This window comes from Aquirufa sp. OSTEICH-129A (assembly GCF_054558355.1).
Genome location: NZ_JBPXKC010000005.1, coordinates 57,672 through 173,014, shown reverse-complemented (window position 1 = coordinate 173,014; position 115,343 = coordinate 57,672). Strand labels below are relative to the sequence as shown.

Annotated in this window: 100 protein-coding genes, 3 tRNA genes and 1 pseudogene (2 of these 104 cut by a window edge); 61 read left to right on the top strand and 43 right to left on the bottom strand. The window is 38.2% G+C overall.

The features are described 5' to 3' along the window. From SKC36_RS10705 to SKC36_RS10660, 10 genes are all read left to right on the top strand, one after another. A protein-coding gene (locus tag SKC36_RS10705; protein ID WP_459454568.1) for a DUF4260 family protein crosses the window boundary here: on the top strand, positions 1-116 show its 3' end. It extends 256 nt beyond the left edge of the window; 116 of the gene's 372 nt are visible here — the last part of the coding sequence; its start codon lies off the left edge, out of view; the stop codon is at positions 114-116. Next, positions 106-363 carry a TfoX/Sxy family DNA transformation protein gene (locus SKC36_RS10700; RefSeq protein WP_459465867.1) on the top strand — a complete coding sequence of 86 codons (258 nt, stop codon included), beginning with the start codon at positions 106-108 and terminating at the stop codon, positions 361-363. The genes SKC36_RS10705 and SKC36_RS10700 overlap by 11 nt, the downstream gene beginning before the upstream one ends. A gap of 93 nt (positions 364-456) precedes the next feature. Continuing rightward, on the top strand, positions 457-774 hold the full coding sequence (locus tag SKC36_RS10695; RefSeq protein WP_459465866.1) for a Dabb family protein: 318 nt from the start codon (positions 457-459) through the stop codon (positions 772-774). Positions 775-824: 50 nt separating this feature from the next. Further along, positions 825-1,535 (top strand): SGNH/GDSL hydrolase family protein, encoded by a 711-nt coding sequence (locus SKC36_RS10690; RefSeq protein WP_459465865.1) that lies wholly within the window; start codon positions 825-827, stop codon positions 1,533-1,535. A 207-nt stretch (positions 1,536-1,742) separates the two neighbouring features. After that, a complete protein-coding gene (locus tag SKC36_RS10685; RefSeq protein ID WP_459454564.1) occupies positions 1,743-2,801 on the top strand; it encodes an NAD-dependent epimerase/dehydratase family protein in 1,059 nt (352 codons plus the stop codon). Then, the gene (locus SKC36_RS10680) at positions 2,798-3,862 is read left to right on the top strand and encodes an NAD-dependent epimerase/dehydratase family protein (RefSeq protein ID WP_459465864.1); all 1,065 of its coding nucleotides are present in this window, start codon (positions 2,798-2,800) and stop codon (positions 3,860-3,862) included. The genes SKC36_RS10685 and SKC36_RS10680 overlap by 4 nt, the downstream gene beginning before the upstream one ends. Before the next feature lie 5 nt (positions 3,863-3,867). Beyond that, positions 3,868-4,605 carry a glycosyltransferase family 2 protein gene (locus SKC36_RS10675; protein ID WP_459465863.1) on the top strand — a complete coding sequence of 246 codons (738 nt, stop codon included), beginning with the start codon at positions 3,868-3,870 and terminating at the stop codon, positions 4,603-4,605. Continuing rightward, positions 4,605-6,191, top strand: a complete 1,587-nt coding sequence (locus tag SKC36_RS10670; RefSeq protein WP_459465861.1) for a hypothetical protein — start codon at positions 4,605-4,607, stop codon at positions 6,189-6,191. Before SKC36_RS10675 ends, SKC36_RS10670 begins: the two co-directional genes overlap by 1 nt. Positions 6,192-6,208: 17 nt before the next feature. Next, the gene (locus tag SKC36_RS10665) at positions 6,209-7,546 is read left to right on the top strand and encodes a hypothetical protein (protein ID WP_459454560.1); all 1,338 of its coding nucleotides are present in this window, start codon (positions 6,209-6,211) and stop codon (positions 7,544-7,546) included. A 142-nt stretch (positions 7,547-7,688) separates the two neighbouring features. Further along, positions 7,689-8,051, top strand: a complete 363-nt coding sequence (locus SKC36_RS10660; RefSeq protein ID WP_459454559.1) for a hypothetical protein — start codon at positions 7,689-7,691, stop codon at positions 8,049-8,051. 112 nt (positions 8,052-8,163) lie between these two features. On the opposite strand, the gene thrC is transcribed toward SKC36_RS10660, so the two are convergent. Genes thrC through SKC36_RS10640 form a run of 4 tightly spaced genes read right to left on the bottom strand, consistent with a single transcriptional unit; the run spans position 8,164 to position 12,332 of the window. After that, positions 8,164-9,471, bottom strand: a complete 1,308-nt coding sequence (gene thrC, locus SKC36_RS10655) for a threonine synthase (protein ID WP_459465860.1) — start codon at positions 9,469-9,471, stop codon at positions 8,164-8,166. A 44-nt stretch (positions 9,472-9,515) separates the two neighbouring features. Continuing rightward, a complete protein-coding gene (locus SKC36_RS10650; RefSeq protein WP_459465859.1) occupies positions 9,516-10,223 on the bottom strand; it encodes a 2-phosphosulfolactate phosphatase in 708 nt (235 codons plus the stop codon). 7 nt (positions 10,224-10,230) lie between these two features. Next, positions 10,231-11,319, bottom strand: coding sequence for a glycine cleavage system aminomethyltransferase GcvT (gcvT, locus tag SKC36_RS10645; RefSeq protein ID WP_459465858.1), 1,089 nt, complete (start codon positions 11,317-11,319; stop codon positions 10,231-10,233). Between the two features lie 2 nt (positions 11,320-11,321). Beyond that, the gene (locus tag SKC36_RS10640; protein WP_459465856.1) at positions 11,322-12,332 is read right to left on the bottom strand and encodes a M28 family peptidase; all 1,011 of its coding nucleotides are present in this window, start codon (positions 12,330-12,332) and stop codon (positions 11,322-11,324) included. A 225-nt stretch (positions 12,333-12,557) separates the two neighbouring features. On the opposite strand from SKC36_RS10640, the gene rnr reads away from it, so the two are divergent. Next, positions 12,558-14,819: a ribonuclease R gene (gene rnr / locus SKC36_RS10635; protein WP_459454554.1), complete on the top strand. Its 2,262-nt coding sequence runs from the start codon at positions 12,558-12,560 to the stop codon at positions 14,817-14,819. Between the two features lie 87 nt (positions 14,820-14,906). On the opposite strand, the gene SKC36_RS10630 is transcribed toward rnr, so the two are convergent. The 3 genes from SKC36_RS10630 to SKC36_RS10620 are packed head-to-tail and all read right to left on the bottom strand — an operon-like array spanning position 14,907 to position 16,768. Continuing rightward, a complete protein-coding gene (locus SKC36_RS10630; RefSeq protein WP_459454553.1) occupies positions 14,907-15,812 on the bottom strand; it encodes an aldo/keto reductase in 906 nt (301 codons plus the stop codon). Positions 15,813-15,816: 4 nt separating this feature from the next. Next, positions 15,817-16,329 (bottom strand): D-glycero-alpha-D-manno-heptose-1,7-bisphosphate 7-phosphatase, encoded by a 513-nt coding sequence (locus tag SKC36_RS10625; protein WP_459465855.1) that lies wholly within the window; start codon positions 16,327-16,329, stop codon positions 15,817-15,819. A 1-nt stretch (position 16,330) separates the two neighbouring features. After that, complete coding sequence (locus SKC36_RS10620; RefSeq protein WP_459454551.1) at positions 16,331-16,768, bottom strand: hypothetical protein; 438 nt, start codon at positions 16,766-16,768, stop codon at positions 16,331-16,333. A 111-nt stretch (positions 16,769-16,879) separates the two neighbouring features. On the opposite strand from SKC36_RS10620, the gene SKC36_RS10615 reads away from it, so the two are divergent. The 6 genes from SKC36_RS10615 to tgt all read left to right on the top strand — a co-directional run bounded on the left by SKC36_RS10615 (position 16,880) and on the right by tgt (position 25,312). Beyond that, positions 16,880-17,278 carry a DUF983 domain-containing protein gene (locus SKC36_RS10615; RefSeq protein ID WP_459454550.1) on the top strand — a complete coding sequence of 133 codons (399 nt, stop codon included), beginning with the start codon at positions 16,880-16,882 and terminating at the stop codon, positions 17,276-17,278. After that, positions 17,278-18,354 (top strand): LptF/LptG family permease, encoded by a 1,077-nt coding sequence (locus SKC36_RS10610; RefSeq protein ID WP_459454549.1) that lies wholly within the window; start codon positions 17,278-17,280, stop codon positions 18,352-18,354. The genes SKC36_RS10615 and SKC36_RS10610 overlap by 1 nt, the downstream gene beginning before the upstream one ends. Beyond that, positions 18,354-19,238, top strand: coding sequence for a DMT family transporter (locus SKC36_RS10605; RefSeq protein WP_459465854.1), 885 nt, complete (start codon positions 18,354-18,356; stop codon positions 19,236-19,238). The genes SKC36_RS10610 and SKC36_RS10605 overlap by 1 nt, the downstream gene beginning before the upstream one ends. 77 nt (positions 19,239-19,315) lie before the next feature. Then, on the top strand, positions 19,316-20,428 hold the full coding sequence (locus SKC36_RS10600) for a Gfo/Idh/MocA family protein (RefSeq protein WP_459454547.1): 1,113 nt from the start codon (positions 19,316-19,318) through the stop codon (positions 20,426-20,428). 27 nt (positions 20,429-20,455) lie between these two features. Beyond that, on the top strand, positions 20,456-24,106 hold the full coding sequence (locus SKC36_RS10595; RefSeq protein ID WP_459465853.1) for a PVC-type heme-binding CxxCH protein: 3,651 nt from the start codon (positions 20,456-20,458) through the stop codon (positions 24,104-24,106). Between the two features lie 72 nt (positions 24,107-24,178). After that, positions 24,179-25,312: a tRNA guanosine(34) transglycosylase Tgt gene (tgt, locus tag SKC36_RS10590; RefSeq protein ID WP_459465852.1), complete on the top strand. Its 1,134-nt coding sequence runs from the start codon at positions 24,179-24,181 to the stop codon at positions 25,310-25,312. Here the strand turns inward: tgt and SKC36_RS10585 are convergent, their stop codons facing one another. Next, positions 25,313-25,783 carry an Lrp/AsnC family transcriptional regulator gene (locus SKC36_RS10585; protein WP_109321773.1) on the bottom strand — a complete coding sequence of 157 codons (471 nt, stop codon included), beginning with the start codon at positions 25,781-25,783 and terminating at the stop codon, positions 25,313-25,315. 98 nt (positions 25,784-25,881) lie between these two features. Between SKC36_RS10585 and SKC36_RS10580 the strand changes: the two genes are divergently transcribed. The 4 genes from SKC36_RS10580 (at position 25,882) to SKC36_RS10565 (ending at position 28,580) form a co-directional block, all read left to right on the top strand. Continuing rightward, positions 25,882-25,957 (top strand) — tRNA-Gly (locus SKC36_RS10580). 40 nt (positions 25,958-25,997) lie between these two features. Beyond that, positions 25,998-26,083 (top strand) — tRNA-Leu (locus SKC36_RS10575). A 143-nt stretch (positions 26,084-26,226) separates the two neighbouring features. Further along, the gene (locus SKC36_RS10570) at positions 26,227-27,492 is read left to right on the top strand and encodes a serine hydrolase domain-containing protein (RefSeq protein ID WP_459465851.1); all 1,266 of its coding nucleotides are present in this window, start codon (positions 26,227-26,229) and stop codon (positions 27,490-27,492) included. Positions 27,493-27,578: 86 nt separating this feature from the next. Then, positions 27,579-28,580 (top strand): glycosyl transferase, encoded by a 1,002-nt coding sequence (locus SKC36_RS10565; protein WP_459465850.1) that lies wholly within the window; start codon positions 27,579-27,581, stop codon positions 28,578-28,580. A gap of 125 nt (positions 28,581-28,705) precedes the next feature. On the opposite strand, the gene SKC36_RS10560 is transcribed toward SKC36_RS10565, so the two are convergent. Genes SKC36_RS10560 through SKC36_RS10545 form a run of 4 tightly spaced genes read right to left on the bottom strand, consistent with a single transcriptional unit; the run spans position 28,706 to position 34,975 of the window. Then, positions 28,706-30,403 (bottom strand): OmpA family protein, encoded by a 1,698-nt coding sequence (locus SKC36_RS10560; protein WP_459465849.1) that lies wholly within the window; start codon positions 30,401-30,403, stop codon positions 28,706-28,708. Further along, the gene (locus tag SKC36_RS10555) at positions 30,360-30,941 is read right to left on the bottom strand and encodes an LOG family protein (RefSeq protein ID WP_459454541.1); all 582 of its coding nucleotides are present in this window, start codon (positions 30,939-30,941) and stop codon (positions 30,360-30,362) included. The genes SKC36_RS10560 and SKC36_RS10555 overlap by 44 nt, the downstream gene beginning before the upstream one ends. A 1-nt stretch (position 30,942) precedes the next feature. Next, positions 30,943-31,830, bottom strand: coding sequence for a TIGR01777 family oxidoreductase (locus SKC36_RS10550; protein ID WP_459454540.1), 888 nt, complete (start codon positions 31,828-31,830; stop codon positions 30,943-30,945). A gap of 4 nt (positions 31,831-31,834) precedes the next feature. Further along, a complete protein-coding gene (locus tag SKC36_RS10545) occupies positions 31,835-34,975 on the bottom strand; it encodes a glycoside hydrolase family 3 N-terminal domain-containing protein (RefSeq protein WP_459465848.1) in 3,141 nt (1,046 codons plus the stop codon). A gap of 140 nt (positions 34,976-35,115) precedes the next feature. Between SKC36_RS10545 and tpiA the strand changes: the two genes are divergently transcribed. Together tpiA and SKC36_RS10535 are read left to right on the top strand one after the other, a co-directional pair. After that, the gene (gene tpiA / locus SKC36_RS10540) at positions 35,116-35,877 is read left to right on the top strand and encodes a triose-phosphate isomerase (protein WP_459465846.1); all 762 of its coding nucleotides are present in this window, start codon (positions 35,116-35,118) and stop codon (positions 35,875-35,877) included. Between the two features lie 93 nt (positions 35,878-35,970). After that, the gene (locus tag SKC36_RS10535; RefSeq protein ID WP_459465845.1) at positions 35,971-36,648 is read left to right on the top strand and encodes an HAD family hydrolase; all 678 of its coding nucleotides are present in this window, start codon (positions 35,971-35,973) and stop codon (positions 36,646-36,648) included. Positions 36,649-36,717: 69 nt separating this feature from the next. Here the strand turns inward: SKC36_RS10535 and SKC36_RS10530 are convergent, their stop codons facing one another. The 10 genes and pseudogenes from SKC36_RS10530 to SKC36_RS10485 form a co-directional block, all read right to left on the bottom strand. After that, on the bottom strand, positions 36,718-37,308 hold the full coding sequence (locus SKC36_RS10530; RefSeq protein WP_459465844.1) for a NifU family protein: 591 nt from the start codon (positions 37,306-37,308) through the stop codon (positions 36,718-36,720). Between the two features lie 260 nt (positions 37,309-37,568). Beyond that, positions 37,569-37,826: pseudogene (gene rpmA, locus SKC36_RS10525) on the bottom strand (50S ribosomal protein L27); the annotation flags it as partial. A gap of 39 nt (positions 37,827-37,865) precedes the next feature. Beyond that, positions 37,866-38,180 (bottom strand): 50S ribosomal protein L21, encoded by a 315-nt coding sequence (gene rplU / locus SKC36_RS10520; protein ID WP_129027216.1) that lies wholly within the window; start codon positions 38,178-38,180, stop codon positions 37,866-37,868. Between the two features lie 126 nt (positions 38,181-38,306). After that, complete coding sequence (locus tag SKC36_RS10515) at positions 38,307-39,473, bottom strand: AIR synthase related protein (protein ID WP_459465843.1); 1,167 nt, start codon at positions 39,471-39,473, stop codon at positions 38,307-38,309. A 3-nt stretch (positions 39,474-39,476) separates the two neighbouring features. Next, entirely contained in the window at positions 39,477-40,448 is a 972-nt protein-coding gene (gene hemB / locus SKC36_RS10510) for a porphobilinogen synthase (RefSeq protein ID WP_459465842.1), read from the bottom strand. Positions 40,449-40,486: 38 nt separating this feature from the next. After that, positions 40,487-40,837 (bottom strand): helix-turn-helix domain-containing protein, encoded by a 351-nt coding sequence (locus SKC36_RS10505; protein WP_459465841.1) that lies wholly within the window; start codon positions 40,835-40,837, stop codon positions 40,487-40,489. A 109-nt stretch (positions 40,838-40,946) separates the two neighbouring features. Next, positions 40,947-42,398 carry a M61 family metallopeptidase gene (locus SKC36_RS10500; RefSeq protein WP_459465840.1) on the bottom strand — a complete coding sequence of 484 codons (1,452 nt, stop codon included), beginning with the start codon at positions 42,396-42,398 and terminating at the stop codon, positions 40,947-40,949. Next, on the bottom strand, positions 42,395-43,084 hold the full coding sequence (gene recO, locus SKC36_RS10495; RefSeq protein ID WP_459465839.1) for a DNA repair protein RecO: 690 nt from the start codon (positions 43,082-43,084) through the stop codon (positions 42,395-42,397). The genes SKC36_RS10500 and recO overlap by 4 nt, the downstream gene beginning before the upstream one ends. Before the next feature lie 3 nt (positions 43,085-43,087). Then, positions 43,088-43,879, bottom strand: a complete 792-nt coding sequence (locus SKC36_RS10490; RefSeq protein WP_459465838.1) for a lysophospholipid acyltransferase family protein — start codon at positions 43,877-43,879, stop codon at positions 43,088-43,090. 1 nt (position 43,880) lies between these two features. Beyond that, positions 43,881-48,542 carry a hypothetical protein gene (locus tag SKC36_RS10485; protein ID WP_459465837.1) on the bottom strand — a complete coding sequence of 1,554 codons (4,662 nt, stop codon included), beginning with the start codon at positions 48,540-48,542 and terminating at the stop codon, positions 43,881-43,883. A 73-nt stretch (positions 48,543-48,615) separates the two neighbouring features. On the opposite strand from SKC36_RS10485, the gene SKC36_RS10480 reads away from it, so the two are divergent. Together SKC36_RS10480 and SKC36_RS10475 are read left to right on the top strand one after the other, a co-directional pair. Then, entirely contained in the window at positions 48,616-49,128 is a 513-nt protein-coding gene (locus SKC36_RS10480; RefSeq protein WP_459465836.1) for a KdsC family phosphatase, read from the top strand. Between the two features lie 7 nt (positions 49,129-49,135). Then, entirely contained in the window at positions 49,136-49,645 is a 510-nt protein-coding gene (locus SKC36_RS10475) for a gamma carbonic anhydrase family protein (protein ID WP_459465835.1), read from the top strand. Positions 49,646-49,661: 16 nt separating this feature from the next. Here SKC36_RS10475 and SKC36_RS10470 read toward each other — a convergent pair whose 3' ends face one another. From SKC36_RS10470 to SKC36_RS10460, 3 genes are read right to left on the bottom strand one after another with little or no spacing between them, the layout of a single operon-like run. After that, positions 49,662-51,167 carry a GH3 auxin-responsive promoter family protein gene (locus tag SKC36_RS10470; RefSeq protein ID WP_459465834.1) on the bottom strand — a complete coding sequence of 502 codons (1,506 nt, stop codon included), beginning with the start codon at positions 51,165-51,167 and terminating at the stop codon, positions 49,662-49,664. 16 nt (positions 51,168-51,183) lie between these two features. Continuing rightward, a complete protein-coding gene (locus SKC36_RS10465) occupies positions 51,184-51,885 on the bottom strand; it encodes a tetratricopeptide repeat protein (protein ID WP_459454525.1) in 702 nt (233 codons plus the stop codon). Between the two features lie 9 nt (positions 51,886-51,894). After that, positions 51,895-53,307, bottom strand: coding sequence for a DEAD/DEAH box helicase (locus SKC36_RS10460; protein ID WP_459465833.1), 1,413 nt, complete (start codon positions 53,305-53,307; stop codon positions 51,895-51,897). Positions 53,308-53,405: 98 nt separating this feature from the next. On the opposite strand from SKC36_RS10460, the gene SKC36_RS10455 reads away from it, so the two are divergent. From SKC36_RS10455 to SKC36_RS10445, 3 genes are read left to right on the top strand one after another with little or no spacing between them, the layout of a single operon-like run. Further along, positions 53,406-54,623 carry a chloride channel protein gene (locus SKC36_RS10455; RefSeq protein ID WP_459465832.1) on the top strand — a complete coding sequence of 406 codons (1,218 nt, stop codon included), beginning with the start codon at positions 53,406-53,408 and terminating at the stop codon, positions 54,621-54,623. After that, positions 54,620-55,819, top strand: coding sequence for a M14 family zinc carboxypeptidase (locus SKC36_RS10450; RefSeq protein ID WP_459465831.1), 1,200 nt, complete (start codon positions 54,620-54,622; stop codon positions 55,817-55,819). Before SKC36_RS10455 ends, SKC36_RS10450 begins: the two co-directional genes overlap by 4 nt. A gap of 1 nt (position 55,820) precedes the next feature. Then, positions 55,821-56,456: a NeuD/PglB/VioB family sugar acetyltransferase gene (locus SKC36_RS10445; protein ID WP_459454521.1), complete on the top strand. Its 636-nt coding sequence runs from the start codon at positions 55,821-55,823 to the stop codon at positions 56,454-56,456. Here the strand turns inward: SKC36_RS10445 and SKC36_RS10440 are convergent. Together SKC36_RS10440 and lipB are read right to left on the bottom strand one after the other, a co-directional pair. Further along, a complete protein-coding gene (locus SKC36_RS10440) occupies positions 56,443-57,177 on the bottom strand; it encodes a 3'-5' exonuclease (protein WP_459465829.1) in 735 nt (244 codons plus the stop codon). The genes SKC36_RS10445 and SKC36_RS10440 overlap by 14 nt on opposite strands. A gap of 6 nt (positions 57,178-57,183) precedes the next feature. Next, positions 57,184-57,918 (bottom strand): lipoyl(octanoyl) transferase LipB, encoded by a 735-nt coding sequence (gene lipB / locus SKC36_RS10435; RefSeq protein WP_459465828.1) that lies wholly within the window; start codon positions 57,916-57,918, stop codon positions 57,184-57,186. A 70-nt stretch (positions 57,919-57,988) separates the two neighbouring features. On the opposite strand from lipB, the gene SKC36_RS10430 reads away from it, so the two are divergent. The 11 genes from SKC36_RS10430 to SKC36_RS10380 all read left to right on the top strand — a co-directional run bounded on the left by SKC36_RS10430 (position 57,989) and on the right by SKC36_RS10380 (position 71,330). Next, positions 57,989-58,342 (top strand): YraN family protein, encoded by a 354-nt coding sequence (locus SKC36_RS10430; RefSeq protein ID WP_459465826.1) that lies wholly within the window; start codon positions 57,989-57,991, stop codon positions 58,340-58,342. Positions 58,343-58,365: 23 nt separating this feature from the next. Continuing rightward, positions 58,366-58,788, top strand: coding sequence for an rRNA maturation RNase YbeY (ybeY, locus tag SKC36_RS10425; RefSeq protein ID WP_459465825.1), 423 nt, complete (start codon positions 58,366-58,368; stop codon positions 58,786-58,788). 26 nt (positions 58,789-58,814) lie between these two features. Then, entirely contained in the window at positions 58,815-60,677 is a 1,863-nt protein-coding gene (gene mnmG / locus SKC36_RS10420) for a tRNA uridine-5-carboxymethylaminomethyl(34) synthesis enzyme MnmG (protein ID WP_459465824.1), read from the top strand. Positions 60,678-60,679: 2 nt separating this feature from the next. After that, on the top strand, positions 60,680-61,567 hold the full coding sequence (locus SKC36_RS10415; protein WP_459465823.1) for a class I SAM-dependent methyltransferase: 888 nt from the start codon (positions 60,680-60,682) through the stop codon (positions 61,565-61,567). Further along, positions 61,557-63,200, top strand: a complete 1,644-nt coding sequence (locus SKC36_RS10410; RefSeq protein WP_459465822.1) for an Ig-like domain-containing domain — start codon at positions 61,557-61,559, stop codon at positions 63,198-63,200. Before SKC36_RS10415 ends, SKC36_RS10410 begins: the two co-directional genes overlap by 11 nt. Positions 63,201-63,473: 273 nt before the next feature. Further along, positions 63,474-64,988, top strand: a complete 1,515-nt coding sequence (locus SKC36_RS10405) for a tetratricopeptide repeat protein (protein ID WP_459465821.1) — start codon at positions 63,474-63,476, stop codon at positions 64,986-64,988. Positions 64,989-65,086: 98 nt separating this feature from the next. Next, positions 65,087-66,859: an AMP-dependent synthetase/ligase gene (locus tag SKC36_RS10400; protein ID WP_459465820.1), complete on the top strand. Its 1,773-nt coding sequence runs from the start codon at positions 65,087-65,089 to the stop codon at positions 66,857-66,859. Between the two features lie 131 nt (positions 66,860-66,990). Then, on the top strand, positions 66,991-68,067 hold the full coding sequence (gene gmd, locus SKC36_RS10395; RefSeq protein WP_459465819.1) for a GDP-mannose 4,6-dehydratase: 1,077 nt from the start codon (positions 66,991-66,993) through the stop codon (positions 68,065-68,067). Between the two features lie 3 nt (positions 68,068-68,070). After that, entirely contained in the window at positions 68,071-69,324 is a 1,254-nt protein-coding gene (locus tag SKC36_RS10390; protein ID WP_459465818.1) for a nucleotide sugar dehydrogenase, read from the top strand. Positions 69,325-69,341: 17 nt separating this feature from the next. Beyond that, positions 69,342-69,821, top strand: a complete 480-nt coding sequence (locus SKC36_RS10385) for a UpxY family transcription antiterminator (RefSeq protein WP_459465817.1) — start codon at positions 69,342-69,344, stop codon at positions 69,819-69,821. A 42-nt stretch (positions 69,822-69,863) separates the two neighbouring features. Further along, positions 69,864-71,330 (top strand): capsule assembly Wzi family protein, encoded by a 1,467-nt coding sequence (locus tag SKC36_RS10380; protein WP_459465816.1) that lies wholly within the window; start codon positions 69,864-69,866, stop codon positions 71,328-71,330. 3 nt (positions 71,331-71,333) lie between these two features. Here the strand turns inward: SKC36_RS10380 and SKC36_RS10375 are convergent, their stop codons facing one another. After that, positions 71,334-72,569, bottom strand: coding sequence for a nucleoside recognition domain-containing protein (locus tag SKC36_RS10375; RefSeq protein ID WP_459465815.1), 1,236 nt, complete (start codon positions 72,567-72,569; stop codon positions 71,334-71,336). 72 nt (positions 72,570-72,641) lie between these two features. Here SKC36_RS10375 and SKC36_RS10370 point away from each other — a divergent pair, with 72 nt between their 5' ends. The 4 genes from SKC36_RS10370 (at position 72,642) to SKC36_RS10355 (ending at position 76,463) form a co-directional block, all read left to right on the top strand. Continuing rightward, positions 72,642-73,331, top strand: a complete 690-nt coding sequence (locus SKC36_RS10370) for a M15 family metallopeptidase (RefSeq protein WP_459465814.1) — start codon at positions 72,642-72,644, stop codon at positions 73,329-73,331. 94 nt (positions 73,332-73,425) lie between these two features. After that, the gene (locus SKC36_RS10365; protein ID WP_459454506.1) at positions 73,426-74,892 is read left to right on the top strand and encodes a TolC family protein; all 1,467 of its coding nucleotides are present in this window, start codon (positions 73,426-73,428) and stop codon (positions 74,890-74,892) included. A gap of 20 nt (positions 74,893-74,912) precedes the next feature. After that, the gene (locus SKC36_RS10360; RefSeq protein WP_459465813.1) at positions 74,913-76,304 is read left to right on the top strand and encodes an efflux RND transporter periplasmic adaptor subunit; all 1,392 of its coding nucleotides are present in this window, start codon (positions 74,913-74,915) and stop codon (positions 76,302-76,304) included. An 85-nt stretch (positions 76,305-76,389) separates the two neighbouring features. After that, positions 76,390-76,463 (top strand) — tRNA-Asn (locus SKC36_RS10355). A 407-nt stretch (positions 76,464-76,870) separates the two neighbouring features. Here the strand turns inward: SKC36_RS10355 and SKC36_RS10350 are convergent. The 3 genes from SKC36_RS10350 to SKC36_RS10340 are packed head-to-tail and all read right to left on the bottom strand — an operon-like array spanning position 76,871 to position 80,641. After that, complete coding sequence (locus SKC36_RS10350; RefSeq protein ID WP_130895635.1) at positions 76,871-77,431, bottom strand: DUF2911 domain-containing protein; 561 nt, start codon at positions 77,429-77,431, stop codon at positions 76,871-76,873. Between the two features lie 52 nt (positions 77,432-77,483). Then, positions 77,484-79,781: a multicopper oxidase family protein gene (locus SKC36_RS10345; RefSeq protein ID WP_459465812.1), complete on the bottom strand. Its 2,298-nt coding sequence runs from the start codon at positions 79,779-79,781 to the stop codon at positions 77,484-77,486. Continuing rightward, entirely contained in the window at positions 79,781-80,641 is an 861-nt protein-coding gene (locus tag SKC36_RS10340) for a DUF3347 domain-containing protein (protein WP_269006890.1), read from the bottom strand. Before SKC36_RS10340 ends, SKC36_RS10345 begins: the two co-directional genes overlap by 1 nt. 708 nt (positions 80,642-81,349) lie before the next feature. Here SKC36_RS10340 and SKC36_RS10335 point away from each other — a divergent pair. Further along, positions 81,350-81,799 carry a 5-fold beta-flower protein gene (locus SKC36_RS10335; protein WP_406751231.1) on the top strand — a complete coding sequence of 150 codons (450 nt, stop codon included), beginning with the start codon at positions 81,350-81,352 and terminating at the stop codon, positions 81,797-81,799. Between the two features lie 199 nt (positions 81,800-81,998). Here SKC36_RS10335 and SKC36_RS10330 read toward each other — a convergent pair whose 3' ends face one another. Then, positions 81,999-82,142 carry a hypothetical protein gene (locus SKC36_RS10330; RefSeq protein ID WP_459465811.1) on the bottom strand — a complete coding sequence of 48 codons (144 nt, stop codon included), beginning with the start codon at positions 82,140-82,142 and terminating at the stop codon, positions 81,999-82,001. A gap of 163 nt (positions 82,143-82,305) precedes the next feature. Here SKC36_RS10330 and SKC36_RS10325 point away from each other — a divergent pair, with 163 nt between their 5' ends. The 5 genes from SKC36_RS10325 (at position 82,306) to SKC36_RS10305 (ending at position 87,967) form a co-directional block, all read left to right on the top strand. Next, the gene (locus tag SKC36_RS10325) at positions 82,306-83,340 is read left to right on the top strand and encodes an RES domain-containing protein (protein WP_459465810.1); all 1,035 of its coding nucleotides are present in this window, start codon (positions 82,306-82,308) and stop codon (positions 83,338-83,340) included. A gap of 152 nt (positions 83,341-83,492) precedes the next feature. Beyond that, on the top strand, positions 83,493-85,409 hold the full coding sequence (locus SKC36_RS10320) for a DUF4365 domain-containing protein (protein ID WP_459465809.1): 1,917 nt from the start codon (positions 83,493-83,495) through the stop codon (positions 85,407-85,409). 677 nt (positions 85,410-86,086) lie between these two features. Continuing rightward, on the top strand, positions 86,087-86,419 hold the full coding sequence (locus SKC36_RS10315; RefSeq protein ID WP_459465808.1) for a carboxymuconolactone decarboxylase family protein: 333 nt from the start codon (positions 86,087-86,089) through the stop codon (positions 86,417-86,419). Positions 86,420-86,525: 106 nt separating this feature from the next. After that, the gene (locus tag SKC36_RS10310) at positions 86,526-87,098 is read left to right on the top strand and encodes a hypothetical protein (protein ID WP_459465807.1); all 573 of its coding nucleotides are present in this window, start codon (positions 86,526-86,528) and stop codon (positions 87,096-87,098) included. A gap of 425 nt (positions 87,099-87,523) precedes the next feature. After that, a complete protein-coding gene (locus SKC36_RS10305) occupies positions 87,524-87,967 on the top strand; it encodes a hypothetical protein (protein ID WP_459453670.1) in 444 nt (147 codons plus the stop codon). 267 nt (positions 87,968-88,234) lie between these two features. Here the strand turns inward: SKC36_RS10305 and SKC36_RS10300 are convergent, their stop codons facing one another. Next, positions 88,235-91,342: a glycosyl hydrolase gene (locus tag SKC36_RS10300; protein WP_459465806.1), complete on the bottom strand. Its 3,108-nt coding sequence runs from the start codon at positions 91,340-91,342 to the stop codon at positions 88,235-88,237. Positions 91,343-91,570: 228 nt separating this feature from the next. Further along, entirely contained in the window at positions 91,571-91,933 is a 363-nt protein-coding gene (locus tag SKC36_RS10295) for a MerR family transcriptional regulator (RefSeq protein ID WP_459453672.1), read from the bottom strand. Between the two features lie 108 nt (positions 91,934-92,041). On the opposite strand from SKC36_RS10295, the gene SKC36_RS10290 reads away from it, so the two are divergent. From SKC36_RS10290 to SKC36_RS10280, 3 genes are all read left to right on the top strand, one after another. Continuing rightward, entirely contained in the window at positions 92,042-92,857 is an 816-nt protein-coding gene (locus SKC36_RS10290) for an SDR family oxidoreductase (RefSeq protein ID WP_459465805.1), read from the top strand. A gap of 156 nt (positions 92,858-93,013) precedes the next feature. Further along, the gene (locus tag SKC36_RS10285; RefSeq protein ID WP_459453674.1) at positions 93,014-93,454 is read left to right on the top strand and encodes a DinB family protein; all 441 of its coding nucleotides are present in this window, start codon (positions 93,014-93,016) and stop codon (positions 93,452-93,454) included. A gap of 413 nt (positions 93,455-93,867) precedes the next feature. Continuing rightward, positions 93,868-97,269 (top strand): glycosyl hydrolase, encoded by a 3,402-nt coding sequence (locus SKC36_RS10280; protein WP_459465804.1) that lies wholly within the window; start codon positions 93,868-93,870, stop codon positions 97,267-97,269. 112 nt (positions 97,270-97,381) lie between these two features. On the opposite strand, the gene SKC36_RS10275 is transcribed toward SKC36_RS10280, so the two are convergent. Further along, positions 97,382-99,805, bottom strand: coding sequence for a TonB-dependent receptor domain-containing protein (locus SKC36_RS10275; RefSeq protein WP_459465803.1), 2,424 nt, complete (start codon positions 99,803-99,805; stop codon positions 97,382-97,384). A 239-nt stretch (positions 99,806-100,044) separates the two neighbouring features. Between SKC36_RS10275 and SKC36_RS10270 the strand changes: the two genes are divergently transcribed. Together SKC36_RS10270 and bla are read left to right on the top strand one after the other, a co-directional pair. Beyond that, complete coding sequence (locus tag SKC36_RS10270) at positions 100,045-100,737, top strand: CPBP family intramembrane glutamic endopeptidase (RefSeq protein WP_459465802.1); 693 nt, start codon at positions 100,045-100,047, stop codon at positions 100,735-100,737. 62 nt (positions 100,738-100,799) lie between these two features. Continuing rightward, positions 100,800-101,570: a subclass B1 metallo-beta-lactamase gene (gene bla / locus SKC36_RS10265; RefSeq protein WP_459465801.1), complete on the top strand. Its 771-nt coding sequence runs from the start codon at positions 100,800-100,802 to the stop codon at positions 101,568-101,570. 66 nt (positions 101,571-101,636) lie between these two features. Here bla and SKC36_RS10260 read toward each other — a convergent pair whose 3' ends face one another. From SKC36_RS10260 to SKC36_RS10245, 4 genes are all read right to left on the bottom strand, one after another. Then, positions 101,637-102,503 (bottom strand): alpha/beta hydrolase, encoded by an 867-nt coding sequence (locus SKC36_RS10260; protein ID WP_459465918.1) that lies wholly within the window; start codon positions 102,501-102,503, stop codon positions 101,637-101,639. Positions 102,504-103,080: 577 nt separating this feature from the next. Beyond that, entirely contained in the window at positions 103,081-104,031 is a 951-nt protein-coding gene (locus tag SKC36_RS10255; RefSeq protein ID WP_459465800.1) for a nitrilase family protein, read from the bottom strand. A 54-nt stretch (positions 104,032-104,085) separates the two neighbouring features. Continuing rightward, entirely contained in the window at positions 104,086-105,783 is a 1,698-nt protein-coding gene (locus SKC36_RS10250; protein ID WP_459465799.1) for a GMC oxidoreductase, read from the bottom strand. 3 nt (positions 105,784-105,786) lie between these two features. Then, positions 105,787-106,683: a sugar phosphate isomerase/epimerase family protein gene (locus tag SKC36_RS10245; RefSeq protein WP_459465798.1), complete on the bottom strand. Its 897-nt coding sequence runs from the start codon at positions 106,681-106,683 to the stop codon at positions 105,787-105,789. Between the two features lie 247 nt (positions 106,684-106,930). Here SKC36_RS10245 and SKC36_RS10240 point away from each other — a divergent pair, with 247 nt between their 5' ends. Then, on the top strand, positions 106,931-107,356 hold the full coding sequence (locus tag SKC36_RS10240) for an antibiotic biosynthesis monooxygenase (RefSeq protein ID WP_459453683.1): 426 nt from the start codon (positions 106,931-106,933) through the stop codon (positions 107,354-107,356). Between the two features lie 120 nt (positions 107,357-107,476). Beyond that, on the top strand, positions 107,477-107,770 hold the full coding sequence (locus SKC36_RS10235) for a hypothetical protein (RefSeq protein WP_459453684.1): 294 nt from the start codon (positions 107,477-107,479) through the stop codon (positions 107,768-107,770). 276 nt (positions 107,771-108,046) lie between these two features. Here the strand turns inward: SKC36_RS10235 and SKC36_RS10230 are convergent, their stop codons facing one another. Next, positions 108,047-108,958, bottom strand: a complete 912-nt coding sequence (locus SKC36_RS10230; RefSeq protein ID WP_459453685.1) for a LysR family transcriptional regulator — start codon at positions 108,956-108,958, stop codon at positions 108,047-108,049. A gap of 86 nt (positions 108,959-109,044) precedes the next feature. Between SKC36_RS10230 and SKC36_RS10225 the strand changes: the two genes are divergently transcribed. The 5 genes from SKC36_RS10225 to SKC36_RS10205 all read left to right on the top strand — a co-directional run bounded on the left by SKC36_RS10225 (position 109,045) and on the right by SKC36_RS10205 (position 113,457). Beyond that, a complete protein-coding gene (locus SKC36_RS10225) occupies positions 109,045-109,209 on the top strand; it encodes a hypothetical protein (RefSeq protein WP_459453686.1) in 165 nt (54 codons plus the stop codon). A 10-nt stretch (positions 109,210-109,219) separates the two neighbouring features. Then, positions 109,220-110,194, top strand: a complete 975-nt coding sequence (locus tag SKC36_RS10220; RefSeq protein WP_459453687.1) for a sodium-dependent bicarbonate transport family permease — start codon at positions 109,220-109,222, stop codon at positions 110,192-110,194. After that, positions 110,194-111,045 carry a DUF6671 family protein gene (locus tag SKC36_RS10215; RefSeq protein WP_459453688.1) on the top strand — a complete coding sequence of 284 codons (852 nt, stop codon included), beginning with the start codon at positions 110,194-110,196 and terminating at the stop codon, positions 111,043-111,045. The genes SKC36_RS10220 and SKC36_RS10215 overlap by 1 nt, the downstream gene beginning before the upstream one ends. 53 nt (positions 111,046-111,098) lie before the next feature. Beyond that, positions 111,099-111,851 (top strand): DUF3050 domain-containing protein, encoded by a 753-nt coding sequence (locus tag SKC36_RS10210; RefSeq protein ID WP_459453689.1) that lies wholly within the window; start codon positions 111,099-111,101, stop codon positions 111,849-111,851. Between the two features lie 127 nt (positions 111,852-111,978). Continuing rightward, complete coding sequence (locus SKC36_RS10205) at positions 111,979-113,457, top strand: acyl-CoA synthetase (RefSeq protein WP_459465797.1); 1,479 nt, start codon at positions 111,979-111,981, stop codon at positions 113,455-113,457. On the opposite strand, the gene madM is transcribed toward SKC36_RS10205, so the two are convergent. From madM to SKC36_RS10190, 3 genes are all read right to left on the bottom strand, one after another. Next, positions 113,450-114,205: a malonate transporter subunit MadM gene (gene madM / locus SKC36_RS10200; RefSeq protein ID WP_459465796.1), complete on the bottom strand. Its 756-nt coding sequence runs from the start codon at positions 114,203-114,205 to the stop codon at positions 113,450-113,452. The two genes, SKC36_RS10205 and madM, sit on opposite strands and share 8 nt — an antisense overlap. Beyond that, positions 114,202-114,564 (bottom strand): malonate transporter subunit MadL, encoded by a 363-nt coding sequence (madL, locus tag SKC36_RS10195; RefSeq protein ID WP_459453692.1) that lies wholly within the window; start codon positions 114,562-114,564, stop codon positions 114,202-114,204. Before madL ends, madM begins: the two co-directional genes overlap by 4 nt. Before the next feature lie 176 nt (positions 114,565-114,740). Further along, positions 114,741-115,343, bottom strand: partial view of a helix-turn-helix domain-containing protein gene (locus SKC36_RS10190; protein ID WP_459465795.1) — the 3' portion only. The gene runs 600 nt beyond the window's last position; 603 of the gene's 1,203 nt are visible here — the last part of the coding sequence; its start codon lies beyond the right edge, outside the window; its stop codon occupies positions 114,741-114,743.

The window sequence follows — 115,343 nt, the reverse complement described above, 5'->3', positions numbered from 1 at the left end:
TCATGGCTCATAGCACCGTGGATCGGGTTTTGGGATATGGATTGAAATTGGAAAATTTGGAACACACCCATTTGGGATGGATAGGAAAAAGTAAATACAAAAATCATGAGCAGTAGGCGCATTGAAGAAATCCGGAACTTTGGTCCCTATACGATCGGGATTTTACATCAAATTGGAATTTATACCGAACAAGACTTGCTATCTACAGACTATCCTAGCATCTCTCAAAAGCTCAAGGAAAGAGGTATTCAACCCAATTTGAACATATTTTATGGGATAGAGATGGCGATTCAAGGTAAGGTTTGGACAGAAATTAGCGCTCAAGAAAAACAAGAAATCAAACGAATTTTAGGAAGAAAATAATAGGCTTTTGCCTAAATATTTAAGGTAACTTACCTTCATTTTGCCCTTTTTAATGTAGTTTAGAACTATCGAATCGACGAATCAATTAAACATATGGAAACAAAATATTTATTACATCACGTATTCTTTTGGTTAAATAATCCAGACTCCTTGGAAGATAGAAATAAGCTCATCGAAGGCCTGAATACCTTGAAAGGCATCGAAGCCATCAAGAAAATACATATTGGGGTTTTAGCCTCCACCGAAAAAAGAGAAGTAGTTGATACTTCCTGGGATGTATCAGAATTGATGTTCTTTGAAAATGAAGTAGATCAAAAAATTTACCAAGACCATGCCATTCATCAAGATTTTGTGAAAAATTACGCTCATTTATGGAGAAAAGTAGTAGTCTTTGATGCAAAAGACGTGTAATGCTTTTCATGCAAGAGACTTGATTGACGCTTATTTCTAAACCATTTTTCATGAAAAAAACCTACTGGGCAAGCTTGCTCCTCTGTTTGCTTGGAATGACTTTTCAAGCGTATAGTCAAGCCTCACCTGCTGACTATTTATCTGACATCAAACTAGAGTTGAAAAAGGAATGGCCTAAAAACCGTTTGATAAATTTAGTGTTTCATGGTCATTCTGTACCTGCTGGCTATTTCAAAACACCTCAAGTTAATACCCTAGGTGCATACCCCTACCAAGTCTTAACTTTAATTAAAGAGCAATATCCCTATGCAACAGTAAATATCATCAATACCTCCATTGGCGGAGAAAATGCCGAAAAAGGTGCCAGCAGGTTTGAACAAGAAGTACTTGCTCACCGCCCTGATGTCATTTTTATTGATTATGCTTTAAACGATCGGGGAATTGGTTTAGAAAGAGCCAAAATAGCCTGGGAAAAAATGATTCAAAGTGCTAAATCCAAAGGTATTAAGCTAATCCTATTGAGTGCATCTCCCGATCAGCGTGTTGAGATCAAGGATACTGCATCGACTTTAGACGAGCATGGAACACAAATACGAGAATTAGCAAAAACACATCAAATCGGTTTTGTAGACAGCTATGCCTTATTTCGTTCCCAGGTGCAGGCTGGTGTAGCCATCACCGATTTAATGTCACAAGTCAACCACCCCAATGAAAAAGGTCATGCCCTAATTGCCAAGGAGTTAATCAAGTTTTTTAAATAATGGATTTAAGACGTTAACGGAAAATTGCTCTCTTGTTAAAATGCTCTATTTCCCAATTTGAGTTTTTATATGAGGTAATACAAAGTCTAATTTTTAAAACTATACCCAATAAAAAAGGAATTAAAGGGCTAAATACCAAGGTGAATTCTATATTTAAAAATAAAACGATAATTTTGTCTTTGATTCTTTAAAAATAAGCCAAGCTACATGTCAAAAAAATTAATGGTTACTGGTTCTTTGGGACTAATTGGTTCAGAAGTGAGCGAATATTTCTTAGAAAAGGGCTGGGAAGTGCACGGAATAGACAATAACCAAAGAGCCGTATTTTTTGGTTCTCAGGGTGATAATTCGACCAATCAAGATCGATTAGCAAAATTTGGCGAATCCTATCAACATCATACCATCGATATACGCGACCGTCAAGCTGTCTTGGATTTAATTCCAAAAATCAGTCCAGACGCGATTGTACATACTGCCGCACAACCAAGTCATGACCGGGCTGCATCCATTCCTTTTGAAGATTTTGATACCAATGCGGTAGGTACATTTAACTTGTTAGAATCCCTACGTAGATACAGTACTTCTGTTCCCTTTGTTCACTTATCAACAAACAAAGTGTATGGCGATGCTCCTAATTTCATCCCCATGAAAGAATTGGAAACCCGCTTTGACTATGATGATGCTGCTTATGAACATGGTATTTCGGAAAGCTTTAGCATTGATCAATCAAAGCACTCCCTTTTTGGAGCTTCCAAGGTTTCTGCAGACATTTCAGTTCAAGAATATGGCCGCTATTTTAACATGCCAACCGCTTGTTTAAGAGGAGGTTGTTTAACTGGACCCAACCACGCTGGTGTTGAATTACATGGATTTTTAAGTTACTTGATTAAATGTAATTTGGAACAAAAAGAATACACGGTATTCGGTTATAAAGGAAAACAAGTAAGAGATAACATTCACTCCTATGATGTAGCTCGTTTCATCGAAGAATTCATCAATGCCCCTCGAGTAGCAGAAGTATACAATATAGGTGGAGGCAAAGCGAATTCAGTTTCTATTTTAGAAGCTTTCCAAATCATTTCTAAGATTAGTGGTATTCCGATGAAGTATAAATATGATGAGACTAATCGAATTGGAGATCATATTTGTTATTATTCAGACCTTCGTAAAATGAAGGCTCACTATCCAAATTGGGATATTACTAAATCCTTGGAAGATGTATTCCAAGATATTTACAACCGTTACATGGAAGCCAAGGCAAAATGAAAATACTCATCACAGGAGGTTGTGGTTTTGTCGGCTCAAATTTAGCGGCTCTTTTCAAACAGCATCTTGTTGATTGTGAAGTATATTGCTTAGATAATTTATCCCGAAGAGGATCAGAATTAAACCTCAATAAAATCCTCCCTTTGGGTGTAAAATTCGTTCACGGCGATGTCCGAATTAAAACGGATTTCGATCGAATCCCAGCAGTAGATGTTGTCATAGATGCAGCAGCTGAACCATCAGTGTTAGCAGGTAGTCAAGCTGGTGAATTAGAATACTTAATTGATACCAATTTAAACGGGACCATCAATACCCTATATTTTGCTAAAAAGCATCAAGCAGCCTTCATATTTCTTTCCACAAGTCGGGTATATCCTTACAATAGTCTATCCAACATCCACTACCAAACCGAGGCAAAACGTTTTGTTTTAAGCAAGGAACAGGCCTATGAAGGTATAAGTGAAAAAGGAATTGCTGAAAATTTCCCTTTGGCAGGCTTACGTTCATTGTATGGAGCTACCAAACTTTCTTCTGAGTATATCATTCAAGAATTCGCCCATAATTTTGGAATACCTACGGTCATAAATCGATGTGGCGTATTAAGTGGTCCCTATCAAATGGGTAAAATTGACCAAGGGGTAATTGTTCTTTGGATGGCTAAACACTTTTGGAATAAATCGCTCTCTTATATTGGTTTTGGAGGAAATGGTCAACAAATACGTGATGTACTTCATGTTAAAGATTTATTCCGACTGGTACTTTGGCAAATACAGCACCTAAATTTACATCACGGTCAAATATTCAATGTAGGAGGAGGCCTTGAAAATAGTGTTTCTTTAGCTGAATTAACGGACCTATGTGTTCAGATCACAGGAAATACCATTCCAATCAATTCTTCGAAAGAAAATCGCCCCGGTGATCTTCCTATTTACATCACAGATAATAGTCAAATTACAGCATTCAGCGGCTGGAAACCTGAAATTAGTGTCTCTACATTGTTGGAAGAGGTACAAGTTTGGTTTAATCAAGATCAAGCATTTCTTCAACCCATTTTATCCTAAGAGGCATGTCACAGCTGAGTATTGTCATACCCGCTTATAATGAGGAAGGCTCCATTGTTGAAACATTGGAGTCTTTATATGAGGCACTTCAGCAAGCTGAAATTGATCATGAAATTGTGGTAGTAAATGATAATTCCAAAGATCAAACCCTGTCCATTTTGGAAGACTTAAAAAAAAGTATTCCAAGTTTAACCATTTATACCAATCCTGGGCCGAATGGATTTGGGTATGCCATACGTTATGGTTTAGAGCGCTTCAAAGGAGATATTGTAGCAGTGATGATGGCTGACTTGTCTGATGACCCCCAAGATCTCATTGCTTTTTACCGACTAATGGTCGAAAAGAATTTAGACTGTGTATTTGGTTCCAGATTTATCAAAGGAGGATCAACATATGATTACCCCAAGCATAAATACATCATCAACCGACTGGCAAATACCTTGATTCGAATATTGGTAGGCATTCCTTACAATGATTCAACCAATGCCTTCAAAATGTATCGAAAAAACACCATTGAAGGACTAAAGCCATTTTTATCCGCTCATTTTAATCTTACTATTGAGTTGCCACTAAAAGCCATTATTCGAGGATATTCTTACGATGTTTTACCCAATTCTTGGCGTAATAGAAAAGCTGGTCAATCCAATCTAAAAATTAAAGAAATGGGTAGCCGCTACCTGTTCATTCTATTGTACATTCTCATTGAAAAATACCTTTCAAGAAACGATTATTTGAAAAAATAATGCTGACTATCCTTCCCACATCCATGCGATTATCGGAAAAATTGGCCTGGTTTGTGGCGATAGGCGGGATTTTGTTTTTTCACTTTTATCGACTTCAAATATATACCCTGAATTTCCCCAATTGGGGCGATGATTATGCTTTTTTAGAGCTCATTCACTACGTGAAAAACCATAGTATTCAGGAAAATATCGCCTACATATTTCACTTTCATAATGACATACATCGCATTGCCTACTCCAGAATTTGGGTATTAATGCAATATGCTGTTTGGGGACAAGTCAATTTCAAAACAGGCATTCTGATAGCCAATGTTCAGATGATCTTGGTTTTAATTCCTTTTCACCTTTTTATTCGTAAAATCAAACGCTCTCCTTGGCATTTGTTTGGAATTGCCTGCCTACTATTTTCCCCTTTTGGCAATTTAGATAACTTCAATTTAATAGGCGTTTTGCAGCATACCGCTTCTCTTCTGTTTTTAGTATGGATAGCTTATGGCTTATTTTATGCGGAAAATGCTTGGTGGACAATCGTTTTAGCGCTTTGTTACCCATTCGTTTCCACAGAAGGCATCGCTTTTTTACCGATAGTTGCATATGTATTATGGACAAAAAAGTCTCGATTTAGCCTTTCTTTTAGCCTCTTAGCCCTTGGGGTTATTTACCTTTATTTTCATGATTATGTTGGAAACTCTTCAGCAGGTGCTCACTTTTCATGGATACTCTTTAAAGGGCTATTTATCTTTTTAGGTAATTGGGTATTGCCTGTTTCAGATTCATTTCGAATTTGGATCAATATATTGGCTGGTCTTTTGGTATTGCTCTTTTTTACTTGGAAAATATTGGGTTCATTCCGAATCCAATTATCGTTCCCATCCATACTATTTTTGCAGATTTTGGCCACCGGATTTCTAATTTGCTATGGACGAGCAGGAATGGGTGATTTAGAGCTGATCACCTTATCTGACCGCTTCTTATTATATGGGAATATCATGTTAATGGCCATTTATGCTAGTTTGATACTTCAGAGACAGGATGCACTTCGACTTCCATGGGCCTTATTATTATCAGGAGCATGGATGGTCGCTTCTTATTTTATTGCCAGAAGACCTTTACATGAAATGAATCTCAGATGGAAAGCGGATGTAATGGGGGCTTATTTTTTTCAAAGCTCTTCAGCTTACCCTTGTCCACCCCAAACACTTCAATTATTAAACGAATCTTTTTTCGAATTTGATAAAGCGGAAATTCCCCCATCATTCCCAAAATTTGTTTCACAAAAATCGGGAGGAATCACCCCCAATACCTATCGTTTTCAACAAGGCCGATTATCTTTGTCATGGAATCAATTACCAGAAAAAAATAAGCCTTGGGATCAAAGGTTCATTGTTTTAAAATCAGAAGAAGGGCAAAAAAATAGCTTTTATATTGGCCCTTTAACCAATGACCTGAATGAGCGAACAAAATACAGTAATATATTGATTTACAATACTTTGCCATTAAAGCACTTTCAAGTATATTTACTTAATTTACCACAAAATCAACGAGCAACATATCAGTATTTAACTCCACTAACAATTACTAATTAAGGACCACTCCTCCATAAATGCCTTACTTACCACGTTTAAAACTTATTTCTTTTTTTATTGGATTAATTCCCATTGTATTTTTCTCTTGGTCCCTATTCAGCTTTTCCATCAATATACCTTGGTTAGATGATTTTGAAGCACCCATGACCATTCGTGCCTGGTTTGCACATCCCGATTGGTATGATCGCTTAAAAATGATTTGGTTTCCTAATAATGAGCACCGAATCGTTACCCTAAGATTATGGGTGATGGTTCACTATTTGGTATTTAACCAACTAGACCTAAAGGCCTTATTATTAACCTCCCACCTATACCTCATCATCATATTCATTTTGCTTTGGTTTAATTTACCGGCTAAGGATCGCTGGTGGTATTTTCTACCCATACCATTCTTGTATTTAAACTTTCAATACCACTTAAATACGTTTTGGTTCATCGTTTCCATTCAACGAAACCTTGTTATTGGTTTTGGCTTTTTGGCCATGTTTTGTTTAAGCAAGAGGAGTAATAAATTGTTTTTAACGGGCATCATATGTACCATGCTAGCCTGCATGTCTAATTCAGACGGTTTATTATTTATCGCCTCCGGTGGAATGATTTTGTTAACCGCATTTGAATTAAAAAAATTAGCCATATGGGTAGGAGTATTTGTCATTTTTCTGACACTATTTTTCTGGAATTATCCTAGTATGGGGGCAAATCAAAATGGTTTATTATATTTATTAGAACACCCCTGGCAGAGTATTCAAGGCTTTTTTGTGTTTTTAGGTGGATCGACTGATTATTTTAATGAACAAGATTCTTCAATTAGATTAGTCTTTAGTTTTACGATGGGATTACTCTTATTCATCCTTATCATTTTAGGCTTTCGTCAATGGGTTTTTGTCAAAGAACAAAAAACATTTCCTAGCTTATTAAAACGATGGACCTCCCATGAAATGGCTAGTTCAAGTCAACTTTTTCTTGCCGGATGTCTAACTTTTTGTCTATTAAACGGTGTATTATTGGCGATATTAAGGTCAAAATATGGTCCATTTGTTTTCTTAATTGGGAATTATAAAATAATTGCCACCTTGGCCATGTTATTGGTCTATGTAGTTTCAACCCACCTGGTAACCTCTATATTTACGACCAAATGGATACTTCCTATTGCTGTAATTTTTTGGCTTAGTTCTATTATTACCTATTACCCAGCAATAAAAAATCGGAAAGAATTTCTACTTCAAGATTATCAATTATTTATTCATCAAAAACAGGGACTTGGATTCAGTAAGGAGAATGTCAAAAAATATGAGCTCCACCTTATGATGGTTGATATGCTACATAAAGGTGAATTTATTCCTTCTATTAAGTAGTTGATTTTCTGATAGTTTTATCAATAAATTGATTGGGTAATCATAAAAAAATACCTAATTTCCCCTTAACGTTGTCAAGGTTTAAAACCTTGCCAACGTTGCCGAACACACCCTTTTAACTTAATCAAAATCCTAAAATATTATGAAATCCGTAAAACTGATTCCAACATTCGCATTGGCCTTTTTATTTTTATTTGGAGGCTTAAATTTTTTCTTTGAATTTGTTCCCACTCCTACTATGTCAGGAAATCAAGCTGTGTTTTTTAACCTGATGGTTCCAACGGGATTCATGAAAGTGGTAAAGATTTTAGAGATTGTTGGTGCCGTATTATTACTGATTCCTTCCAAAAGAGCTCTTTCCTTACTAATTCTGAGTCCAATAGCAGTCAATATCTTGTTATTAGAATTATTAGTTCTAGGAGGTTTGGGCGCAGGTCCCCTGTTAATCATCCTTATTGGAGTTATTGCTTATCAAGAATTTGATAAGTTTAAGGCGCTATTGTAGCCTATATTTAATCCGATTTATTGTCCAACAAATTGGACAATAAGCCAATATTTAAATTCGTTCGAACAACGTTGTCAAGGTTTTGAACCTTGCCAACGTTGTTTTAAAATTCTTATTTTCCCAACAAATATTGCTTAAAACTAGCGTAATCTGTGCCAAGTGATTGAGCCACTTTTTCTTTACTTAACAGCGAAGATAAACGTTCAGGAATAGCTACTTGTCGATTTAAAGTAGTTTCAACCGTTGGTAGGAATTTAGCATAATGGGCCGTAGACAATATAATTCCTGTGAACTCGCCTGGATTTTCTTTTTTGAATTGTTGTAAACCATCATAAGCCACCGCCGTATGTGGACACATAACATATCCCGTACGGTCGTACACCTCTTTCATCCTGGCTTTGGTTTCTAGGTCGTTAGTAAAATACCCTTTCACCAATTTTCTTACTGATTCCCACTTTTCTCCTGCCAACAATTTCATCCTGATAAAATTTGAGGGATTGCCTACATCCATCGCATTAGAAAGAGTCTCAACACTTGGTTTGGCATGGTATTCTCCTGATTGTAAATATTCAGGAACAACCTTATTCTCATTGCAAGCTGCCACAAATGCTTTAACAGGTAAACCTAGTTGGTAAGCAATTAAACCCGCACTCAAATTTCCAAAATTTCCACTGGGTACACTGAAAACAATCGGTAGTTTCAAACCCTTTCGTTTTGCTTCGGCGTAGGCAGCAAAATAATAAAAGGATTGAGGAATCAATCGTGAAATATTAATGGAATTGGCTGATGCTAGATTAAACTTTTCTCTCAATTCCTCATCTAAAAAAGCTTGTTTTACCAAACTTTGGCAGTCATCAAAAGTTCCATCAACTTCTAATGCTTGCACGTTTCCTCCTAATGTCGTCAATTGCTTTTCTTGAATATCGGACACCTTTCCTTTGGGATATAAAATGGTTACTGATATACCTGGAGTATTAAAAAATCCTTGGGCTACCGCTCCTCCCGTATCCCCTGAAGTAGCCACTAAAATTCGAATCTCTCTTTTAGATTTCAGTAAATAATGGGACATTATGGCCGCCATAAAACGTGCGCCAAAATCCTTGAATGCCATAGATGGTCCATGGAATAATTCCAAAACTTCTACATCTTTTTCTAGGCCAAATATAGGGGCATCAAAAGTCATAGACTGTTGAATAATTCCATGTATTTCCTCTTGGCTTAAATCATCTCCCAATAAATGTTGGCATACTGCCTCTGCTATTTCTTGAAAATTTCGTTCTTGAATCGTTTCAAAAAATGAAGCATCCATTTTCTCAATCGTCAATGGCATATATAATCCATTATCAGGCGGCAAACCCCTAAATATGGCTTCTTCTAAAGAAACATCTGGACTTTGATGTTGTGTACTGTATAACTTCATCACCTTTTTATTATGTAGGTCAAATAAATTAGACCAAATTGTCGCTAATACTTCAATACCAGCTTATTCCCTTTTAATCGTGGTAAAACTGGGTATACATCCCGCTCCAAACAAAAATTAATATCCTTTTCAATACCCAAACCTAGTAATCGATTCACATGAGAGGATCCTTTTACAGCTTGGAATAAGTTAGATGAAGCCTCCCGGTAGGTCCCTAAAGCCATCATGGCGGCATCATCTGCCACTCGATAGGTCCCTTGTAATAAATCAATCAAAGCACCTGCAAATAAAGTATCCTCTAAATTAGGTTTACCTTTCCAGCCTGCACACACAATTAATGCATCACCTTCCCAACTTTGCAATGCCTCCGCCACTTTTGAAATATTTAAAAAAGCCCCCACTAAAAGTAATGGCGATTTTCTAGACTTTCGAATTGCCACGGTACCATTCGTAGTGGTTACACAAATCTTAGCCCCGTTCACTTTGTCTACTTGATAGCTAAAGGGTGAATTGTCAAAATCAAATCCCTCTGGAGTTATACCATTTCTTTCAGCCGAAGTCAAATAGCCCTTGGAGCCATAGGCGCTACATAAGTCCATTTTTTCCACTGGAATTATCTCCTTCGCCCCATGGGCAAAGGCCGTAACCATGCAGGATGTGGCCCTAAAAATATCCACCACCACCACCGCAAGAGTAGGAACATCATACAAATGAATGAGTTCTGGCGACAAACAAACGTCGATTTTTCTCATATTATCGCTAAATAAATGGCATTTTAACAATAACCGCCTTCAATGATTTATCACGAATCTGTACAAATATTTCTGTGCCCACCTTGGCATATTCCGCTTTCACATATCCCATACCTATGCCCTTAGATAAATTAGGTGATTGGGTGCCAGATGTTACCTCACCAATAGCATCGCCTGACTCATTAACAATAGGATAATGCTGACGAGGGATTCCCCGATCAATCATCTCAAATCCCACTAATTTCTTTTTAGCTCCTTCTACCTTTATTTTAGCATGAATATTCGAAGCGATAAACTCTTTATTGAATGAAGTAATCCAGCCCAATCCTGCCTCAATAGGCGAAGTAGTGTCATCGATATCATGGCCATATAAGCAATAACCCATTTCTGTACGTAAGGTATCTCTTGCCCCTAAACCAATCGGCTTTATACCCAAATCAGCACCCGCCTCAAATATGGCATTCCACATCGCTAATGCCTGCTCATTTTTCACATAAATCTCAAATCCTCCTGCACCAGTATACCCCGTATTGGAAATAATTACGTCATCAATGCCTGCCATTTGACCTATTTTAAATGAATAATAGGGCATTGAAGACAAATCTACATCTGTCAATTTTTGTAAGGCTAGAATGGCCTTTGGCCCCTGAACAGCAAATAAACTATATTCATCACTCTGGTTGGTCATTTCCACTCCAAAAGTGTTGTGAGAAGAAATCCAATTCCAATCCTTTTCAATATTGGAGGCATTGACCACCAACATATATTCATTTCCCTTTATACGATAAACCAACAAATCGTCCACAATCCCCCCTTGGTCATTGGGTAAACAACTATACTGCACTTTACCATCTACTAGTTTAGATGCATCATTGGAACATACATATTGAATTAAATCCAAGGCCTTTTCTCCCTTCAAATAAAACTCTCCCATGTGACTCACATCAAATACCCCCACCTGCTGACGCACACAAATATGCTCCTCAATTAAATTGCTGTATAATACAGGCATGTTAAATCCTGCAAATGGAACCATTTTTGCCCCTAAGGCCACATGAGTATCGTTCAAATGAACGCGTTTTAGTTGTTCTGACATATTTATTCACGATATAAAACTTGTAATACGGTTTGCCCTACAGCTTGTAAGGTTTTAGGGTCTATAATGGACATATTATCTCCATGGGTATGATGATACGGTCCAAAAATATCTCCCATACTTCCGGGAGCTTGGGGACGCAAATCAATAATATCAATCATCTGAATTTTGGCCACCTCATTGACGGCCGTATGGTCATCCGTAATTCCGGGTCCCTCCTCTTGTATAAATAAATGACCAAAGCCTAAATCTGCTGCCGCTGACCAGATGGAGCGAACAACGGTAGGCGCATATTGCATGGAACCATATTCCTGAGGAAATACCGCTCCTTTAGCTCCCACCATGTCCAATAATATTCCATAAAACGGTCGGTAATTATTAGGAAAAATATGCGCAGCCCAATATTGAGAACCTAAAGCCCAAGTATTTTGAACGCTAGTCGAAACACCATGTGGTTCACCCGTATCCTCTAAATCAAAAAACAGAAAATCCACTCCAACAGATGGCTTTTTGGAGGCAGAACTAAGTTGTCTGGCTAATTCAATCATCACACCCACGCCACTTCCACCATCATTTGCTGCATCTATAGGTTCATTCTTTCGAACAGAATCCTTATCAGCCACCGCTCTCGAATCCCAATGTGCTGCCAATAAAATACGCTTACCAATCCCTGGCTGAAACTGCGCTATAATATTGGTTCCTTTTAACACTTTTCCTTGGTAGTTGGTAGCTGTAAAAGCTTGTGTACTCACTTGTAAACCGTATGATTTCAACTTAGCTATGATCCATTCTTGGCATTTTTGGTGCGCATCGGTACCGGGAACTCTTGGACCAAAATTGACTTGTTGTTGGATGTAAGCGTAAGCAGAATCCGAACTAAAATTCGGGGTATCAACTAATTGTACAGCTGCGGTTTGTTCTTCACTCGCTTTATTGGTACCCTGAAACCAATAAACTAGGCCTGAGAGGATAAAGACAAGCAACAAAAGTAGAGCAACCCTAGATCGATTCATGAATAATTGGGAAAAACAAGCCCAAAAGTACTAAATAGAATTAGGATTAAGGAATGAAGCCTACGGAATTAATCCTCAGAAGAAACATTTTCTTGAAATAGCCACTTTATGCTTACATCCTTTTGTTCAATCAGGGAATTTCTCCGAAGGAAAGGAAATAAACAGCTGATAATCATTCTAAAACTAAAAACCCGTACCTTCGGGTAAGTTTTAAATTTCAATTTTATGCCAACTTCCCCAAAGGAACAACGTTTTTTGGCTAGTTTACAAAAAGACATCCTAGAGTTTTTTGAATTAAACGACTACCGTTCGTATTCGATTAACCAAATTCATAAGGCTTTTGCCATTCGTGACCGTAAAACCAAAGAGCTCTATGCTGATTTGGTCCAAAAACTAGTCATTGAAAACCGGTTAATCCGTCAATCGGATGGTAATTACCGTTTCGATAATGAATCTTTTCAAATTGAAGGCCGAGTAGACCATGTCAATGCCAGATTCGCCTTTGTTATTCCAGATGATGGAAGCAAAGATGTATGGGTAGCTACGGCTGATTTGATGAATGCCAAAGATGGTGATCGAGTTCGAGTGCAAGCTAGAAGACCTTCTGAAAAAAAGAAAAATGATCGCCCAGAAGGTGAGGTTGTTGAAATTTTAGAGCGAAAATCATCTGAAATTGTGGGTGTCATTCAGGTTACCCCTCACTATTCTTTCCTCATTCCTGATTCTAAAAAAATCTATGAGGATATCTACATTCCTAAAACAGAAACCTTGCAAGCCAACCACCTAGATAAAGTGATTGTGGAGGTAACTCGTTGGGGAACCCCGGGTAAAAAAGCGGAAGGGAGAGTAATTAAAATTTTAGGAAAAGCAGGGGAAAATGAGACAGAAATGCACTCCATTTTAGCCGAGTTTGGCCTGCCCTACGAATTCCCAGAAATGGTTGAATTAGCCGCAGAAGCTATTTCCACCGAAATTTCTAAAGAAGAAATCAAAAAAAGGAAGGATTTACGTAAGATTCTTAGTTTTACCATCGACCCCAAAGATGCCAAAGACTTTGATGATGCCATTAGTTACCAAAAATTAGCCAATGGAAATACGGAAATAGGAGTGCATATCGCGGATGTTTCTCATTATGTAAAACCGGGAAGTGTTTTAGATCAAGAAGCTTTCAGAAGAGCCACTTCCGTCTATTTAGTTGACAGGGTAGTACCTATGTTACCCGAAAAACTATCCAATGGATTATGTTCTTTAAGACCTCATGAAGATAAATTAACCTTCTCCACGCTTTTAGAGTTTGACCCCAATGGCATCATTGTCAAGGAATGGTTCGGTAGAACGGTCATTCACTCGGATCGCCGCTTTGCCTATGAGGAAGCGCAAGTTTTAATAGAAAACGAGGGAGAAGAAATCGATGCTTACGAGCCTGTCATTAAGGATTTAAATCGAATTGCTAAAAAGCTACGTGAATACCGATTTAAGCATGGTTCAGTCAATTTTGAAACCGTTGAGGTGAAATTTGAATTGGATGAAAATGGTACACCTTTGGCCGTTTTCCCAAGAGAAAGAAAAGATGCCCATAAGTTAATCGAAGAATTCATGTTGATGGCCAATAAAAAAGTGGCTGAGTATGTTCATGAATTGAAAAAAACGGAACCCAGAAATACCATGGTTTACCGAGTTCACGAGGCTCCTGATCCAGAAAAATTACGGGTATTTTCTGCCTTTGCTAAGAAATTTGGTTATCAAGTTTCTACGGAACCCAAACAAGTTTCCCAATCCTTTAATGCCTTGATGGAAAATGTGGAAGGGAAAGCAGAAGAACATGTTTTACAAAGCTTGGCTGTGAGAACCATGTCCAAAGCCCGCTACAGTACCGATGCCATCGGTCACTTTGGCTTAGCATTCCCATTCTACTCCCACTTTACAAGCCCCATACGCCGCTATCCCGATGTCATGACGCATCGTTTACTTCAATTGTATTTGGATAAAGGCGCCTCCCCAGAAAGGGCTCCTCTAGAAATTCAATGTAAACATTGTTCAGATAGAGAAAAGCTAGCTGCCGATGCAGAAAGAGCCTCTGTAAAGTATAAGCAAGTTGAGTATATGTCCTTGCATGAACCCCAAATTTTTGATGGTATCATCACTGGAGTAACCGAGTTTGGAATCTTTGTAGAAATAGGGGAAACCTCCTGTGAAGGCTTAGTTAGAATGGTTGACCTAAATGATGATTATTACGATTTAGACAAGGAAAACTACCGAATTGTAGGTAAATCCAACGGCCGCGTTTTCTCATTTGGAGATGCCGTTAAAGTAAAAGTACGAGATACCAATTTGGCCAAAAGAACGATTGACCTTGAATTAGTCGGAATGAAATCAGGGGGAGATCGATTTGGTAATAACCGAATTAGGAGAAGAGAAGGTAGGCCCGCTAATGTAATTCCACGAGGCAAAGACCGTAGAAATAATATTGGTCGAAAAAGAAGATAGGTTGCTTCTTCTTAGGACTGGGAGAGATTTGTCAACTTTAAGATTTGTCAACTTTCTAAAGTTGACAAATCTCTGCAAAAGTATCCTTTAATCTTGAACCATCGGAGATGGACGTGTTGTGTGGTATAATTCATACCAATCTTGATGATCCAATTTAACTTTAAACGAATTCACAATATTTCGAATGCGCTTTTCCTCTAAGGTTCCAATCAGAGGTAAGGCCCCTAATTTCACAATCCAAGCAACCGCAATGGATTCAATATTACTCTCATATTTTTCCGCCATTTCCACCAATTTCTTGCGGACTTTTAAAGCCAACTCATCTGTGCCGTGCTCGATGCGGCCTCCCGCCAAAGGGGAAACGGCTAATGGACGCATGTATTTTTGCTTAACATAATCCAAAGCTCCATTATCTAAGGCAGAAGTATTCAATAAATTTAAATCTATGTGGTTTGAAACAACGGGTATCGACAAAAACGATTCCAATAATTGATGCTGATAAACAGAAAAATTGGAGACACCAATATTTTTTACTTTACCCGCACTTTTTAATTTCTCTAGGGCCAAAACCGTACTTTCTAAATCAGACAATGGGTCTAATTGATCCAATAAAAATACATCCAGGTAATCTGTTTGTAGATTTCTCAAAGAATTTTCAACACTGGAGGTAATGTGCTTGGCCGAGCTATCCACATGGCTCACACGAATCTCAGGACGAGAAGGATCTGGAATATTGACGCCACATTTAGAGAATAAAACAATATCACTACGTTTAAAAGATTTATTGGCAAGGACCTTTCCAAAAAGGCTTTCACAGCTGTACTTTCCATATCGGTCAGCATGATCAAAGGTGTTAATGCCTAATTCCAAACACAAATGAACAATTTGGTCCATGTCTTTTAAACTATTGGCACTTTCCTTTTCCCATCTCCAAAAACCATAAATAGCTGGAGAAACTTTCGGACCGGCGTCACTCAAATAAATCTTTTCCATAATTCTACGATAATATAATATTAGATGCTGCTAATAAATTTTTCACCAAAAATGTTGCCTGCGTAGGGGTCCCCTCCTCGGCAATGCGAATGGTCTGAAGGCCGGCCCGCATGCCCGATAAAATATCCCTTTCATGATCTCCCACCATATATGATTGAGACATATCAACTTCATATTTAGCCGCCGCTTTCTCTATCAACAAAGAACCCGGTTTTCTAGTTAATGAAGCACTATCATGTAATTCATGATAAGGGCAATAATACAAATCATCCAAGGCTCCTCCACTAGCTTCTTGAAGAGCATCATGAATTAACTGAACGTCTTTTCGTTCGTATATCCCCTTGGCAATACCACTTTGGTTGGTAATCACAATTAATTTATAGCCTGCTGCTTTCAATGCTTTCAATGCCTCCACAACCCCCTCAGGAATTATAAAATGACCAAGATGGTAAACATAATCAACTCGATCTACATTCAACACACCATCCCGATCCAAAAAAACACATTTATTACTCATACTAAGCTAAACGAGCCCAAGGAATACGACTTAAAATCAACAACAAAGCTATACCAAATAACAACCAAGCATTTTTATGTTTTTGAGCATCAGCAATCGCTTTTTTGTTTTTTGAATAAGCTACTGTTACTAAAATAGCTGCCAAAATATTAACGGTGATATGTTCAACCGCAATTAATCGGATAGCAGGATCCTTCATCGCCGCTCCAAAATCAGCAAATGCCGCTTGGGTAATTGGACTAAATACAAAATACAATAACAAGCCAATCAACAATTGAGTATGAACCGAAATCAAGAAGAATAAACCTGATTTTCTATCAGACTCTGAAAATGGTGCCCCTGATTGAGCTCCTTTAAACCCTCGGTAAATTGCTAGAATTCCTAAGATGAGAACTAGCCAACGTAAATACGAGTGTACATTCAATAAAATAGCATACATAATATGGTAGAGTTTAGTTATTTACAAAGATACAAATTCCCCTAAGATGCCCCACCGCTTTCAAATTAATCCTTGAATTTTCTTTACCTTTGTCTTTTTAAACTAGAAAATATGTCGAATCCATCCAAATTAGGAGCCGCTGTCAAGGCGCGTTGCCCTCAATGTCATGAAGGCCGAATTTTTACTCATAAATGGTGGAATATTTTCAAGTTCAGTGAAATGCACGAGCATTGTCCTTCTTGTGGTTTACGCTATGAAGTAGAGCCTGGTTTCTTTTTTGGAGCCATGTATATTTCTTATGCTTTCACAGTGGGAATTATGATTGTTGGGGGTGTCATTATTTACAATTTCTTTGGCGACCCTTCAGCCGAAGGCTATATCATTCCGATTACATTAGTTTCTTTACTCATGGTTCCGTTCAATTTCCGAATGGCTCGTGTGATCTTCATTCACTTGTTTTCCATGGTTAAATACAAACCTGAGGCAGCAGGTTCTTCAAAGGCTAACTAATGAAAATTCTGGATCTATACATTCTGAAAAAATTTCTGAAAACCTATGTTTTCGCTGTTTTTCTGATTGTATTGATTGTCATGGTGATTGATTACACCGAAAAAATCGATGATTTTATCCGTAAACAAGCTCCATTGAATGAAATCCTTTTCGACTACTACCTGAATTTTATACCCTATTGGGCTAATTACATCAGTCCATTAATGGTTTTTATTGCCACCGTTTTCTTTACCGCTAACCTGGCGGCTAAAACAGAAATCATCGCTATTTTAAGCTCTGGAGTGAGTTTCACACGACTCATGCGTCCCTATTTAATTGGATCTGGCATTGTTGCCATTGGCACTTTCATTATGATTGGATGGATTGTCCCCAATGCCAATAAAATCAGAGTACCTTTTGAACATAAATACATCAACAATACCTATTTCTTTGATAAGCGAGATGTTCATATCAAAATTGCACCCGAAATCTATGCCTATATTGAAAGTTACGACAATAGCACTAACACAGGTTATCGCTTCAGTTTAGAGAGAATCGCTGACAATGAAATCAAACAAAAGCTGATGTCTGACCGAATCTCCTGGGATTCTGTTCGCAAAAAATGGACCATTCATGACTACCGAATTAGAACCTTGGAGGCTGGTAAAACAGGTATCGTATTTGGCACAAAAATAGATACCACGCTTAATCTTTTTCCAAAAGATTTCCAGAATAAACACTTGTTACATGAAACCTTTACCCTACCTGAATTAGAAAAACATATACAGTTAGTTCGTTCAAGAGGTGCCGATGGAATTGAAATTTTCTTGATTGAAAAATACCTTCGTTTTGCCAACCCTTTCTCTGTAATCATTTTAACCATCATTGGGTTTTTAGTTTCTGCACGTAAATCTCGTGGAGGAGTGGGCTTTCAAATTGCTTTAGGTTTCTCCTTGGCCTTTGTCTACATCCTCTTTTTCATGATGAGCAAAGGTATCGCCGAAGGTGGTGGAATGCCTCCGCTACTAGCCGTATGGTTACCTAATATCATTTTTAGCGGTATTGGTGTTGGTCTCTATTATACCCTTCCAAGATAATGAGACAAGCTCCTCGATTTGTTGACTATTTGAAGATTCACTTCATTGTGCTTCTATATGCATTTACGGCCATCTTAGGAAATGCTACTCAAGCCAATGCCCTCAGTATCGTATTTTTTCGTTGCGTGATTAGCTCTGTCTTTTTAATGGGTATCCTACGTTTTCAACAAGTAGCTTTTCAGGTCCCCAAGAAAATTCTGTACCAATGGATTTTAAATGGACTTTTCATCGCTTTACATTGGCTTTTATTTTTTGGTGCGGCTAAGGTGTCAACCGTGGCCATGTGCCTAGCCGGATTGTCTACTCAAACCTTTTGGACTAGTCTCCTTGAGCCTTGGACCAAAAAAGAAAAAATCAAACGAGTTGAGGTTTTTCTAGGTGTCTTAGTCATCATAGCTTTAATCATTATTTTCTCTGTGGAGCAGGCTCAAGCTTTAGGACTTTTGATGGGTATTGCATCAGGTTTCTTTGGTGCGCTTTTTTCGGTGATAAATGGAAAATATACCCACCAATATGACCCTCGGTTAATTACCGTTTATGAAATGATTACTGCAGGCATCATCACAGGAATCGTATGGATTTATGGTTTTTCAAGTGATTTGCCACAATTTATACCCATAGGAATGGATTGGCTTTGGATTAGTATTTTGGCCATTGTTTGCACCGTATATGCCTATACCGAAACCATCCGATTATACCGCGTTTTTTCGGTATTTTCCATCAATCTTGTCATCACCTTAGAACCCGTGTATGGCATTTTACTAGCCGTTTTTATCTTTGGAAGTAAAGAAATTATGCATTCAGGTTTTTACTGGGGTACATCGCTTTTGGTTATGACGGTGATGATTCATCCTTTCTTGATAAAATCAGGTAAAAAAGAGTAAAAAATTTCGCATATTGCCTTTTAATCAAACGCATGAAGCCTTAAACTTCATTCAAATTATTAATTATACCATCTACTATGAAAAAATTCAACGTTGCCATTGTCGGCCTAGGTTTTGGTGCCGAATTCATCCCTATTTATTTAAAGCATCCATTGGCTAACATGTATGCCATTTGCCAAAGAAACGAGGAAAAATTGAATTCAATTGGTGACGCTTATGGAATTGCAACTCGGTATACCGACTTTGAAAAACTCATCCAAGACCCTAACGTGGATGTCGTTCATATCAATTCCCCCATCCATTTACATGCCCAACAAACCCTTCAAGCATTGTTAGCTGGTAAGCACGTAGCTTGTACGGTTCCTATGGCCACTACCGTAGAAGAATGTAAGGCCATTGTGGAGGCTAGCCGTAAAATGGGGAAAAAATACATGATGATGGAAACGGTGGTTTATTCACGTGAGTTTCTTTACATCAAAGAATTATATGAAAAAGGTGAATTAGGGAAGATTCAATTCTTGAAAGGTTCACATCAACAAGATATGGATGGATGGCCAGATTATTGGCCAGGTTTGCCTCCTATGCACTATGCAACTCACTGCGTAGGACCTGTGGCGGGTTTACTTCGTTTAGAAGCTGAATATGTTTCTTGCTTTGGTTCAGGAACCATTCGCGAAGAATTGATTCAGCATTATAATTCTCCTTTTGCAGTAGAATCAGCCCATATCAAATTCCGCAACTCAGACCTTAGTGCTGTTGTATATCGCTCCTTATTTGACGTGGCCCGTCAATACCGTGAAAGTTTTGAAGTCTATGGTTCTAAGAAAAGTGTGGAATGGCCTTTGATAGAAGGTGAAGAACTTGTAGTACATACGGCCAAAAAACCAGAACCTGAAATTCCTGAAAAAGTGGTAACTCCAGATTTCGCGCATTATTTACCTGAGGAAATTCAACGTTTTACCACCAAAGGGGTATACGACGAAAACGAAAATACTCACCTATCCTTTACCCAAGGCGGAGGCCATGGTGGTTCACATCCCCATTTAGTCAATGAATTTTTACAAGCATTAGCACAGGATCGCGATCCATTCCCTAATGCTCCTCAGTCGGCCAACTGGACCTCAGTGGGTATTTTAGCCCACGAATCCGCTCTTCAAGGGGGTAAGATCATCGAAATCCCTGAATTTTAATCATTATTCCCTTAGGCAAAACGTCACATGAAAAAATTTACTTGTTTCCTCTTATTATTGGCTGCATCCTTTCAGCTTTTGGCACAAAACCAAAAGCCTAGAAGGCTAGAAATGCTATTTTTAGGTGATCGTGGTCATCATAAACCCCTTGACCGCTTTCCTTCTTTGCAGTCGGCTTTAGGTGTCAAAGGCATCAACTTAACCTATACGGAGTCTCTGAAAGACCTAAATCCAAGCTATTTAAATAAGTTTGATGGTTTGATCATTTTTGCAAATCATGATTCTATTCCAAAACCCCAAGAAAAGGCTTTGTTGGATTACATCAGTTCTGGTCATGGATTGGTCGCCTTACACTGTGCCTCTTTCTGTTTTAGAAATTCTCCGGAATATGTAAAAATGGTTGGTGGACAATTTTGGCGCCATAAAATGGATTCCATTCGCATCCAAAATGTTCAAGCGCAACACCCTGTTTTAAAAGGTTTCCCTGGAATTAAAACTGTGGATGAAACCTATTTGCATAGCCAATTACAAGCCGATAATAACGTGATTCAATCCCGTATCATCGGTCCAGAACAAGCCAAAGATAAACCCGGCCAAGCGACTGAACCCTACACTTGGGTACGCTCTTATGGTAAAGGAAATGTCTTCTATACGGCTTATGGTCATGATGAAAGAACCTGGGAAACTGTAGGCTTTCAAACTTTAGTGGAACAAGGTATTTTATATGCTGTGGGTAAGGACAAAGTTACGCTTTTAGAAAATTTGAAATTAGCCCCTTTGGCTTATCGCGAAGCTAATTTGCCAAACTATGAAAAGCGTCAAGGACCGCAATTACAGCAGTTACCTTTGAGCCCAGAAGAGTCGGTCAAATACATCCAAATTCCTGTTGATTTTAACCTAACCGTTTTTGCCGCTGAGCCTGATGTTATGCACCCTATTGCCATGGCTTGGGATGAAAAAGGTCGCTTATTTGTTTTAATCACCAAGGATTATCCCAATGAACGAAAAAATTCAAGAGGTAGTGACTACATTTTAATGTGTGAAGACACCAATAAAGATGGCAAAGCCGACAAATTTACCCGTTTTGCGGAAGGTTTAAGTATTCCAACGGGTATGGTCTTCGCCAATGGCGGCTTAATTGTTTCTCAAGCACCTCATATCTTATTTTTAAAAGATACTGATGGTGATGACAAGGCTGATGTTAAGCAAGTGATTATTACAGGTTTTGGAACAGGTGATACCCATGCGGGACCTTCGAACTTACATTATGGTTTCGACAACTGGATTTGGGGCTCAGTGGGTTACTCGGGTTTCAAAGGAAAAGTGGGTAGCGATTCTCTCAATTTCGGCAATGCCTTTTTCCGTTTCAAACCTGATGGGTCCAAAATGGAACATGTGACTAACACCTCTAACAATACCTGGGGCTTTGATTTCAATGAAGCAGGTGATGCCTTCGGATCTACTGCCAATAACTCGCACGGCTGGTATATTCCAATTCCTCACAAAAATATCTGGCAAGCTCCATTTTCATTCAATGGAAGTAAAAGTACCGATACCCACAAAGACATGAAACCGATCACGAAGAAAGTGCGTCAGGTAGACGTTTTTGGCGGTTTTACGGCAGCAGCAGGTCATAATTTCTATTCTGCTCGCTCTTTCCCTAAAAAATATTGGAATAAAATCGCTTTCGTATCAGAACCGACCGGACACGTTGTCCACCAAAATAAGATGGTGAAAACGGGAAGCGACTATAACGATGAAGAAGCATTTAACCTATTAGCTGGTGCCGATGAATGGGTTTCTCCAGTATTTGCTCAAGTAGGTCCGGACGGTGCCGTTTGGATTGCAGACTGGTATAGTTTCATCATTCAACACAATCCTGTTCCTAAAGGATTCTCCAACGGAACGGGTAATGCCTATGAAACGGATTTACGTGATTATACCCATGGACGTATCTACCGAGTAGGTTGGAATCAAGCTCCTGCCTACCAGCCTATCCAATTATCTGGAAATGATCCGGCAGCTTGTATCAAAGCCTTATCAAACAACAATTTATTCTGGCGTTTACATGCACAAAGGTTATTAGTAGAGCGAGGTAAAAAAGATATCGTTCCTGCTTTATTGGCACTTATTGCGAACAAAAAAGTGGATGAGTTAGGCTTAAATGTGGGAGCTATTCATGCCCTTAGAACTTTAGAAGGCTTACAAGCTTTGGAACTTCCTACCGTTAAAACGGGTCTCATTCAAGCTTTATCTCACCCAAGTGCTGCTGTTCGTAAAAACGCAGTACAAGTGTTGCCTAGAACTGACGCTTGGGCCAAAGTCTTGGTACAAAAAAATGTATTGAATGATGCCGATACCTTGGTGGCTTTACATGCCGTATTAGCTAGCATAGAAATGCCTGAAAGTCCAGCATTGAATAAAGCCATGGACGCAAAAATTGCCATGGAACAAAATAACCGTGATCGTTGGTTACCAGAAGCATTTTCTGCTTGGACAATGGCTAAGGGTGGCCAAAGAATGAAGGATTTCATCCTTAGCGAAGGAAAAAGAAAACCCGTAGCTACAGCTGAAAAAGTAGGCAAAGAGTTATCTAATCCAAGTATAGATGGCCAAAGCACAGGACTAGATTTAGTGGTAGCTGAGGTTCAAATAAGAGGAGGACAATTCAAACTAAGAGAAAACAGCTCTTTTGTCATTCGCATCAAAAATAAAGGAGATCAGGCCTTGGCCAAGGGAACGGTTTTACCTGTATTCTTAAAGATTGAAGGTATGGGCCGTCGAATTGATATGGAATCCTTCACCTTTACGGATGGTGTAGCTCCAGGAGAAACGGTTTCCGTTACTAAAAATACCAATGGCCCATGGACAGGTAATTTTGGTTGGACGGCTGATGTAGCAGGTTCATACAATATGGAGATTCAGATTGACAAAACAGGGGCATTGCCAGAAAGTGTTCGTAACAATAATACTTACCGCAAAGCGCTGGAAGTAAGTGGACCTAGCTCATTGAATGTCTACATGATGGAAAAGGTCTTCCGTGGTGGAGCATCAACTTGGTCAGGAGATGAAGTAGTAAATGCCTTGAAGAGCATTGAGATCATCGAATCGCCTGCCTTTGGCGCGGCATTAAAAGGAGCATCTGCTACATGGAATGCCAAAAAAGATCCCAAATTGTCAGCCGATAATTTGGCCTATTTCAAAAAAATTGGCGCATCCATTCGTCCTAGCGACTTCGATTATTACGAGCGTTTAGCGGCCACTTGGAAAATAGAAGTTGCCACTAACACGGGCTCTGCCAATGTAGTAAGAAAGGTCATCAAAACGGTCAAAGAAGCCATGCAATTTGACATTCGTGAATTCAGTGTTCCTGCAGGAGCTAATGTGGAAATCATTTTTGAAAACATCGATGCCATGCAACACAATTTGGTGATTGGCCAAATGGGAAGTCAAGAGAAAATTGGTTTAGCAGCCGACAAGATGATTACGGCAACCGATGGAGCACAGAAGAATTATATCCCGAATATCCCTGAAGTGCTTGCTTACACTGCTTTAGTAGATCCTGATGGAAGAGCTAAATTGGTATTTAAAGCCCCTAGCACCAAAGGTAATTACCCGTATTTATGCACATTCCCTGGTCACTGGAGAATTATGAATGGGGTGATGAAAGTAGAATAATCCAATAGCAAATAAAAAGGAGCGGTGCATGTGAACTCATGTACCGCTTTATTTTTTCCCTACCTTTGTGCTATGAAATTTGAGATTCAATCCACAGATGCCCATTCTAAGGCAAGAGCAGGTAGCTTAACCACCGACCACGGTACTATTCAAACCCCCATTTTTATGCCTGTTGGCACAGCGGGTACCGTAAAAGGGGTTCATATTTCCGAATTGACAGACCCTATTAAGGCCCAAATCATACTTGGAAATACCTACCACTTATACCTTAGACCAGGCTTAGAGGTTATAGAAGCTGCTGGAGGATTACACAAATTCAATTCTTGGAACGGGCCTATCTTAACGGATTCGGGTGGTTATCAGGTTTACTCCTTGGCTGGAACAGGTAGAAAAATTGTGGAAGAGGGAGTCAAATTCAAATCCCACATCGACGGTAGTACTCATTTTTTTAGTCCAGAATCTGTCATGGACATTCAAAGAACCATTGGCGCCGATATCATGATGGCCTTTGACGAATGCACGCCGTATCCATGTACCTATGAATACGCCCGCAAATCCATGGAAATGACCCACCGCTGGCTAGATCGTTGCATTACTAGATTCGAGGCCACAGAACCCAAATATGGCCACAATCAAGCCCTATTCCCGATCGTTCAGGGAAGTGTTTACAAAGATCTCCGTAAAATATCGGCTGAATACATTGCAGAGAAGGGCGCATTTGGAAATGCCATCGGAGGATTATCCGTTGGAGAACCTGTTGAAGACATGTATGAAATGGCGGATGAGGTAACTGATATTTTACCTAAAGACAAACCCCGTTACTTGATGGGGGTAGGAACACCCGCCAATATTTTGGAAGGTATTGCCTTGGGAATAGATATGTTCGACTGCGTGATGCCCACTAGGAACGCCCGAAATGGCATGATTTTTACTACCCAAGGAATCATCAATATTAAAAATGAAAAGTGGAAATCTGACTTTTCTGTCATAGATCCAGCCTTTGCCGATACCCTTCATGGCCAATACAGCAAGGCCTATGTTAGGCATTTGATTCGCTGCGAAGAGATGCTCGGAGCAATGATCGCCAGTGTTTGTAACTTACGTTTTTACCTCTGGTTAGTAGGAGAAGCGCGCAAAGAAATCCTTCAAGGAAATTTCACTTCTTGGAAAAATCGCATGATTCCACAACTAATGCAGCGACTATAATCAAGGAATTGGTAAAACTTTTGATTCTTTGAAGGTCGATAAAATCACCATGGTAGAGGTAGCAGATACCTCTTCTATTTCATTGATTTTTTCCAACATGAGTTTCTGATAGGTGGAGATATCTTTAGAAATAATCTTCAACATAAAATCGCCTGCTCCCGTCACGTGATGGCATTCAATTACCTCTGGTATTTGATTGATTTGTCGAACAAAAGACTCGGTCACTTGCTTCTTATGACCTGTTAAAGTCACTGTAACAAAAGTAGTTACACCTAAACCTACTTTATCACGATCTACTTGTGCGTGGTAGCTTTGAATGATTCCAAGACTTTCTAATTTCTTGACACGTTCCAAGGTAGGAGCGGGAGAAAGTCCAATTTCCTTCGACAATTGGGCGTTGGTAATTTTGGCATTTTGTTGCAAAATTTCCAGCAATTTGTGATCGGTTTGATCTAGCTTTGTGATGTTCATGGAATGTTAGAAAAAACAAAATTATAGAATATTTAAGGGAAATTTACGTTTCCCCTTGCATAAATAAGCAAAGGTTCTTAATTTTGCCCCACGAAAATGCGAAAGTAGCTCAGCTGGTAGAGCGCGACCTTGCCAAGGTCGAGGTCGCGGGTTCGAACCCCGTCTTTCGCTCCACTTGGAAGCACCCCACGGTGCTTTTGAGTTTTACAGGGCCGCCTGGGTGGTGGAACTGGTAGACACGCAGGACTTAAAATCCTGTGAGCCGAAACGCTCGTATGGGTTCGATTCCCATCCCAGGTACGATAATCGACAATAACCCTTCCAAGCAATTGGAGGGGTTTTTTGTTGCTAAAAAACCAAATACTTGCGTAAAATTTTTCGCCATTATTATTCTTCCTGAATTCCTTTTAACTTGGGATAAATTCCAAAGAACCTTTTGACCCATGAAAAAAAGTTTATTATCCCTCCTCTTAATTACCATCAGCTTGACCCATTACGGGCAAGTTCTTTCTCCTGTCATTAAACCGCATCCTAGTTTCGACAACCAGCGATTGGCCTATGTAGATACAGTTTTGAAACAATACGTAGACAAAAATTGGTTGACCGGCGCCGTAACCATCGTGATAAAAGATAATCAAGTCGTTCATTATAAAGGTCATGGATACCAAGATTTAGCTTCTAAAAAGCCCATGCCAGCAGATGCCATTTTCCGAATTATGAGCCAAACCAAAGGCATAACCAGCGTGGGCATCATGCAATTGTACGAAAAAGGAAAATTTAGCCTTGATCAGTCCATAGGTGATTTCATCCCTGAATTTAAAAAGCCCAAAGTCATTCAAGATTATAATCCTGCTGATACCACTTTCACCTACATCAACGCTAAGAGAGAAATCACCTTTCGCGATTTGTTAACACATAGCTCTGGAATAGGATATGCTGATATCGGTTCTGAGCGCATGAAAGCTATTTATGCTAAAGCGGGTGTTCCTTCAGGCCTAGGGACTTTTCGTGCCAATCTTCTGGAAAAAATGAAAATTCTTGGCAAATTACCTTTGGAACATCAACCCGGTGAAAAGTTTACCTATGGCCTCAATACGGACTTATTGGGCTGCCTCATCGAAGTCATAAGTGGCCAAACATTGGAAGAATACCTACAAAAAAACATCTTTGAACCGCTCGGAATGAAAGATACCTATTTCAATGTTCCAGCGGAGAAAGCGAGCAGACTTCCGGGTGTTTATACCGAAGATGCACAAAAAAAGATTATCGCTTGGGCCCCTAATTTCAGAAACATCAACCCCAATTATCCCCTAGATAAAAAATCCTATTTCTCGGGTGGCGCAGGGCTTTCTTCTACCGCTTTTGACTATGCCATTTTCCTTCAAATGCTTCTCAATGGAGGCAAATACAATGGAAAACAGATTTTAGGAAGAAGAACCGTTGAACTTATGGTAAGTCCACAGCTAGATTTCATCCAAGGTGGAGCCGATAATTTTGGACTAGGCTTTTCTATAACCTCAGAAAAATCCAGCCAATTACATGGGAGAAACAAAGGTTCATTCAACTGGGGAGGATATTATGGTACGACCTATTGGGCAGACCCTAAAGAAAATATGATTTGTCTCATCATGACGCAGCATACTCCCAACTCACATTTTGATTACAGCAGAAAGGTAGAAAATGTCATTTATAGCAGTTTGATACGCTAGGATTTGTCAAGCTCGAATTGTCGCCGTAGATTTGTTGACTTAGATTTGTCAATTTTTGAAAAATTGACAAATCTTGGTTTCATATCATGCAAAAAATTGTCCTTACCATTTGCTCCATTAATTATTTAGCACAAGCTAAATCATTGGGCGATTCTCTTCTACAACACAATCCAGATTACTCCTTTTTAATAGGATTGGTTGATCGTTTGGATCAATCCAGCATTGATAAATCCCAATTGCCAACCTATCCTTTGATTGAACTCCACAGCATCGGAATAGAGGATTTGGATGAAATGTGTGAGAAATATAATATCACCGAATTAAACACTGCCGTGAAGCCATTTTTCATGGAATATGTGTACAATACCTATCCAGAAGCCGAAATACTACATTATTTTGATCCCGATATTTTGGTTTTTCAAGCCTTGAGCGAAATCGAAACTCCTTTAAAAAACCATAGTTTAGTTTTAACTCCTCACATCCTAAGCCCTTACCCAGACACCTCTCGTCCGCAAGAAACGGATCTATTGAATACAGGGATATTTAATTTAGGATTCATTGGTACCAAACGTAGCCCCAATACCCTAGCTTTTTTACATTGGTGGAAAGAACGCCTCCGCGATCAATGCTACATTGATTTGGCCAATGGTATGTTTGTCGATCAGTTATGGGTGAATTTTGCCCCGGTTTATTTTGAAGATGTATTTATTAGTAGGCATTTAGGCCTCAATATGGCTTACTGGAACCTGCATGAAAGAACTTTAACAGGTGAAAATATTCCCTATTCTGTGAATGATGCCGTTCCACTCATCTTTTTCCACTTTTCAGGTTATCATCCTGAAAATCCAACCGAAATTTCCAAGTACCAAAACCGCTATACCTTCCAAGAAAAACCGGATGTAGCGACCATTTTTGACCAATACGCACAAATTTTGATAAAAAATGGGCACGAAATATACAAGAAATTTCCTTGTTTTTACATCAAAACACCCGTGGCAAAACCAAGAAAACGTTTTTTACGGGTTAGAAAATACCTAAGTTTACCCTTCCAAAAGGTGATCAACTTCATTGATAAAGTTCAAATTTAATCGACCGAACTTACCTATTGTTTAAAGCAAAATCTAGACTTAAATAGTTTATTGATTTCACCTTTCCCAGAGCCCATAAGGCATGTTCAAGCATGGAATAGGAATTGAGCAAATCCTATTGATCATTACAAAATAGCAAATTCCACACGACGGTTCATTTGTCGGCCTTCGTCTGTAGTATTGTCTGCCTTAGGTTTCGTTTTACCATAGCCCTTGGTTCTTATTCGGTCCGACTTAACCCCTGCGTTCAACAAGTAGTTTTTAACCGCGTCAGCGCGATCTTGTGATAATTTATTATTTAACTCGTCAGAACCCGTATTATCCGTATGTCCTGATATTTCAATTTGTAAAGAGGCATTTTCTTGCATTACCTGAACAATGCGCTTCAATTCCGGATCAGATTCAGGTGTCAAAGTCGCTTTACCCGTTTCAAAGAACAAGTTATTAATCGTCATGCTGGAACCTTTGGCTATTGGAGCCATTACTAAGTCACGCTCATCCAATTCCAGATAACGTCCACGTAATTTGCTTAAATCGATGTTGATAGAACTAGGTAAAAATCCTTTGGCTTTGGCAGTAATACCATAATTAACTCCATAAGGTAATACTAATTTATACAAACCCGTCTTAGGATCGGGTTTAGCAATACCAATGGTTTTGCCCGTTTTTAAATCCTCATAGCTGATATTTGTCTCATCTGGCACCTTACCTGTCTGAGGGTCCAAAACTCGACCAGAGACTAAAACAACGGCCTCTGATTGCTCGCTAGATACCGATCGCGGACTACCTTTAACATTTTGTTGAGCCAGTATAGGTTTATCCTCCACTTTTGAATCAACTGGCTTAACTGGAGCTGGAACCTCAGGTTCTGCTTCTATCGCAATCCGAAAGATGTCTTTTTTACCCAATGAGGCTTTGGAGGATAAAAAATAGGCATAATCCCCTTTAGCTGACAAGCTATAATAGGCGTCGTATTCTTCTGTATTGATGGGTCCTCCCAAGTTGATAGGCGTACGCCAATTCGTCCAACTATTATCCAACCGTTTGGACATATAAATATCTTGACTTCCCTGTCCACCTGGCCTATCCGAAGAGAAATATAAGGTTTTCCCATCTGCCGCTAAAAAGGGCGTTGTTTCCGAAAAATCGGTATTGATGGATTTACCCAAATTTTTCGGTTCAGTCCATTTGCCATCATTCAAAAAACTCACATATAAATCATCCCGGTCGGAATTCTTTTTTTCAGAAAAAGCTAACAAAAGCGCCTTGCCATCCATGGTCAAATAAGCATATTCATTTTTCCCCCGACTCAGTTTTTCATAATTAGGAATATCTAATTTTTCCGGTATGGACCAAGAATTCAATGTCTTTTTGGAAATAGAAAAGCCTCGTGTTTCATAATTCCCCTGTACATAAGCCCCTTTCAATAAAATGGTTTGCCCGTCAGGAGAAATCGACAAAATCGTATTGTATTGGTCGCGATTAAGTACATCGGGCATTCTTTTGGCGGTACTCCAAACATCCCCGATTCGTTCACTATACCAAATATCCTGCGAGCCCGCTACCGTTTCTGAACCTGCTGTACCATATTTATTGGATGGATGATTTTTTCTTCCAAAAAACAAGGTCTTTCCATCGGGAGCCATGACCGGATTCAATTCCGAGTAATCCGAATTAATGGCAGAACCTAAGTTTTCCGGCAATTTTTGGGCTTGGCTGTCCAAAAACCCAAGGAACAAAAAGAAAAAAATCACATATTTCATCATCCTCAATGCGGCATTATGCGCGATATATCCATTTCTTTTCCATCTTCTCTGGCACATATTCCATCATCCAATCGGCCAGTTTTGTCGCATCCGATTCCACATGCAAAGCAGTCAAATTTCGCTCCTTTAAAAAGCCTTCGTGAATCATATGCTGCAATTGTTGCAACAATAAGTCATAATATCCTGCGGTATTGAAGATAGCAATGGGCATTTGGTGTAAGTCCAACTGCTTCCAAGTTAACATTTCAAATAATTCATCAAAAGTACCAAATCCGCCTGGCATGGCGATAACCCCATCGGCCAATTCAGCCATCAATTGCTTTCTTTCATGCATGGATTCCGTCACATGGCAGGTCTGAATGCCTAAATGCTTGACTTCCCAAGGTTCCATAAAAGAAGGAATAACTCCTATTACCTCACCACCTAATCGAAGGTATTCATCCGCCATCACCCCCATTAAACCTACGCTACCTGCACCAAAAATAATGGTGCAATCGTGCTTTTTAAGTTCTTGGGCTAAACGTTTAACTTCTTCTTCATACACGGGATTATTACCCTTCGAAGAACCACAGTAAATCAATATTTTTTTTGACATATTAAGGGATTAAATCCTTTAGGGCTTCTGAAAATCGTACAAATCTAAACGAAAAACCCGCTTCTTTCTGTATCCGATTCGAAGAAACTAAATTTCCTCCTGTAACTAAAACGGCCATTTCCCCTAAAAGCAATCGTAAAGCAAAAGCAGGAACAGCCGGTAAAAATAAGGGCCTATGCATGGCATGAGCCAATAATTTATTCAATTCAGACTGACGAAGAGGTTCAGGGGCTACGGCATTATACACTCCTTGCATCGATTTTTTTTGTAAGGCCCACATAAACATGCCTATCAAATCTTGTAAGTGAATCCAAGATTGCCACTGCTTTCCTGTTCCAATATCAGCTCCAACAAACCAACGAATTGGTTTTTGCAAAACTGGCAAAATTCCTCCACCATTACCCATCACTAGGCCTATTCGGAATTTAACCACTCGAATACCTATGGCCTCTATTCCGTCCAAACTTCCTTCCCATGCTTGCGTGCATTGTGAAATAAAATCATGGCCTGGTTCGGTATTTTCCTCACATAATTTCTCACCTGTATCCGCTCCATAATAGCCTATACCAGAGGCAGAAATAAGCGTTTGAACTTGATTTGGATGCTTTTTAAGCATTTGATATAATAATCGAGAGCTCTGTACCCGAGATTGAATTAACTCTTCTTTTCTTGCATCTGTCCAGCGCTTTTCCGCAATTCCGGCTCCAGCCAAATGAATAATAGCGTCCACTCCGACCAAAGCGCTACTCTCCATTTCTCCCTTGGCAGGATTCCAATGAAAATCTCCGCCTCGGCGAGATAAAATGACTACCTGATGACCACTTTCCCGCAACTGCTTTTGCAATGCTTGCCCAATAAAACCGGTACCTCCTGTGATCAGTATTTTCATCGAATTAATTTCCTTTCTTAATAGCTTGATAAATTACCTCATTGATGCCCGTACGAATATTCAAGTCGCTAATCTTACTATTATTTCGGGTTGGATAAACACGATTCGATAAAAAGACATAAACTAAATCATGGGCCGGATCTATCCAGGTATAGGTTCCGGTAAATCCGGAATGGCCGAAGCTTTCCGCACTAGCTGATGCAGCGGCTGAAATACCCGGTTTTCTGCGATCTGGTTTATCAAAACCTATTCCTCTTCTCGAATTTTCATCTATAGAAAAAGGATATGATGTCCAGGTTCTCATGGTTTCATCCATGATGAACTGTTGGCCACCATAATATCCCTTTTGCAAATACATTTGCATCAATTTCGCTAGGTCATTTGCATTACCAAATAAGCCTGCATGCCCACTAATTCCATCTAAAAGAGCCGCACCTTCGTCGTGCACCTTTCCATGAATGAGGGTTTTTCTAAACAAGGAGTCATATTCGGTAGGTACTATTCTGTCCAAAGGGAAATGTTTATCGGCTTGGTAAACCAAGGTGCTAGCGCCCAGTGGTTTATAAAATGTATCGGATAAAAATTCAGTCCATTCTTTGCCCGACATACGCGGAGAAACCTTTGGTAAATAGTAATAAGAAAGATCTGAATACACATATTCTTTCTTGTCTCTCAAAGGGGAATTTTTAATGGCATTAAATAGCTGAGTAGATAAACTGGCATGTGCCCATAAATTATCTGTAATCTTTACAGGATATTCTTCCGAATATTGATAGGAAATCGTTTTAGGTTTCCAGCGTGTTGCCTCAGATTTAATATCAACACAACTATCCCATAGCATTTTAAGCTGCGATTTAATCAAGGCCTTCACCCGATCTTCCCCTTGAGTCTTAGTTATAAACTTCTCCACCACGGTCGTTTTCATCTCTTTTTTGGCAAACCGCTCATTAAACTTTTTGCTATGAAAAATCATGTCAGTACTGTCTACATATTCCTGCCAAAAAGGAATCCATGCTCTTAATCTAGCTTGATGAGTTAAGACATCGATGTATTTCAAATTTGATTTATTCGATGCTTTTAAATCGGGAATCAAAGCAGCCATACCTTCTTGAAGCGAAAACTTGCCTTCATCTTCCCATTTCATTAAGGCGGGAATAGATGTAGATATTTTAGTTATGGATGCTAAATCAAAAATATCCGATTTACGTAATGGGGTGGAAGATTCATAGGTTTGATTTCCAAAGGCTTTGTGGTAAATCACTTTTCCCTCTTTGGCAATTAAAACAACAACCCCAGGGGCCCCTTTAACTTGAATAGCCAATTTGGCCAATGAATCCACATTCTTTTGTAGGTATTTTCCTGACAAGCCTACTGCCTCAGGTAATACATTATATTGCAAACGAGCTAAGGTAGGAGTAGAAATACCCATACCACGAACATATTTGGCATTGAGTGTCACCGGAAACTTCCCAGAGGCTGGCAAACCACCAAATATGATTTCAGCCGCTACTTCTTGTTGAGCAATGCCATCTTGGTACATGGTAATCAAAGCCGCAGCTTTCTGCAAAGAATCAAACTTATTCAAAGTAAAAGCATTTCCTAAATGAACTACAACTGTTTTATTGGTAATAAAACGATCAACTAGGCTTTTTATGGGAGCTTTAAGGCTATAGTTATTGGCAGGACGAATGGATGTACCATGAATACCTAAAAGTACTAGGTCATAAGCATTCAATTTCCCTTGCGTATTGCTTATCGTAGTATCGGCACTGGTTTCATCCAAATAAAAATGATCCATTTCCATGTAGTTTTGTGCCATTTTTTGGAACTCCGTAGGGAATGTACTTCCATAATTTGCCTTGCCAATGGCTAGGGTTGCCACCTTTAATTGATGTAAATTTCGCAGAGGAATGAGGTTGTCAGTATTTTTCAATACCGTAGCAGTCTTTTCAGCCAACTGTTTATTCAATACTTCCGAATGAATGGGATTCAAATCTTCCACTAAATTCTCAATGACAATGGGTTGATATTGATCTAAACCCGCCCAAGCTTTGGCATTCAAAATTTTCTTGACACGGAAATTCAAATCTTCTTCGGTTAATTCTCCTGTGCTAATAGCTTTTTTGATGGCATTAAATGCTGAAGGAACATCCACAAAGGTTTCTAAAATATCATTCCCTGCTAAAATAGCTTTTACGTTGGCCGTTCCTTCAGGAAACATTTTGGTAGCTCCTTTCATATCCATGGCATCGGTAAATACTAATCCTTCAAATTTCAATTCATCTCGTAATAAACCTTTCACGATGGGTTTTGAAAGCGTAGAAGCCAAGCTAGCGGTAGTGTCTAAGGAAGGAATGCTCAAATGTCCGACCATGACCCCCTGCAAGCCTTTTTGGATCAATTCACGGTAAGGAAATAGTTCCAAACTATCCAATCGACTACGGCTATGACCCAATAAAGGCAAATCGTAATGCGAATCTGTCCCGGTATCACCATGTCCTGGGAAATGTTTGGCCGAGGTTATAATTCCCCCTTTTTGAAGACCTCGCATATAAGCTAAGGCCTTTTGCGTGACCAGGTCTCTATCTTCCCCAAAAGAACGGAAATTGATGACCGGATTATTGGGGTTATTATTCACATCCACCACGGGAGCATAATTAATGTGAACTCCCATTCTTTTACATTGCTGCGCTATTTGAAATCCCATTTTTTCAATCAATGCGTCATTTCCTTGCATGGCTCCAAGCGTCATTTGGTAAGGATAGCGGACAGTTGAGTCCAAGCGCATATTTAAACCCCATTCTAAATCCATACCGATGAAAAGCGGCACTTTGGACATGGCTTGTAGCTTATTAACCAATCTAGCTTGATGGGTAGGGTAACCAGCAAAAAACACAAAGCCGCCCACGTGATAATCTCTAACGATGGAATTTAATCGGGCTGTATCATAGATGGGTCCAGCATTTCCCCGAGGCATTAATACTTGGCCTATTTTTTGATCTAAACTTAAGGACGCAAAGACGGAGTCCACCCATTTCTGTTTAGAATGAGGAAATAAACTGGACTGTGCCCAAGTAGAGGAAACAATGAAAAGGAAAAATATGAACAGAAGACTTGTACTTGTCGCTTTGTTTTGAAGTTTCATGGAAAGGTCGAATTTGTAAATACCATTTGTGAAAATACGGCAAAAGCCTGAATCTTTGGGGCTTTGGGATTGATTTTTCGTAGTAATTTTTCTTAAGCCAGAAAGGAATTGTAATTTCGCACACCAAAAAAGATGAACGTATGAGAAAAAAGATTGTTGCAGGAAACTGGAAAATGAATAAAACAGCATCAGAAGCTGTTGCACTAGCTGCAGAAGTAGCGGAATTAGTAAAATCAGAAGTACCTGCTAGCGTACTGGTGATTATGGCGCCTCCGGCATTATTTATATCAGAAGTAAATAAAGCGACAGAAGGCATTGCCAATTTGTCTGTATCGGCACAAAATTGCCATGAAAAAGCATCGGGTGCTTACACGGGAGAAATTTCTGCTTCTATGTTAGCTTCTGCCGGTGTACCTTATGTTATTTTAGGTCACTCAGAACGTAGACAATATTTCCAAGAAAGTAATGCTCAATTAGCGGCAAAAGTAGATGCTGCATTAGAGAATAAATTAACTCCTATTTTTTGTTGTGGAGAAAGCCTTGAATTACGCGAAGGAGGTGATTTTTTAGCCTTTGTGGCACAACAATTAACGGAAAGCTTGTTCCATTTAAATGCAGAGGCCTTTGGTCAAGTGGTTATTGCGTATGAGCCAATCTGGGCTATTGGAACGGGTTTGACGGCATCTTCAGCTCAGGCTCAAGAAATGCATGCTTATTTACGTCAGCATATTGCTGGAAAATACGGCCAAGCTGTAGCGGATGCTTGTTCTATTCTTTACGGCGGAAGTTGCAACGCACAAAACGCGGCTGAATTATTCGCATGTGCAGATGTGGATGGTGGATTGATCGGTGGTGCTTCGTTAAAAGCAGGCGATTTTATCACCATTGCGAAATCATTCTAAAAATTTGATTTTTTTTTCTAAACCTTGCCAGCGTTTTAAACGCTGTCAAGGTTAACGATTATCTCTCGATTTTCTTGTCCAAGAAACTGATTTATGAAAGTTATCGCTTTTGATGCGGATGATACATTATGGGTTAATGAACCCTATTTCAGTGAGGCTGAACAACACTTCTGTGAAATGATGGAAAATTTTCTGCCAATTCATAGCACTTCTCAAGAGCTTTTTAAAACGGAAATGGACAATTTGGATACCTATGGCTATGGCGTCAAGGGGTTTATGTTGTCAATGATTGAAACAGCCACTCGAATTTCTAAAGGAACAATAGGATTGGATGGAATAGAACGTATACTATCCATTGGAAAGGAACTAATTCATAAGCCTATTGAAATTTTACCTGGAGTAGAAGAAGTTTTAGCGCAATTATCACATAAATACCGGTTGGTGGTTGCAACAAAAGGGGATTTGCTAGATCAAGAAAGAAAATTGGCCAAATCTGGATTAGAGAAATACTTCCATCACATTGAAATCATGTCCAACAAAAGAGAGCATGATTATTTAAAACTTATTAATCATTTAGATATTCAAACACATGAATTCTTAATGATAGGCAATTCATTAAAATCCGATATTTTGCCTGTTCTTGAAATTGGTGGACACGGTATTCATGTCCCTTTTCATACTACTTGGGCACACGAGCAAGTTTCACATCAAATCGTTCATGAAAATTTCCGAGAAGTGAATGAAATGCTTCAAATTTTAGATTTTCTCTAAACCTTGGCAGCGTTTTAAACGCTGTCAAGGTTAACGAATATCCTCTTATTTTCTTGTCCAAGAAACTGATTAAACTCCTTCAGCAACTACTTCCTTCACTTGAGGCACCATTCGTGTCATCAACGCCTCAATTCCAGCCTTTAAGGTCATGGTAGAAGAGGGACAACCCGAGCAAGACCCTTGCAATAATACCTTCACTTGACCCGACTCCTCATTAAAGGAATAGAATGAAATAGCTCCTCCGTCGGACTCTACAGCTGGCTTTACATATTGCTCTAGGACTTCCTTAATTTTGGCAATGACCTCTGATTCATCGGCATCCGATTCCGAAATGGCACTTTCAGGCAAACTGAATACGGGTCTTTTCTCTTCAAAATACTTTTTCAAAAATTGCTTGATGCCGAAAAGCTCATCTTCCCACAATACATGCTCCGCCTTTGTTAAGGTCACGAAATTACTGGTGATAAATACACGCTTTACAAAATCAAAACCAAATAGGGCAACTGCTAAAGGCGAATTTTTCTCCTTTGTTAAACCATCAGCTGGTTGAGTATAATCAAAAGACATCCCATCAGGCAATAATTCCACATTGAAAACAAATTTCATGGATTGTGGATTGGGTGTTGACTCCGTGTATATATGTATTTGTGAATTCAGCATAGAATTTTTATTTAACTCAACAAAGGTAGGTCCTTTTTGGTTTCAAACGCATAAAAAAACCTGATGTGAAAACACCAGGTTCTTTTTTTTATCAATCAGACAAATTATTCAGCTGCTGGAGCTGCTTTCTTTGCTGGTACTTTCTTTGCTTTTGGAGCAGCTTCTACTACGGCTTCCGCAGCAACTTCAGCTTTAGGAGCTGGAGCCGCTTTCTTGGCTGGAGCTTTCGCAACCGCTGGCTTATCTGCCGCCACTGCGCTAGCAGCTATTGGCAAAACGTGAACAAAAGAACGACCTTTAAATCCTTTTTTGAAGGTTACAACACCATCAGACAAAGCAAATAAAGTATGATCCTTTCCTACACCTACATTTAATCCTGCATTGTGAGCTGTTCCTCTTTGACGAACAATAATGTTACCTGCGATAACTGCTTGGCCACCAAATAACTTAACGCCAAGTCGTTTACTATGCGATTCGCGACCGTTTTTGGATGATCCGGCCCCTTTTTTATGTGCCATGTTGTATTATGTTAAACGTATAAAACGTTGATTAAACAATTATTTTAAAGAAATTGACTCGATCAAAACCTTCGTCAAATCTTGACGGTGACCATTCATTTTTTGGTAACTCTTTCTACGCTTCTTCTTGAAAACCAAGACTTTCTCGCCACGAACGTGAGCTACAATTTTTCCTGTGATTTTAGCTCCCTCTACTGTAGGGGCTCCAACGGTCACATCTCCGTCTTTGTCAACAAGTAATACCTTGTCGAAAACCAGTGCAGCGCCTTCCTCGCCCGCCAAACGGTGGGTATAAACGGAACGGTCTTTTTCTACTTTAAACTGCTGCCCGGCAATTTCTACGATTGCGTACATTCTTTTATGTATTTAAGTGAAACAATCCCACGAGGCTAGGAATACCTTTCAAAAGCCTTTTAAATGGGGGTGCAAATATAAAAAGTTATTGGCAAACTTGCAAGTAAGCCCTTGATTTAATTGTGATTAATACACAAACTCACCGAATTCACTCCGAATACTTAGTTTCTTTTTTTCTGAGGATTCCACTCGACCAATAATTTGAGCCGGAATTCCAAAGCTTTGAGAAATCCGTATTATCTGGTCAGCATATATCGGATTCACATAAATTTCTAAACGATGGCCCATGTTGAACACTTGGTACATTTCTTGGTAACTAGTACCGCTTTCTTTTTGAATCATCTCAAACAAAGGCGGCACAGGAAACAATTGATCCTTAATGATATGAACCTTATCCACAAAATGCATCACTTTAGTTTGTGCTCCACCTGAACAATGCACCATACCATGTAAATGCGGACGTAATTCCTCTAAAATTGCCTTTACCACGGGCGCATAGGTTCTTGTTGGAGACAGGATTAACTGACCAACATTCAGTGGCGTTCCTTCCACCGCTTCTTCTAATCTTCTCGAACCAGAATAAACTAAATCGCGAGGAACCTGGGGATCAAAGCTTTCTGGGTATTGACCCGCTAAATAATGTCCCAAAACATCATGGCGGGCAGAAGTCAATCCATTGCTTCCCATCCCTCCATTATACGTTTTTTCATAGCTTGCTTGGCCATCTGATGCCAAACCAATAATGACATCTCCCGCTTGAATATGCTCATTTGAAACCACATCCGAACGTTTTAATCTGGCCACTACGGTACTATCTACAATGATTGTTCTCACCAAATCACCGACATCAGCTGTTTCTCCTCCCGTACTATAAATACCAATTCCATTATCTCGCAACATCTGAAGGACCTCTTCTGTTCCTTGAATAATCTCAGAAATAACCTCTCCCGGAATTAGATTTTTATTTCGACCAATCGTACTTGACAACAACATATGATCCGTTGCGCCCACACAAATTAAGTCGTCCGTATTCATCACCACCGCATCCTGTGCAATGCCTCTCCAAACAGAAATATCTCCCGTTTCTTTCCAATAGAGGTATGCCAAAGAGGATTTTGTACCAGCGCCATCCGCATGCATGATGTTGCAATATGCCTCATCTCCTCCCAGCATGTCGGGTGAAATTTTGCAAAATGCTCTCGGGAATAATCCTTTGTCTAAGGTCGAAATGGCCTTATGTACATCGTCTTTTGATGCAGAAACCCCTCTTTGTAAATAACGATCTGATGACATATATTACGCTAATTTTAATTGTGCAAACTCTTTGGCAAAGTAGGTCAGGATAACCTGAGCCCCTGCGCGCTTAATCGATAACAAACTTTCCAACATTGCCTTTTCTCCATCTATCCAGCCGTTTTGAGCCGCAGCTTTTACCATGGCATATTCTCCTGAAACGTTATAGGCGGCAATCGGTAAATGACTGTTTTCCTTCAACAAAGCAATGATATCCAAATAGGCCAAAGCAGGCTTCACCATTAAAAAATCTGCCCCTTCCATTTCATCCAATTCTGCTTCTATCAATGCCTCCCGACGATTTGCGGGATTCATTTGATAGGTTTTTTTATCTCCAAACTTTGGTGCAGATTCCAAGGCATCCCGGAATGGTCCGTAAAAGGCTGATGCATACTTAGCCGTGTAGGCCATGATACCCACCTGAGAATAGCCCGCCTCATCCAAAGCCTGGCGCAAATACCCCACTCTACCATCCATCATGTCGGAAGGGCCTATCAATTTACTTCCTGCCTGCGCTTGTGCAATGGCCATTTTGGCCAAAACAGGTAAGGTTTCATCATTTAAAATCTGTCCCTCTTGAACAATTCCATCATGCCCATCCGAGCTATATGGATCCATCGCCACGTCCGTCAATAAGCTGATTTCTGGGAATCGTTGACTGATTTCATAAATGGATTCGGTGTATATATTCCCCTTTTTATAACTCTCCCTTGCCATGGAATCTTTTTTAGACTCTGGAATTTGAGGAAATAAAGCAAAGGAATGAATACCTAGTTTGACACAGGATTCAATTTCTGCCAACAATAAATCTAGGGTAAACCGGTAAATTCCCGGCATGGAAGATATCTCCGTTTGAGTATTTTGACCTTCCATAACAAAAAGTGGAAACATCATATCTTTAACAGATAATCGATTTTCTTCCACCATGGAACGGATTACAGCACTTTGACGATTTCTACGGGGTCTTTGCAACATGATTGATCCAATTAAGTCGCAAAGTTACAGAATAAATATTAACCCCGTTGCTCCAATTTAGCACTCAACTCGGCAATTTTCATTTGTAATTCCAGAATCAGTCGCAAGGATTCATCAAATTCCTTCCGCATCACAAAACTATAGCCCTCACTTGGATTGAGATCATTCGTGTTACCAATGGTCAAGGCCGGCTTTTCCATTAAGATTTCTCCCAAATCAAACTCCAATACCTCCGCAATTTGCTTCATTCGAGATAAATTCGGATCTGTTTGACCCCGCTCAATTTTAGAGTAAGAGGATGTAGAAATATTTAATTTCATCGCCACGTAATCTTGGCTGTATCCTTTATCAGATCTAATTTTTCGAATGCTTTTTGCGAAGTCTTTCATCGCAGTAAAATTCCAAAAGAATTAGAGGATTGCTGTGTGCGCCAAATGACATAAAATAAACTTGTGTGACATTTACAATCGTTTAAAGACAAATTTTGTCAATTATCAATTACTTGATAAGCCCTTGAAGCCATTTTCTAGTATCCTCCTGCTCTTCCTTGTCGATTTCATTCAACAATAAGCCTCTCTCTGAGGAATGCAACCTTAATCCCACAAATTCCAAAAGTTCATTTAAGGGCTCCTCCAAGGGTTCATTCCCCTCCACCCAGACTTTCCAAAATTGAGTTAAACTTCCCTCATACACCTCTTCCACTAGTTCATAAATATCCAGTAATGTATAACCCTGATGCTTAATCCCAAATTTATCGTTCATAAGCAGCATAACGTCTCGAATGGATTTAGCATGCCCAAATTTCTTACGTATCAATAAATCCAATGCCAAAGCCACAATCGCCCCTTTGTAATAAATAGAAACACGTTTGCCTGGAATAGCTTTCCCATATCCATCTAACCACAAATCAATGGAACTTTCCACCAGCGATTGCTTGGATGCTCCATCCCTTTCAAAATGCAATTTCAGATTGCCCAAAAGAGATGCCAAATATTCTTCCTTTTGATAAACCCCAGAAGCCACTAAAAACCAGTCTCCTACATAAGTTGTCACCCCCTCAACAAACCATGCCGAAGGAAAATAAACTTCCTCCGCATAATTATAAGGTAATAATTCCTTAGGACGAATGGTCGCAATATTCCACACGTGAAACAATTCATGAGAGGCCAAACCAATCAAATCATCATATAAATCACGGTCAGGGGGCCCCAAGACCATCATAGTAGAACTTCGATGCTCCACGCCATGGTAAAAAGCCTCCTGCTTAATCCAATGCTGAAAACGATATTCTCTTACAGGAAAATGTTTCATCCATTCCACCTGAAAAGCCGATATTTTCCGATAAGCTTCCAATAACTTTGTTTGAAAAACACTAGATGGCCCTATACCCTCAGCCCAAAAATGAATATCTCCCAATTCCCAATGATATTGATTCAATTCCTCACTAGCTAAGAAGGTGGAATCCACCAAATCTCGGTAAGTAGAAGCAGCCCAAAGTCCTTTCGACTTCACTTTCAAAGCGGTAGATACCTTCCAAACTTTCGGGATATCTACCTTGACTTCACAAGGTATCTCTTCTTGGCCATGAACAAAGAGCAAACACGTAATGAAATTCACATACAGCATTTCCTGGTTCGAAACGCTACCTCCGGCATCTGCTTGCTGGGCAAAATAGGCATACCGAACTTCTACTGCCTGACTTTCTTTTCCTTGAAATTCCCAGGCAGAAGTACCTTTTTTGTTGAGCTTGATTTCCTCTCCTGTAGCCTCAAAAGCCCTTACTTGGGGTATGTTTTTGGAAAAATGCTGAGCCTGATATCTTCCCGGCCTCCAAATAGGTAATTGTAGTCTTACATTACCTGACTTAACCACTTGAAATCGAAAAACGATGTTCAAAAAATGCTCCTCTGTTTCAGAAGGAGTTAATTGATAAAAGGCTAAATGCTTCATGATGCCATCACTTCTTGTAAAACCTGCCACGAACGAATCTCCCCAATAGACTCCATATGCATTTGATAATATTGTAACATAATCGCCACCAATTCCTTGCGCTGTAATTTAGTCATAGCAACCGTTTTCCCATAGCCCGTCCCGATTAATTCCCCCAAAATAGGAGATAGGCTAGCTGTTTTTTCCGCCCCGATCCATGGGCTCATTTGACTAAAAAATTCGATGGAACTACTAGATCCAAAACCCAAATAGGCACTCAACTCCCACAAAAATTGAATATGAAAATTCTCGACATGAGCTTCCGCCTTATCCAAGAATTGGAAAGATTCCTCCAAAAAGTCATATAATGGTATGTTCTCTTCTTCTTCTTTCAAAACCTTTCCTAACACCTCACTTAAAAAAAGCGCGATACTCGACTTAATGATATCAAAAGGGATTTGCTGATAAGGATAATAACATTTGGCCTCAGAAATCCGATGCAATCCTTTGCCCGGTTTATGATACACTTCCAAATCCAGCAAGGTCAAAGGCTGAAAAAGGGCCATTTTATGTTTCGCTTTGGCTGATCGAACACCATTTTCGATGTAAGAAGCTATACCAAACTCAGCTGTGTAGATGGTAATCAAAAGGGAAGTCTCCCGATACCGCATGTTGTTAATGACCAAACCCCTCGTTTTCCGCTGCATCGACTAATCAATCTTATTTTCCTCTTCTAAAGTTAAGCCTACCTCAAAAGCTATTTTGTCTAATATTGCTTCCACGGTATCCTCTTCATGAAACTGAATCGGTTGGCGAAACTCCACCTCCAATTGAGTATTTCGCATTTTTAATAATAGGCCTTTCTTATCAAATGCCCTTCTAAAACCATTAATTCTGACAGGAACAACAATGGGATTGGTATTTTTAATTAAATGAGCTGTTCCTTTACGAAGAGGGGCAAAAGCCCGTGTCGTTCCTTGTGGGAAACTAATCACCCAACCAAAACCCAATCCTTTCTTAATTTTTTCTACCGCCTCCAAATCCACTTCTCGTTTAACATTTTCTCCTTTGGCGCGCCATGATCTATTCACCAATATGGCGCCCGCTTGAGCAAATACCTTTGGCAAAATGCCATCATCCTTCATTGTTTCTGCTGCGGCTACATAAAACAAATTGGAACGAGGCGCCAACAAATAAATAGGATAATTAACCGAATTTCTAAAGCCCCATTTGACCGAAAAAAAGATATGATACAAACAAATCACATCCATAAAATACGTCTGGTGATTGGATAAAAACAAAACGCCTCGCTCCGGCAATTCATCCAAATACTCCGTTCCTTTAATCTTAGTCTTATTGTACATCACCAGTCGGCTGTATGTCAAAAAGCCCAAAACAACCATAATTATACGCTTGAATACAATTGGATTACCAAATGGATCTCTTTCACCAAGACCCAAGGTGTCCATAAATTGAAATAAGCGCGTTAATTTTGATGCCATATTAAAATCCTCCAGACTTTGTTTTCGGTTTAGTTGTAGGGGCTGCTTTGGGCGCTGCTTTTGATTTCGGAGCCTGCTTTTTCACAGGAGGCTCTTGCCTATACAAGGTTAAAAACTTCTTAACAAAAACAGCCTTCTCGTCGCTTGCAGCTTCTACCACACGAACTTCTCCTTCTTTTTTATCTTTCTTTTCATTTTTAACAGCTTCTCTTACCGCTGCTAAAAATTGATTATCAGAAGAATAAACCCCTAACTCTCCGTTAAAATACGCAAAATAATACCAAAGATCTTCGGATAATTCCCAATATCCATAAAACTCTTCTTTGCTTGGTTTCTTGATTACTTCCATGTAACCTTTTAAAGTACTATTTACATCCACCGGACCCACATTCACCAAAGGAATTCCCCCAATGGAGTAAAAGGCACTTAAATTGGGTGACCAAGCCCATTTCACCGCAGAGAAATTGATAGATTTGGTAAACTCTAAGGAAACCTTGTCGAGCGCTAAATGGTTTTGGTCCATCTTAGATTTAATAGCTTCGGGTATGGCTTTACCTAGTACCTGCTCAGCTCGCTTCAAATAATCATCCCGCATTTCTGGTTCATCTGCCGAGGCAGTACTTAAGCCTTCCTCCAAATTATATTTCACAATGCGATCTCCCATAATTTTTAAAATAGTAGGAGCAAATGGAAACTGTAGACTAGTCCAAGTTTCTAATCTAGGAATCAAGGTATCCGTCGACATAGAAATTTTACCAAAAGAAGTCAGTAACTTATTACCCGTAAACAACTGAACAGCCCCTTCTGCTTCTAACCTCTTTTGTTTGACATATAACTTCATGTCACTCTGTTTACCCTTCACTTGATAATAATCTTTCTCCTCAAAAACTTCCCCCTCTGCAGAATACAAAACGGGGTCTAGGTCATCTGACTGTGGCCCTAAAAAGGTTGGATATAATTTATTGTCTGCATTGATGAATATACCCGCTGTGACAGGCCTTCCAGCCTCATCGCGAAGACTAGGACTTAACTTTAAATTAGGCGATTCTCCACCTTGATTTTCAAATGGAATCCAGGCGGCTTTAAAATTTGACAAACCGATGACTGGACGAATAAATCCTTTGAAATTTAAAAACTCTTGATTGGACTTAAAAAAAATTTCCCCCTTAAATTGTTGATGAGCAGATAATGCCAAAGGTACTTTTTCGCTTAATACTGCCTCCGCTTGAATGTACTTTTCTGCTGCTTTTTTAGCCGTAGCGGCCTCCTCCATAAAAGCGAAATTGCGCATTTTGATCTTTGTACTATCCCCTGAAGCACGAGGTAAAAGATAGATGGCTTCCCCTTTCCAGCTATCTGCATTCGCTTCGGTAACTTGTAATTCACTAATGATATGCCGCGAATTTTCAGGATCTAAAATGGCTCTTGCTCCCATAAATGGCTTAAACTGTCCATCTTTTTGTATCGCAAAAATTCCCTTTGCGGGGTAAACCACGGCTGGACCTATACCCACTTGCTTAACTCCTCCCAACTGTAACAACTGTGCCTTTAAATCATAGTCTGCCGTACTGGCCCGAATAAGCCCTTTATCCGAAAAAGCTATTTTCTTTTGTAAAGTCGTAGAATCTTGGCTAAACATGGTAGAGTCCGCTGACCATTGATTTAACTCAAATCCAGACTTGCCAGAAAGCCTAAACCGCTGAGCTGCCAAATCCCAAGTCGCTTCCGAAATGGTACTTTGATAACCAATAAAAGGAAATAATAATATGCTATTTTCATCTGATAATTCCTTTGATTTTTTTGCCCGCATGTTTACTTTTTGAGTACCCATAACCGCTTCTACCAAAATAGCTTGCGCAAACACAGATGGCTTAAATAAATTCATCTGTCGACCAATCTTTACATCGCTTAAATCACTTTGCCAGGCATTCGCTCCAAAGGTAAAATGCTGCGAATTAAACACTCCATCGCCATAATAAACCTGCCCTTTTCCAAACACCTTCTTTTGATGAAAACCTAAATTTCCTGCCAACTGTATTTGATTATTAAATAAACTGATACGGTTTTTCTGAGGATAAATCCATAAACTATCCACCGCAGGATACCAATGTAAGGAGTGAAGCCCAAAACTTGCCGAAGGAAAGGTATTTTTCCCTTGGTAGGAAGTCACTAATTTTCCATCAAGGCCTTTAGACACCAATGAATCTGGATAAAAAGTTGAGGTCTTGGAATTGGAACTTAAACCCCATATCGACAAATTTCCTGAAGCATGTAAACCCTCTCGATCCATCAATAATGCTTCATTTAAGGTAAATTTTGCTTGGTTTTTGTAAATATCGATAGGACTTTTAGCCATATATTTAAATCCGAAAGATTGATCTGGCATTAATTCCAATTTGGTTTTTAATACAGGAAACAAGCCATCTGAATAGAAACTTCCATCAAATGTAATGTCTTTCAACAATAGACTATCCAATTCAATCTTTGGAACTTTGAAATAATATTTTTTGCCGTATAAGCCTTGTGCCCTCCATGGTTCATCAAAATAAGTGGTAACCCCTTTGGGTATGATTAATTTTGGATACGCCGCTACACCCAATCGTCCAGATTTATTATTCGGTGGGCTTAATTGTAACATCCCTGATTCATACTTAAAATGCCCACCTAGCTCTCTCGTGCCCAGGGAACCATCTTTTAATCTTGGTAAAAAAGTAATGGAGTCAATTTTGGGAAAGTTGACCGTAAACTCGGCAAAATTAAATTGAAAATTGGGCCCTCGAAAACGATAGTTACCAACCTTAATTTCTCCATGAAAATCAAAATCTCTACCTTTAGTAAAGACGATTTGCTTATTCTGAGGCACAAAATTAGCTTTCAAAGAATCGGATACTCGAATTTCATCAATACCCCGAACAATCAGCCTCTGTCGACCTAAATCTAAACTAATATTGGCAGAATCCTTTTCAATCATGTCGGCAAAAGAGGCCACATAAAAACGGTCAAAGTCCTTTTTTTCAAATTGTACCAAAGCGTAATGACGACCCATTTTGGTAAAAGATACCTGGTCTGTATCCGCACGGTATTGAATATACCCCGCATCTCGATACATCATGAATCCTGATTTCAAAGAGGCATATTCTTTTTTGTATTTCAGTGCTATCTCACTTAGGTACACTTGAGGGCTTTTTGTTTCAATTATTTGATTGTACAAAATCCGCAAAGGATTGTAATTCAATATTCCCTGTAAGGCTGTAACTCGACTTTCTTCAAAATAATCAAATGACTCTACCCAGGCAGGAACTTGATTTTTACCCGACAACCTGAAAAAGTCTACTTTCTTCGCTTGGGGATTTAAAACCGCCAAATCGGCTGATATCCTAACTTGATGATAAGAATCCTCAAATAGTAAGCGCTCCATCGGGCCTCCGTCTATTTTTCGAATATGCAAAAGGTCTTGAAGTGGATACCAGTTAGCCCGAATGCTAGGATGCTGCAAGGTATCTCGGCTTCCCATATAGGCCGCAAATTGCCCTTCTGGAATGCTTACATTTCCTTCGGCGCTTAACCACATCAATTTTGTTTTTATTTGGGCAAGCAGCTGTTTATCTGACAGTACCTGAAAGTAGGCCAATTGAGTACTCGAAGAAATCAAGCCCCGTTTATCTCCTAAAATCCAGAGTCGGCCATTGGCCCGCCACGACTTCTCTTGAATAGGGGATGACATCACATCTAGGGATCGAAATTCAAAGGGGAAAATAGTTGTATTTGCTTTTCTTTTAAGACTAAGTTTGCCTTTTCCTGCAAGGTTTTTATTTAGTTGAACCCAATCTCCCTCCAAGCCCACTAGCTGCCCTTTTTTAGGAAGTATTTCAAAAGACCTAATCTTCCATGTAGCGTCTAAATACCCCAGCATTCCTCCCGGAATTTCAGCATCGGTCCCTTTTCCTATTTTATTTACAAGCGACCATTGAAATGTCTTTGGGATAAATTGAATACTATCTCGGCCCGTTTTATAGCTTAGTTCTGGAAATCTCCAAAGTAAAACCGGGCCTCCAATCGTCGTTTCCAGCAACCAATTTTTATCGGAGGCATTGGGGGCGACCAGTTCTGATGAACCAGGAGTATCCCAGCCATCATCTTCTTTAGCTTTTTGTCCTAAGGAATCTGCGAGCAAAACATCACTTGGCCAGGTCACCAATATCCTTCCCTTTACCTTAATGGACATAGCTGCTAGTCCGGGAATTTGTTGATTAAATTGCCAGTTTTCAAGAGTTTCGACCAGGGACATGGCCGTCCGAAAGTCTTTCTTTTCGACCAACTTTTCCCATACCTGAATAAGACTTTTTAGGCCATCTGCATCATCAGATAATTGTACAGTACATCGAATAAATAAATAAGCTAATTGAGGGGATTTGAAACCCATGGCTGGCATTTTTTTTACCAATTTTTCAAACTGGTCTTGTTCTGCCGCATTCAGATTAGCATATGGCCATTTGGCCATCCATAAATCCCCGATAACTGGGGCTTCCTTATTTCTACTTAGAAGCATCCAGTTTTTAACCTCAGTAGAAAAATCTCCTTTCGAATTAGAAAATTTTTGCGCCTGGGTGGATAAACTTATCCCCAAGCAGACAAAAAGAAAGAAAATTTGGGATCGAAACATATTCAACTAAACCTAGGGATAAGCAAGTAAAAATAAACAAAAATTTAGGATATTTGCGGTAAATAAACCCATTATGCAAAACGTCCTTTCTCTATTTAATCGTATAAAAGCCTTTGTTTTTGATGTAGATGGAGTCATGACGGATGGGCAAGTACACGTACTAGAAACGGGCGAACACTTCAGAAGTTTTTATATCCGAGACGGATATGCCATTGAAAAGGCTAGACAAGCGGAATATCAAATGTGCGTGATCACAGGGGGAAGTCACCCCGGAGTTCAAAAAAGATTAGAAAACCTTAAATTTCAGCATATTTATAGCAGTTTAGGCGCCTCCTATAAAACAGCCACTTTTGAAAAATGGTTACAAGAAGTTGGGCTGCAAGAAGATGAAGTTTTATACATGGGAGATGATGTCCCAGATTTAGAAATTCTCTCTAGACCAAATATTCTTAGTACCTGTCCATCTGACGCCATACCAGAAATTCATCAAGTTGTTAAATATGTTTCTCCTTTTAAAGGTGGCCATGGAGCCGTAAGGGACGTCATAGAAAAGGTGATGAAACTTCAAGGAAAATGGCCTAATTAATACCATTATGGCAACAATCTTAGCAGTAGAAGGTCATTTACCTCAATTCGGAGAACATGTGTGGTTAGCCCCTAATGCTTCGGTAGTAGGAAATGTTTCCATAGGAAAACATGGAACCGTTTGGTTTAATGCAGTCATTCGTGGGGATGTCAATCGAATTCAAATTGGGGATTATAGCAATGTCCAAGATGGTGCAGTGATCCATTGTACCTATCAAAAAACCGAGACAATCATCGGAAATTATGTCTCCATTGCACATAATGCCATCGTTCATGGCTGCACCATAGAAGACCGCGTTTTGGTAGGAATGGGTGCCATCATCATGGATGGAGCCTATGTGGAATCAGGATGTATCATTGCAGCAGGAGCTGTAGTCACACAAGGTATGCGCATTCCTTCTGGAAGTATTTACGCGGGTAATCCTGCCAAATTTTTAAAACCTGTCAGCGAAGAGGCCGCTGAAGTATTCATGCGTACAGCCATGAATTATGTTAAATATGCCAGTTGGTTTGAATAAACTATTTAGCCCGAAATTAGTAGCCCTTACTCTGGCCAAGTAATCCCTCAGCTAATATTCGATCATTGGATAATCGTGGAACCTTATTCTGTCCCCCTAGTTTACCTTTCGACTTCATATATCGAATAAATGAATCTTTTTCCAAAGATTGAATCACTAAAGGCTGTAGGATATTTCCTTCAATAAGATCGCGATAATATATGTTTTGGCGCTGCATGGATGTATCTAAGGTCTTTTGAAATAATTCCATATCCTTAGGTGCTTCATCAAATTCCATCAACCATTCATGGTGAGGTAATTGGCCATTTAATGGATTAACTTGCGGAGCCACTGTAAATTCCACCATTTTTGTTTCTGGGCAAGCCTCCATAGCCTCTTTCATGGCTAATTCTACCTCCTCGGCAATGACATGCTCACCAAATGCTGAAATAAAATGCTTGATTCTTCCCGTTACAATAATCCGATATGGATCCAATGAAACAAATTTCACCGTATCTCCAATGGAATATGACCATAAACCCGCATTGGTGGTCATCAGCAAAGCATAATTGACCCATAACTCTACTTCGGATAAACACAAACGAGTAGGACTTTCAGAAAAATAAGTATCCGTTGGCACAAACTCATAAAATATTCCAGCATCTACCAATAACAATAAGCCTTCTTCGCCGCTTGAATCTTGAAAGGCAATAAACCCTTCTGATGCAGGATAGGTTTCTACGACATCTACACTTCTACCTATGGATTGCATTAACTTATCTCGATAAGGCTCGAAGTTGACACCACCGGTAACAAATACTTGAAAATCAGGGAATAGATCTCCTATTTTTTTACCTGATTGGGCCTCCAATCGATCGAAATACATTTGAACCCAAGGCGGAATCCCGGATATCAAACCCATACGCTGATGGATGGTTTCTTCCACGATAGCACTTAATTTTTCTTCCCAATCCTCAATACAATTTGTAGCATAGGAAGGCAATTGATTGGTACGTAAATAGGAGGGGACATGATGATTTACAATCCCCGATAGTCGGCCCGTTGGAACTCCATTCTTTGTTTCTAGTTCTGGAGACCCCGATAAAAAAATCAATTTTTGATCCAAAAACGAAGCATTCCCACTTTGATGCACATAATGCAGCAAAGCATCTCTAGCGCCTAAAATATGAAAGGGCATAGACTCAGAGCTGATAGGAATGTATTTGGCCCCTGATGTCGTTCCTGATGTTTTGGCAAAATATGCTGGTTTTCCTGGCCAAAGAATATCCTTTTTCCCAGCTACCGCTTCCTCTATGTAGGGTTTGATATCCTCATACTCAAAAATGGGAACTCTCGACTTATATTCCAGGTAATTTTGGATTTTATCAAAGCCAAAGGCCTGACCAAAAAGCGTAGATTTCGCTTTATTCAAATTAGCATTCAACCAAAAATACTGCTTATCTATGGCCTCGGATGGAGTCATCCGATACTTCTTAACTACCCAATGGGCAAAAGGCTTGGCAAAAAAAGAACGAATTCCCATAGCTCTGACCAAATTATCATTTAAAAATACCCTTGGGATCTGGCATTTTTTCCACGAGTTGTTGAGAAAAATTTAAATCCAATTGCGTCAAATCCAATGACCGACATTCATGAAAATAACTCCATGCTAACTCATATTTTTCTTGTAAAAATGCCACTTGACTCTTTTTCATCCAAGCATTGGCATTCGTTGGGTCTTCTTGTAATGATTGGCTTAACAGCGCATCAACCTCCTCCAAATTACCGCATTCCATATTTTTCAAATAGCAACTCAACTTTACAATCGCATAATCCACCCGCATGATACTCAACTTAGGGTTGATTTGTAAACCCTTTCCCAAAAGCTCTATGGCAGCAGGAAAATCTAGGCGTTGAAAAGCGATGACACCTAAACCCCAATAGGCCTCAACACTAGTAGAGTCTAAGGCATGAACTAAATTAAAACGATAGGTCGCCGTGTCTAATTTTCCCTCAGACACATATTCCCAGGCTCTTTCAGATAAAAATTTGACCCCTTCTGCCCGATTCGGAAAACTTTGATCGACACTATTAATAATTTGAGTAACCTCTTCTTGATCTTTCTTATTTAGTGGCTTTTTACCAAATAATGCCTGATATCGAGGTATTCGAATCAATGAATCTGCTGTCATAGCTGCCATTACTGGCACCGACAAACATAATAATATTCCTAATAAATAGGCTTTCCTTCTTAGCATCATATCACAAATCTACCTTTTCTTTTTAATGGAGGATGTATTTGAACGAAATTTTGATGCATTTTTAGGTTTACTCTTTGAAGTATTACCTTTGGAAGTCCCCTTAGAAGAACTTTTAGCGCCTAATTTAGCCCTGGGTTTATGTTTCTTTTCATGAAAAGCCCCTTTAAATTCGGGATCTTCTCTTTTCCGCTGATCATCTACCGCACGCAACATATCTTGCTGCTCTAAAAATGGCGTATCTTCTTCATAAATCCCTGATGGCAAATGCTCTATCTCAATTTTTTGTTGAATGATCGTCTCTATTTTAGCCCAATGGTAACGCTCTGCTAAAGTCACAAATGTGATTGATTCCCCAATTTCTGCCGCTCTACCCGTCCTACCTATACGATGCACATAATCCTCATAAATTAAAGGCACATCAAAATTGATGACATGTGAAACTTTAGGTATATCTATTCCTCTAGAAGCCACATCTGTTGTCACCAAAACACGAACAAAGCCCTCCCTAAATTGTTGCATGGCATTAATTCGAGTATTTTGTCCCTTGTTTGAGTGAATAACGCGAACTTGAGCCTCCGACAAAACCTTTCTAATTAAAAACTTTTCCACCTGGTTTGCCACTTCCTTACTTCTACAAAAAATCATAACCCTCTCGAAATCAGGATTTTGTAAAAAATATTCCAAGGCATTAATCTTCGTTTTTAAATTGGGTGCCTCATAGACGTGCTGTTTCACCTGGCTAGCTGGAGTAGCTTGTGGGGTTATTTCAATTTTATGAGGAAACTCCAAAAACTCATGTGATAAGTTTTCCACTCGCTCGGGAAAGGTGGCAGAAAACAAACCATTTTGCCTTTTCTTATAAGGAATCACTTCCAAAATTTGACGAATCTGAGGCATAAAACCCATATCCATCATTTTATCCGCCTCGTCCAAAACCAAATGTTTCAATTCCTTGACGATGATTACTTCCTTTCGATATAATTCTAAGAAGCGACCTGGCGTAGAAACAATGATATCAACACCATTTTCAATAGCTTGAATCTGGGTTTTAGGGCCTAAACCACCATATAATGCCAATAAGCGCAAATCCGTAAATTGGGCCAAAGTCACCATAACCTCATAAATCTGCATCACCAACTCCCTAGTAGGCGCTAAAATCAAGGCCCGTGGATTTTGGCCTTGAGCATATTTACATTGCATCAAAAGAGGCAAAACATAGGCTGCCGTTTTTCCTGTACCCGTTTGCGCAATACCCAAAACATCATGTCCCCCTAAAAGTAAAGGAATGGCCTTTTCTTGAATGGGTGTTGGTTCTTGATAACCCAAGGCATCACATGCTCTTTGTAATTGTGGGTTCAATCCCAAGCTTAAAAAATCAACCATTTCGTAGAAAATTATGCCTACAAAGGTAGCTAAATTCATTCGATTTAATGGAAATGCCTGAATAGGAGTCTATTGGCTACTTTCCTAGTTCAATCCTTCCATTATTTCCCTAACTTTGGGCGAATTATTCCAATAGCTTGACTACTTCGACCCGACATTGGCTTTCTAGAATATGCATGGGATTGTCCACTTCCTTTCTCGTGGGATCTGCTTCTTCCTTATTTTTATGGGGATTAGAAAAAATTTCCGATTATCGCTCTGAGCATCTAGGCCTTTTATTTACTTTACCAATTTTGGGAGCTTGCTTTCAGTATTTGGCTAAGCTCCCCAATTCCTCTTTTCAATTGGGGACAAATGATCTCATTGATCGAGTGAACCAACAAAGGAGTGATATCCCATGGGGATTGGGACCATTCATTTTACTAGGTACCTGGTTAAGCCAAATTTCGGGTGCTTCGGTTGGGCGTGAAGGAACAGCTGTTCAAATGGGAGGTGTTGCCTCCTACCAAATTTCCAACTGGCTTAGTTTGGAAGAGTCGGACAAAGTTGATTGGTTACGAGCTGGGATGTCGGCAGGATTTGCCTCGGTCTTCGGAACACCCTGGGCAGGTTGCCTTTTTGGATTAGAAATTTCCAAAGTCGGTCAAATTTCCTTTCGAGCTATTTTGCCTTGTCTTTTTTCCGCTTTTGGTGCCAATTGGGTGAGTCTCCACGTGTGGGGCACAAATCACACGATTTATCCTACTGTTTTTTTACCTGAAATTTCTTTGGCTTTTTGGGCCAAATTAGCAAGTATAGGCCTATTTTTAGGCGTTTTGGGCTGGGTGTATTCGCGTTTAGAATCAATTATTTCAAAAACGTTCGCCCAATTACCTATGCATAACATTCTAAAGGGCATTCTCGCGGGCTTGATTTTACTATTCATTTTCCAATTTCCTATTTTTCATGAAAGCATAGGCTTGGGTGCTTCTTATTTACTTCGCCCTTTTGAGTCCGGTGATACCGCCAACTTTGCCTGGAGTAAAACCTTAGCCACAAGCCTAAGTTTAGGTTTAGGATTTAAAGGAGGGGAAGCCACTCCATTATTTTTGATAGGGGCTCATGCTAGCAGTGCACTACATGAAATCATAACTTTACCTATTCCATTGTTGGCTGCACTTGGTTTTACTTGTTTATATACCGGCCTAGCCAAAACACCACTCACTGCCATTGCCATGGGAATAGAATTATTTGGCTCGGATGCTTGGTTCTGTTTCTTCCTTTGTACCCTAATCGTCATGTATATTTCTGGCAAAAAAGGTATTTTCAAAAAACAGGCTTGGGCAGATTGGGTCCCTAAACCATTATACGAATGATGTTTAATTCACTATTTGAACAATACGAAAGCTTTCAAGAAAAGCGCATTTCAAATCGTAGATTTCCTGAAAAAATATGGGATGATTTATTCCAAGAATGGTCTCAATCTCCACTTTTTAGCAGCCGAAAATTAGGGGAAACTTTTGAAGGAAAAGATATTCAAGAACTACGCTTTGGCCAAGGCCCAATCCACATAGCTGCTTGGTCTCAAATGCATGGAGATGAAGCAACAGCTACGATGGCTTTAGCTGATATTTTTCTTTTTTTATCCCAAAATTCGAATTACTTGACCGAATTTAAGTCAGAATTGCATCAGAAAGTATCTATATTCTTTATTCCTAGACTAAATGCGGATGGGGCAAATAGGTGGACAAGGGAGACCGCCTTGGGCATCGATATGAACCGAGATGCGAGAACCCAAAACAGTCCAGAAGCAAAAATTCTTGCCCGCTGGTTAGATGAAATTAAACCAATTTTTTCATTCAACCTACACGATCAAAACCGTTTGTATTCAGCTGGTAAAACTCCCCATCAAACATATATCGCGTTACTTGCTACAGCAGGTGATGAACATGGAACTTGGACTGCTTCTCGCTTGCGAGCGGCTAAAATAGCGAACCGAATGGCTCGACATTTACAAGCATACTTGCCAAACAACATAGCGAAGTGGTCTGATGAATATGAGGCAAGAGCATTTGGAGATTTTGCTCAGGGAAAAGGCTATGGATTAGTCCTGTTAGAATCGGGAGGAGCAGGGTGGGATTTAGAAAAACAGTCCTTGAGAAAATACAATGCCTGTTTATTATTGGATGCTTTTTACTCCATTGCTACTGAATCTTGGAGAACAGAAGAAACCCAATTGTATCAAGGTTTACCTACCAATGAAAGACAGATCTTTGATATACTCATTAAAAAAGCTCCTTTAAACCAACATGAACCTATTTACAGGGCAGATATTGGATTAAATATCCAAGAAACAGCGAAAGAAGATGGTTCTATCGAATATGCGTGGATTATTGAAGACTTAGGTGACTTAAGTCCTTGGTATGGATTAACGGAAATCGACGGGGAAGCGTTACATTTGCAAACAGAAAAAATGCTCAAGAAAGAAGGAGTATACCACCATCTTGTTTTAACTAAAAACAATGAAGTAGCATTCGATCTCAGTAATTATACTCAAAAAATTCAATCATAATATGACATCTTTACCTGTTATCATCATTGGCGTTAATCCGTTTGCTTTAGAAGTAGCTTCCATTTTTCAAAAAAACGAAGTCGTTATCTATGGTTTTTTGGATGATGATCCAAAGAAAAAAGATACTCAAATTGGAGAAATCCCTGTATTAGGAAGTACAGAAGATGAATCCTATTGGGGCTTAATTGGTAAAAATTGTGGGGTATTTGTCGCATTAGAAAACCCAACCGAAAGAAAAAAGATGATTGAAACCATTATGGAAGATCGTCAAGTAAAACCTGTCAATGCCATTCATCCTTCAGCCATTATTGCTGATGTTAAAAACCTTGCTTATGGCGTATATGTAGGTGCTGGAGCGATCATTCAGCCTGAGGCAAAATTGGCTGATCATTGCATCATTGGGGCAGGTGTCATTGTAGAAACCGGAGCACTTATTGAAGAATACGTGCAAGTTGGCGCAGGATCTGTCATTGGTAAGGAATGCAAATTGGATACCAATTGCTTTATCGGCATCCAAAGTACCATCGTAGGAAGTATTAAAATCGGCAAAGGAGCTACAGTAGGAGCGGGAAGTGTAGTAATAGAACCCGTTGCGGCCTCAAAAAGAGTCTTCGGAAATCCTGCTAAATTGATGTAATTCGATCGATATTTTTTTCTTCTACCATTTGTAAAAAATGGTAGCGTAGATATAATTGGGCAAGCGTAACTACATCCTCCACGCAATAGGCTGCTATTTTACTTAAATCTTTTTCCAGGTAATAAACGCCATGTACTTTATCTCCAGTCAAATTCGTTTTTGAGCCAGGAATCCCTAATAATTCTGCCAATAAATCCAGAGAAATATAGACCTTCCTATCGCCAAATTTCCATAACTCCATGGTATCTTGATGTAAAACTTCCCAAGGCTTTTTCCCTTGTAATTGCAAAGGCCTAGGAATTTCCAAGCCATTCACCAGCATCCTCCTGCATAAATAGGGAAAGTCAAACTCCTTTCCATTATGAGCCACCAAGGTTAATTCCCTTGATTTGTACGTATCATTGATGAATTGTATAAACTCCAACAGCAAAGATTTTTCATCTTTATTGGCAATAGTTTTCACCTTCAAGCATAGTTCTTTCTCTTTATTTTGGTACAAAAATCCCATTCCTATCACTATAATTTTGCCAAATTCAGCAAATAAAGCAGCCCGGTCTACGTATAATTCTTCTAGGGCCAGATTTTGGGGATTTGATACATTCTTCGCTTTTTTTAGCCAAAAGTGTTTCATTCGATCTGAAAGTAGGGAAAAATTAGATTCTCCAGAGACCGTCTCAATATCAATAAATAACGTGTTTTTAAAATTCTTTTTAGGCTCCATTTTGCTTTAAGATTTGGTTAGGTTTAATGTTTCACGTGAAACATGTATCAGCTTGCATTCAAATAATTGACTAAAGTGCGTTAAAACCTTAGATTTTACTTCATCAATAGCCACTTCTTGTCCTAGTTCGTGTTGTAAAGAGGTCACACCGCGGGTAGCAATACCACAAGGAACAATATGCCCAAAATAACTTAAATCTGTGTTTACATTAAATGCGAAGCCATGCATGCTAATCCAGCGCGAGGCTTTAACGCCTAAAGCACAAATTTTGCGGGCATTTTCAGATTCATGATCAATCCAGACGCCCGTTAATCCATCAATTCTTCCAGCCACTAATCCATAATCTTGACAGGTAAGGATAATTGCTTCTTCCAGCATACGCAAGTATAAATGGATGTCTGTGTAAAAGTTCTCTAAGTCCAAAATGGGATAACCTACCACTTGACCTGGCCCATGGTAGGTTATGTCTCCTCCACGGTTAATCCGATAAAATCGTGCACCAATGCTGTCCAAAAAAGGTTCTTGCATCAACAAATGAGACTCATCTCCACTCTTACCCAGCGTATATACATGTGGATGTTCACAAAAAAGCAAATAATTAGGCGTCTTGTCCACCCGTGATTCCCTTCGGTTAGTCAATTTTATTTGAGCAATATGATCCAAAAGCCTTTCCTGCAAATCCCAGGTTTCTTGGTATTCAGACAAGCCCATATCAACAAATTGAACTTCTTTATTCAGCATCTTATTTTATCAAGTAATTATTGAAAATAGATATTATCCCCTTTATACCTTGCTGCACAAAGATACAAGAATGGCAAAACATTTAAAGCTCGGCCAAAAGGCTGAAAGGGTAGCGGAAGAGTATTTACGACGAAATCACTACCAAATACTTGATAAAAATTACAGAACAGGAAAAGCCGAAGTAGATATCATCGCTCAATTCCAACAAACCCTTGTATTTATTGAGGTGAAATCGCTGCGAAGAACACGCTTTGGTTATCCTGAAGAACATATCAACCAGCATAAAATCAACATGCTATCAGAAGCCGCCAACCAATATCAAATCGATCGAAAGTGGGAAAAAGAGATCCGCTTCGATAGCATATCCATTACTTTTTTGCCACAAGCTACCAAATTAGAACATTTCGAGGATGCTTTTTTGTAAATTAGCTCTTTGAAAGAGAAACCATGATACAATTTTGCTCAGAAGAGATCGACTTTAACCTGCCGCAAAAAAACAGGCACAAAGCTTGGCTTAAAGCTGTAGCACAGCAAGAACAAAAGACTATTGGAGACATTAGTTATATCTTTTGTTCTGATGACTACCTCTTAGAAATCAATAAAACATATTTGAATCATGATACATTGACAGATATCGTGACCTTTGATAATTCAGAAAACCCCAAAAAATTAGAGGGAGATGTCTTTATTTCGGTTGATAGAATTCAAGAAAATGGCCTAAAACTTGGAACAGAAAGCAGCGAATTACAGCGCGTGATGGTTCATGGTTTACTCCATTTAGCTGGATACAAAGACAAAAAAAAGGAAGACAAAGCCATCATGACAGCCAAAGAAGATTACTATTTGGCGCAGTATTTTGAAGAACAATAAATGTTTCACGTGAAACAAAATAGAACATGCAACAACAAGCATACGATGTAATAGTAGTAGGAGCGGGACATGCCGGTTGTGAAGCAGCACATGCTGCAGCTCAAATGGGATCTAGCGTATTGCTAATCACTATGAATATGCAAACCATTGCACAGATGTCCTGCAACCCCGCCATGGGAGGTGTTGCCAAAGGGCAAATCGTGCGAGAAATAGATGCCCTTGGTGGTATGTCTGGAATCATATCAGACAAAACCATGATTCAATTTAGAATGCTGAATCGTTCTAAAGGTCCAGCTATGTGGTCACCAAGGTGTCAGTCGGACAGAATGAGATTCGCAGAGGAATGGAGACTGGCTCTGGAGCAAAATCCTTTGGTAGATTTTTGGCAAGATTCGGTTAAACAACTCCTCATTAAAGAAAACAAAGTAACAGGGGTAATCACCCGAATGGGAATAGAGTTTAAATCCAAAACCGTAGTACTCACAAATGGTACATTTTTAAACGGATTAATACACATAGGAGAGAAGCATTTTGGTGGAGGAAGAATGGCAGAACCAATGGCACAGGGATTAACCGAACAGTTAGTTCATTTAGGTTTTGAATCAGGGCGAATGAAAACGGGGACACCACCTCGAGTAGATGGAAGAAGTCTAGATTACGGTGCGATGGAAGAACAAAAAGGAGATGAAAATCCAAGCAGTTTTTCTTATTTAACCGAAACACCTATACAAGAACAACGCTCCTGCTGGATAACTCATACCAACACAAAAGTACACGAAGTATTAAGAAAAGGTTTTGATAAATCACCCATGTTTGCTGGGAGAATAAAGGGCCTAGGACCGAGGTATTGTCCTTCTGTAGAAGATAAAATTAACCGATTCGCAGACAAGGACAGTCACCAAATATTTGTAGAACCAGAAGGGTGGAATACAATAGAAATATATGTTAACGGTTTCTCAACTTCCCTGCCAGAGGAAATACAATACGAAGCCATTCGATTGATACCTGGGTTTGAAAAAGCAAAATTATTTAGACCTGGCTACGCCATAGAATACGATTATTTCCCTCCAACCCAATTACTAGCAACACTAGAAACCAAGCTTATTCAAGGCCTATATTTCGCCGGACAAATAAACGGGACTACGGGTTATGAAGAAGCTGCTTGCCAAGGTCTCATGGCAGGAATCAATGCCCATCAAAAAGCACAATCGTTGGATCCATTTACGCTTTCTAGATCAGATGCCTATATCGGTGTTTTAATCGATGATCTCATCAATAAGGGGACAGATGAACCATATCGAATGTTCACCTCAAGGGCAGAGTTTCGTACGCTATTACGCCAAGATAATGCGGATGAACGATTAACCACAAAAGGTTTTGAATTGGGGCTTGCCACCAAAAAACGAATGGATAAATTCCAACAAAAACAAAACGATGTAACTCACCTATTAGAACACATTAAAACCCATAAAATAAAACCCGACGAAATCAATTCCTGGCTAGAAAGTCAAGGAAGCTCTAGTTTAAGGGAAGGGACACCCATTGTTAATTTACTTAAACGTTCTGACCTAAGTTTCTCTACCTTATTAGAACACCCCTTAATACAAAATGTAAAAGAAAATTATTCACAAGAGGTAATCGAACAGGCAGAAATTATCGTTAAATACGAAAGCTATATTGAAAAAGAAAGGCTCATGGTTGATAAAATGAAAACCATGGAAGACTTAAAAATACCCGAAACATTTGACTACGATAGAATTAAAACCCTTTCCACTGAATCTAGGATAAAATTAAAATCCATTAAACCACAAACAATTGGTCAGGCTAGTAGAATTTCTGGTGTTTCCGCTTCTGACGTTTCTATTCTACTTTTATTCATGGGTCGCTAATTATGGAAGAATTACAAGAATGTCCAGCTTGTTTAAATAAAGAATTTACATTCATTCTGAGTGCAAAAGATTATACCGTTTCAAATCAAACATTTCAAATTGTAGCATGTAATAGCTGTAACCTACAGTTTACAAATCCCAGACCGAAATCAAGTGAAGCTGGGCCCTACTATCAATCTGAAAACTATATATCTCATAGTAATACAGAAAAAGGATTCATTAATCAGCTTTATCAAAAAGTAAGAAATATCACACTTCGATTAAAAACAAATTGGATAGAACCCGAAAAAAAAGAAGGCAAAAATTTACTCGATGTTGGTTGCGGGACCGGCCATTTTTTACAAGCTTGCCAGAAGCGAGGTTGGAATATTCACGGCATGGAACTAGATCCTGCAACAGCTAGCAAAGCAGCTAAGTTGACAGGAAAAACGATCTATCCACAATTGAACAACATACCAGAATCAGAAAGTTTTCAAGTAATCAGCCTTTGGCATGTACTAGAACACGTCTACGAAATACATGACTACTTTAAATTCTTTAAGAAGCATTTGGCACAAAATGGAAAATTATTTTTGGCTTTACCTAATTGCCAAAGCTACGATGCCCAATACTTTAAAGAGCACTGGGCAGCTTATGATGTGCCCCGGCATATTTACCATTTTACTCCAGAAACCATACAATCCATTGCAAACCTGTATGGCTTTTCACTAAAAGAAAAAAGAGGATTAATCTTTGATAGTTTTTATATTTCCCTCATGAGTCATCAATACCAAAGTGGTTCCAAAAAAATCATCATGTCCTTTATCATTGGTTTAATTTCCAATTTAAAGGCAAGTTTAGGTGGGGGAAATTATTCAAGCAATTTATACATTTTTGAACATGCTAAGTAGGCTTAAAAACTTGGTTCTATTCTCGCTAATCTCAGGATTGTTCATTACGCTAATCCTTCAGGGTTGTGCGCAAATGGCCAACCCTCCAGGGGGAAAAAAAGATACATTAGCACCCAAAATCAGTGAATCTATCCCTCTCAATAAAAGTAGAAATTTCAAAGGCAAAAGAATAGACTTGACTTTCAATGAATATGTAAGCATCAGAAACCTAAGTCAAGAATTACTAATTACTCCATCGGTTGGAACCTATCAAACAAAAATTAGGCCCCAAGGCTTAAGTATTTTATTAGATAGCACATTGAAAGACAATACAACCTATACCTTCAATTTTAGAAATGCAATAGAAGATGCTTCCGAAAGAAATGTAGGAAAAAATATAAAATTGGTTTTTAGCACGTCGAAGGATATCGATTCATTACAAATTAAAGGGAAGGTCTATCAACTACTAAACCAAAAGCACCCCGAGAATATATTAGTGGCACTTTATCCATGGAATGACTCCCTTTCCATTCATACGAGTAAACCTTATTATTTTGTTAAAACAGATACTTCAGGAAACTACTTACTTGAAAACCTGGCAAAAGGTAAATACTACATGGCCGCATTTCATGATGTAAATAATAATTTGCTCTATAACTCAAATAAAGAATCTGTAGATTTTATCTCTGAAAAGTTCCTAGATTTAACATCAAACCTGGAACAAAATTTCGCAATCAGCTTACAAAATCAAGATTCACTAAAACTTAGCAAAACTACTGCATCAGCTAAAACCGTTTTGTACGAATTTAATAGAGGTATTAAAACCATACAAATAAGAAATCCTCCTAAGGCAACCCTATATTATCAGCAAGAAGAAAATAAAAATATCCGCTTCTACGCTTTAAATCAAACTAATGCTGATACCATTTTTATTCAAACAAGAATTACGGACTCACTCAATAGAACCTACCAAATACCCTTAAAAATTAAATTCAGAGAACCAACAAAAAGAGAACGAGTACAAAAAATGGATTTGAATTTTGAAGTAAAACCTGCAGCAGGCAAATTACTATCTCCAGTAGATTCCATTCAGATAAAATTTCCAAAACCCATACAACAGTGGGTTTCTACATCATTGCAATTTAAAACAGAAGAAGGCGAAATACATACTTTACCGGACCAAGCATTTCAATGGAATCAATACCAAAATAATCTAATCATAAAAAATGCCTATTTACCGAGCAGAACTAGATTCGAATTAAATATCATAAAGAATGCATTTGTTGGAGTTGAGGCAGATTCTAGTCAAGCGTATTCACAAAAAATGGAATGGCAGGACATTGAGAATTATGGCAGTATTGACGGAAATATTTCCAACCCACAAGCAGATACTAATTATATTGTAGAATTACTCAAAGCTGATACTTTTGAGCCGTATATGACACAAAGTACTAAAAAGAGATTTAAGTTTATTCACGTGGAACCAGGTATCTACCAAATCCGCGTTATTGGTGATCTTAATAAGAATGGAGTTTGGGATATTGGCAATTTTAAGCTGAGAAAAAAATCAGAACCAGTCTACTTCTTTGATGGCAAAATTAAACTAAAGGCAAATTTTCAAATTTCTGATTTGTTAATAAATACACAAAAATAGTGTGGATAAGATGTGTATAAGCTGATAAAATAGTGAACATCTAAGGAGGAAAATGTGGAAAGAAAATATTAGTAAAAAGTTGTGGACAATTTTTACCAGTAATCCACAAAAAAATCTGAACTTATCTACATAGATAACATATACATAAAAAATATATTTGCCTAATTATCAAGTATTTAAATATCAAATTAAAGCTTATCCACTTATCCACATCGAATAACAATAAGAAACAAAAAGAAGATTTATAAATTTTTTATTTTTTTTAAATAAGTCATGTGGAAAACATTTGCTAAATCTTTTTTTATTCTCTTCATAATCATATTGGGGAATGTTGATTCTGTCAATGCATCAACTTTGCTTAAAAGTCCTGATTCTTTATTTGTTGATCGATTACATCAAATTGTTAAAATTAAGAAAGAGAAGAAACGGATAAAGCAGTTGGATGATTTATTCTTAAAAAATCTAAATAATGGTTCTTTATTAACATTTTATTCATTTAATGAAATACTTAAAGAAAATTTAGCACCGCTTTGGATTAAGTATTGTGGACAAATTGTTGATAAGTCTTTAAGTTCCCAGGGCTTGGAACTAACAAAAGACTGGTTGACTAATTTGAAAGACCAAGAAATAGCGAATCGTGAAGTAGAGCAAATGTTGGTTGCTTTGATTCAAGCAAATCCTGATCAGGCTAATCCAGTTGAATTGATCATACATTGGTATGCATTAAATCAACAATGGGAAAAGGTGTGGTTACAAAGAAAAGCTTTGGATATTCGATTTAAGTCGGGCGGAAAAGAAGTGAGTGATTTTGGGATTGCCTGTTTTCAGCGTCAGCAATGGACTTTGGTTAATCAAATATTTGAGTACTTAGTTAAAACTTATCCTCGTTCTCCGCAGCTGTTAAATTGGAAGCAGTTATTATTGGCTTCTAGAGAGCAGAGTATTCAAAATAAAATGGTGATTGAAAAAACGGAATTTTCTAATTTGATTCAATCCTATCGAGAATTGAGGAAGGATCGGGGAAATAATGCGGGTACGGCGGATACTTACTTATCAGAAGCCAGAATTTTTCTGTATCAACTGAATCAGTTGGATTCGGCAGAAAAGGTATATCAGAAAGGAATTGAATTAGCTGAATCCAATATCAATTTACAAGCCCAAATGAAATTGGAGTTAGGTGATGTTTACTTGTATGCTGGAAGGAAGTATGACGCTTTAATTCAATACGCACAAGTCGAAAAATTGGTTAAGGATTCGCCTATTGCATATGAAGCAAAATTAAAAACAGGTAAACTTTATTATTATACAGGAGATTTTGAATTAGCGAAAGCCAATTTTGATGTACTAAAGCAAAGTACCCAGAAAGAAATAGCCAATGACGCTTTGCATTTGAGTTGGGTTATAGAGGATAATTCAGGAATAGATACCCTTGAAACGGCATTAAAATCATTTTCAACAGTTCAGTGGTTATACGAACAAAAGAAGATAAAGGAAGCCGATTTAGCATTGGAGCAGTTATTTAAAAGCCAAAAAGGCCAAAGTTTAGAAGATGATATTCTGTATTTAATGGCTCAAAGAGCCTTAGAGAAGAAAGAAATGAGTCTAGCTATAAACCTGTTTAAAGATATATATGATCGCTTTGACCAAGACATTTATGGGGATGATGCATTATATCAATATTTAAAATTAACGGGATATAAGGACAAGGAATTAGTCCTTCAATTCGTTAACAAGTATCCGAGTAGTATTTATTTACAAGAAATAAGATTGAACTTAACTAAACCATAATGGTATAAATTCCGTCCTAAAAAATAGACTAAATATCACATTTTCTCAGACAGATTTACCTAACTTTGATTTGAATACACTAGAACCTTACCATACATATGAAACATGCTTCATTAACACGCGTATTTGATTTATTAGATGTATACAAGACTTTCCATAAGTCGGATCTATTAAATAAGAAAGAGGATGGATATTGGAAAAATTATTCGAATACAGACACATTAGAAACGATAGAGCAATTAGCCCTAGGTTTGTGGAGTTTAGGTGTTAAGCCCGGGGATAAAATAGCTATTATTTCAACCAATCGTCCTGAATGGAATTTCGTTGATTTTGCTGTGCAAGTACTTGGAGCTGTAACGGTCCCATTATATCCTACCATTACGGTGGAAGATTATGCATATATTTTTGAGGACTCAGGAGTCACCTTTGTTTTTGCGGAAAATGAGGAATTATATTTAAAAGCCAAAGAAGCCGCCAAAGACAATTCTAAAATTAAAACCATTTATACGTTTGATCCGATTTCTGGAGCAAGTTTGTGGACAGAGCTTAAAGAATTGGGTCAAGGGCAAGATGCTAATGTTTTAGAACCCATCAAAGCGTCGGTTCAGCCGAATGATTTGCTTACTTTAATTTATACCTCAGGTACAACAGGGAGGCCTAAAGGTGTTATGTTAACCCATCATAACATTATCAGCAACGTAAAATCTTTGGATCGTGGGGAGTTTTTCCAAATCAACTCCATGGATAAAGTATTGAGTTTTTTACCGATGTGTCATATTTATGAGCGGACGAACATCTATTTGTACATGTTTTATGGAGTTTCTATTTATTACGCGGAAAACTTAGATACAGTTGCAGAAAACATAAAAGAGGTAAAGCCAGCCATGTTTGCTACTGTACCCCGGTTACTTGAGAAAGTATATGATAAGGTTTTAGCTAAAGGAAATGAACTAACGGGATTTAAAAGAAGTCTATTTTTTGCAGCTATTGATTTTGGTTTAAAATACGATCCCATGGAGAAATTGGGATTTTTGGATAGCATCAAATTAGCTATTTTCAGAAAATTGATATTCAGTAAATGGCAAGAGGCATTGGGAGGAAATATACGAGCCATCACCTCTGGCTCTGCAGCTCTTCAACCTAGATTGTCTCGAATTTTTTGGGCAGCTAACATTCCTATTGCGGAGGGTTATGGTTTGACAGAAACCTCACCCGTTATTTCTGTTTCAAAAATTAGCCCACCGGATTTTAAGGTTGGCTGCGTAGGAACACTTTTGGATTGTATTCAATTGAAGATTGCCGAAGATGGAGAAATATGTGTCAAAGGAGACTCTGTTATGCCTGGGTATTATAACAACCCAACTGCAACGGCCGAGGCAATCGATCCAGATGGATGGTTCCATACGGGAGATATTGGAGAGTTAGTTGATGGTAAATATTTAAAGATAACAGATCGAAAAAAAGAAATATTTAAAACATCGGGAGGTAAATACGTGGCTCCTCAATTGGTAGAAAATAAACTAAAAGAGTCCGCATTTATTGAACAATGTATGGTAGTTGGGGAAGGCCAAAAGTTTCCTTCGGCGCTAATTATTCCTGAATTTAATGCTTTGCAAGTTTGGTGTAAACAGCAGGATATTGCAGTGGGCACCCCTGAAGAGATGATTGCCCATCCTAAGGTAATAGAAAAGATAAACGAGGAGGTTTTAATGACTATGGCATCTGTTGCACGCTATGAGCAAGTTAAAAAGTTCGTTCTTTTACCTAGATTATTTACGATTTCAGACGGGGAATTGACGCCAACCTTAAAATTAAAACGCAAGGTGATTGTCTCCCGATATGAAAAACAGATCCTCGGACTCTATGATTAGGCATGTAGCTTTCAAGCTATCCTAATGAATAATTTATCGGCTGCACTCGGAAATTTTAGTAATTTTACGTGTTAAACGTTAAAAGAAAGGGCATTTTTGCCTTTCTTTTTTAATTATTGAATCGAAATTTTATGTCTCAAGCACAAAAAGTGGCTTTAATTACCGGCATCACAGGACAGGATGGCGCGTATTTAGCTGAACTTTTATTAGGTAAGGGTTATCGTGTTCACGGAATAAAGCGTAGAAGCTCCTTGATCAACACGCAACGCATTGATCACCTTTACCAGGATCCTCATGTAGATTCCTCAAATTTTCATTTACATTATGGAGATTTAAGTGATTCAACCAACATCATTCGAATCATTCAGGAAGTTCAGCCAGATGAGATATATAATCTTGGTGCTATGTCACATGTAAAGGTATCATTTGACGAGCCTGAATATACGGCACAAGTAGACGGAATAGGAACTTTACGAATTTTGGAGGCGGTACGCCTATTGGGATTGACTCAAAAAACAAAGATATATCAGGCCTCTACGTCTGAGCTTTATGGTTTGGTTCAAGAAGTTCCACAATCTGAGAAAACGCCTTTTTATCCTCGATCGCCTTATGCTGTAGCTAAGATGTATGCTTATTGGATAACCGTGAATTATCGAGAGGCTTATCAAATGTTTGCGGTAAACGGAATCTTGTTTAATCACGAATCCCCCTTGCGTGGAGAGACTTTTGTAACGCGTAAGATTACCCGTGGAGTTTCTCAAATTGCTTTAGGCCAACAAGATAAAATCTATTTAGGAAATTTAGATGCCAAGCGTGATTGGGGCCATGCTAAAGATTATGTGGAAGCGATGTGGTTGATTTTGCAACAGGAACAGCCAGAAGATTTTGTGATTGCCACAGGAATAACGACTACGGTTCGTGATTTTATCATTATGTCCTTTAATGAAGTAGGAATTGAATTGGAATTTAAAGGAAGTGGTATAGAAGAAGTGGCCTTGGTTAAGGCGTGTCATAATCCTTTGTATCAAGTGGAAATTGGTAAAGAAGTGGTAGCTGTCGATCCAAGATATTTTAGGCCAACTGAAGTAGAGTTATTAATTGGGGATCCTACTAAAGCTCAAACCAAACTGGGTTGGACATTGAAATATGATTTACCTGCTTTAGTTAAGGATATGATGAGTTCTGATATTCAATTGTTTTCGAAATAATTAATGAATAAAAGCATAGCTATTATTGGATTGGGATATGTGGGTTTTCCACTTGCCGTAGAGTTTGGTAAATTTTATCCAACTCTTGGATTTGATATAGATTTAGATCGTATTAATGAGCTAAAAAAGGGCATTGATAGAACGCATGAGGTTTCCGAGGAGCAATTACGCCACTCTTTACATTTAAAATTTTCTTCACAAGAAAGGGACTTATCAAATTATCAGATATTTATTGTAACAGTACCCACTCCTATTGACCATTTCAAAAAACCTGATTTAAGTCCTTTGATAAAGGCTTCTGAAATGATTGGGAAATATTTAAAAAAAGGGGATATCGTTATTTATGAATCAACAGTTTTTCCAGGTTGTACCGAGGAAGATTGTGTTCCAGTTTTGGAAAAGAATTCAGGTTTAAAATTTAATATAGATTTCTATTGTGGTTATTCTCCTGAAAGAATAAATCCAGGAGACAAGATTAATACCTTAACTAAAATTAAAAAGGTAACCTCTGGTTCTACCCCAGAGATAGCCGAACAGGTCGATACTTTATATAAGTCCATTATTTTGGCAGGAACTCATAAAGCATCCTCCATAAAAGTAGCAGAAGCAAGCAAGGCTATTGAAAATGCTCAAAGGGATGTTAATATTTCATTTGTTAATGAATTAGCATTGATATTTGATAAAATGGGGATTGATACAACTGAAGTATTAGAGGCGGCGGGGACAAAATGGAATTTTCTAAATTTTAAACCTGGTTTAGTAGGTGGCCATTGTATTGGTGTTGACCCTTATTATTTACTGCATAAATCCGAAAGTTTAGGTTATTATCCTCAGGTTATTCTTTCTGGTAGAAGAGTAAATGATAATATGGGGATTTTTGTGGCCAATAAATTGGTTAAATTATTGATTCGAAAAGGACATAAAATAGAGGGGGCAAAAACTTTAATGCTTGGAATCACTTTTAAAGAAAATTGTCCAGATATTAGAAACTCAAGGGTTGTTGATATTTACCGAGAACTAACCGATTTTGGAATGAATGTGGAAGTATTTGATCCATGGGCAAATGCTGAAGAGGTACTTCAAGAACATGGCATTAAATTGGTAACTCAATTATCGGACAACTATCAAGCTATTGTTCTAACAGTTGCCCATAATGAATTTTTAACTTTAGATTATATAAATCTCAAGCATCCTACTGGGGTCTTATTTGATATCAAAGCTGTATTGGACAGAGATCTAGTAGATGCTCGATTATAGTTTAAGCCCTTTTTAATATGGCCTGGTATGCCTTGTATACAAAATCTAGAGTGGAGAAAAAAGTTGCCTTGCGACTTCAAGAAAAAGGTATAACATGCTATTGTCCTTTAACCAAAAAGAGAAAGCAGTGGTCAGATCGTAAAAAATGGGTTGAAGAGCCATTATTTAAATCTTACGTATTTGTGGATATCGATTTGGCTTTACAGAGTAGTGTAGTTCGACAAATTAACGGGGTGGTTAATTTTGTTTATTGGTTACAAAAACCTGCTGTTGTTCAAGATTCAGAAATTAAAGCCATACAAAATTTCTTATCAGAGCATAGTGATGTTGAGGCAATAGGCAAGCTGGTAAATATTGGTGATTTTGTAACTCTAGATACAGGGGCATTGGCGGGTCAAAAAGCAGAAGTTGTAGGTTTTAAAAATAAGCATGAAGTGCGGCTTAGGATAGATAGCCTAGGCTTTGAACTTGTCGCTTATATAAATCAAAGTCAGTAATTTCAATTTTTCAACTATCTTTGAATGAATCAAATTAGCCATATGAATCAGTTAAAACAGATGCTTGTTAGGAATATAACGGTACTCATCTGTGTATTCATGTGTGTAAATTCGCTTTATGCCCAAAGGAAAATAGCATCTGATTTCTCCCTTGGAATGGGGGGTACCCTAGGAGGGGTCTATAATCCACTTTGGTTAAGAGCTAATCAATATGGACTTGTCCCCGCATCAGGATCATATGGTTTTTCTGCATTTTCTCATCAAATGGAATATCGCCCAAAGAAACAAGTTGATTGGGCTTATGGATTTTCTTCTCAAGTTAATTTAGGAGAAAATAAAGCAGATTTCTTTTTTCCAGAAATGTATGTAAAAGGGAAAGTCGGAATTTTTGAACTAGTAGCAGGCCGACAAAAACAGATTTTTGGTTTGGTAGATTCAACGCTAAGTTCGGGTTCCTACATTTGGTCAGGAAATGCACTTCCATTACCCAAAATAGAATTACAAGTTAAAGAATATTGGTCTCCAGGGTTTTTGAGGGGTGTTTTGGCGTTTAAAGGAAACTACTCCCATGGCTGGTTTGAAAATTCACGGGAGGATGTTAGAGATTTTTATCTACATCAAAAATCCTTTTATGGCCGATTTGGAAAGCCCACTTGGAGGGTAAAATTTTATGCTGGATTTAACCACCAAGTTCAGTGGGGAGGTAAATTAAAATATGCGGACCCTTATAATATCTCTGCAAAAAATGGAATTATTCCATCTGATTTATCCACCTATGTATCAGTAGTTACTGGTAAATCCAATGCCGTTAAAGGAGATACTGCCACCTATGGCACCAATGATGGTTTTAATCGATCAGGGAACCATTTAGGAACAGTTGACGTGGGGATGGAAGTCGAATTGAATCAAGCTAAAGTTTTTTTCTACCGTCAAAGTATTTATGAAGACGGATCTCTGTATTATGGAAATAATATCACCGATGGTTTACATGGATTGGCCATCACAAGAAAAGCAGATCAGGGTTTGATTAAAGTGGTATTTGAATATTTGAATACCACATCTCAAGGAGGTAAAGTATTTAATGATACAAGTAATTTAAGAGGTTTTGATAACTATTTAAATAATGGTGTATATCAAAACGGATGGACTTATTTTGGCAAAGGGATAGGTACCCCATTACTGACTTTAGATGCTGAATCTGACTTGAATCCAACGAATAGTATATATTTTGATAATAACCGAGTGGAGGCTTTTTATGCGGCGGGAGAGTTTGTTTTCGGAGAAAATAAGATTCAACTAAGAGCTAGTTTATCCAATGCAATTGGTTGGTTTGGGAATGAATACATTCCGGTAAAAAAACAGTATTCTGCAGGTTTATTGTGGCACAGATCCATAAATATTTCAGGATTTCCAGAAGCCTTGTTAAAAGCAAACCTTGGTGTAGAAAAGGGAAATTTGACACCTCCAACCATAGGTGGAAATTTAGCGATCAGTTTTCCTCTGAATTAGTCTTTAGCCGAAGAATAAGTAGCTTACAAATATGGCAGTGATGATTCCCGCCAAATCTGCGGTTAAACCAGCCCAAAGCGTGTAACGTATATTTTTTACCTGCACAGATCCAAAATACAGGGCTATCACATACAATATAGTTTCAGCCGAACCCTGGAAAACACAGGCAAGTCTACCAACAAAAGAATCTGCTCCAAAGGTTTTCATGGTATCAATCATCATGGCCCGAGAACCACTTCCACTTACCGGATGCAATAAGGCCGTAGGCATTGCATCAATAAATCGAGTATCCAAACCGGATTGATTTACTAGCCACTTCATTCCTGCAACAATAAAATCCAATGTTCCTGAATTACGTAGACAACTGATAGCAACTAACATACCTACCAAATAAGGAATGATTTTAACAGAGGTTTCAAATCCCCCTTTGGCGCCTTCCACAAATGTGGAAAAGATGTCTATTTTCTTCCAAAAGGCTGCCACGATAAAACTAAGTATGAGAGTAAATAATAATCCATTACTGAATATCTTGGATTGTATTTCAATTTGTTCTTTACTTAATGAGCTGAAATAAGCTAATATTCCCCCAAAGAATAGGGTTAATCCCACGAGCCAAGTTAATAATACCGGTTCCAACAAATTGATTTTTTGTTTGATAGCTACAAACATTAAGCCCACTAGAGTGGCAGCATAAGTGGCCATTAAACAAGGAATAAAGACATCAGAGGCATCTTGAGCCCCATAGATGGCCCTCTGGGCCATGATACTTAATGGAATTAATACAGGTCCCGCACTATGTAAGGTCAGAAACATGATTTGCGCATTAGAAGCAGTTTCTTTGGTCGGATTAATATCTTGTAAGCCTTGCATGGCTTTTAGACCAAACGGGGTTGCGGCATTGTCTAAGCCTAATAGATTGGCGGAAAAATTCATAATCATTTGACCATGAACGGGGTGATCTGCAGGAATTTCAGGAAAAAGTCGAGTAAAAAAGGGACGAATTCGTTTTGCTAAAAATTGTATGGCGCCTGCCTTTTCTCCAATTTGTAAGATTCCCATGAAAAAAGTCATAACTCCTGCTAAGGGAAGTGCGATTTTCATGACCGCCATTTCAGCGGAATCGAACATTCCATCTACTAGAATTTTAAATATATCGGTGTTTCCAAAAAACAAGAACTGAATAATAGCAACCACAAAGGCTACACCAAAAAACAGAAACCAAATCCAATTTAATGCCATACAGAAAGGTTTGCAGAATGCGAGCCCTGCCTAATTAAAATTTGGTTAAATTTAGGGAATTTCTTGATTTTTATGCGCGATTCTTTTTCTACTCCCCTTGCCTTTGCCTTTAGCTTGATGCTTCATTCGCTCATTGCTCAGCAAAAACCCTGTTATTATGAAGAAAAAATGAGAAGCCAGGGTTTAGTAGAAGTTCAGTCGGAAATTAAACGGGTTTTAGTTCAATTGAAATACGCTACCACCGATAATTTTATGCATCAAAATGTCTATGGCTGTTTAACCAAAGCATTTTTACAAAAAGAGACCGTCGCTAAACTAGCTATTGCACAATCCTTGTTGGAAAAAGAAAAACCGGGTTACCATCTATTAATATATGATGCTGCAAGACCATTATCTAAACAATGGGACCTTTGGAATGCTCTTCCCCAATATCCACCCAATATTCGGAAAAATTATGTGGCTTCTCCGCAAGAACATTCCATTCACAATTACGGTAGTGCAGTGGATTTAACCATCGCAGATGAACAGGGTAAAGCGCTTGATATGGGAACCCCTTTCGATTACTTTGGAAAGGAGGCGTATCCCAAGGCTGAGAAGGAATTAGCAGAGAAAGGAATTCTTAGTAAAGAGGTTATTCAAAACAGACTTTTATTGAGAAAAGTAATGCAAAAGGCTGGTTTTTTGCCAATCGAATATGAATGGTGGCATTTCAATGCTTTTTCTCGGGTTGAGGCCAAGAAAAAATTTCAAGTAGTTCAATAAGTGGGATTTATCCTTTTGGCTTGCCGTTTATCCAAAATGTACCCTACGCACCACCTAAAAATAGTAACATTGTGCTAAATTCTTTTCAATAGCTATGTATCGGAAATCATTCCCAACAATTGTCTACCTTTTTGCATTGCTTTTTACCTTCGCTTTTACAGCTCAGGCACAAACGGCTATTCAAGGAAATGGTACACTAGTAAAGCTTAAGTTGAATCAAGCTGTAGAGATTGCATTACAACATAATTTGAATGTTAAATCGTATCAAGTTAGTATGCAAAATGCGGAGCTTCAATTTCAGCAAGCAAAGTATAATCAATTGCCATCTTTGACAGGAAATATCAATCAAGCGGCAAGTTTTGGACGAAGTATTAACCCATATACCAATGGATATGATTCAAGGAATATTAATTACAATAACCTTGGGTTCAATGCTAATGTGCTTTTATTCAATGGAGGTCAACTGAAAAATAATATTCTACAAACAGAATTCAACTTAAAGGCCACGCAAGAAGACTTACAGTCCATTCGGGAAAATATCTCTTTGCAGGTTGTCTTATCTTATTTGTCTATTCTAAATGCGGAAGACCAATTGGCTATTGCCAAAACCCAGACTGAGATTACCAAATTGCAAATTGAAAGAACACAAAAGTTGGTCAATGCTGGCTCTGTTGCCATTTCTACCTTATTAGACTTAAAAGCTCAATTAGCCAATGAGGAATCCAATGTAGTAAGTTTTCAAAGCGCCTTGGATATTAATAAATTAACCTTGTTACAATTATTAAATGATTCCGCTATAAGCCAGTTTGAATTGGAGCGTATTCAAGTACCCGTGCCCAATTCTTCAGCCTATGAATTAAGTATTGCCGATATTTATGCCAAAGCTGTGGAAGCACAACCTTTGGTTCGTGCAGCGGATTTTAGAGTGCAGGGAGCTGCAAAAAGTGTAGATGTAGCCAAAGCGTTTCGTTTACCGACCTTAAGCTTAAATGGAAGCTGGTCTGCTAACCAATCCAACGCCTTGAAATCTGTTCAGGTTTTGGGAACTCAGGAGGTTACTTTAGGTAATGTGAATGTAGGTGGAGTAAATTATCCACTGACAACCACCCAACCTAAATTTGGAGAGGGATCAACAGTAGGCTATTTTGATCAGTTGAATAATACGCAAAACAAAGTTGTTTCACTGAATTTAAGCATTCCTATTTTTACCAAATATCAAAATAGAACCCGTGTTTCTCAAGCTAATTTGCAAAAAGTTAATGCTGAGATTGAAGCCAATAAAGCACGCCTAACTTTACGTCAAAATATTGAACAAGCCTATGTCAATATGCTCAATGCAGCAAAAAAATATGAGGCTGGAGTTACCCAGGTTTCAGCATTAGAAGAATCATTTAGAGCCTCAGAAAGTAAATTTAGTGCAGGTACTATTGATTTCGTTAGTTATAATTTACAAAAGACAAACCTTGACAAGGCGAAACTTTCTTTGGTACAATCTAAATACGATTATGTTTTTAGAACAAAGATTTTAGATTACTATCAAGGTAAAAATTTAACATTTTAATTTTCAATAATTTTAAAAAGATGGCAAAGAACAATAGCAAGCGGACGTGGTTGTTTATCGGAGGGGGAGTAGTTGTGATATTCTTAGGTTTATTTTTAGCCAAACAGCAAGGATGGATTGGTAAGGTAGATCCAACGGTGGTGGAATTTGGTAAAGCCAAAAGAGAATCCATTGTCGAAAAAGTATCGGCATCTGGGAAAATTCAACCAGAAGTTGAGGTTAAAGTTTCTCCCGATGTGTCTGGAGAGATTGTTGCCTTGAATGTTGCAGAAGGTGATTCTGTGGTTGCCGGTCAAGTTTTATTGAAAATTCGTCCTGATAATTATGTGTCCTTATTGGCTCGTGCGGAGGCACAGTTGAACGCCATGAGAGCAAGTATGGAACAAAGTAAGGCCGTTTTAGCTCAGAGTGAAGCACGTTTGAGCAAGGCAAAAATTGACTATGATCGTAATTTAAAATTACATAACGACAAAGTAATCTCTGATGCTGATTTTGATCAATTCCAATCGGCCTACATGGTGGCTAAACAAGATCTGGAGTCAGCTAAGGCCAATGTAAAAGCGGCTAGTTTTAATGTGAAGAGCTCTGAGGCGGCCTTAAAAGAAGCCACAACGAATTTAACAAAGACCACGATTTATGCTCCTCAAAGTGGTATTATTTCAAAACTAAACGTGGAATTAGGAGAGCGTGTGGTTGGTACTTCACAAATGGCAGGAACGGAAATGTTACGCATTGCTAATTTGAATAACATGGAAGTGAGAGTGAATGTCAATGAAAATGATATTACGCGAGTAAGTTTGGGAGATACGGTGATCATAGATGTAGATGCATTTACTTCTTCAGAGCGCAAGTTTCAAGGGGTCGTGTATGAGATTGCTAGTTCAGCAAATCAATCGGGTACAGCAACTTCGGTAACGACGGATGCTGTGACGGAGTTTGAGGTTAAGATTCGTGTTTTAAGAGATTCTTATCGTGATCTAATCAAGGGTAAATTATCGTATCCTTTGAAGCCAGGTATGACGGCATCTGTGGAGATATTAACGAACCGCAAAGACAATATTTTAACGGTACCATTGGCAGCAGTTACGACACGGGAAATCGGTGCAGAAGTAGCTCAGAAAGACGGCAAAGATGCGTCAGGTGGTGCTGCCGAGCCAGCGAAGGAGGAGACGGCTCAGCAAAGCAAAAAACGCAAGGAGAAGATAAAAGAAGTGGTATTTATCAGTGAGAAAGGTAAAGCGAAGATGGTTGAAGTGAAAACGGGGATATCTGACTTCGATAATATTGAGATTATCTCAGGATTGAAAGAAGGCCAGGAGATTATTTCAGGGCCATATGCTACGGTGGCAAAGAATTTAAAAGAGGGAGAATTAGTGAAAAAGAAGGATGCCAAGGCAGAGGAGAAGAAATAAAGTAAGATTTTAAGAAAAAAATAGGTGTTCTTATTGCATATATGCATACTGACACCTATTTTTGCAGTCCCAAAAGGATACAAATTCCTTCTTAGCTCAGTCGGTTAGAGCACATGACTGTTAATCATGGGGTCCCTGGTTCGAGCCCAGGAGAGGGAGCAAACAGGAAAGTCATCAGAAATGGTGACTTTTTTCGTTTAAACTCTATCTCTATTTCCTTTATTCATCGATTTTCTTGGTTCAAGCCCAGTAGAGGGCTTAGTGTTTTTTGACTATTTTAGTTGAGAGTTATACCTGTGGTTTTCAAATTGTGCCAAGAATGTGCCAAGAGTTGGTTTTAGTCAATCCGGTTTCAACTTTTTAAAGAGAGAAATCATCCTGTAAATTGGAGGAAGTAAATGTCGCTTTCCAATGATAAAAATTAATGATTTATCCCGCAAATCTCCTAATAGATGAATTTTGGATTAGTTAATCAGCCATAGCCCTTGGGTGCTTTCTGACCAAGACTATTCATAGCAATACGGGTTAAATTAGTTGATTTCGCTCATTTCTTCCCCCAAAATCATTTACTTATTTTTAAACGGAAACTCAACGCTCAAATACTCCCAGCTCAATTTTATTTTGCCTTCGTTAGCATTGGTCGGCATTACTTCATACGTAAGGGCTTCAACTAATTTATCGCTTTTGAAGGGTTTTACCTTAATTCGGATGATGTCATTTTCTTCTTTATAATCGTCCGATAAGTGCATATCCCACGTTTTACTCAAAATCAAAGTCCACGTTTCTCTATCAGGAATAGTAAAAAATCCATATTTACCTTTTGTAATAACTTTACCTTCAACCATTATATCATGACCAAAATCTATCCAAGTAGCTTTGTGAGCTCCCGATGACCATACTTGATTGAAGGCAACTAAACCATTCCAAATATTCCGCCCTCTCACACTCGGTGAACCGTATTCTATATGTACATGATTTGTGCCTACCATTGCCATTGCCGTCATTTTTGGACTTTTGGGCTTGACTGCTGTTTGACTGGTATCGACTTTGGGTTGATGGTTTTGGTGTTGGGCAAAAACGCCAATAGGTAATGTCAACAAGAGGTTTAAAACAATGTTTTTTTTCATGATTTTGTTTTTTATTGAAGTTAAATTATCTCAATAGACAATTAAAAAGTTTTTAGTAAGAAAAAGTTATTCCAGCACCCAATCCCATATCACTATCATAATGTGATGTAATGCCCATGTTTTTGTTTACGATGTAACGAAAACCTGCCATGTATTCCTTATCGGTGTTAAGCATAAAACTCACTCTAAGTCGTTTGGTAATAGGCATATCTTCTCTCATAAGTTGAAAACGAATATTTCCATCCTGATAGATTTCAGCTTGTCCAACAATGAGTAATGGCAACGTGTAATTTACGCCGACTGTAACAAGACTTCTTAGGTCCTTACTATTTGATTGCCCAAATAGATTTGTTTCCTGTTCATCTATTCCAAACTTTCTATAACGCCAATCAAAGCCAATAAATGGCATTAACCACTGCATTTTCCCAACATATCTACCAATATGTGTTTCTACCTCATATCCGTGAAAATCATGATGGCCCAATCGCCATTCTGAACCAATGCTCCACCTCGTATTTTGTAACATGGCCATTCCATCATTACCGTTGGTTGCAAAATCATTCTCAGCCATAAAATGAAACTTGCGGTCGTCTGCAAACAGTTTCCGTTGCGCTAGTTTTGGATTAGGAATCAATGGATTGGGCATCTGATTTTCATAACTTAATACCCTACCCATTCCGCTCATCATATGGTACAAAATATGACAATGGAAAAACCAATCACCTTCAACATTGGCGTTAAATTCTAATGTATCCGTCTCCATCGGCATAACATCCACAATGTTTTTTAAAGGAGCATTTTGTCCTTGACCGTTAAGTAACCTAAAATCATGCCCATGTAGGTGCATCGGATGGCGCATCATGGAACCATTGTAGAGAATAATTCTAACATTTTCTCCTTTTTTGATAAGGATTTTATCGGCTTCTGAAACGACCCTATTGTCTAAACTCCAAACATATCGATTCATATTACCGGAGAGTTTAAAGTACAATTCTTTTACTGGAGCTTCCTTGGGCAATGCTGTTATGCTAGGGGACTTCAGCATGGCATAATTCAGGGTAACAATGTCTCCCAGTGCATTGGCATTATAACGATTGGGGTCATTGTCATCTTGTTTTGGCTTAGCATCGCCAGTTATTTCAGGATACATCACCACATTCATATCCATTTGATTTAAACTCATGGCCATACCCATATCATCCAATTCGCCATTCATCTTCATCATGTCATTCATCATCTTCATCCCTTCAAAATACTTTAATCGGGGTAAAGGTGATTTCAACTGTTTAATTCCATTTCCAATATAAATGGATGCTGAATTAGTCCGGTCTTCAGTCGTTGCTAAGAATTCATAGGCAGTCTTATCTGCTGGAATAGTAACAATAATATCATAGGTTTCTGAAACCGCTATAATTAATCTATCAACTTCAACCGGTTCCACATCGTTCCCATCATTTGCTACTACTGTAATTTTACCCCCGGCATAAGTCAGCCAAAAATAGGATGATGCACCCCCATTTGAAATTCTTAGTCTGACCTTGTCTCCACCTTTCAACTCATTTCCTGAGATACTTTTAAGCTCAGAACTTGGTTTACCATTCATGAATATTTTTTCATAATAGACATCGCTAACATCCATCGCTAACATCCGCTTCCATTCATTTAGCAACTTAGTTTTAAAATGACCTGCTGATATTGCTTCCCCATAACTTTGAACGGAGTTTTTTCTCAATGCGGGATAATCATTGGCATTATGAAGCATCCTGTGAATATTCTCGGGTTTGAGATTGGTCCACTCACTCAGTACAATAGGAAGCGTTGGTAAGTCATCGATTCCTTTCCTAAAAGAGTCGTCGTTCGGTCTTTTTAACATGACAAAATTCCCATACATTCCTATTTGTTCCTGCAACCCTGAGTGTGAGTGATACCAGTGGGTACCATTTTGAATGATTGGGAAACGATAGATATGGGTTGTATTTGGCCGAATGGGCATTTGTGTAAGGTTGGGAACCCCATCTTCTTTATTGGGTAAAAATAGCCCGTGCCAATGTAAAGAGGTTTCCTCCTTAAGTAGGTTATGAACGTGTATTTCAGCCGTATCACCTTCGGTAAATGTTAAGGTTGGCATTGGTATTTGACCATTAACTGCAATCGCTCTTTTTTCTTTGCCAGCAAAATGCACTAAAGTGTCTTTTACGTAAAGGTCATAGCGAACAACTTTTTGGGCGAAAACAGTTGTTGAAAAAAGCACAAAAACTGTAATTAAAGTATTCGTTTTAAAAAAAACGATTAAAGAGTTTAATTTCATGTTACATTGACTAAGAGCCATATTTTTAATAAAGTGGCTCATTAATTTATTGTTTCAACAGTTTTACCACATCCCAACATTTTAGAACCATAATAGGGGTTTTTAACGATATTCTCCTTACTCAACCAATTTGCACCTTTTCCTTTATTAGCCATTGGACAAAATTGATAATATGTTGGTGTCTCTTGTTTTGAGACTTTCATCACCGAATACATGTTTTTAGATAGAGATGTAAAGTGGTCTCTTTGATGGCTGGCATCTTTGGTCTCCGAAATATGTTCCGCATCAAAAATCAAATCTTTCATCACTTTCATCCATTCTACATGTTCTTCTTTCGTTAAATTTTCCATTTTAACTGCGTTTATAGAATTTAACAGCAAAACAGCTTTGGTGGCTGCCAAGCTACCATCCGTTTTTACCAAAGCATCTTTCACTGCAAAATAAGAATCGAAGACCTCTTTTAGTTGCACTCCTTGTGTTTTTGTTACTAAAATTGGCATGACAACTTTTTCTTCCACATCAAGACTTACAGCTTTTAATTCTTCAACTTTTGCAACAACTTTTCCTGTCCGTTCATATTGGCAACAAATTTCAAGTTTAGCATAAACATTGTCAGGAGCGAGAAATTTGTCGCTATCATAACCTGCCAAACCAATTCGTTTTAGAATTTCATCCTGATTTGTTTTCTTTTCATCATAGGTTAGGAAGGCCATTTTTGTATCCTTATTCCATTCCACCTGAACAATATCCTTTACATTGGCCGCCGATTCGATGGTCTTTTTACAGATAGAACAATTTCCATAAATGTGAACAGTTTCTACCTTGGCATTTTTAATTTCTGCAAAACATGTCGAGATGGATAGCAATAATGTTATTGCCATCAATAATTTTATTGATTTCATTTTTTAATAATTTTACGTAAAAAACAATTGATTTTTAAAGCAATACTTTGCTTCCGATAAGACAGACCAATGGCTGTCAAGGTAATAAATTAACCTATATTGGGGGGTGTCCAAATGTAACCAAAACCTGATGAATGGTAAGTTTGGTTATAAAACGATTTTACTGAATTGCGAGCTGTGAATGTATTGATATTAAATTTTACTAAAAAATCAGGTATTACCAATGTGGAGAAAGGTGATGGGCAACTGCACGTAGAATTATCACAATTCCCTCCACAACTGTTCCCTTCGTTTTGTCCGGTCATTTTGTGTTTTCCGCAACAATTATCTTTATTAGATTTCTCAGGTTTTTCTTTCAAACAACATGATTTTTCTTCTTTAGTGTGCTTTGTTCCACATGCATAGGATTTTACGGGTGTCGTAAGACAGCCAAGAATTGTAATTATGAGCAGTATTTGGAATTTTTGCAGCATAAATTTTAAAACGCTTAAAAGTACGAATTTGTTCTAAATTCTAATATTTAATTTTTCCAAAATCCAAAATTTCATAATACTTCATTCAAATTAAATAAAGTGCTGTTTTATTTCATAATTAACGATATTGTCTGCTTTTATAATGAATGAAAAGGTGATGAATGTCATATATCGAAATTAATTCAACAATATTTATATGGTTACATTTGATTTTAACGATCTAAATAAACAAATCATGAAAAAGTCATCGTTTATTTTTTCCATTGCATTCGTATTGTTAAGCACGTTTTCAGCTTTAGCCCAACAGCCAAGAGACAGCAAAGGCCACTTGATTTTAAATGCCAAGGGAGATATTTATTTTGACGGTGTAAAAACCGGTACCGTATCAAAAGATAAAATTATTAGTGATTCGAAGGGAAAAAAATTAGGGTTTCTTGGAGCTAATGGAGTTTTAAAGGACGAAAATGGGAAAATGATGGGAAAAATGGGGAAAGACGGGAAAACCTATTTTGATGAAAAAGGGAATATCATTTTTACCATTGAGGATTTCGATAAAGAAACTTGTAATATTAAAGATGCCAAAGGGGCGGTTATCGGAAATGTTCACAAATCATTAAAAGGAGTTGCCTGTGCTTTACACTGTTTCCAAAACCAAATGGATATGAAAACACATTCCAAGCATTAATGAAAATAGAATAAGTTAAAGACTATTTGAGGAGTATTTTTGACAATTTCGGCTGCAACATTCCACCTATTAAGGGAGCACAAATCAAAAAGAGGTCATTTCGACCTCTTTTTTTGTTTAAAAAACATCACAACTTTCTTTAAAGAGACATTTTTTGTGGTTGCACTTTTCTATTTTCAATACCTCGTTTTTCGTGAATTTACAACTCTAAATCAAAAGGATGAGGAAATTTATTTTTAAGTGCCAAAAGCAGCTTTTCATTTTTCGGGAATTTGCACCCAATTACATTTTTTGCCTTGTGTTGCCCAGCCAAAAAATCAATCCCAGCCCAAAAAACTTTCATAAATAGTTTAAATGCGCATTGCGTAATATTTTTATGCCTTTAAGGTGTTTGAGTGCTAATTTTATAATTACTTTGAAACACATACTCTATTTAGTACTATTGCGTATAATAGAGAGTTAGTGGTCATTATAAATCGACACTCTGAAAATAGACTATTAACAAAATGAAATTCGATTTTCCAAAATTACCAAAAGCAAGAACATATGGTAGCAAAATGACACCCGAACTAGAAGTTTTAATGAAACTTGTTCTGGGAAATACAATTTCTAACCAAGAAGAAGATATTTTAAAAGAAGCGATAGAGTTTTACAAACAAGCATTTGGATATTTAAAAAGTATTGACTTATCTGCAATAGTTGAAGAAGATTTAGAAGAAATATTTGACTTCTTGAAGTCAGTATTTAATATGGAATTGACTATTCAGAATAAAATTAACTTCTACAACGTATTTAGAGTAACAACTGTATCGGATATGTTTTTAGAAAATGGAAAAGTTAGAGATATAAAGTTTATAAAAAATCCACCGAAAGAAATAATAAAAAAAAATGGTGTTTATGGAAGAGCTAATTCACCAAAATCCTCTATTTTTTATTGTGCGTTTGAACCAGGAGTTGCCGTTTTGGAAACTAAACCAGAGGTTGGGCAAAGAATAATAATCGCAAATTGGCATAATGACAATGCGAAAGACTTTATTTCCTATCCAATTACAAACAATAAGACAATTGACAACGAAAGCCTAAAATCTGCAACTAATGCGTTTCAGAAAAGAATGCAATATAATCACCCTCTATTTGCTGACATATTAGATTTGTATTTGGACTTTTTAAGTTCAGAATTTGTAAAAGACATTAAAGTAAAAAATCCAAAAAAATACGAGTATCTGTTTAGTGCATATTTTGCAGATAGAATTTTAGATAATTCTTTTGAACCAGTAGAACACCCAACTGAACCAATCAAACATTACGACTGTATAATTTATCCGTCAATTGCTATAAATCATAAATCAGAGAATTTGGCAATTTTACCACAATCAATTAATAAATTGCGACCATATCAACTTGAAGACTGTATTGTTGTAAAAACAATGTATGACAATCCCGACCTTGAAGACGATAAATTACCAATTTTAAGACAAGTGTTAAGAACAGCAACAAAATTTGATGGAGATAAAATAATTTGGGACGATGACGAAGAATAAGAACGAACTGCTAACAGCCGCTTTGCAAAAGCGGGGGGTGTGTGCTTTTTTTATGGCAGTGAAGTGCTAAATTCAAGCTTTGTGCATTTAATGAAGTTTCGTGCTGAAAATTCCCGCCTTCGCAAAGCGGCAAAACTTTATGCACCATTTTAATGAAACGACCAACTCAACATATAACCGAGACAATTTCACATCGAATTTTTGAGGACTTAATTCCAGTTGAATGGGTTATTCGAGAGATTAAACCCGACTATGGTATTGACTACTTAGTTGAAGTTTTTAAATCTGGACAATCGACTGGAATCACTTTTTTTGTACAGCTGAAAGGAAGCGAACAAGAAATTAAAAATGACACGTTTGAAAAGCAGTTTGGTGTAAACAATTTAAAGTATTACGCATCGTTGGCACTACCAGTATTGATAATGTGTGTTTCAACGACAACAAAACAAAGTTGGGGGATTTGGGCAAACAAATTAATTAAATCTCTAAATCTAAAACCAGACCAAGAAACTGCAAAATTGAATCTCGGGTCTGAAAATTTAATAACTGCTGAGTACTTCAATCAAATTGAAACCGAGTTAAAAATTGTTTCTCAATATGGACTTACAATATCATCAAATTCTGATTTAGGGAATATTCTTGGAAGTAACATAGGAAAGTTTATTAATCACTTCTTTTCGGATACATTTGCACTTAATAATTCATATTTACCCAAACATTATAATTTACAATTTTTGTCACGTGGGGGAAATCTCTTCCTTTTGTTGGATGGTCCATTTTTTAATAAAGAAATTGAAATCGAAAGTTTTGAAATTGAAAATCCATTACTTCACAGGCCACTATTTAATGAAGACGATATAAATATTACAAATGCTAAAATCCTTAAACTGCTAGTAGTTGCGTTCGCAAGAGAAAACTTAAATGGCAGCTTAAAACTTTTGAAAAAGCTAATAGAGAAGGATTATTTCAGCACAGAAGACGATGGAATGAGATTCGATCCTTTAGGAACTCTACAATCGGCTATTAATCAAAATTTACTCCTACAGTTTAACGAAATCACAAAATCTATAATAAGAAAGAAGCTATTTGATGCTTTTTTGTTTTTTGATTTAGCATACTTTGTCCATTGCAAAAATTATAGTGAACTCCTATATCTAAGAACTGAAAATTTACGATTAGCAATTCAGCACTCTAAAGATTTTCCCACAACGGGAACTTGTTATTATAATATTGGAAATATTGAAAGAAGTTTATCTAATACGGATGAAGCAATTGAGTGCTATTTCAAAGCAAGAAAGTATTTGCCTGACTACGAAAAAAGAAAACACTGGTGGAGAGAACTGGCAGGACTTCTATTTATTAAAGGTCATTACAAACTAGCAGAATTGTTTTATACAAAATCAATTGAATTAATCGAAGAAGATAATCCAAACCGGTATTTCAGATTGGAACAGATTCAACCAAACCTTGAGTCAATTGTCTATGCGCTGATTGGTGATTGCCTGCTCTTCCAAGGCAAGTTTTCAAAAGCGAACGAATGGTTTGACAAATTTTTTGAAAGACAAAACAGCAATAACTATGAGTGGTATTTAAAAAGAATCATTACAAACCGACTTATTGAACTAGGACTTGATGACAAAAAAATAGAAGTTGAAAAATCGATAGAACTTTGCGAAAATGCTGTAAGCTTAGTTGACCACAAACTTCAAATTGCAGAATTCACAAAGGCTGTAGAACTTAACCCAACAAATGCTCTTGCTTGGTTTAATCTTGGTGTTGCAAAAGATAAAGAGCAGCAATTTGAAGACGCATTTTACTGTTTCCTAACCACTGGGCTTTTCCAGGACGGAGACAAAGAAGCTCAGTTCAATGCTTTGTTAATTTCTTTTACACAACAACAATACAAAATGTTCACCCTTGTTCTTCAATTTATTGTTGAAAAGCACGGAGAACTTGTAGCCAACGATTTATCAGACTATTTTATGAATAAACCAATACCATTTGATGTAAAAAAGAGGATCATTGAGGGAATTACGAAGTTGACAAAAGTAATAAAAAACGGTGCATAACACTGGTTTTGCGTTAGTTGACGGAAAGTGTAAATAGAAATATTTGAGCAATAAATAAACGATGATGCTGGTAGACAGTTTTCGGTTTCAAAAGCACACCTCCGTAAAGCCTCATAACGTTGGAAAACATACTGTGCTAACACATGTGTTTTGGGAATTATACCCTTTAGTGGCATTCATTATTTATCCATAAAGAAATTGGATGATATTCATTTTAAAATATCTACCAAGGACTGGAACAATGGTGCAAATGTTTAGAATCATGACGTAATGATGATTGACTTGGGGAAATTCAATTTCAGCATTTATCATTATAATGAGATTACACCATGTTTTTAATGCTTATAAAAGTAAAACGTAGCATGTATTTCACTTAAATTTTATAAAAGTTGGAAGAAATGAAATCCAAGTATTTTACACGATGTTCATCAAATTGAAATAATTTGAGGGGAATAGTTGAAACTTAGATTAATTATCTTTTCAAAAAAGTTGATTTCCAATCAATTTAGATAGTTTTATCGTTAATGATGGCTGCAACATTCCTCCTATTAAGGGAGCAAGATTCAAAAAGAGGTCATTTTCGACCTCTTTTTTTGTTTAAAACCCATCATATCTTTCTATAAAGAGACATTTTTTGTGGTTGCAACATTATTATATTTGTTAAAATTTTATAAAAGATGACTGAAGAAAAGAAAGTATCTGCAGCTGAAAAAATGTTAGGGGATTTTGCCCCAAGATTATTGGGATACACGGACAATGTGTTGTTTGGTGATGTATGGGAAGGGAAAGAGCTTTCAAGGCGTGAAAGGAGTTTAATAACCGTTGCTGCCTTGGTTGCTGGAGAACACTCCAACCAACTAAAATTTCACTTAAACTATGCTAAGGAACACGGCTTGACGGAAGCGGAGCTTGTGGAAGTTATTACGCATCTAGCATTTTACGTAGGTTGGCCAAAAGCAATGACTGCCATTATGATTGCGAAAGAGGCATTCGAAAAAGAGAAATCATAGTAGTAGTCTTTTAAATGATATTATTGGCTGCAACATTCCACTTAATAAGGGAGCACAAATCAAAGTAAAAGGGTTATACTTGTATAGTGTAACACTATTTAATTTTATGAAAAAGTATTCTACTTTATTTCTGATATTTCTCTCGTTGAACTTGTATGGACAGTCAGTTCAAAAAAAGAATTGGGAGTATTCTAAAGTTGTCTATAATTCTACAATCAAGAATAAAATAATTATTACCAATAGTTTACCTAAGGGAGGGGGAATTGTTTCTTATAAGGGAAAAGAGTACAATTATTTTATTTTTTGGACTAATGTGCGTAATGAAGCATCATCGCCTCTGGATTTAAAAATTAAATTTCCAGCAATCATTTCTTTTAAATCTAAAGAATCGTACGCCAAAGTAGCCTTTACAAAGTCAAATATGACAATTGACAAATTGCAAGAGTTTGATTATGGTCTTACGGGTATACCAGCTCTTTTAAATAATGAATTAAAGGATTTGAATAATAGAATTGCGCCTTCCAATAATTATTTATTTTACAGTGCAATTTTCATCCATAAAACAAAATTTCCGGTTAGGGCAGAATATATCATAAAAGGTAAAAAACTATTTTACAAGATCGCAGACGGTACAGATGTTGTAATGGTTCCCTGCGGTAGTCTTGATTTTAAAAATTGACAATTGCGATTTTTGCTAAATGGAAATCAAGAAATGAACCTCCTTCAAAATTGTACGAAGTTCAACCCTTCAATTTGCTAATGGTCACATACTCAATCATCGTATTGTAGTTGCAACTTTCGTCGAAAAGGGGAGCAAACAGAAAAGTCATCAGAAATGGAGATTTTTTTGTTTTAAAACCAACGGAAATTGCTGTATGGCGACATTTTTTGTGGTTGCAACTTTCTAAATTTCATCTCCTTATTTTTAGAGAATTTATAATCCTAAATTAATGGAATGGAGAGAAATGTTGCCTATCGAATCATTTTGAGGGTTTAATATTGGATTTTGTGATTCGTGGCCTGAAAAGAGTTTTATTTTTTGAGCCTTTTAATTTCAGGAAATAGTATTTTAGGGTAGATTTATTCAAAAATTGGAAAAAATTTATGCCATTATTCAACGTCAATTCAATAGTGAGTGGCCTAAGGAAAAATTATTTTTCAACCATATACTTATTTATTGGATTTTTAAGTCTGTATTTTTTCACCTGGACTGGAAAATATTTATCAATTACCTATCCAGATAAGCCTAGTTTAGAGATGGGTTTAAGGGTTATGTTGAGAAGTAGACATATTTTTATACTTCTAATTAGTTTGGTAGAAATAGGAATCGGGGTATATATCAAACAGTGTCTAACTAGGACATATTTAATGATTCAATGGTTAGCATTTCTTTGTATTATTCTATCTCATATATTATTAATCTATGCATTTTTCTTCGAGGTGGAACTTGTTCATATCCCAAATACTCCTGCCTTACATTATGCAACATATATCTTGTTAGCAGGTATTATTTTGCACGTATTGACCAAATTTGAATCAAAAGATTAATTTTTTACAATGGTTATTTAGCTTTTTTAAAGTGCATCAGAACAAAAGGATGCTAGGAAGGGAGCATTAACCCAAAAGAGGTCATTTTGACCTCTTTTGGATTAAAAACTAGTATAACTTTCAGAAAATAAACTTTTTATGGGTTCATTTTTTCCATTTACAAATACCAAATTTCTGAAATGTCTTTGTCATAAATAGTACATTGAATTAAAGGGATTGTTTGCCAAACATTGTAACTGCACGATTCGTAGGGCAGATGCTATGTTTCTATTTTCCTGAAATGATAACTTTATTATATGGATGCAAAACGACAGGTCCTACCAAGCCATATTCCTGAATAATTCCCCTGTCAGATGCGGCTTTATTCAATGACACTAAGCGATTGTTTAGAGTAGTTGCCACTCGTACTTCAATCGTGTTTTTCCCCGCTTGCAAGGTATTTCCAAGATCTGCCTCCGCAGCAATTTGGTCAATGGCAACGGCCGTTCCGTTCACTTTTAAAGTGAAGGTGTCAACCACTTGACCCAGTTTCAACCGAGCCCCATTTTTTCCTGGGATCCAGTCTTTCGGTAATTCCAAAGTATAGCGATAGGTTCCTATACCTGAAGCGTTTTTCAATTCCGCAATGTCTGGCCAAGCCTTTAAACCATTCAAGCTTAGCTCAACCTTTGCCTTGTCAGTCACTGCACTTGCAGCACCGGTACTTCCGTACGGATTAGCAGGTTTCCAGTCTTCAACCTGTAAACTCCAAGTTCCCATAGTCAAATCCATGATAGGCAAAGCCGCCGGAATTTGTGAAACTACTTTTTTGCCATTGCTCAGGGTTGTGGTGTATTTTCCAGCTTGACTCGCATGTACGGCGAATTGTCCATTGCCCATTGAATGGATTCCATCCGCGGTGGTCGATTGTACGAAAAGCGATTGGCCCCTAAGGCCTAATTTAGCAGGATTTGTGCTTAGGCCAATTAACATCGACTCATCAACCTCTAAACGTACGTCAATGATTACGCGATTGCCTACACGTTGGTATTTTGCAATGGGACTAATTTCACCTGACCAGGCATTCAACATAAAGGGATGACCCTCTCCTTCTAAACTTATTTTTTGTGCCAAGGCCGTTCCTATTTTCGTTCCATAACTAGGCCCTTTGCTTCGCATGGTTTTAGGTTCTTCAAAAATATTGCCAGGCGTTCCTTGGAGGTTTTTATAGCGCTCTTCGGTGCTATATCCAGATGGTGGAATTTGATCATCGCCTTGGTTGTACAAGAAATAGTAGTTCGTCCCCGAGGTTGGATCAAATCGACGCATACTCATAAGCGCAGAAGGTTTTTCAGTTTCCGCACTAGGTAAAATCCCCAATGATTTCAAAAGACCAGGAACCTCCTTTTCTGTGGCCACCGAATGAACCGTGGCAAGGCTTTTCAACTGGCCCAATACTTGTTGTAATTTTGAATCTTCGCCAGGGGTATTTCCTGGAGTCCGACTTGGTAGAGGCCCTACAACAATCACAGGGAGTCCTTTTTTAGCATAATCTACCAGTTTTTCAGCCATGGTTAGGGGCAAAGTATTTTTAGCTGGATTGTAAACAGAACCAGTTTGTAAATGCCCGTTTAAAATAAAGGCTTTGTATGCAGGTCCTGCCTCATAAAGCCGTTGATTACTCACGCTTACCTGAGGCAAATTCATCAGCGTCGGGTTTAAATAATCCCAAGTAAATCCCTGTTCCTGCAAACTTAAATCATTCCAAAAACGAATATTCCCCACACCTGCTACGAAGGGAGCCGGGAAGGAATAGTTTTGCATGTAGACAGCCACGTCAATTTTAGCGCGCCCTTGTTTTAATACTTGCTCATTCCGTGCCATCCAAGTATTGATCATTAGCGCATCTGCTGCCCAAATAGGATTTCGGGGGCCCCAACTATTCGCGAAATTTCCCTCTCCAAAGGTATTGTATCCCGGCCATACCGACTTAGGGTTGAATGTATAGGGATATACGTGGTAAACGCCTTTGCTTTGTCCACTGGCAAAGTTTTTGTTTTGGCGAACCAAGATATCTTGAAACGTTTGGGCGTAATTCAATGAACGTGCAGCAGCTAATTCGTTCGAATACCAAGTATTCCCGCTGATGTGGTTTGCGGAGGCCATCGGGCGATACACATCAATTTGATCTCCTGAAGAAAGGGTTTCGTGTTCAGGCCGATCAAGGTAATAGGTTACGTCCAGCTGGTCTGGCGTATTTACTGTAGGAACATCTTCAGGTTGTAAACGAAGTGCTAAATTGTAGCCATGCGCCCAGTCGCTAAACGGTTTAATGCGGTTTTCAACGAATAAGTTCGTTCTAACTTTATTGTAATCTGCTCGGATGCGAACATCACTTTTGTCGGAATAAGTATAATAATGCTTGATGTCCATACCTCCGCCTCGGGGGCCCCAAACACGGTCAATTCCGGCATCAATCAGCGTAACTAAATGAGGCATGAGGTCATAACCAACTTGTGCTTTAAAATCGCTAGCCATATTACTACTCCAAACGTCACTTGGAGCACCAAATCCGTCAATCGAATGGGAGTCGATAAAAATATCACCCTGGTTTAACTTTAAAAGTGCTTTGATGCTTGGTGTCCAGTAGGCCTCATATCCTTGAATGAGCAGTTGGGTCCCTTCCTTGCTAAATACCTCCGGCTGGGGATCTACTCCAGCCATACGAATGACGATGAGGGCCCAAGTTCCCTCGCCTGCTGGAGCCGTCCAAGTTAAATAGGCGGACATGGGTTTTCCAAAATAGCCTGTGGATTTCCCTGCGAGGATTTGATCAGTGAGATTTATGCGTGTAGAGGCATCGATGGTTAATAATTTTGAACCTTTGGAGGGCATTTGGCTAACCCGATAGGCGTGTACAGCTAAAATAGCACCTTTGCCGGGTAGAGAATCTGCATAGGCCTTCCCCGCCACCAAAAGCGTATCTGAGGCAGAGAGTGTTTTACGAGCGTAATCGTGTTTAATTGAAAAATTACCAGGAATAGGTGCACCCGTTTTGTACTTTAAGCTGATTTTGATGCCGAGTTCATTGCCTTTTTTTAAGAGGCCCTCGATTTGAGCTAATGTAGGTTCACCGCCTTGACCGATTTCAACTCCAGCAATTCCTGCTGCTTTTAGTTCTACTAATTGCTTTTCCAATTCAGCCATTTCTGCCGTTTCCGGTGGAAAATTCCAGCGAACCCAGGGAAAATCTTCTGCCTTCGGATTGGCAAAAGAATTTTTTGTTAGGGGAGTTACAGAATTTAATTTCGGGTAGGAGGGGCTCCAATTTGATTGCTGAGCAGTAGTGCTGAAAACAATAATTGAAAGTGTCGCAATAAGGACTAATTTTTTCATTATTAATTAGTTATGGTAATGTCAGACAAATTATAGTTAATTTTTTCTAACACTTTCCCTAGGATAGTAGTTAATCGATGAAACTACTTTTTTTTGCGACACACTTTGTCTTTGAAATGTTATATGTTCTATTTTATGAGGGTAATTTTTATAGTGTGAAATCTAACATCTGATTTAAAAAATAATAACTTCAAGTATTCGGGTTTTCAATCCTTTTTATTCATCATTTTAGCACCTATCATTCACCACATCCTCTTTAAACTGAAGGATTTGCTTTTTCATTTCCTTGATTTCTTTCATTTTTTGCTCTAAGGAAATCAGTTTATCATCCAGTATTTCCAATTTTTGTTCCTTGGTATATTTTTGCTTATACCAGGCATCAATCATTTGACCAATTTCCTTAATCGTAAATCCTACCGATTTAGCATCACTAATGAACTCCAATTTTTCTACTGTTACCTCATCATAGTGAAAGTAATTATTCGATTTAACCGCTTCATTTTGTTTTCCCTCAATTAAGCCCGACTTTTCATAAAAGCGGATGGTGTGTGGGGAAAGCCCCGTTTTTTTAGATAGTTCATTTATTAACATGAGGTAAATATAAAGGTTAGAAAAATAAATGTCAACCATACACTATACTCTAATGTTGCTGGTTTAAAAATTACCGAATAGTTTTGTTCAAAATCTAACAAACGAAATATGAATAAGACGGTCATGATTACAGGAACATCCAGCGGAATAGGCAAGGCAACGGTATTTGAGTTTGCCCAACATGGATGGAATGTCATCGCAACACAACGAAATCCAGAAAAGGAAACAGATTTCCAAAAATTGGCTAATGTAAAATTGTATGCCTTGGATGTTACCAAACCCGAAAGTATTAAATCGGCCATGTCAAATGCTCAAAGTGATTTTGGGAAAATTGATGTGATCATTAACAATGCTGGCTACGGTGTGGATGGGGCTTTTGAGGCCATGTCCGATGAAATTATCGAAAAACAGTTTAATACAAATGTGTTTGGTTTAATGCGAGTAACAAGGGAGGCGATTCAAATGATGAGACCCCAAGGCGGTGGAACCATCATACAAATTTCTAGTATGGGCGGAAAAATCACCTTTCCTCTGTATAGTATTTACCACGCTACCAAATTTGCTGTGGAAGGTTTTACAGAATCTTTACACTATGAATTGGCTCAGTTTAATATTAAAATGAAACTCATAGAACCAGGTCCTATTGTGACAGATTTTTATGGAAGGAGTCGGCAATTTGTTAAACCCACAGATACTAATCAGTACGATAACTTTATTCAAAAATTTAATGAAGCAGCTGAGAAAGTAATGAAGGATGCCGAAGGTCCAGAAGTAGTAGCCAAAATGATTTACCAAGCTGCAGGTGATGGTAGTAATCAAATGAGATATGCGGTGGGAAAACCTGGCCCCATGTTGTTAATGCTGAGGAAATTGCTTTCAGATAAGTGGTACTTTTGGATGGTTCGCAAAAGCTACAATCTATAATTGACCTCCGCTCAAATTACATAAAGCTTTGTTGATGGAACAATGAAATAGCTACATCATTTCACCAACTTCGTGAGTAATAAATATAAAAAGGTTATGCTTTTATCGTGTAACCTTTTTTATTTGTATCAATCATGAACATCAGAATTATAGAAAATGGAAAAAGAAATCTTCAAAGACCTTTTGGCACAAAATATTCTTTCTTGTAGTTTTTCATTGAATCTCGTAAATGGTAATAATGTCTCGAAATCTTTAAATGAAAATACATCTTCTGTTGGGTTCATTTATAGACATATTGCTGAGACAATGCTACTATTTGGGAATTTTTTTGGTAAACCAAGCGAGGTTCAAAATACGACCATGGGGAAGCTAGATGAGGGACAGGGTAATGATTTTGAGGAAAGCAGAAAGTTAATTGAAAAAGGATTTCAAATGCTAGAGGAGATTATAGAAAGTACGCCAGCCGATGGGTGGTCAAAAAAAATTGAAACTCCCTTTTTTGGAACGGTTTCAACAGCAAGGTTATTTTCGCACATACTATATCATAATTCATATCACTCTGGTCAAATAGCCCTTGCGATTAAAAGAGGTATTTAAATTATGTTACTTCACGACCTTTTTTGATGGAAATTCCCTCAATTATCGAACGCCACTTTAATTTTTTTGAGGAAGAAGTACGATAATGAAAAGCATTATTATAACTAAGTTGGGTGTTTTTTTTATCAAAACAATAATGAAATGATCTTTTGATTTTACCGATAATCAGTTGACAAATTAGGCCGGCCGTATATGATATTAGGCCGAATCTTAGTCAATAAAATCACGAATAAATGGTTCAATCGAATGGGGTATTAGAGGATTATTTATCGCTATGAAAGTAATTTAATTTGGAATATGATTTTATCATAAATCCACCTAATTTGATTTTAATTTCAGAAATTGTTATACCCATTTATTGTCAATTTGCTGAAGAAGCACAATGGCTTTATATTTTAAAAAATCACAAAATAATGATAAAGTATATAACTGGCATCTCATTAAGAGTTAGTTTTTTCGTCGCGTTTTTACCTTACCTATTACAAGCTCAACAACCCAGCGATTTAAAAGAAGGATTTACTAATCCGACTAATTCATATAAGCCGATTGTTTGGTGGCATTGGACAGGGAGTAATGTTACCAAAGAAGGAATTAGTAAAGATTTAGCTTGGATGAAACGGAGTGGAATTGGAGGGTTTCAGGCTTTTGACGTTTCAATTGGAGGGGGCCACACCATCGAATCGAAGGTTAAATATTTATCGCCTGAATGGTTAGCCCTCATTAAGCATACTGTAGACGAAGCAGAACGCTTAGGTTTAGATATGACCATGTTTACAGCTGCTGGGTGGTCTGAAACCGGAGGAACCTGGGTAAAGCCCCATGAGGCCATGAAAAAATTGGTTTGGAGTGAAACCAAAATCAAAGGAGGAAAAATATTCAAAGGTATATTACCGATACCACCTACATCTAATGGCTTAATTCGGGATTTACCCAAAAGAACTGCGCTCCCAACTGACCCCACTTATTTTGCCGATCAAAAAGTCCTTGCCTTCAAAACACCAGGCAATTCAGGTAATGAAGCAAAGCCAAAAATTACAAATGAGCGTGGAGAGGTGCTTTCAGGAGATCCTTTGTTAGACGATAATTTGTCAACCAAGATTTCCATGAACGTCCCCAAACAAGACAAACCTGTTTATTTGCAGTATGAATTCGAAAAACCGTTTAAAGCGCGTTCCTTTTCTTTTGCTATGTTGGGAACAACGGCCTATCCGAGTACTTTTCTTCGTGCAGGCTATGTACAATCGAGTGAAGACGGGGTAACTTATAAAACACTTTTCCCTCTTCCTGGGCCTCAACATGATATTCGTGCTTTACCTGTTCGAACTATTTCTTTTCCAGAAGTTACAGCAAAATATTATCGAGTGGTATTTACGACGGGCAATGGTAATTCAACAGTGGGCGGACCGGATGATTTTGGAGGTTTTCGTCAACCAGCCTCACCACCCACCTCTTTTGATCTTTCAGAGGCCATTTTTAGTACAGTGGCAAAGATTAATCGCTGGGAAGATAAGGCTAATTTTGGCCCCATGTTTACCTTTGAAGAGCTTAAAACACCTCATGTTCCAATAACCGATGTTATAAAAACCAATGAAGTCCTTGACTTAACTTCTAAAATGAAACCAGATGGAAGTTTAACTTGGACCGTACCAGCTGGTAATTGGACCATCATGCGTTTTGGTTATTCCTTGACAGGAGCAAAAAATAGCCCTGCAATGCCAGATGCAACAGGATATGAAGTGGATAAATTAAGTAAGACCCATTTGGAGTCTTATTTAACGCAATGGGTAAAACCTATTAAAGAGGCAGTCGGAAAAAATTTTGGTAAAAGTTTAAAATATTTTCTCATAGACAGTTATGAATCGGATGCACAGAATTGGACGGAAAGCATGCTTGCGGAATTTAAGTCACGAAGAGGCTATGATCCAACGCCCTATTTACCGGCATTAGCAGGGAAAATTGTAGGAAGTGCCGAAGTTAGCGATCGATTTTTGTGGGATTTTAGGTTGACATTTGCAGAACTGTTAGTTGATAACCATTATGCGGCCATTACCAATTTTGCGCACAAGGAGGGAATTTTAACCTATGGAGAGGTGGCTGGTATTTCAATGCCCATTATTCAGGATGCACTTCGGACTAAAAATGCAGTCGATATCCCCATGGGAGAATTCGGGATGGGTCGCGGTTTAGGAAGTGATCGTAATTGGACTACCCCAGCGGATTTAGAAACTCAAAAAGCCTATGGTGGAGCTAATGAACGCCTAAATGCACATCAATCTGACATTCGAGAAGCAGCATCTGCCGCTCATATATATGGTAAAAAAGTAGTAGCGGCTGAGGCGTGGACTGGAGGTGGTTATGAAGCACCAGCTGACATGAAATTTATAGGGGATTATTGGATGACACAGGGAATTAATCAAATTGTTTTTCACACTTCGGCACATCAGCCTTTAGATACTAAACCAGGTAGCGTGATGGTGGGAACCCATTTTCACCGAAACATCACATGGGCTGAGCAGGCAAAACCTTTTGTGGATTATATCACGAGAAATCAGTACATGTTACAACAAGGCCGCTCGGTTGCCGATATTGCCTATTATTTAGGTGAGGACATACCTGCGGTGGTCCCTTATTGGGAAAAATTGAAAAATGATGTTCCTGAGGGCTTTGATTATGATTATGTGAATGCAGAAATTTTAATGCGTTTTGAGGTAGAAAATGGTGAATTGGTGTTGCCAAGTGGGGTGAAGTATAAGGTCCTGGTATTGCCAGAAAAGCAAACAATGACCTTGCCAATCTTAACTAAAATAGTTTCACTTGTTAAGAAAGGAGCTATAATCGTGGGTCCAAAACCAGAAAAGTCACCCAGCTTAATGGATTACCCAGGAACTGATATCTTGATTGCGAATTTGGCAAATGAATTATGGGGTGCGGCAGATGGGAAATACATCTACCAAGCAACTTATGGCCAAGGGAAAATATTTAATAATGCACCACTAATAGGAATTTTGGGCCAATTAAATGTAAAACCGGATGTTATTTATACGAAACCAAACTTGGATACGAAGCTTACTTGGATTCACCGAAAAACCGCTGACGTAGATATATATTTTGTGTTAAATGTTCGAAATCATCCAGAGGACTTGTTGCTTAAATTTAGGACTGAAGGAAAAAGGCCAGAATTATGGTATTCTGATGAAGGAATTTCAAAACCTGTTTCGTATAAAATGTCCAATGGTACCACGCAAGTAAAGCTACACATAGGAGCCCAAGAGTCAGTATTTGTAGTCTTTAAGGAATTAGATACTCAAAAAGAAGTTGAAATATCCGATAATAAGCCTATTGAAATATTAAATATAAGTCAAGCTTGGAAGGTTTCATTTTCAGAAAATATCAAATATCCTTTATCCTTGATCATGGACCCGTTGGTTTCATGGTCTAATCGGCCAGAGGAAGGTATTAAGTATTACAGTGGAACAGCCATATATAGGAATGATTTTGATCTAGATAAGTCGTTAATTGGTAAAAAAATTTGTTTAGACTTAGGTATTGTGAAGGACATCGCCACGGTGATTGTAAATGGCAAAGAACTTGGCACCCTTTGGAAATTACCTTATCAAATCGATCTTTCTAATGTAATCAGAGAGGGTAAAAATAGCTTGGAAATTAAGGTAACGAACCAGTGGGATAACCGCATTATCGGGGACAAATCTCTTCCAAATGATCAAAGAGTATTAAGTTTTACTCCTACGTTTGGCGTGGGACAAAAATTAAAAGAATCAGGATTATTGGGACCGCTTGTATTAAAAGTAAGATAATAGATTTCAAGGCTGATAAATCCTATTTAAAATAAAACCTAGAATCCACTTTAATTAGTCGGATTCTAGGTTTTATGGTTTAGATGATACTATTTTTCAAAGGAGCGTATTTTTAATTGATAAATCGCAAATTTAAACCTACATACCAGGTACGGCCGTCGGCAGGTAAAATACCAGGACCAGGGTATCCGCCAGAACGCCGCGTAAAATAGCGTACATCTGATAAATTATTTACCCCAAATTTCAGTTGAGCGTATTTTTTAAATTTGTAGGACCCTGAAATATCCTGTACTTGGTAGGAAGGAATAAACCCAGTAGTGGCAGCGGCATTGGGGCTAAAAGTATTACTCGCGTCTGCAAATGTGGAACCGATGTCGCTGATTTGCCAACTTAATGATAGGCCTTTTTTTGAATAGCTTATTCCATATCGATTGATTTTTTGCGGGGCATTTTCTACTTGTTTGCCTGCCAAATTTCCTTCTACAATTTGGCCATTGGCTATGGATGTCGTCTTAAAGTCTAAATATCTAGCGTCAATCGCTGCAATGGAGGCGAACATAGAGATATTTCCCCATTTTTGGTGTTTTAACCAGGCCGTGGTAGGGCTGAATTCGACATAGGCCTCCATCCCTTTAGAAACAGAATGTCCCAGATTGGTCCGATATTGATAGATTTTTCCATCCGTATTCATTTGAGAAATTGTTCCCACACGATTGTCATAGTCGAGGTAAAAGTAATCTACATCAAAAGTTAGGTAATTGCCCAATTCACCACGATAGCCTAGGTCAAAATTGAAACCTTTGGCATCTTTTAAATTGGGATCAATGACATCCGTGGTAGCTGGGGGTAATAAGTCGGAAGCCAATACCGGACGATATGCTTGAGCGATGTTGCTATAAAGCTTAGTTCTCTTACTTACCTTATATTCGGCTCCAACTCCTGCAAGTAAGAACGAGCGACCTCGGCTAGTGGGTGTGGCAAAGATGGCAGACCCCGATGAGCTTAGGCCTATTTGTCCCATCATGTGTGTATCAATTTGTTCCAAGCGTCCACCGAATGTGATAAGTAGGGGATCAGATGGTCGTAAAATTGTTTCAGCGAAAGCAGCATAATTGGTATTGTGGAATATTAAATCTCGGGTAAATGGTCCTTGTATGGAAAAATCCATGGAGCTCCCTTTACTTCCTGCGCCCTGTTGTTTTCGTTTAATTTCCCCTGAAAAATAACGAAGGCCTGTCGCCAGGGTATTCTTCCATGAGCCCAAGTTATAGGTAAGCAAATAGCGCATTTCTAGTCCATTGGTTTGGTAAAAATCTTGATCTACTTGACGTGTTCCTAATGGATCTACTTCATTAATGGCTCTGGTGAACCCCACTGAGCTTCTTTCGGCGGTGGTACCAAAATATTTAATGGAAATTTTGGAATCGGTATTGATTACATAATCCGCCGTTAGTGCATAGATTAGCCATGGATTGCTAAACCAGTTTCTTGCCCGCATACTTTGCTGAGAATTTTTAGCAAATTCCCCATCAGTCAATCCGCCAGGCTGTTGGCTTTGCGTATACATGTAGGTCAATTGTGCACCAATTTTCACCTTATTGCTTAGTGCATAAGATAGTTCTGCATGGGAATGGTCCGTATTAAAATAGGAATTTTGTCGCCATCCGTTTCCGATTCTTTTTTGATAATACGCGGTATAGCTTAGTCGACCCGAGGTTCCGCCAAGGTAGTTGAAGGAACTGAAAAGTCCATTATTCCCCGTAGTATTTTGGCTTTCGATAAGGAGTTTAGTCGAAATGTCGGGTTTACGCAATACGAAATTCATAAGTCCACCAAATTGTGGCCCATATTGCAATGAACTGGCTCCACGAATGATTTCGATTCGGTCAACTACCTCCATGGGTGGGGTATAATAGGCTTCTGGATAGCCCATGGGATCAGGCGTAATATCATATCCATCCATGCGTACATTGAATTCCCAGGACCGGTTGGGAGATAGGCCTCTTGAAGCTACACCAAGTTGAATTCCTGAGCCATCACTTTCCCAGATGGAAATCCCTGGTGTACGGGAGAAGATTTGACGCGAATTATTCATCGCTAAATTGGCCTGAAGATTGTCGAGTACAATGACTTCATTTTTTTTACCTGCGGTGATGGTGTACTCATTTACCTGTGGTAAAAATGCATTGCCCTTCACCCCAGATTGAGCATAGACAGAAACCTCATTCAGTTCGGCAGCATCATTTAGGACAAAATTAGTGACCCTTTGTTCGCCGTCATCCAAAGTTATCTCTTGTACGCTCGGCTTATAGCCCACAAAACTTACCTTAAGGGTGTATTGGCCGGCTTTTAAGCCTTTTAGTAGGTATTTCCCAGACATATTGCTTTGAACTCCTCGCACAGTTCCTATGAGCACGATGGATGCCCCGGGAAGGGGTTCATGAGAGGCGGATTCTATCTGTCCAGAAATTTGAGCACTTTGGGGAAAAGTTGGTACATAAAATAGTAATGTGGCTACAAAAGCAAGATATTTCATTCAAAATTTATTTAGACTAATTATAAATAGAGTACAAATGTAGCTTGTAAAATTAAGCCATGCAAGCTATTTAGAATTATTTTAAATAATATTTGTTTGTTTTTCTGGGTCAAATAAGAAGACCAGATTAATAAGAATTTCTATTTTTAATCTAAAGAATGGATGAACCCAAGCTTGGGTAATCCTTGTCGGATGATGGGTTTAATTATAGGATTAAGTATATTCAAGAAAAAAACGGTATGCTTGGACTATTCATTCAACTAGTCATATCTTATTTCATCATTCGCTGGCTACAAAAAGAAGACCTTACTGTATTAGGGTTAAAACCAACACAAACAAAAATCAGGGATTTTTTACTTTTTTGTTTACTAGCAGGTTTGTGCAGTTCTATTACATTCGGCTTGAGAATGGTATTTGCCCAAGAAATGTGGGTTTTTAATAGTTCTCTGACTGGCCAGCAAGCCTTCCATGCTATTTGGTATCAAATAAAATCAGTCATGTATGAAGAGCTGATTTTTCGAGGGGTTTTATTCTATATTTTGATTAAAAGGTTAGGGGGCACCAAAGCGATTTTAATTTCTTCTACCGCTTTTGGGATATATCATTGGTTTAGCTATGAGGTATTTAATAACCCCATGCAAATGTTTTGGATCTTTGTCATTACATTTTCGGCGGGATATATTTATGCTTTAGGTTATTTCAAAACGAAATCCTTATATGCGCCAATGGGGATGCATTTTGGGTGGAATATGGTCCAATCATTTGTTTTTTCTTCCAGTAATACCGGAGCGGGTTTATTTGTACCCAAATTACCTGTTCCTCAGGTTCAGGTGTCTTATTTTACCTATTATTCAATAAGTTTTTTGCACCTAATTTTATTTATTGTGGTTTTTGCATTGATTTTCCATAAAAAAAAGATGAAAACGAGCTAGTATTTTTGGCTTCTTATTAAGTGCCTAAATTTTCAACAAATACAATTTTATAGGTTTTCTCAATGACAGGTTTTATTCAAAAATTAAGGACTTATTCTTTTTTTTCACTTCTAGTGTCATCTTTGGTTTTTTGTATTTTAAGCAATGTTCAGGGTCAAGTTTTTAAGCCTAAAAAAGTATATCAATCGGCGGATTTACAGATCATTCAAATTTCTGAAAATAGCTTTTTACATACTTCATATCTTCAAACCAATGATTTTGGGAAGGTGCCTTGTAATGGATTAATCAGTAGAGATGCAAATGAAGTAATTGTCTTTGATACTCCTACCAACAATAAAAGTGCGGATGCATTAATCAAATACATTAGGGATGTTCTTCATTGCCGAATAAACGCCATTATTCCTACTCATTTTCATGATGATTGTTTAGGAGGTTTAGCCGCATTTCATGAAAATAATGTTCCTTCTTATGGGAATGTAAAAACAATCGAACTGGCCAAGGCAAACCAAACGGCCTTTCCACAACATGCATTTAAAGATTCCCTGAAATTGAATCTGGGTCAATCCTTTGTCATGGCATCATTTTTTGGAGAAGGACATACCAGAGATAATGTAGTAGGATATTTCCCCAAAGAGAAGATATTATTTGGGGGCTGTTTGATTAAGGAAGTGAATGCTACGAAGGGATATTTAGGGGACGCGAACGTCAGTGAATGGTCTAAAACCGTAGAGAAAATCAAACAGAACTATCAGGATGTTCGGCTAGTGATACCAGGACATGGAGAAATAGGAGGAAGAGAATTGCTGGATTATACGATCTCGCTCTTTAAGTGATGTTGGTTTTCTTATTTATTGCCACTACCTTGAAATGATTGTAACTTCTTTTCTTATCATTTCGATTTACTTAGCTACCAAAAATTTATTAACCTCTAGCCAGTGCATAAAGGCATCAAACCAGCGGTTACTTGTCCTATTCGGATTTCCTAAACCAAATCCATGCCCCCCGTTTTGATATAAATGAAATTCAACGGGTCTGCCAGCTTTAAACCAGGAATCAATGATACCGAACTGGGAATTGAATAGAAAATCATCTGAGGCGATGACATTGAACATGGGAGGAGCATTTTCTGGAACTTTTACAGGGCCCATTCCCCCGTAAATGGGACCAATGAAGGCTAATTTCATAGTCTTGGAATTCAGCGTGGCATGCATGGTCAACCCAGCACCTGCTGAAAAGCCAATCATTCCGATGCGTTGGGTATCTATGCCCCATTCTTGAGCGTTTTTAACAATCATGGCATAGGCAGCTTCTGCATCTTGCAATTGATTACTAAGGTCCATTTGTTGAGGCGCTGGAGTAGTGGGTTTTGAGGGGTCATCCGATTTTGCCGGAGCAGGACGAGGGCGGTTCATCCAAGCTTTGAAATCTTCCAATGATTCAGCAGTTGGGAAAAGGCGGTATTTTAACACAAAGGCCGTGATGCCTTTTTTGGCTAAGGCTTCAGCTACTTCCCAACCTTCATTACCCATAGAAAGCCAACGGTATCCACCGCCTGGGGCCACGATAATTGCTGTTCCATTTGCTTTGCCTTTTTCGGGGAAAAAGGGTGTAAGGGTTGCTTTGGAAATGTTACGTGCCATGGGATCTCCCCATTGGCGAAACCAAGTTTCTGGTGCCGGCTGGTCCTTTACAGATCCTGTGCCTAAAGGGATGGCATTGGGTTCTTTGGGGGCCTCCAAGGGATAGATAGTTCCATCTTGAGCCATCGTATTCCATGCCAAACTGGTAAGTAAGAGGATGAAATTGATTTTAAAAGTCAAGGAATAGTTATTTTTCATAATGGCTAAAGGCTTGGTAATAAATAAGTTATAACTATGATTTTATTTAGAAGAACTAAAATACAGTTTAATTTCTATTATTTATAAGAAGGGTTGCTCAAGTTTCATATTAGGGTAAAATGGTAGTCACAGGCACTTCGAATTTTGATAAAAACGGACTTAATGTGAAATCTGGTATAGCCATTGTCCAAATTCAAATCCATTTTTCCATAAGGCGATAATCATAGCTATCGCAAGGATCGGAAATAAGATTTTAAAGTAAGGGGATTTAAGAAATTCTTCCTTTGTCATGGTTGTTCGTATTTATTGAATCTGATGAATTCTTGCCTTTTTAGCTGATTTTTCAAATTGAATTAAATACTTTTTTCGCTGATTTTGTCGAATTATGAACTAAGCGTGGAGAATTTTATGATGAACTAGTGAAATGGTAGGATGACGGGTTGAATTTTAAAATGAACGACTAGATTTTTATGCTAATATTTTGGGATTTATAAGACCGGCTTTTTTATTTCCCCTCCAACCATACCACTTTCTGCTCTGGTGTATGATCTTGGCTCAGGATGTTTTTGTATAAGTCAGGACGACGGGCCTTCAGGTAGCGGTGGCCGCCCGCTAGGCTGAGTTTATCTGGGATCAGGGTGGCTGTGACGAAACTGTCATCGAAAGTACGGCATTCAGCTATGATGTCACCAAAGGGGTCAATGATCATGGAACAACCATTTTTTAATTGGTCATCATCCATGCCTATGGGATTAGAAAATATGGCATAAATGGCATTATCGTAGGCTCGGGAAGGAAGCCATTTCATCAACCATTCTCGGCCTTTCATGCCATCAAATTCCAACCGTAAAGAAGTTGGATCGGCCTCTCGGTTTTCCCATAATTTAGGGTCCACAAAGCCTGCACCCGGGCGGGTAGATGGGGTACACATGGTCACATGCGGCATAAAAATAATATCGGCACCTAATAACTTGGTGGCTCGTACATTTTCAATGATATTATTGTCGTAACAAATCAAAATACCACATTTCCAGCCTTTAATTTCGAACACACAATACGCATTACCCGGGGTTAGATGTGGATTGATGAAGGGATGTAATTTTCGATATTTGGCCACTAAGCCATTTTTGTCCACACAAACATAGGCTTTGTATAAATGGTCCTGCGCATCTTTTTCAAATAGTCCTGCCAAAATAACGATGTTATATTTCGCCGCTATTTCTTTCAATTTGATGATGCTTTTTCCATCTGGAATGGGTTCTGCCACTTCCAGCATTTGTTCTTTGGAAAGGTGGCGAGCAAATGTATAACCTGTGATGGAACATTCATGAAAGGCAATCACTTCCGAACCCTCCTCAGCGGCTTTCTTCGCTAGTTTTTCAATGACGGATAAATTATAATCTTTATCGCCACTTTTATTTTCAAATTGAGCTGTTGATATTTTTAAATTTTCCAATGTATTTATGCGTTTAAATGAATCCCATATTGTTCAAAATTAAACATGTAAGCCTTACCAATTCAGCTTCTTTTTTTCCCTAACTGCATAATCCACAGCCCGGGCAGTTAGGGCCATATAGGTTAGGGAGGGATTTTGAGTTGAGGTAGAAGTCATGCAAGAGCCATCGGTCACAAATACATTTTTACAGTGGTGCATTTGGTTGAAAGCATTCAACATGGAGGTCTTGGGATCGCGGCCCATTCTTACGCCACCCATTTCATGATTTTCATTTCCGGGTAACCGTTTGGTATCAATGGGCTGTATATTTTTGAAACCAGCGGCCTCATACATTTCTGTGAATTGTTGATGAAAATCTTTTAACATTTTCTCGTCATTGTCATCATAAGCAATGGAAACTCTTAGTTGAGGAATACCATACTTATCCTTCAATTCTTTATCCAAACGAACGGTGGAATGAGCTTTGGGAATGGTCTCTCCCATCATACCCACATTGATATACCAATTTCCAAGCTTTTGATTTAATAAGGATTCCTTCAAGGATTCTCCCATCAGGTCTTTGGCATTTTCTATCACCCGACTGGCGGTAAGATTACTGGCATAGCCTCTTAAGAAATCCGTTTCTTGTTGATAAACATTTCTAAACCGGGGTATATATCCTGAGGTAGGTCTTTTGCCTTCTGTTTTATAGTCCAAATTCCCATCATATTCGGCTGTTATTCTTCCTCGATAACTGTGAAAAGCCATATGTGTCCCCAATACACCTGAATCATTGCCTAAACCATTGGGGAAACGAGATGAAACGGAATTCAATAAAATTAAATTAGTAGCTAATGGTGAAGCATTTACAAAAATGACGGAAGCAAAATATTCCTCCATTTCATGAGTTAAGGCATTAACCACCCGGACGCCAATGGCCTTATTTTTCTTTTCGTCAAAGAGAATGGAATGAGCAATGGCGTGCGTTTTTAAAGTTAGGTTTCCTGTATTATAAGCTGCAGGTAAGGTGGCGGAATTACTGCTGAAATAACCACCATAGGGACATCCTCGCTCACAAAGAGTTCGATTTTGGCATTGGGTTCTGCCTACAGTGTTATGGATTTTTTCTGCTTGACTTAAATTGGCAGTTCTTGCAATGATTACATGTCGATTTGAATACTTATTTTTTAAAACCTCGCCAAAGTGTTTCTCTACACATGACAATTCATAGGGTTTGATAAAATCGCCATCAGGTAATATTTCTAGACCATCTTTATTGCCAGAAATCCCCACAAATTTTTCCACATAACTATACCAAGGTGCGATGTCTTTATATCGAATAGGCCAGTCGACCGCGAATCCATCCCGAGCAGGACCAGTAAAATCAAAATCGCTCCAACGCTGGGTATGACGACCCCATAAAAGAGATCGTCCTCCTACATGATAAGCCCGAATCCAATCGTAGGGTTTTTCCTGAATATAGGCTTGTTCTTCGTCCTTGGTTAAAAAATGAGCAGTAGCTTCAGAAAAGATAAAATTTTTACTGGCAATTTTATAGTCTTTTTTAATTTCCAAAGGGACTTGTCCCCCATGGGGGAAATCCCATGGTTGATGCATGGCAGTGGGATAATCTGCTACGTGTTTTACATCTCTCCCTCGATCAAGAAGTAAGGTTTTTAAGCCTTTTTCTGTGAGTTCTTTGGCAGACCATCCTCCACTTATTCCAGAGCCAATGACTATGGCGTCAAACGTATTTTTATCCTTTGCACCCATTTTTTAATTCCAAAATTTTGAAAAGTTTTTTGAGAAATGTGGTAGAGCTATTTCTGGTTCTTGGATCTCTGGATGCCAAAGTTTTTCCCATTCAAAACTATAATAACCCGAGTATCCCCCCTTTTTTAAGGCATGAAGTGCTTCCTTAACCGGGGCATTGCCTTGTCCCAATAAGGTATATTTTTCTTCCTTATCAGAAACAATGGCATCTTTAATGTGTGTATGAAATATATATTTTTTCAATTGCGCATATACCTGCGCGGGAGGGTCCTTGGTGATAGACCACATATTAAAGAAGTCCCAAACAAGACCTACATGAGCATGATTCGTTTCTTGCATGATTTGTAGGAGCATGTCACTTTTTATGACTTTCCCGTGGGATTCTAGGAGAACTTTTACGCCAGAGGATTTGGCAAAATCCCCGAGTTCAATCAATGCTTTAATGATGGCGTGGACCGTTTCTTTTTCAGGCTGATCTTTGGGCAGGTCATTGGGAAATACCCGAATAAATGGACAAGATAAACGACTGGCTAATTCGATGTATTTTTTGGCTTCGTCCAGATTACTTTTTCTTTTTTGGGAATCTAAAAAATGCATATTGGCCGATGAACCTAAATTCACAATTTTCAAATTTAAATCAGCTGTTTGCCGGAGGGTGGATGCTATTTGGGAAGAAGAAAAGATAGGATTAGACGGAAGGTCCAAATCGCCTTTAATTCCTCTAATTTCAATTCCTGAGTAGTTATTTTCTGAAGCATGTTGAAGAACCTGAGAAAAATTCCATGCTGGGCAACCCAAGGTAGAAAAGGATAAAAGTGCTTTGGTAGGCTTATTAAAATCTAAGGCTGAAAGCCCGATAAACCCGGCACCTTGTTTCAAAAATTCTCTTCGGTTTTTCATTTTATTTAGATCGTTAATTGAATTTAATAAAATTATTTCGAAGTCAATGTTTTTGAAAATTTACCTTATGTATGCCAATGGATTTATTTGGTTGAAGTGAAGAGAACAAGTGAATTAAATTTACCAATACCAGAAGGCTGGATTTAATGCAGGACTTAGTTGACCCAATAGGAGGGCTATTTATTTTATAATCAATGACTTAGACTTTTGTTTTTTCTTATTACTTTCACGAAAAGATAGAAAGTATATGCCATTTATATCCGTTACTCGACTTCGTATTAAATCCCTCTTTTTTTTGATTCCCTTTATTCGGGCCAATGAAGCTTCTGCCAAAGCATTAAAAACTTCGAAAGGGCTTTTGAAAGGGAAAGAGTTAATGGATAAGCATTTTACTTTTTGGACCCTTACGCTTTGGGAAGATGAAGAATCCATGAAAGAATTTAGGGGGTCACCTGCCCACAGAAAAGCGATGCAACAGCTACCTAATTGGTGTAATGAAGCCTCTTATCATCACTGGGTGCAGGAAGACCAAGATTATCCTACTTGGAATTTGATCGCAGAAAAACTGTATACAGAAGGCAAATTGAGTAAAGTGAGAAATCCATCTAAAGCGCAAATGGAGAACCAATTTCCTCCGATAAAATGGACTAAATCGGAAAGAATTTTAAAGTAATGAGTTGGGGAAATATATATACGTAATAATCTGAAATGTTAATGTAATACCTTTGCCCAAATTTGGCTTCCATTGATGGATTTTATCGTATTTTCGAGGTTTAATTAAATTCATTTTTTCATGAATCGCCTAGAATCATTTAAGAAGTCTCTACAATTTTCCACACCAGAAAGCCATTTTTCTCCCATTCTCAAGAGTCTTTGGTTTGATGCTAAAGGTGACTGGGACATGGCCCATGCCCAAGTGGATCAATTGAATGATCGAGATTCTGCCTGGGTGCATGCCTATTTACATCGGAAAGAAGGAGATCTTTGGAATGCCGATTATTGGTATGCTAGGGCCAAGAAATCTCGACCTAATTTTTCTTTGGAACAAGAGTGGGAAAGTTTGGTGTCCTATTTTTTGTCGGAATGATTTTTATAACCTGGTAAAAATCAATGAATTGTTGAACTTCATAGGGGACGCATTATAAAAAGTGGCCATTATATGTTTGGAGAGCCTATAAACTAGTCCTAGAAAAATGCATAAATTTTATTTATGATTATCATAAATAAATTTAATTTTTAAATATTATTAATCGTCTATAATTTATGAAACTTTTAACTTCCACTCATTCTAATTTCGGAATGGGTTAGTTTATTTAATGAAAAAATATTCCAGAAAAGCCAGGCACTATGTGTATGGCTTTCTTTATTTAAAGTACTTCTGGCTTATCTGATCTTTATGCTCCTTCACATAGCGTAAAAATGCGTCCGCTACCGGGGAATGTTTTTTCCCTTTTAACCAAACAAGCGTCCACTGCGTGGTAATGGGTAATCCCTTTTGAGGAATAATGCGTAAGGAGCCATTTTGTAATTCATTTTTAATACCTATAATAGGCATGATGGAATAGCCTAGGCCAGCTATGACGGCTTGTTTTACCGCTTCATTTGACATTAATTCAATTTTTTTGAGAACCCGTATTTCTTGATTAGCCAAGAAGGTTTCCATGGTGGTTCGAGTTCCAGAGCCCGCTTCTCGGAAAATAATGGGAAGGTTCGTTGGCAATTGGTTTTGGTTAAACTCAGGATTTTGGTCAAGAAGTTCGGAGTTTCCTACCAAGTACAATTCATTTGTAATTAGGTCCATGTATTCATATTGATTGCCTTCGATGGGAAGAGAAACTAAACTAAAATCAACTTCATTTTGCTTTAAACTTTCAATAACCTTTCCTCTATTGGTCACATCCATGGATAATTCTACCCCTTGATTGGCCTTTAAAAAATCAGTTAAAAAATAGGGGAGAACATATTTTCCTGTGGATACTACGGAGACCTTTAATCGACCGAAAAGCTGTCCTTGAAAAGCCCGCATTCTATAATTGATGGCATATACTTGCTCTATAATTTCTTCTGCTGATTCGGCGATTTCCTTTCCAAAATCTGTCAAATAAACCTTTTTACCTACAATCTCAATCAAGGGTAATTCAAATTGAGATTGAAAATTTTTTATTTGGATGGATACCGCAGGTTGAGTCAGATTTAACTCTTCAGAAGCCTTGGTGATGCTCTTGGTTTGAGCCACCTTCACAAAAATTTGGAGTTGATTTAAGGTATAGTTCATAAAAATTATTTATGTAATTCATTATAAATTTAAATAAAATTTAATGATTTATTGGTATTTATTTTGCACCCAGAAAAAACGCACCTATGAATCATAAAAAACGATCCGCCATTTTCCTTCACTTAATTTCCATTGTTATACTAGTGTTCCTTATTAAAATGGGAGTAGATCCTATATTTGAGAAAATGGGCATAGCAAGTGCCGTTTTTATCGAATTAAACCTACTTAGAATTTTACAAGAACAAGCATAGCCCAGCCTACATGATGATCAATTTCGAACTATTAATTTTTAACTTAACCAATCCTACCCTGCTCTTTTTTATATTGGGTATGTTGGCCAAATTTCTAAAAAGTGATTTGGAGGTTCCCGCCGCCTCTAAAAGTTTTATTGCGCTTTACCTTTTATTTTCTATCGGTTTCAATGGAGGAACAGAATTGGCCGGAACTGGGATTACCGGAGACATTGTTAAAAGCCTACTTTTTGGTTTAGGGCTTGCGAGTATAATTCCTATTTATGCCTTTTTTATTCTTAGGATAAAACTAAATTCTTATGATGCAGGCGCCATTGCTGCATCCTATGGTTCCGTGAGTGCCGTAACCTTTGTAACAGCGGTCGCATTCTTGGAGATGAATCAAATGAAGTTTGGAGGAGAAATGGTAGCTGTAATGGCCGCGATGGAATTCCCTGCAATCATCATGGGCTTATTGTTGATGAGTTTATTTCCCTCAGAAAGTAATCTAGAAAAAAGAGAAAAGTTTCAATGGAAAAAAACCTTACAGCATTCCCTTACTAATGGTAGTGTTTTAATGATCTTAGGTAGTTTGGTGATTGGTTTCGTTTCAGATTCAAATCAAACTGCGGGAATCAAGCATTTTACGTCTGATATCTTCAAAGGATTTTTAGCTATCTTTTTATTGGATATGGGAATGGTTGCAGCAAGTAGAATTGCGGCATTTAAACAGCAAGGTTATTTCATCTTGTTCTTTGCCATCCTACTTCCTTTATTCAACGGCTCAGTGGTGGCATGTTTAAGTCATTACATTACGGATAACACTGGAAACCGTTTGATTTTTGCCGTCTTAGCTGCTAGTGCGTCATATATTGCTGTTCCAGCGGCCATGCGTATGGTGGCGCCCAAAGCTGATCCTGGTATTTATATCCCAATGGCCTTGGGTGTAACCTTTCCTTTTAATATAACCATAGGTATGCCGATCTTTTTTCAATTGGTTCAATAGTGAATTGGAAAAAATACTATTCAGGAAAAACATTGCTCATTGCCACAAAACACCAAAAGGAATTAGTGATTGGTCCTTTGTTTCAGCAGGAGTTTGGGTTTCAATATGCCGTAAGCGATCGATTGGATACCGATATGCTGGGTACTTTTTCTGGGGAAATTGAAAGAAAAGGAAGGCCGCTTCAGGTACTTAGGCAAAAGTGTGAAATGGCGATGGACCTGCATGGTGAAGATGTGGCGATAGCATCCGAGGGCTCATTTGGTGCGCATCCTCACTTACTTTTTGCTCCGGCCGATACGGAATTATTGATGTTCAAAGACCGTCAAAATGGGATTGAAATTTGGGTACAAAAAACGAGCACCGAAACGAACTTTAGTGGATTAGAAATACATTCTACGCAAGAGATTCCAGCTTTTTTAGCCCAGGTTAAATTCCCTTCACACGCATTAATATTAAAAAAAAGTAAGGATGACCTAGTTCAGATGCATAAAGGAATAAAGGACGAAGGCCTACTTTATTCTTTAGTGGATCAATACTTAAAAAATTCGGGATCTTGTTTTTTAGAAACGGATATGCGTGCCATGAATAATCCTACGCGAATGGGGCAGATTGAACAATTGACTCATCAGCTAATCCAGAAGATGAATTCACTTTGTCCTAGCTGTTCATTTCCTGGTTTTTCAATCATGGAGGTTCAAGGAGGGTTATTGTGTTCACAATGTTTTCTGCCTACGCAATCGATACTAAAGGAGATTTATCGTTGTCAAAAATGTTTGCATGAGGAAGAAAAATTATACCCAGCATCTAAATACTTGGAGGACCCTATGTATTGTGATTATTGTAATCCTTAAAAATTAGGACTTATTTCTGTAAACAATTGGAGAAAAATGGTGTTTTTCCTTTCATGGAAAATTACATTTTAAGATTAAAGCAAGAACTAGAATCCGATCGCAACAGACTTCTATCTCATCCTATTTATTCCAAGATTAGCGATTTATCGGGTTTACGAAAATTTACTCAGATCCACGTATTTGCAGTTTGGGATTTTATGAGTTTACTTAAATCCTTACAAGTAAATTTAACCTCTACACAGATTCCTTGGTTACCCGTTGGCACAGCTGATACCCGTTATTTGATTAATGAAATCGTATTAGGGGAAGAATCTGATGTGGATGAAATGGGAAACAGAACAAGTCACTTTGAGCTTTATTTGAAGGCCATGAGGCAAATGAATGCCTCGACTGCAGATATCGATTTATTGCTGGAGAAAGTTTCACAAGGCATGCCTGTTCAGGAGGCGATTCAACATGTGGCGATACACCCTAATGTGAAGGATTTTTTAGGCTATACTTTTGAAATTGCCTTGCATGCCCCTATTCATGTTAAAGCCGCAGTTTTTACCTTTGGAAGAGAGGATTTAATTCCTTCCATGTTTCATCGCCTATTGGAACAATTATATGCTGAGGTGCCTGAGCAGGTATCCACTTTTACCTATTACATTGAAAGGCATATAGAAGTTGACGGCGATCACCATAGTCATTTAGCGAGCGACATGGTTTGTCAATTATGTGGAAACGAGGAAAAGAAATGGGAGGAGGCACTGCAGGCTTCTAGAAAGGCATTGGAGATGCGCTATAAATTGTGGGATGCATTTTAATGGCAATAGCTTGATGGAGGTTTAATTTCTATTCTATATCAATTGGGCATATTGGTAAAATTATTCTAATTTTAAAACTATTGAATCTTTTTGATTCAATAGATGAATAGCCAATCCAACCCTAGTTATGTTATATTTTCAAAGAAACGCTCAAAAATTTGGAGAATCACAGGCAATATTGTCAGATTCACAAACATATACCTACACATCGCTGATAGATCGGTCGGAAAAAGTTGCGGGGACACTGCTCGGAAAACAAACCGATTTACATCAGTCGCCTGTGGCGTATATGGTAGAGCCAGGGTTTTGCTATGTTTCATCTCAATGGGGGATTTGGTTGGCTGGAGGAATAGCGGTACCAGTTGCCTTAGCCCATCCTTTAGAATCCATTAAATACATCCTTCAAGATACGGGAGCTAAGAAATTTATTTGTTCGAAGTCTTATTTGCCGCTTTTATCTGAGTATTGCCAGGAGGCAGGAATAAGCTTATACCTCTGGGATGATATGGTGGATTCCCCCTCACACCTACTACCTGATGTCAGCCTAGATAGGGGTGCCATGATTTTGTATACAAGTGGCACCACGAGCCTACCCAAGGGGGTTTTAAGTACACACCTCGGTATTGAAAGTCAAATCAAGTCTTTGGTAGAGGCTTGGAGGTATTCTGCTAATGACCATACCTTATGTGTTTTGCCACTACATCATATACACGGAATTATCAATGTTATCTCGGCAACTTTATATGTTGGTGGAAAAGTAGAGTTTTTAGCGCAGTTTTCGGCCGAAGAAATTTTTGCTCGATTTAAGCAAGGGGCATTGAATGTATTCATGGCTGTTCCAACCATTTATTTCAAGTTGATAGCCTATTTGGAATCCTTGACAGATAAGGAAAGGGAGGAATTAAAAGTGTGTATGAAAGCTTTCCGATTGATGATATCTGGATCGGCGGCATTACCTGTTTCCGTAATGGAGAAATGGGAAGCCTTGAGTGGGCAACGATTATTGGAAAGATATGGTATGACGGAAATAGGGATGGCAATAAGTAATCCTTATGAGGGCGAGCGTAAGGCGGGGCATGTTGGCATGCCACTTCCTGGAGTTCAAGTGAGATTGGTTGATGAAGAAAATCAACTTGTTTTTGATCAGCCTGGAGAGATTCAAATAAAAGGCCCAACTGTTTTTAAGGAATATTGGGGAAAAGAAAATGCGACCCGAGAGGCATTTACAACAGATGGTTGGTTTAAAACGGGTGATGTGGCGGAATTAGCGAATGGATATTATCGAATCTTAGGAAGAAATTCCACGGATATCATCAAATCAGGTGGCTATAAATTATCTGCCTTGGAAATTGAGGAAGTATTGAGAACTCATAACTCAGTTGAGGACTGCTCGGTGGTGGGATTAGCCGATGAGGAATGGGGTGAAATAGTCGCTGCGGTGGTTGTATTAAAAGAGGGCCAAGCTAGCTCCGATGAATTAAATACGTTTATGCGCAGTAAAATGCCCGCTTATCGGGTACCAAGAAAGTATTTGTTCCTATCCGAATTACCTCGAAACGCGATGGGTAAAGTGACTAAAAACGATTTAAAAGTACTGTTTACATAAGGGCTTTTAGTGCTAGGTAAAAGACGCTTGGACAAAGTAAACAGCCTAATCCTGTATAGAATGTGGCAGTTAGTGCACCATAAGGAACTAGCTTTTGATCCGTGGCGGCTAATCCTGCCGCCACTCCACTTGTGGTACCCATGATTCCTCCAAAAACCATGGCCGAATGGGGATTATCTAATTTGATTTTTGAAGCTATTAAAGGTGTAAAAATGGTCACCGCTATGGCTTTAACTACGCCTGTTGCCACACTTAAAGCAATAACATCAGAACTTGCACCCAAAGCCGAGCCTGTTACTGGGCCTACAATGAATGTCAAGGTACCAGCACCTATGGTAGCTAGACTTTCTGCGTCATGGTAGCCAAAAGCTAGGCCCACACAAATCCCTACTACAAAGGAGACTACTAAGCCTAGCATCAAGGAAATAACACCTGCTTTACCGGCTTGTAGCATAACGGGGAAACTAACTCCTAATGCGGTGGAAACAATGCAAAAATCCCGAAACATGGATCCCCCTACTAACTTAAAACCACTAAAAAAAGCTATATCAGCTATTCCTTTTTCTCCGCCAGTCTGCAAACCTCCGTAATAGGCCAAAACCAAACCTAATAAAATAGCAATGGCTGATCCCGGTATTTTTTTTCGTAAAAGTCGGGTTGAAATTTGCTCAGCTACCAGCATGATGATGGCAATGAGAAGAAAGCTGGTAATCATACCATTTTTCTCAAAAAAGGAAATAATATTCATGAAGCAGTGGTTTTGATTTTCGAAATGATGGGAACTAATACAAATCCAATCACAACAATCAGAATTCCTGCTACGATGGGAAGTACACCTTTATTAAATGCAAGCAAAGCATTTTGACTAGCGGACATGGCGACAATGACAGGAATATACATATTACTCCAGAATCCAATTCCTTCATCAAAATTGCCTTTAAGCCATTGCTTTTTGTGGAAATAATTATGGAGGAGAACCAATAATAGCATGGCAAAACCAACCCCGCCGACATTGGCTTGAACGCCAATTAATTCACCTAAAAAATCTCCAAATAGTTGGCCAGCTAAGTAACTAAAAGCGAGTAATCCTAATCCATAAATAAGCATAATGATGAGGGCTTAAAAACGAAGATAATAAATTATTGGATGACCGAATACTAAATGTTTAAGCTATTTAATGCTTGTAAGGCTTTTTTGGGCATAAGAATACCCTTAAATAATTACTGTGGAAACGTATTTCTGGGATGATATTAATAAACAGATTATCTCATTTTGAAAATGAATTAAACGCCTGCTAAATACTCTTTAGGTAGTAAGCCCGTTCTTTTTTTTATGGCTGTAATAAAAGAGGTTCTGGACCCAAAACCGATAGCTGTACCGATGTATTCTATGGAATATTTATCAAAATTGACATCGTTTTCACGCATGGTATTGAGGTATTCAAAACGGGCATCATTGATAAACTCATTGAAGTTTTTATCAAATTCTTGATTGATAACTGCTGAGACTAGGTAGGCGGGAACGTTTATTTCTTTTGATAAATCGGATAGAGAATATCCGATGGTGGTAAAGGGGTGATTATTTTTAAAATGTATTTCGATTGAATTTAAAATGTTTTTTCCTCGGTAATAGCTGATATAATTGGTATCCTCTGTCTCAGGTTTGAGTTCTTCATTTTTGGTGGATGTTTCCTCTAAGGATCGGATAGGTTCTTCCATTTGTATCCAACCAATCATCCCATATAAAATTTTGGGTTGAGTAAATAAATAGCCACAGATTAAAAGAATCTCTGATGAAATTACCAGGATGATAAGTCTAGCCATAAACATTCCTGTTAATACTTGAATGAAAGTGAAAATGGCTACGATGATTGTTCCTGAAGTCAT

What these genes read in the sequence shown, in the direction of transcription:
- SKC36_RS10660 (WP_459454559.1), top strand. Translation starts at nt 7,689, where the DNA reads ATGAAATCCGTAAAACTGATTCCAACATTCGCATTGGCCTTTTTATTT.
- SKC36_RS10210 (WP_459453689.1), top strand. Translation starts at nt 111,099, where the DNA reads ATGGAAAATTACATTTTAAGATTAAAGCAAGAACTAGAATCCGATCGC.
- SKC36_RS10345 (WP_459465812.1), bottom strand. Translation starts at nt 79,781, where the DNA reads ATGAGCCACTTTATTAAAAATATGGCTCTTAGTCAATGTAACATGAAA.
- SKC36_RS10670 (WP_459465861.1), top strand. Translation starts at nt 4,605, where the DNA reads ATGCTGACTATCCTTCCCACATCCATGCGATTATCGGAAAAATTGGCC.
- SKC36_RS10415 (WP_459465823.1), top strand. Translation starts at nt 60,680, where the DNA reads ATGGAAGAATTACAAGAATGTCCAGCTTGTTTAAATAAAGAATTTACA.
- SKC36_RS10545 (WP_459465848.1), bottom strand. Translation starts at nt 34,975, where the DNA reads ATGAAACTTCAAAACAAAGCGACAAGTACAAGTCTTCTGTTCATATTT.
- SKC36_RS10535 (WP_459465845.1), top strand. Translation starts at nt 35,971, where the DNA reads ATGAAAGTTATCGCTTTTGATGCGGATGATACATTATGGGTTAATGAA.
- SKC36_RS10275 (WP_459465803.1), bottom strand. Translation starts at nt 99,805, where the DNA reads ATGAAATATCTTGCTTTTGTAGCCACATTACTATTTTATGTACCAACT.
- SKC36_RS10450 (WP_459465831.1), top strand. Translation starts at nt 54,620, where the DNA reads ATGATGTTTAATTCACTATTTGAACAATACGAAAGCTTTCAAGAAAAG.
- SKC36_RS10695 (WP_459465866.1), top strand. Translation starts at nt 457, where the DNA reads ATGGAAACAAAATATTTATTACATCACGTATTCTTTTGGTTAAATAAT.
- madM (WP_459465796.1), bottom strand. Translation starts at nt 114,205, where the DNA reads ATGAATATTATTTCCTTTTTTGAGAAAAATGGTATGATTACCAGCTTT.
- SKC36_RS10470 (WP_459465834.1), bottom strand. Translation starts at nt 51,167, where the DNA reads ATGGGAATTCGTTCTTTTTTTGCCAAGCCTTTTGCCCATTGGGTAGTT.
- SKC36_RS10380 (WP_459465816.1), top strand. Translation starts at nt 69,864, where the DNA reads ATGAATCAGTTAAAACAGATGCTTGTTAGGAATATAACGGTACTCATC.
- tgt (WP_459465852.1), top strand. Translation starts at nt 24,179, where the DNA reads ATGAAATTTGAGATTCAATCCACAGATGCCCATTCTAAGGCAAGAGCA.
- SKC36_RS10375 (WP_459465815.1), bottom strand. Translation starts at nt 72,569, where the DNA reads ATGGCATTAAATTGGATTTGGTTTCTGTTTTTTGGTGTAGCCTTTGTG.
- SKC36_RS10500 (WP_459465840.1), bottom strand. Translation starts at nt 42,398, where the DNA reads ATGAAGCATTTAGCCTTTTATCAATTAACTCCTTCTGAAACAGAGGAG.
- SKC36_RS10610 (WP_459454549.1), top strand. Translation starts at nt 17,278, where the DNA reads ATGAAAATTCTGGATCTATACATTCTGAAAAAATTTCTGAAAACCTAT.
- SKC36_RS10340 (WP_269006890.1), bottom strand. Translation starts at nt 80,641, where the DNA reads ATGAAATCAATAAAATTATTGATGGCAATAACATTATTGCTATCCATC.
- SKC36_RS10360 (WP_459465813.1), top strand. Translation starts at nt 74,913, where the DNA reads ATGGCAAAGAACAATAGCAAGCGGACGTGGTTGTTTATCGGAGGGGGA.
- SKC36_RS10570 (WP_459465851.1), top strand. Translation starts at nt 26,227, where the DNA reads ATGAAAAAAAGTTTATTATCCCTCCTCTTAATTACCATCAGCTTGACC.
- SKC36_RS10315 (WP_459465808.1), top strand. Translation starts at nt 86,087, where the DNA reads ATGACTGAAGAAAAGAAAGTATCTGCAGCTGAAAAAATGTTAGGGGAT.
- SKC36_RS10350 (WP_130895635.1), bottom strand. Translation starts at nt 77,431, where the DNA reads ATGAAAAAAAACATTGTTTTAAACCTCTTGTTGACATTACCTATTGGC.
- SKC36_RS10630 (WP_459454553.1), bottom strand. Translation starts at nt 15,812, where the DNA reads ATGGAAAAGATTTATTTGAGTGACGCCGGTCCGAAAGTTTCTCCAGCT.
- SKC36_RS10505 (WP_459465841.1), bottom strand. Translation starts at nt 40,837, where the DNA reads ATGAAAGACTTCGCAAAAAGCATTCGAAAAATTAGATCTGATAAAGGA.
- SKC36_RS10440 (WP_459465829.1), bottom strand. Translation starts at nt 57,177, where the DNA reads ATGGAGCCTAAAAAGAATTTTAAAAACACGTTATTTATTGATATTGAG.
- SKC36_RS10225 (WP_459453686.1), top strand. Translation starts at nt 109,045, where the DNA reads ATGAATCATAAAAAACGATCCGCCATTTTCCTTCACTTAATTTCCATT.
- SKC36_RS10430 (WP_459465826.1), top strand. Translation starts at nt 57,989, where the DNA reads ATGGCAAAACATTTAAAGCTCGGCCAAAAGGCTGAAAGGGTAGCGGAA.
- SKC36_RS10480 (WP_459465836.1), top strand. Translation starts at nt 48,616, where the DNA reads ATGCAAAACGTCCTTTCTCTATTTAATCGTATAAAAGCCTTTGTTTTT.
- SKC36_RS10235 (WP_459453684.1), top strand. Translation starts at nt 107,477, where the DNA reads ATGAATCGCCTAGAATCATTTAAGAAGTCTCTACAATTTTCCACACCA.
- SKC36_RS10675 (WP_459465863.1), top strand. Translation starts at nt 3,868, where the DNA reads ATGTCACAGCTGAGTATTGTCATACCCGCTTATAATGAGGAAGGCTCC.
- SKC36_RS10600 (WP_459454547.1), top strand. Translation starts at nt 19,316, where the DNA reads ATGAAAAAATTCAACGTTGCCATTGTCGGCCTAGGTTTTGGTGCCGAA.
- SKC36_RS10550 (WP_459454540.1), bottom strand. Translation starts at nt 31,830, where the DNA reads ATGAAAATACTGATCACAGGAGGTACCGGTTTTATTGGGCAAGCATTG.
- SKC36_RS10485 (WP_459465837.1), bottom strand. Translation starts at nt 48,542, where the DNA reads ATGTTTCGATCCCAAATTTTCTTTCTTTTTGTCTGCTTGGGGATAAGT.
- rnr (WP_459454554.1), top strand. Translation starts at nt 12,558, where the DNA reads ATGCCAACTTCCCCAAAGGAACAACGTTTTTTGGCTAGTTTACAAAAA.
- SKC36_RS10560 (WP_459465849.1), bottom strand. Translation starts at nt 30,403, where the DNA reads ATGTGCCAGAGAAGATGGAAAAGAAATGGATATATCGCGCATAATGCC.
- SKC36_RS10370 (WP_459465814.1), top strand. Translation starts at nt 72,642, where the DNA reads ATGCGCGATTCTTTTTCTACTCCCCTTGCCTTTGCCTTTAGCTTGATG.
- lipB (WP_459465828.1), bottom strand. Translation starts at nt 57,918, where the DNA reads ATGCTGAATAAAGAAGTTCAATTTGTTGATATGGGCTTGTCTGAATAC.
- SKC36_RS10625 (WP_459465855.1), bottom strand. Translation starts at nt 16,329, where the DNA reads ATGAGTAATAAATGTGTTTTTTTGGATCGGGATGGTGTGTTGAATGTA.
- gcvT (WP_459465858.1), bottom strand. Translation starts at nt 11,319, where the DNA reads ATGTCAGAACAACTAAAACGCGTTCATTTGAACGATACTCATGTGGCC.
- SKC36_RS10685 (WP_459454564.1), top strand. Translation starts at nt 1,743, where the DNA reads ATGTCAAAAAAATTAATGGTTACTGGTTCTTTGGGACTAATTGGTTCA.
- SKC36_RS10390 (WP_459465818.1), top strand. Translation starts at nt 68,071, where the DNA reads ATGAATAAAAGCATAGCTATTATTGGATTGGGATATGTGGGTTTTCCA.
- SKC36_RS10460 (WP_459465833.1), bottom strand. Translation starts at nt 53,307, where the DNA reads ATGAATTTAGCTACCTTTGTAGGCATAATTTTCTACGAAATGGTTGAT.
- SKC36_RS10365 (WP_459454506.1), top strand. Translation starts at nt 73,426, where the DNA reads ATGTATCGGAAATCATTCCCAACAATTGTCTACCTTTTTGCATTGCTT.
- mnmG (WP_459465824.1), top strand. Translation starts at nt 58,815, where the DNA reads ATGCAACAACAAGCATACGATGTAATAGTAGTAGGAGCGGGACATGCC.
- SKC36_RS10280 (WP_459465804.1), top strand. Translation starts at nt 93,868, where the DNA reads ATGATAAAGTATATAACTGGCATCTCATTAAGAGTTAGTTTTTTCGTC.
- SKC36_RS10325 (WP_459465810.1), top strand. Translation starts at nt 82,306, where the DNA reads ATGAAATTCGATTTTCCAAAATTACCAAAAGCAAGAACATATGGTAGC.
- SKC36_RS10650 (WP_459465859.1), bottom strand. Translation starts at nt 10,223, where the DNA reads ATGAGAAAAATCGACGTTTGTTTGTCGCCAGAACTCATTCATTTGTAT.
- SKC36_RS10530 (WP_459465844.1), bottom strand. Translation starts at nt 37,308, where the DNA reads ATGCTGAATTCACAAATACATATATACACGGAGTCAACACCCAATCCA.
- SKC36_RS10205 (WP_459465797.1), top strand. Translation starts at nt 111,979, where the DNA reads ATGTTATATTTTCAAAGAAACGCTCAAAAATTTGGAGAATCACAGGCA.
- SKC36_RS10310 (WP_459465807.1), top strand. Translation starts at nt 86,526, where the DNA reads ATGAAAAAGTATTCTACTTTATTTCTGATATTTCTCTCGTTGAACTTG.
- tpiA (WP_459465846.1), top strand. Translation starts at nt 35,116, where the DNA reads ATGAGAAAAAAGATTGTTGCAGGAAACTGGAAAATGAATAAAACAGCA.
- SKC36_RS10295 (WP_459453672.1), bottom strand. Translation starts at nt 91,933, where the DNA reads ATGTTAATAAATGAACTATCTAAAAAAACGGGGCTTTCCCCACACACC.
- SKC36_RS10445 (WP_459454521.1), top strand. Translation starts at nt 55,821, where the DNA reads ATGACATCTTTACCTGTTATCATCATTGGCGTTAATCCGTTTGCTTTA.
- SKC36_RS10240 (WP_459453683.1), top strand. Translation starts at nt 106,931, where the DNA reads ATGCCATTTATATCCGTTACTCGACTTCGTATTAAATCCCTCTTTTTT.
- madL (WP_459453692.1), bottom strand. Translation starts at nt 114,564, where the DNA reads ATGCTTATTTATGGATTAGGATTACTCGCTTTTAGTTACTTAGCTGGC.
- SKC36_RS10330 (WP_459465811.1), bottom strand. Translation starts at nt 82,142, where the DNA reads ATGAAAGTTTTTTGGGCTGGGATTGATTTTTTGGCTGGGCAACACAAG.
- SKC36_RS10565 (WP_459465850.1), top strand. Translation starts at nt 27,579, where the DNA reads ATGCAAAAAATTGTCCTTACCATTTGCTCCATTAATTATTTAGCACAA.
- SKC36_RS10335 (WP_406751231.1), top strand. Translation starts at nt 81,350, where the DNA reads ATGAAAAAGTCATCGTTTATTTTTTCCATTGCATTCGTATTGTTAAGC.
- bla (WP_459465801.1), top strand. Translation starts at nt 100,800, where the DNA reads ATGACAGGTTTTATTCAAAAATTAAGGACTTATTCTTTTTTTTCACTT.
- SKC36_RS10250 (WP_459465799.1), bottom strand. Translation starts at nt 105,783, where the DNA reads ATGGGTGCAAAGGATAAAAATACGTTTGACGCCATAGTCATTGGCTCT.
- SKC36_RS10700 (WP_459465867.1), top strand. Translation starts at nt 106, where the DNA reads ATGAGCAGTAGGCGCATTGAAGAAATCCGGAACTTTGGTCCCTATACG.
- recO (WP_459465839.1), bottom strand. Translation starts at nt 43,084, where the DNA reads ATGCAGCGGAAAACGAGGGGTTTGGTCATTAACAACATGCGGTATCGG.
- hemB (WP_459465842.1), bottom strand. Translation starts at nt 40,448, where the DNA reads ATGTTGCAAAGACCCCGTAGAAATCGTCAAAGTGCTGTAATCCGTTCC.
- SKC36_RS10595 (WP_459465853.1), top strand. Translation starts at nt 20,456, where the DNA reads ATGAAAAAATTTACTTGTTTCCTCTTATTATTGGCTGCATCCTTTCAG.
- SKC36_RS10320 (WP_459465809.1), top strand. Translation starts at nt 83,493, where the DNA reads ATGAAACGACCAACTCAACATATAACCGAGACAATTTCACATCGAATT.
- SKC36_RS10290 (WP_459465805.1), top strand. Translation starts at nt 92,042, where the DNA reads ATGAATAAGACGGTCATGATTACAGGAACATCCAGCGGAATAGGCAAG.
- SKC36_RS10515 (WP_459465843.1), bottom strand. Translation starts at nt 39,473, where the DNA reads ATGTCATCAGATCGTTATTTACAAAGAGGGGTTTCTGCATCAAAAGAC.
- SKC36_RS10465 (WP_459454525.1), bottom strand. Translation starts at nt 51,885, where the DNA reads ATGATGCTAAGAAGGAAAGCCTATTTATTAGGAATATTATTATGTTTG.
- SKC36_RS10260 (WP_459465918.1), bottom strand. Translation starts at nt 102,503, where the DNA reads ATGGCTCAAGATGGAACTATCTATCCCTTGGAGGCCCCCAAAGAACCC.
- SKC36_RS10245 (WP_459465798.1), bottom strand. Translation starts at nt 106,683, where the DNA reads ATGAAAAACCGAAGAGAATTTTTGAAACAAGGTGCCGGGTTTATCGGG.
- SKC36_RS10665 (WP_459454560.1), top strand. Translation starts at nt 6,209, where the DNA reads ATGCCTTACTTACCACGTTTAAAACTTATTTCTTTTTTTATTGGATTA.
- SKC36_RS10640 (WP_459465856.1), bottom strand. Translation starts at nt 12,332, where the DNA reads ATGAATCGATCTAGGGTTGCTCTACTTTTGTTGCTTGTCTTTATCCTC.
- SKC36_RS10410 (WP_459465822.1), top strand. Translation starts at nt 61,557, where the DNA reads ATGCTAAGTAGGCTTAAAAACTTGGTTCTATTCTCGCTAATCTCAGGA.
- gmd (WP_459465819.1), top strand. Translation starts at nt 66,991, where the DNA reads ATGTCTCAAGCACAAAAAGTGGCTTTAATTACCGGCATCACAGGACAG.
- SKC36_RS10585 (WP_109321773.1), bottom strand. Translation starts at nt 25,783, where the DNA reads ATGAACATCACAAAGCTAGATCAAACCGATCACAAATTGCTGGAAATT.
- SKC36_RS10400 (WP_459465820.1), top strand. Translation starts at nt 65,087, where the DNA reads ATGAAACATGCTTCATTAACACGCGTATTTGATTTATTAGATGTATAC.
- SKC36_RS10620 (WP_459454551.1), bottom strand. Translation starts at nt 16,768, where the DNA reads ATGTATGCTATTTTATTGAATGTACACTCGTATTTACGTTGGCTAGTT.
- SKC36_RS10690 (WP_459465865.1), top strand. Translation starts at nt 825, where the DNA reads ATGAAAAAAACCTACTGGGCAAGCTTGCTCCTCTGTTTGCTTGGAATG.
- SKC36_RS10490 (WP_459465838.1), bottom strand. Translation starts at nt 43,879, where the DNA reads ATGGCATCAAAATTAACGCGCTTATTTCAATTTATGGACACCTTGGGT.
- SKC36_RS10270 (WP_459465802.1), top strand. Translation starts at nt 100,045, where the DNA reads ATGCTTGGACTATTCATTCAACTAGTCATATCTTATTTCATCATTCGC.
- SKC36_RS10475 (WP_459465835.1), top strand. Translation starts at nt 49,136, where the DNA reads ATGGCAACAATCTTAGCAGTAGAAGGTCATTTACCTCAATTCGGAGAA.
- SKC36_RS10555 (WP_459454541.1), bottom strand. Translation starts at nt 30,941, where the DNA reads ATGTCAAAAAAAATATTGATTTACTGTGGTTCTTCGAAGGGTAATAAT.
- thrC (WP_459465860.1), bottom strand. Translation starts at nt 9,471, where the DNA reads ATGAAGTTATACAGTACACAACATCAAAGTCCAGATGTTTCTTTAGAA.
- SKC36_RS10615 (WP_459454550.1), top strand. Translation starts at nt 16,880, where the DNA reads ATGTCGAATCCATCCAAATTAGGAGCCGCTGTCAAGGCGCGTTGCCCT.
- SKC36_RS10305 (WP_459453670.1), top strand. Translation starts at nt 87,524, where the DNA reads ATGCCATTATTCAACGTCAATTCAATAGTGAGTGGCCTAAGGAAAAAT.
- SKC36_RS10405 (WP_459465821.1), top strand. Translation starts at nt 63,474, where the DNA reads ATGTGGAAAACATTTGCTAAATCTTTTTTTATTCTCTTCATAATCATA.
- SKC36_RS10680 (WP_459465864.1), top strand. Translation starts at nt 2,798, where the DNA reads ATGAAAATACTCATCACAGGAGGTTGTGGTTTTGTCGGCTCAAATTTA.
- SKC36_RS10220 (WP_459453687.1), top strand. Translation starts at nt 109,220, where the DNA reads ATGATGATCAATTTCGAACTATTAATTTTTAACTTAACCAATCCTACC.
- SKC36_RS10300 (WP_459465806.1), bottom strand. Translation starts at nt 91,342, where the DNA reads ATGAAAAAATTAGTCCTTATTGCGACACTTTCAATTATTGTTTTCAGC.
- rplU (WP_129027216.1), bottom strand. Translation starts at nt 38,180, where the DNA reads ATGTACGCAATCGTAGAAATTGCCGGGCAGCAGTTTAAAGTAGAAAAA.
- ybeY (WP_459465825.1), top strand. Translation starts at nt 58,366, where the DNA reads ATGATACAATTTTGCTCAGAAGAGATCGACTTTAACCTGCCGCAAAAA.
- SKC36_RS10385 (WP_459465817.1), top strand. Translation starts at nt 69,342, where the DNA reads ATGGCCTGGTATGCCTTGTATACAAAATCTAGAGTGGAGAAAAAAGTT.
- SKC36_RS10285 (WP_459453674.1), top strand. Translation starts at nt 93,014, where the DNA reads ATGGAAAAAGAAATCTTCAAAGACCTTTTGGCACAAAATATTCTTTCT.
- SKC36_RS10230 (WP_459453685.1), bottom strand. Translation starts at nt 108,958, where the DNA reads ATGAACTATACCTTAAATCAACTCCAAATTTTTGTGAAGGTGGCTCAA.
- SKC36_RS10605 (WP_459465854.1), top strand. Translation starts at nt 18,354, where the DNA reads ATGAGACAAGCTCCTCGATTTGTTGACTATTTGAAGATTCACTTCATT.